Annotated in this window: 126 protein-coding genes, 1 pseudogene and 2 riboswitches (2 of these 129 running past the window's edge); of the genes and pseudogenes, 84 read left to right on the top strand and 43 right to left on the bottom strand. The window is 35.3% G+C overall.

Annotated features, from left to right (window positions below):
• The 4 genes from pxpA to MHI47_RS08280 form a co-directional block, all read left to right on the top strand.
• A protein-coding gene (gene pxpA / locus MHI47_RS08265) for a 5-oxoprolinase subunit PxpA (protein ID WP_093534549.1) crosses the window boundary here: on the top strand, positions 1-310 show its final stretch. It extends 452 nt beyond the left edge of the window; 310 of the gene's 762 nt are visible here — the last part of the coding sequence; its start codon lies off the left edge, out of view; it ends in the stop codon at positions 308-310.
• Positions 311-322: 12 nt separating this feature from the next.
• Positions 323-1,540 carry an NRAMP family divalent metal transporter gene (locus tag MHI47_RS08270; RefSeq protein ID WP_093534547.1) on the top strand — a complete coding sequence of 406 codons (1,218 nt, stop codon included), beginning with the start codon at positions 323-325 and terminating at the stop codon, positions 1,538-1,540.
• A gap of 38 nt (positions 1,541-1,578) precedes the next feature.
• Complete coding sequence (locus MHI47_RS08275) at positions 1,579-2,352, top strand: putative hydro-lyase (RefSeq protein WP_093534545.1); 774 nt, start codon at positions 1,579-1,581, stop codon at positions 2,350-2,352.
• 181 nt (positions 2,353-2,533) lie between these two features.
• Positions 2,534-3,307 carry a DUF2935 domain-containing protein gene (locus MHI47_RS08280; protein WP_340830405.1) on the top strand — a complete coding sequence of 258 codons (774 nt, stop codon included), beginning with the start codon at positions 2,534-2,536 and terminating at the stop codon, positions 3,305-3,307.
• 101 nt (positions 3,308-3,408) lie between these two features.
• Here MHI47_RS08280 and MHI47_RS08285 read toward each other — a convergent pair whose 3' ends face one another.
• A complete protein-coding gene (locus tag MHI47_RS08285; protein ID WP_340769038.1) occupies positions 3,409-4,311 on the bottom strand; it encodes a LysR family transcriptional regulator in 903 nt (300 codons plus the stop codon).
• Positions 4,312-4,432: 121 nt separating this feature from the next.
• Between MHI47_RS08285 and gltB the strand changes: the two genes are divergently transcribed.
• The 4 genes from gltB (at position 4,433) to hisF (ending at position 11,950) form a co-directional block, all read left to right on the top strand.
• Positions 4,433-8,965, top strand: a complete 4,533-nt coding sequence (gene gltB / locus MHI47_RS08290; RefSeq protein WP_340830406.1) for a glutamate synthase large subunit — start codon at positions 4,433-4,435, stop codon at positions 8,963-8,965.
• Between the two features lie 17 nt (positions 8,966-8,982).
• On the top strand, positions 8,983-10,467 hold the full coding sequence (gene gltD / locus MHI47_RS08295; protein WP_340830407.1) for a glutamate synthase small subunit: 1,485 nt from the start codon (positions 8,983-8,985) through the stop codon (positions 10,465-10,467).
• 93 nt (positions 10,468-10,560) lie between these two features.
• Complete coding sequence (hisH, locus tag MHI47_RS08300; RefSeq protein WP_340830408.1) at positions 10,561-11,172, top strand: imidazole glycerol phosphate synthase subunit HisH; 612 nt, start codon at positions 10,561-10,563, stop codon at positions 11,170-11,172.
• Position 11,173: 1 nt separating this feature from the next.
• Positions 11,174-11,950, top strand: coding sequence for an imidazole glycerol phosphate synthase subunit HisF (gene hisF, locus MHI47_RS08305; protein ID WP_093534534.1), 777 nt, complete (start codon positions 11,174-11,176; stop codon positions 11,948-11,950).
• A gap of 111 nt (positions 11,951-12,061) precedes the next feature.
• Here the strand turns inward: hisF and MHI47_RS08310 are convergent, their stop codons facing one another.
• The 4 genes from MHI47_RS08310 to MHI47_RS08325 form a co-directional block, all read right to left on the bottom strand.
• The gene (locus MHI47_RS08310; protein WP_093534532.1) at positions 12,062-12,724 is read right to left on the bottom strand and encodes an HAD family hydrolase; all 663 of its coding nucleotides are present in this window, start codon (positions 12,722-12,724) and stop codon (positions 12,062-12,064) included.
• A gap of 93 nt (positions 12,725-12,817) precedes the next feature.
• On the bottom strand, positions 12,818-13,444 hold the full coding sequence (locus tag MHI47_RS08315) for a spore coat protein (protein WP_340830409.1): 627 nt from the start codon (positions 13,442-13,444) through the stop codon (positions 12,818-12,820).
• A gap of 131 nt (positions 13,445-13,575) precedes the next feature.
• On the bottom strand, positions 13,576-14,148 hold the full coding sequence (locus tag MHI47_RS08320; protein WP_340769044.1) for a branched-chain amino acid aminotransferase: 573 nt from the start codon (positions 14,146-14,148) through the stop codon (positions 13,576-13,578).
• On the bottom strand, positions 14,145-14,711 hold the full coding sequence (locus MHI47_RS08325; RefSeq protein ID WP_093534526.1) for an SLOG family protein: 567 nt from the start codon (positions 14,709-14,711) through the stop codon (positions 14,145-14,147). Before MHI47_RS08325 ends, MHI47_RS08320 begins: the two co-directional genes overlap by 4 nt.
• Before the next feature lie 108 nt (positions 14,712-14,819).
• Between MHI47_RS08325 and MHI47_RS08330 the strand changes: the two genes are divergently transcribed.
• Both MHI47_RS08330 and MHI47_RS08335 read left to right on the top strand, forming a co-directional pair.
• The gene (locus MHI47_RS08330; RefSeq protein WP_093534524.1) at positions 14,820-15,047 is read left to right on the top strand and encodes a YuzF family protein; all 228 of its coding nucleotides are present in this window, start codon (positions 14,820-14,822) and stop codon (positions 15,045-15,047) included.
• A gap of 19 nt (positions 15,048-15,066) precedes the next feature.
• Complete coding sequence (locus MHI47_RS08335; protein ID WP_093534522.1) at positions 15,067-15,960, top strand: manganese catalase family protein; 894 nt, start codon at positions 15,067-15,069, stop codon at positions 15,958-15,960.
• Between the two features lie 63 nt (positions 15,961-16,023).
• Here MHI47_RS08335 and MHI47_RS08340 read toward each other — a convergent pair whose 3' ends face one another.
• The 6 genes from MHI47_RS08340 to MHI47_RS08365 all read right to left on the bottom strand — a co-directional run bounded on the left by MHI47_RS08340 (position 16,024) and on the right by MHI47_RS08365 (position 21,760).
• Positions 16,024-17,217: a CaiB/BaiF CoA transferase family protein gene (locus MHI47_RS08340; RefSeq protein WP_093535684.1), complete on the bottom strand. Its 1,194-nt coding sequence runs from the start codon at positions 17,215-17,217 to the stop codon at positions 16,024-16,026.
• A 26-nt stretch (positions 17,218-17,243) separates the two neighbouring features.
• Positions 17,244-18,380: an alpha-hydroxy-acid oxidizing protein gene (locus MHI47_RS08345; protein WP_340830412.1), complete on the bottom strand. Its 1,137-nt coding sequence runs from the start codon at positions 18,378-18,380 to the stop codon at positions 17,244-17,246.
• A 15-nt stretch (positions 18,381-18,395) separates the two neighbouring features.
• The gene (locus MHI47_RS08350) at positions 18,396-19,172 is read right to left on the bottom strand and encodes an enoyl-CoA hydratase/isomerase family protein (protein ID WP_340830414.1); all 777 of its coding nucleotides are present in this window, start codon (positions 19,170-19,172) and stop codon (positions 18,396-18,398) included.
• A gap of 14 nt (positions 19,173-19,186) precedes the next feature.
• On the bottom strand, positions 19,187-19,858 hold the full coding sequence (locus MHI47_RS08355; RefSeq protein ID WP_340830415.1) for a methionine ABC transporter permease: 672 nt from the start codon (positions 19,856-19,858) through the stop codon (positions 19,187-19,189).
• Positions 19,851-20,876, bottom strand: a complete 1,026-nt coding sequence (locus MHI47_RS08360; protein WP_340830417.1) for a methionine ABC transporter ATP-binding protein — start codon at positions 20,874-20,876, stop codon at positions 19,851-19,853. The genes MHI47_RS08355 and MHI47_RS08360 overlap by 8 nt, the downstream gene beginning before the upstream one ends.
• Before the next feature lie 62 nt (positions 20,877-20,938).
• Positions 20,939-21,760 carry a MetQ/NlpA family ABC transporter substrate-binding protein gene (locus MHI47_RS08365; RefSeq protein WP_340830418.1) on the bottom strand — a complete coding sequence of 274 codons (822 nt, stop codon included), beginning with the start codon at positions 21,758-21,760 and terminating at the stop codon, positions 20,939-20,941.
• Between the two features lie 92 nt (positions 21,761-21,852).
• Positions 21,853-21,968, bottom strand: a riboswitch (SAM riboswitch).
• A 153-nt stretch (positions 21,969-22,121) separates the two neighbouring features.
• Between MHI47_RS08365 and MHI47_RS08370 the strand changes: the two genes are divergently transcribed.
• A complete protein-coding gene (locus MHI47_RS08370; protein WP_340762178.1) occupies positions 22,122-22,622 on the top strand; it encodes a PPC domain-containing DNA-binding protein in 501 nt (166 codons plus the stop codon).
• Between the two features lie 185 nt (positions 22,623-22,807).
• The gene (locus MHI47_RS08375) at positions 22,808-23,149 is read left to right on the top strand and encodes a hypothetical protein (RefSeq protein WP_093534508.1); all 342 of its coding nucleotides are present in this window, start codon (positions 22,808-22,810) and stop codon (positions 23,147-23,149) included.
• 141 nt (positions 23,150-23,290) lie between these two features.
• Here the strand turns inward: MHI47_RS08375 and MHI47_RS08380 are convergent, their stop codons facing one another.
• Positions 23,291-24,475, bottom strand: a complete 1,185-nt coding sequence (locus tag MHI47_RS08380; RefSeq protein ID WP_340830419.1) for a pyridoxal phosphate-dependent aminotransferase — start codon at positions 24,473-24,475, stop codon at positions 23,291-23,293.
• A gap of 767 nt (positions 24,476-25,242) precedes the next feature.
• Here MHI47_RS08380 and MHI47_RS08385 point away from each other — a divergent pair.
• The 4 genes from MHI47_RS08385 to MHI47_RS08400 all read left to right on the top strand — a co-directional run bounded on the left by MHI47_RS08385 (position 25,243) and on the right by MHI47_RS08400 (position 27,970).
• Positions 25,243-25,605 carry a hypothetical protein gene (locus MHI47_RS08385; protein ID WP_093534504.1) on the top strand — a complete coding sequence of 121 codons (363 nt, stop codon included), beginning with the start codon at positions 25,243-25,245 and terminating at the stop codon, positions 25,603-25,605.
• A 97-nt stretch (positions 25,606-25,702) separates the two neighbouring features.
• A complete protein-coding gene (locus MHI47_RS08390) occupies positions 25,703-26,479 on the top strand; it encodes a carbon-nitrogen family hydrolase (protein ID WP_340830420.1) in 777 nt (258 codons plus the stop codon).
• A gap of 65 nt (positions 26,480-26,544) precedes the next feature.
• Positions 26,545-27,027: a PaaI family thioesterase gene (locus MHI47_RS08395; RefSeq protein WP_340830421.1), complete on the top strand. Its 483-nt coding sequence runs from the start codon at positions 26,545-26,547 to the stop codon at positions 27,025-27,027.
• A gap of 274 nt (positions 27,028-27,301) precedes the next feature.
• Positions 27,302-27,970: a phospholipid phosphatase gene (locus MHI47_RS08400; protein WP_340830423.1), complete on the top strand. Its 669-nt coding sequence runs from the start codon at positions 27,302-27,304 to the stop codon at positions 27,968-27,970.
• A 44-nt stretch (positions 27,971-28,014) separates the two neighbouring features.
• On the opposite strand, the gene MHI47_RS08405 is transcribed toward MHI47_RS08400, so the two are convergent.
• Complete coding sequence (locus tag MHI47_RS08405; protein WP_340764437.1) at positions 28,015-29,295, bottom strand: MFS transporter; 1,281 nt, start codon at positions 29,293-29,295, stop codon at positions 28,015-28,017.
• 147 nt (positions 29,296-29,442) lie between these two features.
• On the opposite strand from MHI47_RS08405, the gene MHI47_RS08410 reads away from it, so the two are divergent.
• A complete protein-coding gene (locus MHI47_RS08410; RefSeq protein WP_340830424.1) occupies positions 29,443-30,990 on the top strand; it encodes a Ppx/GppA family phosphatase in 1,548 nt (515 codons plus the stop codon).
• Positions 30,990-33,092, top strand: a complete 2,103-nt coding sequence (locus tag MHI47_RS08415; protein WP_340832017.1) for an RNA degradosome polyphosphate kinase — start codon at positions 30,990-30,992, stop codon at positions 33,090-33,092. The genes MHI47_RS08410 and MHI47_RS08415 overlap by 1 nt, the downstream gene beginning before the upstream one ends.
• A 36-nt stretch (positions 33,093-33,128) precedes the next feature.
• On the opposite strand, the gene MHI47_RS08420 is transcribed toward MHI47_RS08415, so the two are convergent.
• Together MHI47_RS08420 and MHI47_RS08425 are read right to left on the bottom strand one after the other, a co-directional pair.
• A complete protein-coding gene (locus MHI47_RS08420; protein ID WP_340830426.1) occupies positions 33,129-33,398 on the bottom strand; it encodes a hypothetical protein in 270 nt (89 codons plus the stop codon).
• 11 nt (positions 33,399-33,409) lie between these two features.
• Complete coding sequence (locus MHI47_RS08425; protein ID WP_340830427.1) at positions 33,410-34,282, bottom strand: TetR/AcrR family transcriptional regulator; 873 nt, start codon at positions 34,280-34,282, stop codon at positions 33,410-33,412.
• 181 nt (positions 34,283-34,463) lie between these two features.
• Here MHI47_RS08425 and MHI47_RS08430 point away from each other — a divergent pair, with 181 nt between their 5' ends.
• Both MHI47_RS08430 and MHI47_RS08435 read left to right on the top strand, forming a co-directional pair.
• Positions 34,464-35,930, top strand: coding sequence for a DHA2 family efflux MFS transporter permease subunit (locus MHI47_RS08430; RefSeq protein WP_340830429.1), 1,467 nt, complete (start codon positions 34,464-34,466; stop codon positions 35,928-35,930).
• A 325-nt stretch (positions 35,931-36,255) separates the two neighbouring features.
• Positions 36,256-37,134 carry an AraC family transcriptional regulator gene (locus MHI47_RS08435; protein WP_340762191.1) on the top strand — a complete coding sequence of 293 codons (879 nt, stop codon included), beginning with the start codon at positions 36,256-36,258 and terminating at the stop codon, positions 37,132-37,134.
• A gap of 99 nt (positions 37,135-37,233) precedes the next feature.
• Here MHI47_RS08435 and pepF read toward each other — a convergent pair whose 3' ends face one another.
• On the bottom strand, positions 37,234-39,048 hold the full coding sequence (gene pepF / locus MHI47_RS08440; RefSeq protein ID WP_340830430.1) for an oligoendopeptidase F: 1,815 nt from the start codon (positions 39,046-39,048) through the stop codon (positions 37,234-37,236).
• A gap of 434 nt (positions 39,049-39,482) precedes the next feature.
• On the opposite strand from pepF, the gene MHI47_RS08445 reads away from it, so the two are divergent.
• The 6 genes from MHI47_RS08445 to MHI47_RS08470 all read left to right on the top strand — a co-directional run bounded on the left by MHI47_RS08445 (position 39,483) and on the right by MHI47_RS08470 (position 45,696).
• Positions 39,483-40,658 carry an ABC transporter substrate-binding protein gene (locus MHI47_RS08445; protein WP_340830431.1) on the top strand — a complete coding sequence of 392 codons (1,176 nt, stop codon included), beginning with the start codon at positions 39,483-39,485 and terminating at the stop codon, positions 40,656-40,658.
• Between the two features lie 87 nt (positions 40,659-40,745).
• Complete coding sequence (locus MHI47_RS08450) at positions 40,746-41,621, top strand: branched-chain amino acid ABC transporter permease (RefSeq protein ID WP_093534478.1); 876 nt, start codon at positions 40,746-40,748, stop codon at positions 41,619-41,621.
• 13 nt (positions 41,622-41,634) lie between these two features.
• Complete coding sequence (locus MHI47_RS08455; RefSeq protein WP_093534476.1) at positions 41,635-42,585, top strand: branched-chain amino acid ABC transporter permease; 951 nt, start codon at positions 41,635-41,637, stop codon at positions 42,583-42,585.
• Positions 42,575-43,363, top strand: coding sequence for an ABC transporter ATP-binding protein (locus tag MHI47_RS08460; protein WP_340762194.1), 789 nt, complete (start codon positions 42,575-42,577; stop codon positions 43,361-43,363). The genes MHI47_RS08455 and MHI47_RS08460 overlap by 11 nt, the downstream gene beginning before the upstream one ends.
• A complete protein-coding gene (locus tag MHI47_RS08465) occupies positions 43,356-44,063 on the top strand; it encodes an ABC transporter ATP-binding protein (protein ID WP_340764441.1) in 708 nt (235 codons plus the stop codon). The genes MHI47_RS08460 and MHI47_RS08465 overlap by 8 nt, the downstream gene beginning before the upstream one ends.
• A 145-nt stretch (positions 44,064-44,208) precedes the next feature.
• Positions 44,209-45,696, top strand: a complete 1,488-nt coding sequence (locus MHI47_RS08470; protein ID WP_340832018.1) for a sensor domain-containing diguanylate cyclase — start codon at positions 44,209-44,211, stop codon at positions 45,694-45,696.
• A gap of 26 nt (positions 45,697-45,722) precedes the next feature.
• Here the strand turns inward: MHI47_RS08470 and MHI47_RS08475 are convergent, their stop codons facing one another.
• Entirely contained in the window at positions 45,723-46,100 is a 378-nt protein-coding gene (locus MHI47_RS08475; protein ID WP_340762195.1) for a hypothetical protein, read from the bottom strand.
• 87 nt (positions 46,101-46,187) lie between these two features.
• Between MHI47_RS08475 and MHI47_RS08480 the strand changes: the two genes are divergently transcribed.
• The gene (locus MHI47_RS08480; RefSeq protein ID WP_340830432.1) at positions 46,188-46,634 is read left to right on the top strand and encodes an OsmC family protein; all 447 of its coding nucleotides are present in this window, start codon (positions 46,188-46,190) and stop codon (positions 46,632-46,634) included.
• Positions 46,635-46,771: 137 nt separating this feature from the next.
• Here the strand turns inward: MHI47_RS08480 and trhA are convergent, their stop codons facing one another.
• Positions 46,772-47,419, bottom strand: coding sequence for a PAQR family membrane homeostasis protein TrhA (gene trhA, locus MHI47_RS08485; RefSeq protein WP_340830434.1), 648 nt, complete (start codon positions 47,417-47,419; stop codon positions 46,772-46,774).
• 135 nt (positions 47,420-47,554) lie between these two features.
• On the opposite strand from trhA, the gene MHI47_RS08490 reads away from it, so the two are divergent.
• The 6 genes from MHI47_RS08490 (at position 47,555) to MHI47_RS08515 (ending at position 51,856) form a co-directional block, all read left to right on the top strand.
• Complete coding sequence (locus tag MHI47_RS08490; RefSeq protein ID WP_093534464.1) at positions 47,555-48,118, top strand: DUF1836 domain-containing protein; 564 nt, start codon at positions 47,555-47,557, stop codon at positions 48,116-48,118.
• A gap of 2 nt (positions 48,119-48,120) precedes the next feature.
• Positions 48,121-49,638, top strand: a complete 1,518-nt coding sequence (locus tag MHI47_RS08495) for an amidohydrolase (RefSeq protein ID WP_340830436.1) — start codon at positions 48,121-48,123, stop codon at positions 49,636-49,638.
• Positions 49,639-49,689: 51 nt separating this feature from the next.
• Positions 49,690-49,998: a DUF4870 domain-containing protein gene (locus MHI47_RS08500; RefSeq protein WP_340830438.1), complete on the top strand. Its 309-nt coding sequence runs from the start codon at positions 49,690-49,692 to the stop codon at positions 49,996-49,998.
• 26 nt (positions 49,999-50,024) lie between these two features.
• Positions 50,025-50,849 (top strand): type II pantothenate kinase, encoded by an 825-nt coding sequence (gene coaW, locus MHI47_RS08505; protein WP_340769076.1) that lies wholly within the window; start codon positions 50,025-50,027, stop codon positions 50,847-50,849.
• A gap of 160 nt (positions 50,850-51,009) precedes the next feature.
• The gene (locus MHI47_RS08510) at positions 51,010-51,210 is read left to right on the top strand and encodes a cold-shock protein (protein ID WP_093534456.1); all 201 of its coding nucleotides are present in this window, start codon (positions 51,010-51,012) and stop codon (positions 51,208-51,210) included.
• Between the two features lie 172 nt (positions 51,211-51,382).
• Entirely contained in the window at positions 51,383-51,856 is a 474-nt protein-coding gene (locus MHI47_RS08515) for a hypothetical protein (protein WP_093534454.1), read from the top strand.
• A 42-nt stretch (positions 51,857-51,898) separates the two neighbouring features.
• On the opposite strand, the gene MHI47_RS08520 is transcribed toward MHI47_RS08515, so the two are convergent.
• The gene (locus MHI47_RS08520) at positions 51,899-52,297 is read right to left on the bottom strand and encodes a reverse transcriptase-like protein (RefSeq protein ID WP_340830440.1); all 399 of its coding nucleotides are present in this window, start codon (positions 52,295-52,297) and stop codon (positions 51,899-51,901) included.
• A 116-nt stretch (positions 52,298-52,413) separates the two neighbouring features.
• On the opposite strand from MHI47_RS08520, the gene MHI47_RS08525 reads away from it, so the two are divergent.
• On the top strand, positions 52,414-52,599 hold the full coding sequence (locus MHI47_RS08525; protein ID WP_093534450.1) for a zinc-finger domain-containing protein: 186 nt from the start codon (positions 52,414-52,416) through the stop codon (positions 52,597-52,599).
• A gap of 40 nt (positions 52,600-52,639) precedes the next feature.
• On the opposite strand, the gene MHI47_RS08530 is transcribed toward MHI47_RS08525, so the two are convergent.
• The 4 genes from MHI47_RS08530 to MHI47_RS08545 all read right to left on the bottom strand — a co-directional run bounded on the left by MHI47_RS08530 (position 52,640) and on the right by MHI47_RS08545 (position 54,326).
• Positions 52,640-52,843 carry a cold-shock protein gene (locus MHI47_RS08530; RefSeq protein WP_093534448.1) on the bottom strand — a complete coding sequence of 68 codons (204 nt, stop codon included), beginning with the start codon at positions 52,841-52,843 and terminating at the stop codon, positions 52,640-52,642.
• Between the two features lie 202 nt (positions 52,844-53,045).
• Entirely contained in the window at positions 53,046-53,354 is a 309-nt protein-coding gene (locus MHI47_RS08535) for a hypothetical protein (protein WP_340830442.1), read from the bottom strand.
• Entirely contained in the window at positions 53,354-53,782 is a 429-nt protein-coding gene (locus MHI47_RS08540; RefSeq protein WP_093534446.1) for a spore coat protein, read from the bottom strand. The genes MHI47_RS08535 and MHI47_RS08540 overlap by 1 nt, the downstream gene beginning before the upstream one ends.
• Before the next feature lie 37 nt (positions 53,783-53,819).
• Positions 53,820-54,326: a spore coat protein gene (locus MHI47_RS08545; protein ID WP_340830443.1), complete on the bottom strand. Its 507-nt coding sequence runs from the start codon at positions 54,324-54,326 to the stop codon at positions 53,820-53,822.
• A gap of 215 nt (positions 54,327-54,541) precedes the next feature.
• On the opposite strand from MHI47_RS08545, the gene MHI47_RS08550 reads away from it, so the two are divergent.
• The 3 genes from MHI47_RS08550 to MHI47_RS08560 are packed head-to-tail and all read left to right on the top strand — an operon-like array spanning position 54,542 to position 58,192.
• Positions 54,542-55,174 (top strand): HD domain-containing protein, encoded by a 633-nt coding sequence (locus MHI47_RS08550; RefSeq protein ID WP_340830445.1) that lies wholly within the window; start codon positions 54,542-54,544, stop codon positions 55,172-55,174.
• The gene (locus tag MHI47_RS08555; RefSeq protein WP_340769079.1) at positions 55,171-57,051 is read left to right on the top strand and encodes an ABC-F family ATP-binding cassette domain-containing protein; all 1,881 of its coding nucleotides are present in this window, start codon (positions 55,171-55,173) and stop codon (positions 57,049-57,051) included. The genes MHI47_RS08550 and MHI47_RS08555 overlap by 4 nt, the downstream gene beginning before the upstream one ends.
• Before the next feature lie 25 nt (positions 57,052-57,076).
• Positions 57,077-58,192, top strand: a complete 1,116-nt coding sequence (locus tag MHI47_RS08560) for a conserved virulence factor C family protein (RefSeq protein ID WP_340830447.1) — start codon at positions 57,077-57,079, stop codon at positions 58,190-58,192.
• A 220-nt stretch (positions 58,193-58,412) separates the two neighbouring features.
• On the opposite strand, the gene MHI47_RS08565 is transcribed toward MHI47_RS08560, so the two are convergent.
• Positions 58,413-59,285 (bottom strand): LysR family transcriptional regulator, encoded by an 873-nt coding sequence (locus MHI47_RS08565; RefSeq protein WP_340769080.1) that lies wholly within the window; start codon positions 59,283-59,285, stop codon positions 58,413-58,415.
• A 137-nt stretch (positions 59,286-59,422) separates the two neighbouring features.
• Between MHI47_RS08565 and MHI47_RS08570 the strand changes: the two genes are divergently transcribed.
• The 3 genes from MHI47_RS08570 to MHI47_RS08580 all read left to right on the top strand — a co-directional run bounded on the left by MHI47_RS08570 (position 59,423) and on the right by MHI47_RS08580 (position 61,231).
• A complete protein-coding gene (locus tag MHI47_RS08570; protein WP_340830449.1) occupies positions 59,423-60,172 on the top strand; it encodes an alpha/beta hydrolase in 750 nt (249 codons plus the stop codon).
• A gap of 120 nt (positions 60,173-60,292) precedes the next feature.
• Positions 60,293-60,718 carry a hypothetical protein gene (locus MHI47_RS08575; protein WP_093534432.1) on the top strand — a complete coding sequence of 142 codons (426 nt, stop codon included), beginning with the start codon at positions 60,293-60,295 and terminating at the stop codon, positions 60,716-60,718.
• Between the two features lie 21 nt (positions 60,719-60,739).
• Positions 60,740-61,231: a GNAT family N-acetyltransferase gene (locus MHI47_RS08580; protein ID WP_093534430.1), complete on the top strand. Its 492-nt coding sequence runs from the start codon at positions 60,740-60,742 to the stop codon at positions 61,229-61,231.
• Positions 61,232-61,471: 240 nt separating this feature from the next.
• Here MHI47_RS08580 and MHI47_RS08585 read toward each other — a convergent pair whose 3' ends face one another.
• Entirely contained in the window at positions 61,472-61,645 is a 174-nt protein-coding gene (locus MHI47_RS08585) for a hypothetical protein (protein WP_175496158.1), read from the bottom strand.
• A 500-nt stretch (positions 61,646-62,145) separates the two neighbouring features.
• Between MHI47_RS08585 and MHI47_RS08590 the strand changes: the two genes are divergently transcribed.
• Positions 62,146-62,541, top strand: a complete 396-nt coding sequence (locus tag MHI47_RS08590; RefSeq protein ID WP_245762613.1) for an MFS transporter permease — start codon at positions 62,146-62,148, stop codon at positions 62,539-62,541.
• Positions 62,542-63,268: 727 nt separating this feature from the next.
• On the opposite strand, the gene MHI47_RS08595 is transcribed toward MHI47_RS08590, so the two are convergent.
• From MHI47_RS08595 to MHI47_RS08610, 4 genes and pseudogenes are all read right to left on the bottom strand, one after another.
• Positions 63,269-63,451, bottom strand: a complete 183-nt coding sequence (locus MHI47_RS08595; RefSeq protein WP_175496157.1) for a tyrosine-type recombinase/integrase — start codon at positions 63,449-63,451, stop codon at positions 63,269-63,271.
• A gap of 23 nt (positions 63,452-63,474) precedes the next feature.
• Positions 63,475-64,416 carry a tyrosine-type recombinase/integrase gene (locus MHI47_RS08600; protein WP_340830455.1) on the bottom strand — a complete coding sequence of 314 codons (942 nt, stop codon included), beginning with the start codon at positions 64,414-64,416 and terminating at the stop codon, positions 63,475-63,477.
• Positions 64,417-64,440: 24 nt separating this feature from the next.
• Entirely contained in the window at positions 64,441-64,812 is a 372-nt protein-coding gene (locus MHI47_RS08605; RefSeq protein ID WP_093534424.1) for a helix-turn-helix domain-containing protein, read from the bottom strand.
• A 121-nt stretch (positions 64,813-64,933) separates the two neighbouring features.
• Positions 64,934-65,140, bottom strand: a pseudogene (locus MHI47_RS08610) (ImmA/IrrE family metallo-endopeptidase); the annotation flags it as partial.
• A gap of 106 nt (positions 65,141-65,246) precedes the next feature.
• Here MHI47_RS08610 and MHI47_RS08615 point away from each other — a divergent pair.
• Positions 65,247-65,540 (top strand): hypothetical protein, encoded by a 294-nt coding sequence (locus MHI47_RS08615; protein ID WP_340830458.1) that lies wholly within the window; start codon positions 65,247-65,249, stop codon positions 65,538-65,540.
• 353 nt (positions 65,541-65,893) lie between these two features.
• Here MHI47_RS08615 and MHI47_RS08620 read toward each other — a convergent pair whose 3' ends face one another.
• From MHI47_RS08620 to MHI47_RS08635, 4 genes are all read right to left on the bottom strand, one after another.
• Entirely contained in the window at positions 65,894-66,163 is a 270-nt protein-coding gene (locus MHI47_RS08620) for a hypothetical protein (protein ID WP_093534420.1), read from the bottom strand.
• Positions 66,164-66,232: 69 nt separating this feature from the next.
• Positions 66,233-66,493, bottom strand: coding sequence for a hypothetical protein (locus MHI47_RS08625; protein ID WP_093534418.1), 261 nt, complete (start codon positions 66,491-66,493; stop codon positions 66,233-66,235).
• A 239-nt stretch (positions 66,494-66,732) separates the two neighbouring features.
• Complete coding sequence (locus MHI47_RS08630) at positions 66,733-67,014, bottom strand: hypothetical protein (protein ID WP_093534416.1); 282 nt, start codon at positions 67,012-67,014, stop codon at positions 66,733-66,735.
• Between the two features lie 248 nt (positions 67,015-67,262).
• A complete protein-coding gene (locus MHI47_RS08635; protein WP_093535676.1) occupies positions 67,263-67,466 on the bottom strand; it encodes a hydrolase in 204 nt (67 codons plus the stop codon).
• Between the two features lie 489 nt (positions 67,467-67,955).
• On the opposite strand from MHI47_RS08635, the gene MHI47_RS08640 reads away from it, so the two are divergent.
• The 10 genes from MHI47_RS08640 to MHI47_RS08685 all read left to right on the top strand — a co-directional run bounded on the left by MHI47_RS08640 (position 67,956) and on the right by MHI47_RS08685 (position 73,717).
• Positions 67,956-68,432 (top strand): hypothetical protein, encoded by a 477-nt coding sequence (locus MHI47_RS08640; RefSeq protein WP_340830462.1) that lies wholly within the window; start codon positions 67,956-67,958, stop codon positions 68,430-68,432.
• A 165-nt stretch (positions 68,433-68,597) separates the two neighbouring features.
• Positions 68,598-68,921 (top strand): hypothetical protein, encoded by a 324-nt coding sequence (locus MHI47_RS08645; RefSeq protein WP_340830464.1) that lies wholly within the window; start codon positions 68,598-68,600, stop codon positions 68,919-68,921.
• A 21-nt stretch (positions 68,922-68,942) separates the two neighbouring features.
• Positions 68,943-69,095 (top strand): hypothetical protein, encoded by a 153-nt coding sequence (locus tag MHI47_RS08650; RefSeq protein ID WP_175496156.1) that lies wholly within the window; start codon positions 68,943-68,945, stop codon positions 69,093-69,095.
• Positions 69,096-69,317: 222 nt separating this feature from the next.
• Positions 69,318-69,521: a hypothetical protein gene (locus MHI47_RS08655; RefSeq protein WP_093534410.1), complete on the top strand. Its 204-nt coding sequence runs from the start codon at positions 69,318-69,320 to the stop codon at positions 69,519-69,521.
• A 68-nt stretch (positions 69,522-69,589) separates the two neighbouring features.
• Positions 69,590-70,219, top strand: coding sequence for a hypothetical protein (locus MHI47_RS08660; RefSeq protein ID WP_340830467.1), 630 nt, complete (start codon positions 69,590-69,592; stop codon positions 70,217-70,219).
• A 286-nt stretch (positions 70,220-70,505) separates the two neighbouring features.
• The gene (locus MHI47_RS08665) at positions 70,506-70,952 is read left to right on the top strand and encodes a hypothetical protein (RefSeq protein WP_340830468.1); all 447 of its coding nucleotides are present in this window, start codon (positions 70,506-70,508) and stop codon (positions 70,950-70,952) included.
• Positions 70,949-71,350, top strand: coding sequence for a hypothetical protein (locus tag MHI47_RS08670; protein ID WP_340830470.1), 402 nt, complete (start codon positions 70,949-70,951; stop codon positions 71,348-71,350). Before MHI47_RS08665 ends, MHI47_RS08670 begins: the two co-directional genes overlap by 4 nt.
• Positions 71,351-71,638: 288 nt before the next feature.
• Positions 71,639-72,076, top strand: coding sequence for a BrxA/BrxB family bacilliredoxin (locus MHI47_RS08675; RefSeq protein ID WP_340762215.1), 438 nt, complete (start codon positions 71,639-71,641; stop codon positions 72,074-72,076).
• Entirely contained in the window at positions 72,073-72,852 is a 780-nt protein-coding gene (locus tag MHI47_RS08680; RefSeq protein WP_340830472.1) for a class I SAM-dependent methyltransferase, read from the top strand. Before MHI47_RS08675 ends, MHI47_RS08680 begins: the two co-directional genes overlap by 4 nt.
• A 295-nt stretch (positions 72,853-73,147) precedes the next feature.
• Complete coding sequence (locus MHI47_RS08685; RefSeq protein ID WP_340769089.1) at positions 73,148-73,717, top strand: YpjP family protein; 570 nt, start codon at positions 73,148-73,150, stop codon at positions 73,715-73,717.
• 70 nt (positions 73,718-73,787) lie between these two features.
• Here the strand turns inward: MHI47_RS08685 and MHI47_RS08690 are convergent, their stop codons facing one another.
• Complete coding sequence (locus MHI47_RS08690) at positions 73,788-73,949, bottom strand: hypothetical protein (protein ID WP_340769090.1); 162 nt, start codon at positions 73,947-73,949, stop codon at positions 73,788-73,790.
• Positions 73,950-74,327: 378 nt separating this feature from the next.
• On the opposite strand from MHI47_RS08690, the gene MHI47_RS08695 reads away from it, so the two are divergent.
• The 9 genes from MHI47_RS08695 (at position 74,328) to msrB (ending at position 80,889) form a co-directional block, all read left to right on the top strand.
• Entirely contained in the window at positions 74,328-75,062 is a 735-nt protein-coding gene (locus tag MHI47_RS08695; RefSeq protein ID WP_340830474.1) for a polysaccharide deacetylase family protein, read from the top strand.
• 336 nt (positions 75,063-75,398) lie between these two features.
• Complete coding sequence (locus MHI47_RS08700; protein ID WP_340769092.1) at positions 75,399-76,343, top strand: thymidylate synthase; 945 nt, start codon at positions 75,399-75,401, stop codon at positions 76,341-76,343.
• A gap of 18 nt (positions 76,344-76,361) precedes the next feature.
• Positions 76,362-76,850, top strand: coding sequence for a dihydrofolate reductase (locus MHI47_RS08705; protein WP_340762221.1), 489 nt, complete (start codon positions 76,362-76,364; stop codon positions 76,848-76,850).
• Positions 76,813-77,586 (top strand): lysophospholipid acyltransferase family protein, encoded by a 774-nt coding sequence (locus MHI47_RS08710; protein WP_340830476.1) that lies wholly within the window; start codon positions 76,813-76,815, stop codon positions 77,584-77,586. The genes MHI47_RS08705 and MHI47_RS08710 overlap by 38 nt, the downstream gene beginning before the upstream one ends.
• Before the next feature lie 60 nt (positions 77,587-77,646).
• Positions 77,647-78,486: a DegV family protein gene (locus MHI47_RS08715; protein WP_093534389.1), complete on the top strand. Its 840-nt coding sequence runs from the start codon at positions 77,647-77,649 to the stop codon at positions 78,484-78,486.
• Between the two features lie 67 nt (positions 78,487-78,553).
• Entirely contained in the window at positions 78,554-79,360 is an 807-nt protein-coding gene (locus MHI47_RS08720; RefSeq protein WP_245762612.1) for a GDSL-type esterase/lipase family protein, read from the top strand.
• A gap of 12 nt (positions 79,361-79,372) precedes the next feature.
• On the top strand, positions 79,373-79,945 hold the full coding sequence (locus tag MHI47_RS08725) for a YpmS family protein (RefSeq protein ID WP_093534387.1): 573 nt from the start codon (positions 79,373-79,375) through the stop codon (positions 79,943-79,945).
• Between the two features lie 11 nt (positions 79,946-79,956).
• Positions 79,957-80,478, top strand: a complete 522-nt coding sequence (msrA, locus tag MHI47_RS08730) for a peptide-methionine (S)-S-oxide reductase MsrA (RefSeq protein ID WP_340830480.1) — start codon at positions 79,957-79,959, stop codon at positions 80,476-80,478.
• Positions 80,479-80,889 carry a peptide-methionine (R)-S-oxide reductase MsrB gene (gene msrB / locus MHI47_RS08735; protein ID WP_245762610.1) on the top strand — a complete coding sequence of 137 codons (411 nt, stop codon included), beginning with the start codon at positions 80,479-80,481 and terminating at the stop codon, positions 80,887-80,889.
• Positions 80,890-81,366: 477 nt separating this feature from the next.
• On the opposite strand, the gene MHI47_RS08740 is transcribed toward msrB, so the two are convergent.
• Positions 81,367-83,208 carry a methyl-accepting chemotaxis protein gene (locus MHI47_RS08740; protein WP_245762609.1) on the bottom strand — a complete coding sequence of 614 codons (1,842 nt, stop codon included), beginning with the start codon at positions 83,206-83,208 and terminating at the stop codon, positions 81,367-81,369.
• A gap of 144 nt (positions 83,209-83,352) precedes the next feature.
• Here MHI47_RS08740 and MHI47_RS08745 point away from each other — a divergent pair, with 144 nt between their 5' ends.
• From MHI47_RS08745 to MHI47_RS08770, 6 genes are all read left to right on the top strand, one after another.
• Positions 83,353-83,574, top strand: coding sequence for a YozE family protein (locus MHI47_RS08745; RefSeq protein WP_093534385.1), 222 nt, complete (start codon positions 83,353-83,355; stop codon positions 83,572-83,574).
• A 71-nt stretch (positions 83,575-83,645) separates the two neighbouring features.
• Positions 83,646-84,350 carry a purine-nucleoside phosphorylase gene (deoD, locus tag MHI47_RS08750; RefSeq protein ID WP_093534383.1) on the top strand — a complete coding sequence of 235 codons (705 nt, stop codon included), beginning with the start codon at positions 83,646-83,648 and terminating at the stop codon, positions 84,348-84,350.
• A gap of 143 nt (positions 84,351-84,493) precedes the next feature.
• Positions 84,494-85,975: a lmo1851 family serine protease gene (locus MHI47_RS08755; RefSeq protein WP_340830482.1), complete on the top strand. Its 1,482-nt coding sequence runs from the start codon at positions 84,494-84,496 to the stop codon at positions 85,973-85,975.
• 64 nt (positions 85,976-86,039) lie between these two features.
• Positions 86,040-86,945 (top strand): CobW family GTP-binding protein, encoded by a 906-nt coding sequence (locus MHI47_RS08760; RefSeq protein WP_340762227.1) that lies wholly within the window; start codon positions 86,040-86,042, stop codon positions 86,943-86,945.
• Positions 86,938-87,198: a hypothetical protein gene (locus tag MHI47_RS08765; RefSeq protein WP_340830484.1), complete on the top strand. Its 261-nt coding sequence runs from the start codon at positions 86,938-86,940 to the stop codon at positions 87,196-87,198. The genes MHI47_RS08760 and MHI47_RS08765 overlap by 8 nt, the downstream gene beginning before the upstream one ends.
• Positions 87,199-87,357: 159 nt before the next feature.
• Entirely contained in the window at positions 87,358-88,287 is a 930-nt protein-coding gene (locus tag MHI47_RS08770) for a CAP domain-containing protein (RefSeq protein WP_340830486.1), read from the top strand.
• 219 nt (positions 88,288-88,506) lie between these two features.
• Here MHI47_RS08770 and MHI47_RS08775 read toward each other — a convergent pair whose 3' ends face one another.
• Positions 88,507-89,850, bottom strand: coding sequence for an MATE family efflux transporter (locus tag MHI47_RS08775; protein WP_093534374.1), 1,344 nt, complete (start codon positions 89,848-89,850; stop codon positions 88,507-88,509).
• 46 nt (positions 89,851-89,896) lie between these two features.
• On the opposite strand from MHI47_RS08775, the gene MHI47_RS08780 reads away from it, so the two are divergent.
• A complete protein-coding gene (locus MHI47_RS08780) occupies positions 89,897-90,973 on the top strand; it encodes an undecaprenyldiphospho-muramoylpentapeptide beta-N-acetylglucosaminyltransferase (protein WP_340830487.1) in 1,077 nt (358 codons plus the stop codon).
• Positions 90,974-91,010: 37 nt separating this feature from the next.
• Here MHI47_RS08780 and MHI47_RS08785 read toward each other — a convergent pair whose 3' ends face one another.
• Positions 91,011-91,556: a GNAT family N-acetyltransferase gene (locus MHI47_RS08785; protein WP_093534370.1), complete on the bottom strand. Its 546-nt coding sequence runs from the start codon at positions 91,554-91,556 to the stop codon at positions 91,011-91,013.
• A 358-nt stretch (positions 91,557-91,914) separates the two neighbouring features.
• Here MHI47_RS08785 and MHI47_RS08790 point away from each other — a divergent pair, with 358 nt between their 5' ends.
• From MHI47_RS08790 to MHI47_RS08815, 6 genes are all read left to right on the top strand, one after another.
• Positions 91,915-93,567, top strand: coding sequence for a diguanylate cyclase domain-containing protein (locus MHI47_RS08790; protein WP_340830490.1), 1,653 nt, complete (start codon positions 91,915-91,917; stop codon positions 93,565-93,567).
• 68 nt (positions 93,568-93,635) lie between these two features.
• Complete coding sequence (locus tag MHI47_RS08795; protein ID WP_340830492.1) at positions 93,636-94,313, top strand: response regulator transcription factor; 678 nt, start codon at positions 93,636-93,638, stop codon at positions 94,311-94,313.
• Positions 94,310-95,686, top strand: coding sequence for a HAMP domain-containing sensor histidine kinase (locus tag MHI47_RS08800; protein ID WP_340830496.1), 1,377 nt, complete (start codon positions 94,310-94,312; stop codon positions 95,684-95,686). Before MHI47_RS08795 ends, MHI47_RS08800 begins: the two co-directional genes overlap by 4 nt.
• 263 nt (positions 95,687-95,949) lie before the next feature.
• Positions 95,950-98,751 (top strand): 2-oxoglutarate dehydrogenase E1 component, encoded by a 2,802-nt coding sequence (locus MHI47_RS08805; protein WP_340830498.1) that lies wholly within the window; start codon positions 95,950-95,952, stop codon positions 98,749-98,751.
• Positions 98,752-98,779: 28 nt separating this feature from the next.
• Positions 98,780-100,009, top strand: coding sequence for a 2-oxoglutarate dehydrogenase complex dihydrolipoyllysine-residue succinyltransferase (odhB, locus tag MHI47_RS08810; RefSeq protein WP_340830500.1), 1,230 nt, complete (start codon positions 98,780-98,782; stop codon positions 100,007-100,009).
• A gap of 199 nt (positions 100,010-100,208) precedes the next feature.
• Entirely contained in the window at positions 100,209-101,057 is an 849-nt protein-coding gene (locus tag MHI47_RS08815; RefSeq protein WP_340830502.1) for a YitT family protein, read from the top strand.
• Between the two features lie 84 nt (positions 101,058-101,141).
• Here the strand turns inward: MHI47_RS08815 and ku are convergent, their stop codons facing one another.
• Positions 101,142-101,969 (bottom strand): non-homologous end joining protein Ku, encoded by an 828-nt coding sequence (gene ku / locus MHI47_RS08820; protein WP_340830504.1) that lies wholly within the window; start codon positions 101,967-101,969, stop codon positions 101,142-101,144.
• Between the two features lie 228 nt (positions 101,970-102,197).
• A complete protein-coding gene (locus MHI47_RS08825) occupies positions 102,198-103,391 on the bottom strand; it encodes a NupC/NupG family nucleoside CNT transporter (RefSeq protein ID WP_340762240.1) in 1,194 nt (397 codons plus the stop codon).
• 164 nt (positions 103,392-103,555) lie between these two features.
• Positions 103,556-103,660, bottom strand: a riboswitch (purine riboswitch).
• A gap of 195 nt (positions 103,661-103,855) precedes the next feature.
• Between MHI47_RS08825 and MHI47_RS08830 the strand changes: the two genes are divergently transcribed.
• The 6 genes from MHI47_RS08830 to MHI47_RS08855 all read left to right on the top strand — a co-directional run bounded on the left by MHI47_RS08830 (position 103,856) and on the right by MHI47_RS08855 (position 109,759).
• Positions 103,856-105,691: a DNA ligase D gene (locus MHI47_RS08830; protein ID WP_340830506.1), complete on the top strand. Its 1,836-nt coding sequence runs from the start codon at positions 103,856-103,858 to the stop codon at positions 105,689-105,691.
• Between the two features lie 59 nt (positions 105,692-105,750).
• Positions 105,751-105,951 carry a transcriptional regulator gene (locus MHI47_RS08835; RefSeq protein WP_340830507.1) on the top strand — a complete coding sequence of 67 codons (201 nt, stop codon included), beginning with the start codon at positions 105,751-105,753 and terminating at the stop codon, positions 105,949-105,951.
• A 100-nt stretch (positions 105,952-106,051) separates the two neighbouring features.
• Positions 106,052-106,249: a DUF6501 family protein gene (locus MHI47_RS08840; protein WP_093534350.1), complete on the top strand. Its 198-nt coding sequence runs from the start codon at positions 106,052-106,054 to the stop codon at positions 106,247-106,249.
• Between the two features lie 48 nt (positions 106,250-106,297).
• The gene (locus MHI47_RS08845) at positions 106,298-107,161 is read left to right on the top strand and encodes an ATP-binding protein (RefSeq protein WP_340762244.1); all 864 of its coding nucleotides are present in this window, start codon (positions 106,298-106,300) and stop codon (positions 107,159-107,161) included.
• Positions 107,162-107,170: 9 nt separating this feature from the next.
• Positions 107,171-109,054, top strand: coding sequence for a vWA domain-containing protein (locus tag MHI47_RS08850; protein WP_340830508.1), 1,884 nt, complete (start codon positions 107,171-107,173; stop codon positions 109,052-109,054).
• 132 nt (positions 109,055-109,186) lie between these two features.
• The gene (locus MHI47_RS08855) at positions 109,187-109,759 is read left to right on the top strand and encodes a GNAT family N-acetyltransferase (protein WP_093534344.1); all 573 of its coding nucleotides are present in this window, start codon (positions 109,187-109,189) and stop codon (positions 109,757-109,759) included.
• A gap of 103 nt (positions 109,760-109,862) precedes the next feature.
• On the opposite strand, the gene MHI47_RS08860 is transcribed toward MHI47_RS08855, so the two are convergent.
• The 3 genes from MHI47_RS08860 to MHI47_RS08870 form a co-directional block, all read right to left on the bottom strand.
• Entirely contained in the window at positions 109,863-111,047 is a 1,185-nt protein-coding gene (locus tag MHI47_RS08860; protein ID WP_340830510.1) for a toxic anion resistance protein, read from the bottom strand.
• Positions 111,019-111,696, bottom strand: a complete 678-nt coding sequence (locus MHI47_RS08865) for a 5-bromo-4-chloroindolyl phosphate hydrolysis family protein (protein ID WP_340830512.1) — start codon at positions 111,694-111,696, stop codon at positions 111,019-111,021. The genes MHI47_RS08860 and MHI47_RS08865 overlap by 29 nt, the downstream gene beginning before the upstream one ends.
• Before the next feature lie 215 nt (positions 111,697-111,911).
• Positions 111,912-112,193 (bottom strand): acylphosphatase, encoded by a 282-nt coding sequence (locus tag MHI47_RS08870; protein WP_093534338.1) that lies wholly within the window; start codon positions 112,191-112,193, stop codon positions 111,912-111,914.
• Between the two features lie 154 nt (positions 112,194-112,347).
• Between MHI47_RS08870 and MHI47_RS08875 the strand changes: the two genes are divergently transcribed.
• The 4 genes from MHI47_RS08875 (at position 112,348) to MHI47_RS08890 (ending at position 114,660) form a co-directional block, all read left to right on the top strand.
• Positions 112,348-112,626 (top strand): DUF1033 family protein, encoded by a 279-nt coding sequence (locus MHI47_RS08875; protein ID WP_093534336.1) that lies wholly within the window; start codon positions 112,348-112,350, stop codon positions 112,624-112,626.
• Positions 112,627-112,810: 184 nt separating this feature from the next.
• Entirely contained in the window at positions 112,811-113,011 is a 201-nt protein-coding gene (locus MHI47_RS08880) for a cold-shock protein (protein WP_093534334.1), read from the top strand.
• 127 nt (positions 113,012-113,138) lie between these two features.
• Positions 113,139-113,960, top strand: a complete 822-nt coding sequence (locus MHI47_RS08885) for an STAS domain-containing protein (protein ID WP_340830514.1) — start codon at positions 113,139-113,141, stop codon at positions 113,958-113,960.
• 196 nt (positions 113,961-114,156) lie between these two features.
• Positions 114,157-114,660 carry a YkvA family protein gene (locus tag MHI47_RS08890; RefSeq protein ID WP_340769122.1) on the top strand — a complete coding sequence of 168 codons (504 nt, stop codon included), beginning with the start codon at positions 114,157-114,159 and terminating at the stop codon, positions 114,658-114,660.
• 247 nt (positions 114,661-114,907) lie between these two features.
• Here the strand turns inward: MHI47_RS08890 and MHI47_RS08895 are convergent, their stop codons facing one another.
• A protein-coding gene (locus MHI47_RS08895) for an ABC-F family ATP-binding cassette domain-containing protein (RefSeq protein ID WP_093534328.1) crosses the window boundary here: on the bottom strand, positions 114,908-115,343 show its end. It continues 1,166 nt past the right edge of the window; the window shows 436 of its 1,602 coding nt (coding positions 1,167-1,602); its start codon lies off the right edge, out of view; the stop codon is at positions 114,908-114,910.

Consider the following 115,343-nt stretch of genomic DNA (forward strand, 5'->3'; position numbering starts at 1 on the left):
AGCTGCAGGAGAAAGAATTGGTTTACAGACAGCTCATGAAGTTTTTGCAGACCGCACCTACCAGGAAGATGGAACTTTAACTTCTCGTCAACATGCAGATGCATTAATAACTGATACGTATCAATCGGTTGCACAAGTTGTCAAAATGATTAAAGAGGGGGTAGTGATATCTCAACAAAATACGGAGGTATCGATAAAAGCAGATACAGTTTGCATCCATGGGGATGGAGAACATGCGGTTACATTTGCAAAACAGATTAAAGAAACTTTAGAGCGCAGCAATATTGCTATATCTTCATTAGTAGACTAGGGGGAGAGAGAGATGTCAAAAAAGAATATTATTGCTGTGAATAGTAACAAGAAAGTTACGAATAGCGTATTGCTTGGTGCTGCATTTTTAATGGCAACTTCATCCATTGGACCAGGTTTTTTAACACAAACAACCGTATTTACTCAACAATTAGCAGCTAGTTTTGGATTTGTTATTTTAATTTCTTTAATATTAGATGTATTTGCTCAACTTAATATTTGGAGAATCATTACTGTATCTGGTCTTCGTGGTCAAGAGATTGCAAATAAGGTATTGCCAGGGCTTGGTGTAGTTTTAGCAATTCTTATTGTGATGGGTGGACTAGCATTTAATATAGGAAACGTCGCAGGTGCTGGTCTAGGATTAAATGCAATGCTAGGAATTGATCCGATTACTGGTGCAATAATAAGTGCTGTATTTGCTATATTTATCTTCGTAGTTAAAGAAGCAGGTAAGGCAATGGATAAAGTTGCTCAAGTAGCTGGCTTTGTCATGATATTACTAATGCTTTATGTAGCGTTTATAACATCTCCTCCAGTAGGAGAAGCGATAGTAAGAACATTTGCACCTTCTGAAATAAGTATTTTTGCGATAGTTACATTAGTCGGTGGTACAGTAGGCGGCTACATTACTTTTGCAGGTGGACATAGATTGCTGGATGCAGGAGTAAGTGGAATAGAATCGATACCAGATGTGACAAAAAGTTCGGTGACCGGAATTGCTGTTACAGGTATCATGAGAGTCGCTTTGTTCCTTGCAGTTCTAGGAGTAGTATCTCAGGGGTTGGCAATAGATCCAGAGAATCCACCAGCTTCAGTATTTAAACTTGCTGCCGGTGAGATTGGGTATCGTATATTTGGTGTAATTATGTGGGCGGCAGCCATTACTTCAGTGGTAGGAGCAGCTTATACATCCGTTTCATTTATTCGTTCTTTCCACCCAAAAATCGAAAAATATCATAATTGGGTAATTATATTATTTATTATTGTATCTACTGTGACATTTGCTTTTATCGGAAGACCTGTAAACGTTCTTATCCTTGTAGGAGCACTTAATGCACTAATTTTACCACTTGCCCTCGGCACTTTACTGATTGGAGCTTATAAAAAAGAAGTGGTTGGAGAGTATAAACATCCTCTTTGGATGACGATAGGTGGTGGATTAGTAACGATTATCATGGGTGTTTTAGGTATCATGACACTTATAGAACAAATTCCATTGCTTTTTTAACTAGTTAGGAGTGAATTAGTATAAATAACTATATATCCATGTCACCCAGTAACATACGTGAATTGATACGTTCTGGAGAAATCACAGGTCCTACAGCTGGAATGTCTAAAGGCTATACACAAGCAAATCTAGCGATATTAAAGAAAGAATATGCTTATGATTTCTTGCTGTTCTGCCAGCGAAACCCTAAGTCATGTCCTTTAGTCGATGTAACTGATATAGGTTCTTTTGTGCCTAGGTCAATTGCTCAAAATGCTGACATACGCAAAGATATCCCAAAGTATCGGATTTATAAAGATGGCATCTATGTAGAGGAAGTTTTGGATATTACTGATTACTGGGAAGATGATATGGTAGCTTTCCTTATTGGATGTAGTTTTACGTTCGAAACTCCACTACTGGATGCTGGTATCCCGATTAGACATATTGAAGAAAACTGTAATGTACCAATGTATAAGACGAATATTGCGTGTGTGAAAGCAGGAGTTTTTGAAGGGCCGACAGTAGTAAGTATGAGACCAATGTCTTCTGCAGACGCAATTAGAGCTACACAAATTACTTCCAGATTTCCAGGGGTACATGGTGCGCCAATCCATATTGGAGATCCAAGAACAATTGGAATAACGGATTTATCGAAGCCTGATTTTGGAGATTCAGTTACGATAAAGGATGGAGAAGTGCCAGTTTTCTGGGCTTGTGGTGTTACACCTCAAGCAGTCGCTATGCAGTCCAAGCCTTCTATAATGATTACTCATGCACCCGGTTGCATGTTTATCAGTGATTTAAAAGACGAAAAACTGAGTGTATTTTAAGGCTTAGGTAATCCATTAAAACATGAAGATCGTGTAATTGCGATCTTCATGTTTTTTTATGATTTATGTTAAAAGCCATTTAAAGAATTGGCTTTTAAATATTGTTGGCATTTACGGTTTTATTAATAAAACAATATAAGATGAATAAATTGAAGTAGAGGAAACTAAAGGAGATGTATGGTTGGAAAATAATTACTTGAAAAGTGCAGTCTTTGAACATCAGTTTTGGCTTCGCGTTCTAGGAGATCATTCTCGCTTTATTCATGATTCGCTCTATCCTTCTCAAAAGAAGGACATCGAGAAGGGGAATTATTTCATAAAACATTTCGATCAACTTTTTTCTCAAGTAAATGCTTTGAACGAAACAAATGCTATTTCTTTTGCTAATATTGTCGCAGAATATGTGGATCAATTAAAATCATTTAAATTGTCAATTATCAAAAGGCATTTACTAGGGGAGATGGGGATTCACCTTACGCCTACCTTTATAAGTCATATGGTAAACGAGTTAGAAGAATATCAACTGGTATTAAGCTATCTGGAAAAAGGGGAAGTACCACCTATTTATCATGAATTACATCACCATCTAATTTGGCTACTGGATGCTTCTGGTCATGCTGGCGCAATTGATGCTCGAATGGATGACACAGAGAAAAGACTAAAAGAAAAAAGTGAAATCTTTGCCAAACATTTTGAACAGTTTTATTTGAAAGCGGTTGAATTGACTGGTTACCTACGCACGAATATCAACAAGTTCCCAGCGTTAAATAGATTTAATGATAATGTAGAGTTAGAAATAACTCTGTTTTTAGCTTTTCTAGATGAATTAGAAGAAATGGAACTAAATGCAGAGGTGCTTGGAACTTTTACTGTATCTATGGCTGACCATATGGCAAGAGAAGAACAATATTATTTATCAAAAGTGGCCGAATCCACCAATGCTGATAAAAAATAATCGCATTTATGCAGGGCATTATGTTAGGTTTGAAATTAAAAGAACCGGGCGTGTAAAATGCCCGGTTCTTTATGGTTTTAAGAGGAAGATGTATGGTTCGGTTACTGATATTGCCCAAGCAATGAGAAAAATTGTACAACGAAATCATGAAATACTTTTTCAGAAGGTGATAGATTCCTGGAAGCCGGACTAATGATTCCGACTGTTCTTCGAATATTAGGTAAATCAATAGGGATTTTCTTCGTGAATCTAGGTGTAGAGTCATAAAAAGTACTTTCTGGCAACAGTGTTAGACCAATACCTGCGGCTACTAAACCTTTAATCGCATCCATATCCTCACCCTCTGAGGTAATTTTTGGTGTAAAACCAACAGAGTTGCATGCTTCGACCACTAGTTTTTGCATAATATAGCCCTCAGGGAAAAGAACAAAATCCTCATTGCGAAGATCAATAAGAGGAATCTTACTTCTTTTCGCAAAGGGATGGTTGGCATTTAAAAGAACGGAAAAATTCTCTGTAAATAGAATCGTGTTATTTAAATTACTATCTTTGGGAGGAAGTGGGCCTAAAAACGCCAAGTTGAGCTCACGCTGTTTAACAGCTTCTATTAAATAATTGTAAGATCCCTGTCGCAAGTGAAAAGCAACGTTTGGATGCTCCTTTTTAAATGCAGAAATTACTGTCGGCAACAAGTGACCTGCTAAACTTGTTGGGAAGCCAATTTTAATAGTTCCTATTTCAGGGTTTAAATATTCATCAATTTGTTTCTTGGCAAAATCGATGGCTTTAATAGCAGAGACACTGTGGTCTAAGAAAATCTTCCCTATTGGTGTTAGCTTTACATTTCTACCGATCCGTTCAAATAATTGAACTCCGAGTTCATCCTCTAAATTCGCTATCTGTCTACTAACTGCGGACTGAGCAACATGTAAATGGACTGCAGCCTCCGAAATATGCTCTCTTTCTGCTACTTCTATAAAGTATCTCAATTGGCGTAGTTCCATCGAATTCTCCTTATCTATCTCAATATTAGATGGTTTATATCCAAATTATATATTGTTTATATTATTTTGAAAACATACAATATTCTTAAGACACTTTTTTAGGTTAAAGGGAGGTATAAACATGACATTTCACCAACTACCACAAGCACAAGGTATGTATGACCCGTCTTTTGAACATGACGCATGTGGGATAGGTTTATACGCACATATAAAAGGTAATGCAACACACGATATCGTAAAAAAAGGACTTGAGATGTTATGTCGCTTAGAGCACCGCGCTGGCAGAGGTGGCGATGGTAAAACGGGGGATGGAGCAGGCTTAATGGTTCAAATACCTGACATATTCTTTCGTGTTGTATGTAATGAATGGGATTTACCCGAAAAAGGTAAATACGGAGTCGGAATGTTATTTTTCACAAACGATTCTAAAGAACGCGAACTAATCGAACAAAAAATAAATGATTTGATAGCTGCCGAAGGGCAAGTTCTGATTGGCTGGAGAACAGTACCAATCGATACAAGCATGTTAAGCGATAAAGCAAGGGAAACAGTACCTTTCGTTCGCCAGGTTTTTATTCAGGCAAATAATGAAATGGAATCATTAGCTTTTGAACGCAAACTATATATTATCCGCAAGCAAGCGGAACATTGGGCTGGTCATCAAAGCCTTAAATTCTATTGTGCAAGCCTTTCTAGTCAAACAATTGTTTACAAAGGATTGCTAACTCCAGAAGAGGTAGATTTGTTTTATGTAGATTTACAGGATGAACTATTCACTTCTGCATTTTCACTTGTACATTCTCGTTATAGTACAAATACATTTCCGAGTTGGGAGCGAGCACATCCCAATCGCTATATAGTTCACAATGGGGAGATCAACACATTGCGAGGCAATATCAATTGGATGAAGGCTCGAGAAAAACAATTTGTTTCCAAAGCCTTTGGTGAGGACTTAACCAAGTTACTACCAGTTATCGATACAAATGGTAGTGACTCTTCTATGCTAGACAATGCATTTGAGTTATTTGTTTTAGCAGGTAGAACTCCTGCCCATACAGCTATGATGCTTATTCCTGAACCTTGGACTGAGAATCCTCATATCACAGAAGAAAAGAAAGCTTTCTATGCATATCATAGCAGTTTAATGGAACCGTGGGATGGACCAACAGCAATTTCTTTTACAAACGGCAAACAGATAGGTGCTATTTTAGACCGCAATGGATTACGCCCAGCGCGTTATTTGGTTACGAAAGATGATTATATTGTGTTTTCCTCTGAAGTTGGGGTTGTAGATATTGAAGAAGAAAATATTTTATATAAAGAGCGTCTAAGTCCTGGCAGAATGCTATTAGTAGATTTGGAAAAAGGCAGAATTATTTCGGATGAAGAGATTAAATCAGAAATGGCTCAAGCGCAGCCTTATCAGCAATGGTTAACAGATAATATGTATAAACTACCAGCGATCGAAGAAAAAGTAGAGCAACTAGAGGATTTGTTATTCCGTCAGAAAGTATTTGGCTATACGTATGAAGATGTGCATAAATATATGATTCCGATAGCGTTAGACGGGAAGGACCCAATTGGATCGATGGGGAACGACACTCCTTTAGCGGTATTATCTGATCGTCCCCAGTCGTTATTCAATTACTTTAAACAGCTATTCGCGCAAGTTACTAATCCTCCGATTGATTCGATTAGGGAGCATATTGTAACTTCAACGATGACACTGCTTGGAGCGGAAGGTGACCTACTACATCCGCATGCGTCAAATGCAAAACGGATTTTCTTAGAAACACCTATTTTAACAAATAGCCAACTAGCACATATTAAAAAGAATAGTATAAAATCATTTACTGCTGCTTCACTCCAGCTGAATATGTCTGAAGACTTAGATATTGACTTGGACCTTCTATCCAAAAAAGTGGATGAATTGATCGACCAAGGAATCTCTCTCTTCATACTTTCAGATAGAGGTATTTCGGTACAACAGCAGACCATTCCAGTTTTGTTAGCAGCAAGTCATGTGCACCAGCATTTACTGCGAACTGGTAATCGGACAAAGGTGAGTATTATTGTTGAATCGGGTGAGGTACGTGAGGTACATCAGTTTGCTGCACTTATCGGCTTTGGGGTAGATGCTATTAATCCCTATTTGGCTTACGCGACGATTGCCGAGGCAATACAGGATGGGCACATAACGAGTAGTTATCCAGATGCAGTTGCTAAATATAGTAAAGGAATAGCAGATGGAGTAGTAAAAGTAATGTCAAAAATGGGCATTTCCACTGTACAAAGTTATCGTGGTGCACAAATTTTTGAAGCAGTTGGAATTAGTAAAGACGTAATTGAACGATATTTTACTGGAACGGTTTCACAACTTGGTGGAATTGACCTAGCAACAATTGCGAATGAAGCTAACAAAAGACATGAACAAGCAATTCTTTCGACTAGTGATTCTTTAGAATCTGGTAGTGATTTTCAATGGAGAAATACGGGAGAACATCATGCCTTCAATCCAAAAACAATTCATACGCTACAATGGGCAACTAGAAGAGGGGATTATGGTTTATATAGACAATATGCGCAAATGGCAAATGAGGAGCGTATCGGGTTCTTAAGAAATCTACTGACCTTTGATAAAGCAATTAAAAAAATTCCTCTAGAGGAAGTAGAATCTGTCGAATCAATAGTTAAACGTTTTAAAACGGGCGCTATGTCCTATGGTTCTTTAAGCCAAGAAGCACACGAAACACTAGCTATTGCGATGAATCGAATAGGTGGTAAAAGTAATAGCGGAGAAGGCGGTGAACACCCTAGTCGTTATGAACTGGATGCAAACGGCGATAATCGTCGCAGTGCTATTAAGCAAATTGCATCTGGTCGATTTGGTGTTAAGAGTCATTATCTCGTTCAAGCAAATGAATTGCAGATTAAAATGGCGCAAGGGGCAAAACCAGGAGAAGGTGGGCAATTACCTGGTAACAAAGTATATCCTTGGGTTGCAGATGTTCGTGGTTCAACTACAGGAGTAGGGCTCATCTCTCCACCACCACATCATGATATTTACTCAATTGAAGATATGTCTCAATTAATACATGATTTAAAAAATGCAAATAGAGCAGCTAGGATCAGTGTTAAACTTGTTGCAAAATCAGGTGTAGGAACAATTGCTGCTGGGGTAGCAAAAGGGGCAGCAGATGTAATTGTAATTAGTGGATACGATGGTGGAACTGGTGCATCACCTAAAACGAGCATAAAACATACCGGTCTTCCGTGGGAATTAGGCCTTGCAGAAGCACATCAAACGTTAATGCTAAATGGTTTGCGCGACCGAGTTGTGTTAGAAACTGATGGCAAGTTAATGACAGGTAAAGACGTAGTAATGGCAGCTTTGCTTGGCGCAGAAGAATATGGTTTTGCAACAGCACCACTTATTGTAATGGGTTGTATCATGATGCGAGCATGTCATTTAGATACATGTCCAGTTGGAATTGCGACACAAAATCCAGAGTTGCGTGATAAATTTACTGGAACGGCAGATTATGTAGTTAACTTTATGAAGTTTGTAGCAGAAGAAGTTCGAGAATACATGGCATTATTAGGATTCAGAACAATGGAAGAAATGGTCGGTAGAACCGATGTATTGCAAGTTAGTGAACGTGCTAAATCCCATTGGAAAGCAAAACAGCTAAATCTAGAGGCTCTTTTATATCAACCAGAAGGACCGAGAACTTGGAATACATTACAGGATCATAAAATTGATGAATCATTTGATATGCGTGTATTGTTACCAAAACTGGAAAAGGTAATAGAAAGTCAGTCAAAAGCAGAATTGTATTTCCCTATAACTAACAGAGAACGTGTAGTAGGTACCATAATTGGAAGTGAAATCTCTAAAAAATATGGAGCGCGAGGGTTAGTGGATGATTCCATTGTTTTAAGATTTACAGGAGCAGCTGGCCAAAGTTTTGGGGCATTTATACCAAAAGGAATGTCGATGTATATAACCGGCGATGTAAATGACTATTTTGGGAAAGGCTTATCTGGCGGGAAACTAATCGTAACAGCACCGATTCAAGGAAAAGCAGAACAAAATGTTATTGCTGGAAATGTTGCGCTTTACGGGGCAACGAGTGGAACTGCTTTTATCAATGGCCGTGCTGGGGAGCGCTTTGCAGTACGAAATAGTGGTGTCGACGTTGTCGTTGAAGGTATTGGCGATCATGGCTGTGAATACATGACAGGTGGTCGAGCGGTTATATTAGGAGATGTAGGAAAGAATTTTGGAGCAGGAATGTCGGGTGGAATTGCATATGTTCTTGTGGATGATGTGAGTGGCTTTAAAGAAAAGTGTAATCCAGAGATGATTGGGTTTGAACAAATTCAAACTGCAGATGAGCTACATGCTGTACGCCAATTAATCATGGATCATTATTATTATACGAAAAGCACAAAAGCTATGAATCTCTTAGACAATTGGGATGAAGCATCTAGTCGATTTGTGAAAGTTGTACCAAATGATTATAAAAAAATGGTGGATAAAATTCAATCGTTCAAAGTTCAAGGCTTAACAGACGATGCTGCTGCAATGCAAGCATTTTTGGCAACTTCGAGTGTGGAAAAAAAGGATAAGAAAGTACTAGCGAAAAAATAAGCAGAGGGGAGATACTTATGGGAAAACCTACAGGGTTTATGGAATATGAGCGTGAAAAAGGTAAAGAGGTGGCCCCTCTCAAACGTATAAATAATTGGAAGGAATATTCTTCTAAACTATCGGATGTGTCCTTACAAAAACAAGGGGCAAGATGTATGGACTGTGGAACTCCATTTTGTCATATGGGTATTGAGGTTAGGGGGGCAACTTCCGGTTGTCCTATAAATAACCTTATTCCAGAGTGGAACGATTTAGTATATAAAGGGAAATGGGAAGAAGCATTAGAAAGATTGCTGATGACTAATAATTTCCCGGAGTTTACTGGGAGGGTTTGTCCGGCACCATGCGAAGGGTCATGTACTTTAGCTATTTCAGATCCAGCAGTTTCCATCAAGAATATTGAGCGTACTATTATTGATAAAGGATTTGAAAATGGGTGGATCGTACCAAGAATCCCATTGGCGAGAACTGGGAAGAAAATAGCTATTATCGGCTCAGGGCCTGCTGGTCTTGCCAGTGCAGATGAGCTCAATCAGGCGGGACATTCCGTTACCATTTTCGAAAGAGCTGATCGAGCGGGAGGTCTTCTTATGTATGGAATTCCGAATATGAAGCTGGAAAAAGATATAGTAGAGCGTCGAATTCAGATACTCCAGCAAGAAGGTATAGATTTTGTCCTGAACACGGAAGTAGGTATAGATATTTCCGCAGACCAGCTAAAGGAACAGTTCGATGCCGTAATCTTATGTATAGGAGCACAAAAACAACGTGTGCTTCATATGGAGGGCAGTGACTCTAAAGGGATACATCTTGCGATGGAATATCTAACGACGACTACAAAGAGTCTATTGGATTCAGATTTTAAGGATAATCAGTTCATCAATACGAAAGGGAAAGATGTCATCGTAATTGGTGGTGGAGATACGGGAGCAGACTGTGTGGCGACAGCCCTACGACAAAAATGTCGAAGTGTAGTTCAATTTGGGAAGCACCCTCAATTGCCATTAACACGAGCAGATGATAATCAATGGCCGACGGACCCGTCTATATTTAAACTGGAATATGCTTATGAAGAGGCAGATGCAAAGTTTGGAAAAGATCCAAGAGAGTATTTAATTCAGACGAAGAAAATCGTTGCAGATACGAATGGTCATTTAAAAGAACTGCATACGATTCAAATGGAGAAAGTTCTTGGAGAAGACGGCTTCTACTTTTTTAAAGAAGTGCCAGGTACAGAAAAGATATGGCCTGCTCAGTTTGTTTTTGTTGCTATTGGCTTTGAAGGAGCAGAAACTACATTGCCGGACCAATTTGGGGTACAAATGACCAATAAAAAGATTGCTGCATCTTCTAAAGATTATCAAACAAATGTAGAGGGGATCTTTACAGCTGGCGATGCTAGAAGAGGTCAAAGTTTAATTGTTTGGGCTATCAAAGAAGGGCAAGAAGTAGCTAAACGAGTAAATGAATATGTTAGTAAAAAACCGGTCATAGTCTCATGACCGGTTTTTACCGTGCTAGTGAACTAAAGTTTTTGTTCCGTTTTTGGTCATAAGATGTCATAATAGTTACATAACGAATATGGAGGCAATAACATGATTGGTATTATAGATTATGGTGCAGGGAATTTACATAGTGTGTTAAAAGCGATCAAGCAGCTTGGCTATGAAACAAAACTTATTACAAAAGCTAGTGATCATACCGATGAAATTACCAAGCTTATCCTGCCTGGCGTTGGAAATGCAAAAGTGGCGATGGATGTGTTGGATCGGAGCGGTTTAAGTGATTACTTAAAAGAAAGAGTTTCAGATGGTATTCCATTACTTGGTATCTGTCTTGGGATGCAGCTTTTATTAGAAAAGAGCGAGGAAGGAAATGTGGATTGCCTCGGATTTCTAAAAGGCAGTGTACCTGAATTTACCGATGAATCGGAGAAAATTCCCCATATGGGTTGGAACCAAGTGACAGATGTACAAAATCATTTTCTTTTTGAACATATTCCAGAAGAAACAGACTTTTACTTTGTGCATTCTTATTTTGCTATGCCGGAAAATCGGGAAGATATTTTAGGAGAGACAAATTATGGTATAAATTTCGCTTCCGTTATTGGTAATTCACAAGTAATGGGCGTACAATTTCATCCAGAAAAAAGTGGTAAATACGGCATCCAACTTTTAGATAACTACTGTAAGCAAGGAGATAAATAAGATGTTAAGAAAACGAATTGTACCAGCCATCGATGTACTAAATGATCAAGCAGTGAAGTATATTCAATTTAGAAATCCTACTATTATTGGTGATCCTGCCGAACTTGGTAAAAAGTATACGGAAGATGGTGCGGATGAATTAATCTATCTTGATACGACCGCTTCTTTAAAAAACCAAGATGTAAAATTGGAATGGATCCAAAGGGTGGCCGAACAAGTAAATATTCCATTTTCCGTTATCGGAGGGGTGCGTACAGTAGATGACTTTAAAAATTTACTACGGGCTGGGGCAGACAAAGTTGGAGTCAACTCGGCGGCAGTAATGCGCCCAGAGTTACTGAAGGAAGCAGCAGATATTTATGGTAAACAATGTGTCGTATTAGGCTTAGATGCCATGCCAATCTATAATGATGACCAAGAAATTATTAGATGGGAAGTTTATACACATTCTGGTCATGAGAAAACAGGAATGGATGTTGTGGAGTGGGCGCAGCAAGCAGCTGACTTAGGTGCTGGAGAAATTATTTGCACAAGTATCCATAAGGACGGCATGAAAAACGGTTATGATGTAGCGCTGATCAAGTTATTATCGGAAAAAGTTAATATTCCTATTATCGCTTCAGGTGGGGCAGGGAAGATCGAACATATCGAAGAAGTCTTCTCTGACGGTAAAGCTGATGCGGCTTTAGTAGCATCCATGATTCACTACGGAGACTACACAATTGGAGAAATAAAATCTTACTTACATTCAAAGAATGTGAATGTCCGACTTACTTAATAAAACGACCTAGTCTCGGTATGGAGACTAGGTCGTTTTTGGTAGAAGGGACAATCGGTCGAATAGCCTGCCGAAATGTCATCCAACAATTTATTAAATTTCCTATTGCACTCAGTCCATTACTTCCCAACCGCGTGCATTTGCTAGGCTTCTGAGCTTTTCCTCGGGTCTAACAGCAACTGGATTTCCTACAAGCTCTAAAACAGGCATGTCTGAAAAGCTATCTCCATATGCATAACTATTTTCCCAATCTATTTGATGACCATCCAAAGCTTCATGAACCTTCAACGTTTTTTGCTGTCCGTTTACATGGTTGATTGCATTCTTTGTGTAAACTTTGTCGTCCTTATAAAATATATCGGTTCCAATAATCTGATTGAACACGAGACCATCCGTCACACGTTCTAAAAACTGCGTATACGCACCAGATACTAGTAATATATGAATATTCTCTTCCTGGTGACGTTTGAGTCTTTCTAATACTTTTGCGTTGAAATCTTGCTGCATAGTAGCTTTAATTTCACTAAAATAGATATCCATTTCTTGTTTTGTCAGTCCATTAAATGCCTCTAAATATAATTGCATGGAACGCTTTTTCATTTTGTTGTCCGGATATAACTTTAACTTATTTGCTATGTACGGTGGAACAATAGCGCGATAAAAACGTTTGTATGAGGAATGATAAGTAGGGTGTTCTTTTAAATGTTTCATTAGTAGTGTGAATGTTTCTTCCGCATAGATAGTACCATCAAAATCAAAAATAGCTACTCGCATAAATTTCACCCTTTTCTCCATTAATAATTCATAAAATTATTATACATGAACAAACAAAAAATCGCCCCAATCTCATGGGGCGAAATTTGTTATTTAGCTCATCATATTTCCTTGTGCAGGGGCATATGAATTCGTCAGAGCTTGCATACTTTGTTGATCCAACTGAGGTACTTGGTAATAATGGTGCTTGTTTTGATAAATAGAGAGCTCATAAGCCATTTCAATACAATTTGGAATGGAATCTGCAAGTACTCGGCGAACAACAGGATTAGTTGTTTCAAGTGCAGCGGTAGTTTTAATAGTTGCGGAAGCTTTAGCGGCCCCAAGAAGGTATCCAGAAATCAGTTCGTCTGAAAGCTCATTGGCAGATTGAATTGGCTTTTTAGGTTGGGAAGGTTTTATCCCATATATGAAGTCATTTCCAGTTTGCATTTTATAGCTAGTAGTTGGATGGGAAGGATCTGCACCTGTTTTAAAGCATTCAACGGTAATATTATATTCGTCTAATGCAAATGCATATTGACGGTCTAAAATACTTAGCAGTTCCTGGTCTTTTACATGGGGACGTAGAAGTACTTTTAAATTTAATCCGGAAATAACAGTCCCTAAAACTTCATGGACGTCAAATACCTCATGACCACCATGATTCATATTTTGTGAGATATTACCAGTTTGCATATTTTGATGCGTTTGACCTTGTCCAAATGGATTTTGTGTCATTCCAATTTTCCTCCTTGTAGAAACTTTGATGGAACATCCTTTGTAGTTTGAGTAAAAAGTCATCAAATATGCAAGCTATAAAAAAATAAAAACAATCCCAATATCATTCTATTGGGATTGCGGATCAAAACTTATTTAATATTCGTCATTAATTTAAAGATTAATGAGTATAATAATTGATAAACTTCTTCCATAGTAAAGGAATCATCGAATCCTTTTATATAATTTATCGGTAAATTAATTTCCCATAAACCTTCGTTACCTGCGAACATTATACTATATTGCATCTTCTCTGAATTGTAATGCTCATCTAAAAATGCTCTAATTTCTGCTGTATATTTTTTTTGGATAAATAAACCAAACATTGCTGTGTAAACTTCAAACACTTCATCATATTCAACTGCAATCGCATCTACGCTTACAACATCCAACATATTAGCTTCTAAATAAACATATTCTTGCATATTGTCTTTAAGATAGGATGCAGGTGTTTGTAAAAATGAGGTGGGCTCTTTAGCTATTAACTCATCTGTTTCTTTATTGTACCTTTCGATAATTGCATCGTTAAATAAGTCTTGTGGAAGAATATTTAATCCTTCAGGGAGTAAAAGGTTTTTTTCTGCAAAATCTTTTTCCTCCATTGTTAATGTTATTTCATTGTTTGTAGCTTCTTCGATCTTTTTAGTTAGTTTGTTTGTAATCATAGAAATTGGTTCCTTCCTTCTTCTGCTATTTCTTCTGCTATTAATTGAAGATCATATGCATCTATGGTAATTACTCGGTAATCATTTTTTTCCGCATATTGCTCTGCTAATTTTTTGATGAACTTTGGAGAGCCCTCATTTTCTTCGTCGTAAATTATTAACATTCCATCGGTATTACGAACTACGAATTTATTTCGCTCTATAAACTGCCAGGGAGCTTCATACGGTTTTTTTGTGACACTTGTCTGATAATCAGCTTGCCTTAATAGGCGCTCATACTTTTCTTTCTTTTGTTCATTCCAATTTTTTTCCTGTTCTAAAAATGGGGTAATTATGGCAAACTTTAACTGCGGATACTCATCTTTAAGCACTAGGATTAACTCGGCAGTCCAAGTTTCTATACCTTGTTGACCACCTAATATTACCCACTCTAAACCTTCCTCCAACAAAACACGAAGTTGTGTTTCTATTGCTTTTTTTATGATAGGAATCCCATCATGAGTATCTTTAAATATTCCCAATTCATGTGCTTTATAACCTGTTACTAATATTCTCTTAATCATTATCACCCAACTTATCTAAACGTCTTAGTCCATCATAGCATGTTCTCGTAACCATATAAAACCTTATGTCATACACTAGTAAGATTGTTAGGAAAGGATGGATAGACCATGAACGACAAGCCACAGGGTACGGTCGAATTTGTAAGTCAATTTGAAGGTTATGTTTACCAGGCAGCTAAAGGATTAAAGGACAAAATGATTGCTATTCAAACAACTAGAAGTACCATGCAAGGTATACTTAAAGGTATTGCACCTGATCATCTAGTATTAGATGTAAGTGGAACTCCATTTTACATTAGAATACAGCAAATAGTGTGGATTTCACCTACTAAATAAAAAAAGAGGAGCATGTTATTTGTTTCAACGAGTGGATAAGTTATTAATTGATCTACCTAGAGTTGAATATGGCGATGCAAATGCTGCATCGGCAGTTCAAGAGTTACTCGGCGGGAAATTTGGGGAAATGTCGACGTTAAATAACTATATGTATCAATCCTTTAATTTCCGTGGTAGAAAGAAATTAAAACCATTTTATGATTTAGTAGCAAGTATTACTGCCGAAGAGTTTGGTCATGTGGAACTTGTATCAAATACAATTAACTTGTTAAATAAAAATTCTTCTTTTACTGGTGATCCAAACAGTTCCCCTCTTCAAGATGCTATCGATAAACGAAATACGTATGCTTTTATAGCAAATGCTCAAACTTCATTGGCAGGAGATTCTATGGGGAATCCTTGGAGAGGTGATTATGTATTTTCCAGTGGCAACTTAGTGTTAGATTTACTGCATAACTTCTTTCTAGAATGTGGTGCTAGAACACACAAAATGCGCGTGTATGAAATGACCGATCATCCTACGGCGAGAGAAATGATCGGCTATTTACTTGTGCGCGGAGGAACGCATGTTTTGGCATATGCAAAAGCGATTGAAATAGCAACAGGGGTAGATGTGACGAAAATGCTTCCAATTCCTAACCTCGACAACCGTGTTTTTGATACTGCAAGAAAGTATGAAGAGCAAGGGTATGGAAATGTATTATTTACGTGGAATAATGTAGGGGATTACAAGGATATAAATCAGATTTGGAAAGGTAACAATCCTATGAGTGGTGAGAAGCTAGTTGTGAAAGAAGGAAGTCCAAAAGGATATGATATTCCTGATTTAAGATCACTCCCGGAAGAATTTGCACCTGGAATAGGACCGGATGAATATGAAGCTATTGCTAAAAGACTAATGGCTAATATGTAAATCTACCACTAAAAAGACCAATTGCTCCGTGCAATTGGTCTTTTTAATGGGATAGGCCCAACGTTAGTTATTGATAACCTTGGAGGATAGCAATGACTGTGTTTCCTGTTCGTTGTATCCAAGTTCCGTGAGTATTTCTTTGTTATGCTGTCCAAGTAGAGGAGCGGGAGTTCTAAATTGACCTGGTGTTTCGGAAAACTTAGCTGGAAACCCTAGTGTTTTCATTGAACCTGCTAAAGGATGTTCGTAATCTACTATCATTTCTCTCGATAGAATATGTTCATCATTTAAAGCTTGATCGTAAGAATAGATGGGTCCAGAAGGTACGCCCGATGTATCTAGCAAGTCTAGCCAGTAGGAGGAGGGGTGTTTGCATAGAACCTTCTCAATCTCCATCTCGAGTTGGCTAGCGTTAGTTGCTCGAATACTATTTGTTAAAAAACGTTCATCTGTAAGCCATTGTGGTTTATGGACTACTTGTAAACAAAACTTTTCCCAGAGTTTTTGATTGCCTGCACCAATAAGGATAAAACCATCCTGTGTTTTAAATCCTTGATAGGGAGCAGAAACACGATGTGCTGTTCCATTTCTTTGAGGCACTTCACCTTTGCCGAAATATGCTGCGGCTTCCCACACAGTCCATGCAAGACCAGAATCTACAAGGGAGACATCAATATATTGACCAGTCCCTTTTTTAAGTCGATAAATATAGGCAGACAAAATAGATTGAATGGCCGTTTGAGCAGCAGCTATATCATGAATAGCGATTCCAACTTTGACAGGTTTCCCATTTTTTTCTCCGGTCATATCAATCAGACCAGAAAGACCTTGCGCCATAATATCATAGCCGCCTTTGTCTTTATACGGGCCTGTTTGACCATAACCAGATATAGAACAATAAATCAAAGCGGGATTTAAAGCTTTCAGCGTGTCATAATCAATGCCTAGTTTTTTTGTAACTCCCGGTCGATAATTTTCTATAAAAACATCCGCTTCTTTAATAAGTTTATATAATACCTCAAGACCTTTATCTGTTTTTAAATTAAGGCATATTCCGCGTTTGTTCCGATTGACCATCATATACATATAGCTTTCTTCATTTATATAAGGACCCATACTTCGAGTGTCGTCCCCATTTGGGAATTTTTCCACTTTTATAACGTCTGCACCCATATCAGCTAAAACCATGGTGCAATAGGGTCCAGCGAGAACTTGAGATAGATCAACTACTTTCATTCCATTTAATGCTTGTTCCATCACCAATCTACCACCTTATAGAATCCTTAATCCTTAAATAACTGTAGGTTTTGTACTTCTTCTAGATTCCGCGCACCACTCAAGGAGATAGAAACTCTAGTTTCTTGTAGGAAGTTTTCTAACACGCGTTCCACGCCTTCCTGACCGCCACTGGCTAATCCCCATATTACTGGACGACCTATGCAAACTGCAGTTGCTCCAAGTGCTAAAGCTTTTACTGCATCAGAACCTCTTCTAATTCCACTATCAAATAAAATAGGGATTCGTCCATTAACTGCTTGAACTACTGCCGGAAGGGCATCGATACTCGCAATAACACCATCTAACTGGCGACCACCATGATTAGAAACGATAATTCCATCTATTCCTTTTTCCACGGCAAGTTTAGCATCTTCCGGATGAAGTATTCCTTTTATTAGAATTGGTAGTGTTGTATGTTCACGTAACTCGGAAATATTCGTCCAGTTTAAAGTAGGATGGTATATATTTTCAATAATTTTATGGACGATAGTTTCTTGAGAATGATCGCTCAGTGCGGACATGAATACTGGATCAGACACATAATTACCTTGTCCGAAACCGCGTTTTAATGGAGAGTACTGATTGCGAATATCTTCCTCACGCCATCCAAGCATCGTCGTATCGACTGTAAGTACAATTGCTTTATAACCTGCAGCTTCTGCTCTTCTTACCATACTAAAGGAAACTTCCTTCTGTTGAGAGGACCAATATAATTGGAACCATTTTGAACTTCCCTTTGTTTCAGCGGCAATTTCTTCAATAGAATAGCTAGACACGGTACTTTGAATATATGGGAATTCCAATTTTGCCGCAGCTTTAGAAACCGCCAATTCGCCGTCTTCATGGGCTATTTTATTGACTCCAACAGGAGCTATAAAGAGGGGGTGGGGATATGTATGTCCAAGAATCGTTACTTCTGTATTTAAAGTAGACACATCCGTTAAAAAGCGGGGGATGATTGAATACTTATAAAAGGAATCTGTATTTTTCCTGTAGGTTTCTTCTCCACCAGCAGAAGAACGAATATAACCAAACGGGCCGGGTTCTAATGCTTGTTTTGCAGCAGCTTCCAATTCGGTAAAATTTATCGGGTAATGCTTACTTGCTTCGATACTTTTTAATAATAAATCATTCGTAGACATATCAAAGTTCACCTCTTATGAAAAATTTGGTTTTCTTTTTTCTAAAAACGCTTCAATGCCTTCTTTATAGTCATCAGAGCTGAAAGATTCTAAAATTAGCTTTTCAATTTCTTCTGTTTCTTCGTTGTCGCCATCAATAATTGCTTGAATTACTTGTTTAATCCCGTTGTTGGCAACAGAAGACTTACGAATAATTTGACGAGCGAATTCAAGACACTTTTCCTCAATTTCTCCCAATGGATAAATATAATCGACTAAGCCAATTTCTTTTCCTTCTTCGGCTGTGATTAGCTTAGCGGTATACAATAATTCCTTTGCTTTCGTAAGACCGATAAGATTTACCAAGCGCTTCGTACTAACGAGATTATAAATAATGCCAATGTTTGCAGCGGTTATCCCAAGCTTGCTACCAGAAGAGGCAAATCGGAAGTCACAGGAATTTGCAAGTTCTAATCCCCCACCTATAGCTAATGTTTTAATAAGGGCAATAGTAGGTTTAGGGAAACGATATAATTTCTCAATAGATTCAAGAGTTGCATCATTATAATCTTTTGCTTTTTGAGCAGAGAAACGATTTTCTAGAAACTCTGTTATATCTGCACCAGAAGAGAATGCAGTTTCATCTACTCCTTTAAGGATTAATAATTTAACTTTTGAATCCTTCTCCAGTTCAGTCAATAATTCACCTAACTGTTTAAACATAGCCAGTGAGAATGAATTCTTCTTGTCTGATCTGTTAAAAACAACTGTTGCGATAGATTCACTGCGCTCCACATATAATAGATTTGTCATTCGTAACCCTCCTACTAGTCTTTTTTAATATTCGCTGCAATACGGTTTCCGATAGATTGAATACTTTGGACAAGGATGATTAAAATGACTACTGTTGCATACATAACATCTACTTCATAGCGCAAATGTCCGAAACGATATGCCAAGTCGCCTAAACCACCTGCTCCGACCATTCCAGCCATTGCAGTAGCTCCAATCAAACTTACCGTTGAAATGGTTAACCCTAAAACGATAGAAGGGCGAGCTTCACGAAGTAAGACATTCCAAATGATGGCACCTGTACTAATACCCATTGCTGTATATGCCTCAATAACACCGTTCTCCACTTCAAGTAGGGCAGATTCCATTAGTCTAGCAATATATGGTGCTGTATAAATGACTAATGGCACGATAACTCCTTGCACACCAATAGTTGTTCCAACGATGAGTTTTGTAAATGGCAAGATGAAGAATAGTAAAATAATGAACGGGATAGAACGTACAATATTTATGATTAAATTAGTTAATTGATAAATAAACTTATTTGCCAATGCCTGACCAGGTCTAGTTAAAACGATTAAAATACCTAATGGAATCCCGATTAGTACAGAGAAGAAAAGGGAAATACTAACCATTTGAAATGTTTCTACAACAGATACACCAATAATCGGTAGCCATTGCTCTACAAATTGATCTGTTCTACTCATGAGAATGTCCCTCCAATTCTTCCGTTGCTACACCTTGTGCTTCTAGATAGTTAATAGCGTTTTTCACTTGTTCTTTGTCGCCAATTAAGTGAACGACTATATTTCCGACGATGCCATTCTTCAATTCGATAATATTAGCAGTTAAAATGTTTGGCTGAACATTAAATTTTTGACTAACTTCTGCCAATAACGGTTTTCCAGTACTTTCCCCTACAAATGTTAAACGAGTGACTGCGCCTGTAACATTCAACTGAGCAATCAATGAATTGGATAAATTCCGTTGGCTAATTGTATTTAAAAACTTTTTGGTAGTAGGGTGGGTAGGCTTCGTAAATAGATTGATAGCTGTATCCTGTTCCACGATAACTCCATTTTCCATGACATATACATGATCGCAAATTTTTTGAATGACATTCATTTCATGCGTGATTAAGAGTATAGTAATTCCTAATTCACGATTGATCTTTAGTAGCAAATCTAAGATGGAATCAGTTGTTTCTGGATCCAGTGCACTGGTTGCTTCATCGCTAAGCAATACTTCAGGTTCCTGAGCAAGTGCGCGAGCGATAGCAACACGTTGCTTTTGTCCACCTGATAACTGGTTAGGATAATTTGTATGCTTGTCAGTTAAACCAACTATGTCTAAATATTGCTCCACCCGTTTTTTTACCTCGTCTTTGTTATAGCCGAGTAGCTTTAGTGGAATGGCGATATTATCATAAACCGTTGCTGTTTTAAGTAGGTTAAATCCTTGAAAAATCATGCCAACTTTATTGCGAGTTTTACGCAATTTAGGGAGGGGTAAGGAAGTAAGTTCGACTCCGTTTATGAAAACTTTACCTTCCGTAGGTTTTTCCAGTAAATTTACGCAACGAATTAGTGTGCTTTTTCCAGCACCACTATATCCTATAACACCGTGGATTTCTCCTTGATTTACCCGTATATTTACTTGTTTTACTGCCTTTACAGCTCCACTTTTACTATTAAACTCTTTCGAGACATTTTCTAATACAATCATTTCACGATCTTCCTTTCTTTTTAAAGAAAACGCTACCGAAGTCGGTAACGTTTATGACTCCATTATTCGTCCCAGCTAGGTAAAACTGAACCTTTAAACTCTTCTTCGATGAATTTTTTAACTTCTTCCGATTGATATGCTTTGATAAACTTTTGGATTGTCGGATCATCTTTGTTTTCTGCACGGACTACAATATAGTTCACGTAAGGAGAATTGGAAGATTCTAGTAATATGGAATCCTCTTTTGGACTAATACCTGCTTCAAGTGCAAAGTTTGTATTGATGGCAGCTGCATCTACTTCACTCAGTTGTTTCGGGATTTGAGCAGCTTCTAGTTCAATAAATTCTAGGTTTTTTGGGTTTTCTTCAATGTCATAAATACTTGCTGATTCTCTTTTATCTTTTTTAATTTTGATAAAGCCATTTTCTTCTAAAATATATAATGCACGAGCGCCATTTGTAGGATCGTTTGGTAAACCAAAAGTTGCTCCATCTGGCAGGTCATCTATAGAATCATATTTGTCTGAATAGACACCCATTGGATTTAATATCGTTTTTCCTACAGGAACTAAATCTGTGCCATGGTCTTCGTTAAACGTATCTAGGAATGGCTCATGCTGATAGCTATTTGCATCTAAATCCTCTTCCGATAAGGCTGTATTAGGTAAAATATAGTCAGAGAAAACTTTAAGCTTAACTTCTAATCCGTCCTTAGCAGCCACTTTAGCAGCCACTTCTACAATTTGTTCATGTGGCCCAGCAGTTACACCTACTACTATTTTGTCCTCATTAATCGCTTTAGTTTCTGAAGTTGCATCATCTCCACAAGCTACAAGAGCTCCAGATAAAAGTACCGTTGACAATAAAAATCCAAATTTCTTCATTTTCCATTCCTCCAAATAATTATTCAGAACGTTGTATAAATATAAAAGCCCCTCTTTCAAAAGAAAGAGAGGCGCATACATACGTTAGTCCTCTCTTATCTATCAAAACAAAATTGTTTTGCTGGATTTAGCACCTTTCCACATAGATTATTAGGTGGATGGTTGCCGAGCTTCATAGGGCCAGTCCCTCAGCTACTCTTGATAAGAGATATCAGCTATTAAGTTTTTCAACAGTTCATAAAATATAATTTACTACATCAACTTATTAAAGTCAACCTACTTTTTTTGTAGTTGCGTATAACATTCTAAATAGTATATGTTTAATAAAAATAAATAATTATACAAAAAGGGTGTGTAAGCGTTGTCAAAAGTAAGAGCAAACTTTGCAGTTGGTCAGCTAGGAAAGGTAGTAGGAGCGCGTTTAGTATATGGAACTGATTTGCTAGAAGGAATAGAGGAATTGTGTAAAGTGAATGGAATTAATTCTGCTACAATTCTTAGTTGTTTTGGAAGTTTTCAAAGAAGTGGATTTGTTTATTTGATACCAAACGAAGATTCACCCATAGGTGTAGGGTACAATAACCTCGTTGTCAAAGAGGGGCCAATCGAGTTTTTGCAGGGGACGGGAGTTGTCTGTCAAAGAGATGGACAGTTTGAAACACATTTCCATGGGACAATATGTGACCAATATGGCAATATTTTTGGTGGTCATTTTATGAAAGGTGAAAATCCTGTTATTACAGTAGATTTAGTGTTGGCAGAAACTATTGGTATGGATTTTCAGCGGAAGTTTGATGAAGAAACAGGAGCAAATCAGTTTTATCCGGTAGAAAAGAAAAAAGATAAACCTAATCAGCTTTAACACAAATAGAAAATGCCGCCTCATTTAATGGGCGGCATTTTTGTTAAAATAAATCGCTATGTTAAAAGTGTTACACTTAAACTAACGCAGCGGTTTAGTCGAATAAATAAAATTAGAAAAAAGCGGAACTTTAGTTTGTTTATATTCGTAAATTATTATTATGACACTTGAAAGGGGGATTTTTTATGTACAAAGTGAATGGTATAGAAGCTTATGAAGCACATAATCGAACTGAGTTATTAGCAGGTTTAGAGGCAAAATCTGAATATATCCTTATTAAAGGAGACTATTATAAAGAAGTAAGAAAGATTATGGATACTCATCTTCCAGAGAACGAAAGTATAGGAGTGGCATTAGGAAGTGCGGGTGTGTTATCAATTCTTATTTATGCAATAGATGCAGTAAGAAATTCATTCAGTAATGCAGATAAAATGGATAAAAAAATTGACAGAAAGTTAAATTCATTCATGGTTAAAAAAATTACAGATGATGGTTTATTATTGAGCTTAAAGCAGTTAGATTATTAGAACTTGCATACATAGAACTATTTTGGATAGTTCTATGTGAATAAATACACTTAAACAAACGGGTGTTTTAGTAAAAACATACACCAAAGTAAAATGAGCGTGGAGATATATTCCAGCTCATTTTTTTATGTGCATTTCAAATCAACCTTTGCCTTTAACATAGCCAAATAAATTAAGCTTTCCGATCCTTGTAATTGCTTCTTTCAATCGGTCTTCATCCACTAACAATCCTACTCGAACATATCCTTCGCCGGATGACCCAAATCCATTACCAGCAGCAACCGCTACGTCAGCTTCTTGTAACAATAAATCTGCAAAAGCTTCACTCGTATAATTATCAGGGACTGGTAGCCAAGCAAAGAAGGATCCTTTCGGTGCAGTCACCTTCCATCCAATGCTAGTACAAGCTTCGACTAAAGCATTCCGTCTGCCTTCATATAGATTAACCAGTTCCTTTACACATGCTTGGCTACCGTTCAAAGCAACAGTTGCAGCATCTTGAACAGCAGGGAAGATACTAACAAATAAGTGGTCTTGAATAATATTAATAGCTTCAATGATTTTAGAGTTTCCAACTGCAAAACCAACGCGCCAACCAGCCATATTATAAGTTTTGGACAGTGTGTACATTTCGATACCAACGTCTTTTGCTCCATCAGCTTGTAAGAAGCTTACTGGCTTCACACCGTCAAAACCTATTCCTCCATATGCAAAATCATGGACAATAGCAATATCATTTTCTTTTGCCAATGTAACAGTTTCTTGGAAAAAGTCTAAATTAGCGATAGCGCCAGTAGGATTATTTGGATAATTTAAGTACATAAGTTTTGCTTGTTGTTTTTGTTGTTCTGTTAATGAGCTATAATCCGGCAGGAAATTATTTTCCCCCAGTAATGGCATAGTATTAAACTCGACATTTGCCAATCCTACTCCCGATAAATAATCAGGATAACCAGGGTCTGGAAGTAACATTAACTCATGCTCATTCATCAAAGCTAATGGGAGTTCTACTAACCCAATTTTCGTTCCAAATAAAATTGCCACTTCCGTTTCAGGGTCAATATCTACATTATATTCCCGTTTATAAAAATTGGATGCTGCTTTTTTAAAATCCCCCGTTCCACGAAAGGGACTATACCTATGATTTAGTGGATTAGCGGCCGCTTCTTGGACTGCTTGCACAATATGTGGGGGAGTGGGCTGATCAGGATTACCTTGTCCTAAATTAATCACATCTCGACCCTCTAGAACTGCATCTCCCACTTTTTTGACAAGTGTAGCAAAGAACTGAGAAGGTAGATTGTTTAAACGGTTTGAAAATTCCATGTACAAAACCTCGTTTTCTAAAAAGTTGCATTTGTATTTTTATTCTAACAAAAATAAATAGCTTGTCTATGTATTGGTTGGTTTTTATAGTTATTGATTTTTAAAATGTGAATCTTTTTTCATGCTTGGACGTGTAGGACTGGACATCTTTTTCCTGTATTACATTTTTCCAACTAGCATGACGATAATTCCAACTAGAAAGCCTAAAATTCCAACAAAACGTACCAATATTCCAACTAACCATCAAATTAGAGCTCCAAAAGATTGCCTTGATGTCACTTACGCCCACTTTTTAAATAATTCCCTTCGTAATTCACTGAAAACCGCTTAATAAGATACTAATAGCTTCAAAAAGTATTACGGATGATTTTGCGTGTCTTGGCATAAGGTGTTGCCTACTAGGAATATATTAAGATAGGACTGCCAAAAGGATAGGATGGGTGCGATTAGACAGAGGTCGGTAACATCTGGCGGAATTGGATTTGGAGTAATATTGGCGATAGTTATCTCATGGACAGTTAACAAGTCGATACTGTGGGCGATTATTCATGGTTTCTTTGGATGGTTCTATGTACTATATTATCTGTTGCAATATTGACCTTCCAAGTACCCCAATAAAGCACTTAGGCACATAGTCTAGGTGTTTTATTAATACGAATTATCTTAGAAATAGTGGACTTTAAAATTAAACGTAAGTCCAGAATTGCACCCCATGCATAGTGCAATTCCATGGCAGATTACAATTTTCAAAAGAAGGGTGTTGTTAGATGAAACGATTATTAATACTTCTTACACTAACCTTACTAGTAACAGCATGTGGATCCGTTAACGAGAATATTAAAGCAGAAATGCATGGCGATGTTGAGCAGGTGCTTACTACTATTGAAACCTCATTAGAAATGGACAGAGAGCCGACAAGCGAAGAATGGGAAACTTTTAATGAATACAAAGAAAAGTATGACTCAAAGTTAAGTGATGGAGAACTCAGTGATGATGAACGATTACTAGATACGTTGGTGGAAGGTCTCATTAGCAAAGTAGATAACAAACAATCTTTAGACTCTGCGGATAAAAGATTAAAAGGAGAAATAGAAGAAATACGGACTTTTATGGAGAAAGGGGAATATTAAATAAAGCAACGAATTCATTGTTTGATTTACAAGAATAGTTGCATTTATCCGTCAAATCTTATAACCTTTTAATAATTATGTCTTTAGGAGTGTCAAAATGAGAATTGCATGTGTTCAGTTAAATATAGCTTTTGGGGATCCGAAGGAAAACTTTAGAAAAGTAGAAGAAAAGGTGCGAAAAGCTGCGATGCTGAATGCAGAAATCGTTGTATTACCTGAAATGTGGAATACGGGTTATGATTTAACGAATCTTGAAGAAATAGCTGATGTAAACGGCGAAGATACTAAAAGTCTCCTCGCGCGATTAGCTAAAGAATTACATATTCATATCATTGGCGGATCCGTTTCTACGAAAAGAGGTAATCATTTCTTTAATACGATGTATGTCGTGAATAATATTGGTGAGGTAATAGCCGAATATGATAAAGCACATTTGTTTAAATTAATGGATGAGCATCTTTATCTAGAGGCGGGAACAGACAAAAATATCTTTACGTTAAATGATGTCGATATGGGCGGCGTTATTTGTTATGATTTACGTTTTCCAGAGTGGTTCCGAACACATTCATTGGCTGGAGCTAAAGTTATATTTGTACCCGCACAGTGGCCAGCTGGAAGAATAGATCATTGGAAAATATTATTGCAAGCTCGTGCGATTGAAAATCAGTGTTTCATCGTAGCAGTAAATCGAGTTGGAGAAGATCTGAACAATTCGTTTAATGGAAACTCGATGGTAATTGCGCCATGGGGTGAAGTTCTTTGGCTTGGAGCAGAGGAAGAAACAATCGGACTAGTAGAAATTAACTTAGATGAAGTGGATGAAGTTAGAAAGAGGATCCCTGTTTTTCAGGATCGCAGAGTGGACATCTATTAATAGAATCTCGCTATCTGTATTGACGTACGGGTAGCTTTTTTGTATGGTTTTCTAAAGGGGGAGTTATGATGGTAGAAAAAATTCGCGCTATTCAAGATGAGTACCCAGAGGATTTTGCTTGGTGTTACGGTTGTGGAAGGATGAACAAAGATGGGCATCATTTCCGTACTGCCTGGGATGGGGAACATACAGTAACTATATATGAACCGAAGGAAGAACATATTGCTATACCTGGCTTTGTATACGGGGGTCTAATAGGGGCACTGGTAGACTGTCATGGAACTGGCTCTGCTTCACTCGCATTACATCGAAAAAATGGGTTTGAACCAGGAAGTGGAGAAACGCCGCCTCGTTTCGTAACTGGCTCACTTCATGTCGATTTCCTAAAGCCAACACCTCAAAAAGTTACTCTTAAAGCAGTTGGCAAAGTAGAAGAAATTCATCCAAAGAAATTCAAGGTAATAACAGAAGTATTTGCGGGAGAAGAACTATGCGCTCGCGGTGAAGTTCTTGCTGTAGTGATGCCTAATACTTTTGGAAAACAATAGAATAATTATAAAACCTGCAACTAAAACAATACGTCTTTAGTGCAGGTTTTTTTGACATATTGAGTAATACTATAAGAAAGCGAAACTAAAAGAGACAGGAAAAATTTATGAAATAAGACATGTAAGTAACTTTCTCTTGTTATCCTAAAAGGCTCCTAGAAAACGAAAGAATCAGGATATGACGTTAAAGGACTAGGCGGTTTTTGCTTGGTTTTTTAATTTTCTGATTAAATTTTTTGGAATATGGGAATGGAATAGAAAGGAGGACGATTGAATGGATACGTTTTTATATATTCTTTATACATTTTTATATACGGCATTATTGATATGGGGATTATATGGTATAAGAAAGCAAGAGTTGGCCAAATGGAGCAGTGTTATTTATATAGTTATACTCCCACTGATTTATGATAATTTGATACTAGCAACAGGCAAGTGGATTGGCGAAGGAGAATTATTGGAAAGCTTAAACTTCTCTCGTTTTTGCTTGCACGCTTTAATAACCCCACTACTTGTAATGTATTCAATAGGAACACTACGAGAAAGTGGAATTGAATGGGCAAAGAAAAAATGGTTAGTTATAGTAGGTATTATTTATACGATTGGTTTAATGGTTTTTGAATTTTTAGTAGAGGTTGTTGGATTGGAAATTGAAGTGGTGAAGGAGTATGGTGTCGTCAGCTATTCGAATGTGGAGGAAGCGACAGGCCCGCCAATTATGGTGTTATTTGTAACACTTATTCTTATTGTAGCGAGTGCAATCGTATGGAAAAAAACAAAATGGCCGATTTTCTTTATAGGTGCCATAGTTATGACTATTGGAAGTGCCGTACCTCTTAATATAGAAAGTGGAGCAGTGACGAATGCATTTGAGTTGTTTTTAATCTTTACATTAATATGGACTAAACGACGTTTGATAACAGGACAGCTTCATGATAAATAGCATCAGGATAAAAGGCATACTAGATTCTAGTATGCCTTAACAGCCTAACTGTTTACGATTTGATCCACAGGAGGTGCAGTTTTTGGTTCTGGAACTTTTGTTAGAATGATAAAGCCAATAATGAATAGTATTATCAGACTAAATACTCCGTAGGAAGAGTTTCCTGTTACTTGTGCAGTAATAGCTACTAATAGCGGTCCCATAATAGATGCAAATTTACCAAAGATATTATAAAATCCGAAAAACTCATTGGAATTTTCTTTTGGAACTATTTTAGCGAAATAGGATCTACTAAGGGCTTGAATACCGCCTTGAGAAGTGGCGACAAGCATTGCTAAGATCCAGAAGTCAACTATAGTATCTAAGAAAAATGCATAACTACATACAATAATATAAACAATGATCCCCACATATAGCATTTTCTTTTCCGTAAATTTAGAAGCTAATTTCCCATATAAAAGTGCAAAAGGTCCAGCGACAACTTGAGTGGCAAATAGGACTATAAGTAAACTTGTTGCACTCAATCCTAAATCAGATCCATAAGCTGTAGACATGGAAATAATCGTACCAACTCCATCAATATAAAAAAAGTATGCTAGTAAAAACAAAAATACTGTGCGATATTGTCTAATTTCTTTGAAGGTGTTTCCTAATCGTTTAAAACTTTCAACGATTAAATTTCCTTCTTTCTCCACAAAGTGAATTTGCTTTACATTTTTGAACATTGGGATAGAAAATATAACCCACCAGACCGCTGTTATTACAAATGCAATTCGACTAGCATTTGTCGACGAAATAGGGATAATTTCTCTCTGAGCCAATAAAATAATGACAATACTAAGTAAAAATGGAATAGTGGACCCAATATAACCAAGGCTATAACCACGTGAAGAGACTTTATGCATCCGTTCATTGGTTGTGACGTCAACAATAAAGCCGTCATAGAAGACGTTTGCTCCAGTTGCACCGAGTGCGGCAAGGGTATAAAAGATTAATAATAATAGCCAGTTATCAAAAGGCACAAATGCTAACATCGTAGTAAATGTAACTCCTAACACAAAGAAAAAAGTAAAAAATTTCTTTTTCATCCCACGATAATCTGCGATTGTTCCTAGAATTGGTCCTATCAAGGCAAGTATAAAAGTAAAAATAGCAATTGTATATCCGAGATATGCTGTGGAATCTGCTGCATCAACCCCCCCAGCTGTTGCGGATGCTTTGTAAAAGATAGGGAAAACAGCTGTAGTAATAGTGATTGAATAGGCAGAAGAGCCCCAATCATAAAGAGACCAGCTATTCTCTTCTTTTGTGAATTTTTTCAATATTTTCATCCCTCCAAGCCTTGTTATAAATTATTGTACATCAAATAAATAAAGGGGAGTATAAATAATTCAGAAAAATAACTTAAATTTACATTATTAATATTGAAGAGGAGAAATAAGGAATAAACTTTATATAAAGGAGTAGATTTTATGAAACCTATTAGTGAACAAAAAGCAATAATAGATATCGGTTCCAATTCTATACGTCTAGTAGTTTTTAGTTATAGCAGTAAAGAGGGGTTAGTAGAACATTATAATTATAAAACCGTAGCACGCTTAAGTATGCATATTGATACATTTGGAAATTTAAGTGAAGAAGGTATTCACCTTTTAATAGAAACATTATTTAATTTCAAAAAAATTTTAGATGATTTATCAGTAACCGATGTATTTGCTGCTGCTACTGCGGCTGTTAGGCAAGCGGAAAATCGTGAAACTATCATAACCAAGGTTAAACAACAAACAGACATAAAAGTAACTATAATATCTGCTAAAGAAGAAGCATATTATGGTTATTTAGCAGTAATACATTCTACTAGTATCCCCACAGCTGTAACGATCGATATGGGTGGAGGAAGTACGGAAGTTACATACTTTGAAAACAAAGAAATGAAGTTTTCGCATAGTTTCCCATTTGGAGCAGTTTCATTAAAAAAGAGATTTATAACGAACGGTTTTATGACAACAGAGGAAAAGATATCGCTTTTAGAATTTGTTAGAGAACAATTTCAATCGCTTGAATGGTTACATAATTTGCAAGTGCCAATCATTGCTATTGGGGGCAGCGCACGTAATATAGCACAAGTAGATCAGGAAAGAAAAAACAATTCTTTGCATGGAACTCACCAATACGAGTTAAGCGCAGTGGATTTGCAGGAAATAAGTTATAAATTCACCCAATCATCTTTAGAAGGGTTAAAGAAAATAGATGGCTTATCCAGTGATCGAGCGGATATTATTGTACCTGCTTTAGAAACTTTTCGCGTATTTATGGAAGTGGTACAAAGTATGGTCTTTATATATAGCAAAAAAGGACTGAGGGAAGGGGTAATTTACGCTCAGCTTATAAAATATTTTCCAGATGATTTTAACGTTAATAGTGTAACAAAAAATGCTGTTCGGCATGTGTTAGGGAAATTTCATGTTGATGAACATATATCACTTCATCTATATGAAATATTTTCTTCGATATATAACAAATTTGGACAATGGGGTTATATTACCCCAATGCAAAATGATGCCTTACTTCAATATGCCTACCAACTATTTCATATTGGAAAGGAAATTGATCAGGAGGCATCTAGTCAGCATACTTTTTATCTGTTAACTAATTTAACAATAGATGGGATTTCAAACAAGGATCGCTTGAAATTAGCCTTACTTGCATCGTACAAAAATAAAGATACCTTTAAACAATATATAGACCTCTATCCACATACTATTAATAGTACGGAAAGTAAGCAACTTCGAGATATTGGTGCATTAATCCGTTTTACGAAAGGGATGGACGTCCTTGGAAGATCTCATATAAAGAATGTTTCCATTAAAAGATCCATGGATAAAATTGAATTTATATTTTTAGTTGTTGGAAATAATATTTTAGAACAATACCAAGCTGAAAAACTGAAAAAACATTTAGAGAAAATAGTTCATGTAGAAGTGGAGTTGAAGTTTTTAGACATGGAGGAAATTGAGTGATGACTAATAAGACTGTAGAAAAACATCCTTTTAATGACTATGCCTATTATAATAACAGAGAAATCAGCTGGCTAGCTTTTAACGAGCGAGTTCTCGAAGAAGCGGAAGATGAGTCGAATCCTCTTTTAGAGCGGATGAAGTTTTTGGCTATATTTAGTTCCAATTTAGATGAGTTTTTTATGGTTCGTGTAGCAGGATTACAAGATCAGGTTCGTGCAGGATTCAATAAACCTGAAAACAAAGCAGGGTTGACACCAAAAGAGCAGTTAAATCGTATTGCATCTATTACAAAACAATTAGCCTCGAGGCAAATGAAAATCTATAAAGAACTAATTGAAAAACAACTCCCAAAGCAAGGGATTTCTTTAGTTAAATATAGTGAACTAACTACCGCTCAAAAGAAGGAACTGCAGAAATTATTTGAAGAAGAAATTTTTCCTGTTTTAACACCGATCGCGGTAGATGCATACCGTCCATTTCCTATATTGTTGAGTAAAACAATGAATATTTTAGTCATGATTGAAGACAATCAATATGATTTAGTGGAACAAAATAAGATTGCCATTGTACAAGTACCGTCTGTTCTAAAGCGTTTTATCCAAGTTTCTACAGTTGATGGTTCATTTGTAGCTGTCCTGCTTGAAGATGTCATTATTGAACATATTTCCAAGCTTTTTCATGGGTACCATGTGAAGCATGCGAACCCTTTCAGAATAACACGTAATGCAGATTTAACTCTCCATGAAGAGGGGGCGCGAGATTTATTAATTGAGATAGAAAAAGAATTGAAAAAACGGAAGTGGGGCGCAGTTAGCCGATTAGAAGTAAAAGTAAGTGAAATAAAGCCTAAGTTATTAAATTACTTGCTGGACGAGCTAGAAATTCAACCAGAGGATGTCTATAAAGTAGATGGCCCATTAGATGTAACTTTTTTGTTTTCCTTCATTAAAATTTTTAAAGGGAAGCATATGCACTTATTCTATGAACCTTTTATACCACAACCACCACTAGACATAGCTAGTGATGAAGATGTTTTTGCGAAGCTTCAAAAACAAGATTTATTTTTTCATCATCCCTATGAATCTTTTCAGCCAATCATAGATTTCATCGAAAAGGCAGCTGACGATCCCTCCGTATTGGCTATCAAGCAAACTTTGTACCGTGTTAGTGGGAATTCTCCTGTAATTCTTGCATTAAAGCGTGCTGCAGAAAATGGAAAACAGGTGACTGTGTTAGTAGAGTTAAAAGCTCGTTTTGATGAAGAAAATAATGTGCAGTGGGCAAAGGAGTTAGAAAAAGCAGGGTGTCTCGTAATTTACGGCATGCATAATTTAAAAACGCATTCCAAAATAACATTAGTTGTTCGAAGAAGGAACAATAGAATTGAGCAATATGTCCATCTCGGTACAGGAAATTATAATGATCAAACTGCAAGAACATATACTGATATGGGAATTATTACGGCAAACAAAAAAATTGGTTCAGATGCCACCCAATTTTTTAATTTCCTCAGTGGATATACCGACAAACCTAACTATGATAAATTAGTCGTTTCACCATTTGATATTCGAGATAAATTCATTAGTTTAATAGATGAGGAGATAGAGTACCATAAGGCTTTTCATAATGGACATATAAAACTAAAGATGAATTCCCTTACTGATAAAGATTTAATATTAAAGTTATACGAAGCCTCTTCTGTTGGAGTGAAAATTGATTTAATAGTTAGGGGAACTTGTTGTTTGTTACCTAAAGTTCCAGGAGTTAGTGAGAATATAAATGTGACGAGTATAGTTGGAAGATTTTTAGAACATTCTAGAATTTACTGGTTTTATCGTAATGGAGCATCGCGATTATATCTATCCTCAGCGGATATGATGACTAGAAATATGGTAAAGCGCGTAGAGATATTATTTCCAGTATTATCTCCTTCTATTAAAAAGAGAGTAATGGAAATTTTAGATTTAGAATTACGAGACAACGTTAAAGCGCGAGTCCAAGATCAAAATGGAAAATATCACTATAAAGACAAAACGGAATGCGAAGTAGATAGTCAGCAGATCTTATTAGAAAAATCACGAAAGTATATACCAGAGGAATAGATAAAGGAGCTGAAACCATTGGTTCAGCTCCTTAAGTTACTTTTTATCCTCTTCTGAAACTACATAAGCAAGATCGTCATTTCCGAATAATTGAAGTACATCCAAAACAGTGCGTGTATCAATAATGGTTGAATTTTTCTCTGTAGTTTCCATTAGTTCTAGAATAACATTGTTGGAAGCTTGGTTGGGATATGCTCTATTATAAAGCTCTAAAGGATTAATATCATGATTTATACACCATTGGACATAAATTTGGATCATCATATTTTCATCTGCTTCATACTGTTCGATTACTTTGTTTTTCATGTCAAACCTCCTTATGAAAGAGAGTCAATTACCTGCCAAATATTCGAGGCTATTTCTTTTATTTCAAGTGACTGCGCTGTATTGTTCATCGTATTTGAAAAGCTATTTACTACTGTTTCCAAAAGAAACTTCCTAGTGTTATTACTTTTTAGTTCATCGATGATGAAGTTCATCAATTCAATTTCCTGTAGCTTCAATTTTTTCTCATTTGTTTCTTTAAATGTCTGGATTAATTGAATCACATGTTCTTTAGTAATCCGAACTTCATCATAAAAATGATTAAAAACAAACGTGTCAATAATAACTTCATCGGACTCCACTAAATCTCCCATTAGTGAATCCATACGGTTCATCACATAGTTAACTAGTTCGACAGTAGAAACTTCTTTAGATTTAACTGTCCAAGGATGCTGCATCTGTTGAATCATTCCTAATAACAAGATAGCGCTATCTACTGAGCATTTCCGTGATTTTGCCCCGTATACATCTACTATCCTTTTGGCTAACCATTTTACTTCTTCATAATGATTTTTTTTGATAATATCCCTTAGCTCTGAATCTTGTGAGTGGAAGATAACTAAAAAAATTGGTACTAAGTTTCGTTCTTTGTATACATCCATGCGGACTATTAATTGCTGTATTAATATGTCTTTGTTATTGATATCTTGATGTATCAATAATTCCCTACGCTTCAGATCCGTTTCTTCCTTTGCGTTGTCAATTATAGAAATGATACATTCGTTCTTTGACGAAAAATAATTATAAAATGTACCTTTTGATATTTTACTTTCATTTATTATATCTTGGACAGAAGTTGCGGCGAATCCATTTTTTATAAATAATTTTTGAGCAGTCAATAATACTTGATGCTTTCTATTTTTCATATTTACACACCTTTTATACTACAAGTCTAGTATCATAATACAAAACAAACACTATTAAATCAACAAATTAAAGATGTAAGCGTTTTTTGCGATTGCATTTTTTGGACTAAGGGTATAAAATGTTCAAAGTAGTATACAACTAGTGGAAAATACGCACAAAATTTTAGGAGGATAAATAAGAATGAACGAAACGCAACAAAAACCCCCATATGCCATGATTGCAATCCTATTTGTAGGAGCATTCATAGCTTTTTTAAATAATACGTTATTAAACGTAGCTTTACCTACTATTATGGTTGAATTTGATGTTAAAGCGTCAGTTGTTCAATGGCTTACTACGGGATACATGCTTATCAATGGTATTTTAATACCTGCGAGTGCGTATTTTGTAACTAAGTTCTCGAACAGAAAGTTATTTATTACCGCAATGACCTTATTTTCATTAGGTACATTTTTGGCGGCTATTGCACCAGAGTTTTGGGTCCTTATATTAGCTCGTATGATTCAAGCGGCAGGATCAGCAGTAATGATGCCTTTGTTAATGAATGTTATGTTGACTGCATTCCCTATTGAACGAAGAGGGACAGCAATGGGATTATTTGGTCTAGTAATGATTATGGCTCCAGCAATTGGACCAACATTATCAGGTTTCATCATTGAACATTACACTTGGAGAGTATTGTTCGAGTTAATCTTACCATTGGCTGTTATCGTATTGATATTTGCGATTTTCAAGTTAAAAAATATTACTCCGAACAAAGATATGAAACTAGATATTTTATCACTAGGTTTATCTTCAATCGGTTTTGGCGGTCTATTATATGGATTTAGTTCTGCAGGAGATAAAGGATGGGATGCACCGATTGTATATAGTACAATCGCAATCGGAGTAATTGCTCTTGTAATTTTTGTCCTAAGACAATTAAAACTAGATGAACCATTATTAAATTTACGTATTTATAAATATCCAATGTTTGCATTATCGTCTGTCATTTCAGTAGTTGTTTCAGCTGCAATGTTCTCAGGTATGATATTAACACCTTTGTATGTACAAACAATTCGCGGTATTTCACCACTAGATTCTGGTTTGTTAATGCTTCCAGGAGCATTGGCAATGGGGTTAATGTCACCAGTAACAGGAAAGTTGTTTGATAAATACGGTGCTCGTTCGTTAGCGGTCATCGGTTTAATAATTACAACGATTGCAACATATATGATGAGTAATTTAGCTGCAGATTCGGATTATTATTACATCATGGCAGTATATACAATCCGTATGTTAGGTATGTCCATGGTAATGATGCCTATTATGACAAATGGTCTAAATCAATTACCGATGAAGATGAATCCTCATGGAACTGCAGTGAACAACACGTTACAGCAAGTTTCAGGAGCTATAGGTTCTGCAATATTCATCACGATAATGAATGCTAGAATGGAATCAAAAGGTACAAGTTTATTCGAAGAAGCAGCGAAAGCTGGAAATGTGCCGACTGCTACAGATGCTTTAGCGCAGTTTAAAATGCAACTTGGTGCTCAAGCAATGTTAGAAGGGATCAATTTCACTTTCTTCATCGCTACTCTTGTTACAGTTGTAGCTTTAGTGTTATCCCTATTCGTCAAACGAGTGGATATATCTAAAAGATAAATAGGTGAAGCATAAATTTTAAACGAGGCGAGAACAAAACTCTCCTCAAAAATAGAAAGCCCTGGAAATTTTACGATGATTAGTAAAGTTTTCAGGGCTTTCTATATAAATTTACATAAAGTTGTTGTTTATGTTTTGGCTAACTCTGTCCGGCTTATCATCCACGTATAATGCTGAAATTCATCTTATGTGGTGACACGCAATCAGAATTCTTTGGTCGCAAAATAGAAGACCATTGTTTATTTTATTAATTTGATGATAATATAGCAATATTTATCAAAAGTTCTTTCTTTTTATTCGTTATGATTATCTTGAGGTGAGTGAGTTGTATTACAGTGAAATAACGCGAAAGACAGTCTCTTATATAGAGAGTAATTTGACGGAAGATATTAATCTAGATAGTTTCACTTCCGTTATTGGATATTCGAAATTTCATTTATCCAGGTTATTTAAAAAAGATACAGGGAAGTCAATTGTGGAATATATACGTCTACGCCGATTAGCATTGGCTGCGACACTTCTGTTAGAAACGGAAGAATCAATTTTAACAATTGGTTTTTTATTTCGCTTTCAATCTCAAGAGGCTTTTTCAAGAGCGTTTAAAGAAGTGTACAGCTTGCCTCCAGGAAAGTATCGCCAGTTGATGAGAGCTGTACGAATAATAAAGGAGGAGAATGATTTGAACAAACAGGAACAGATTAATGGCTGGAACTTAAGTGGTTCTTATACTGAGCTATATGAGTTAACGGTAGATGATAAGGTATTTCACACAGGGACAAAGTCGGGATTGCTTTTTGCTAGGGGTGAGGCAAATGAACAACAATTTGGGACAATGATGCAAGGGTTTCAGGCAGAAAATTACAAGAATAAAAGAATAAAAATGTCATGCTTCTTAAAAACTGAACAAGTGACCAAATGTGGTGCTTGGCTTCGTATTGACAATGTTTCTGGTGATACACTTCAATTTGACAATATGGATAGTCGCTCTATTCATGGGACTACAGACTGGAATCACTATTCTATTGTTTTAGATGTTCCAGAAGAAAGTGCTTCCATTCACTTTGGCGTTTTACTTGTTGGTAAAGGAAAAGTGTGGGCAGATGGTTTTCGTTTTGAAGAAGTCAATGAGAAAGTAGATTCGACAAATATGCTTTTCCAAGATAACTTACCGAAACAACCAATTAATCTAGATTTTAGTGAGTAATCACTGCCTACTTTTCTACTTCATCTATAACGTACTAGGAATAAAACAGAAAAAAGAGCTTGTATAGCACAAGCTCTTTTTTACAAATCAAGTAATATTTTAGTTGTTTTGATTAATTTCCTCTGTTAATAATTCCAATTCGTCAATCAAGGAACCTATATAAGCGATCGTATCTTTTAACGGCTTATCCGTCGTAATATCCACACCCGCCATTTGCGCTAGCTCTACAGGTGATTTAGTGCCTCCAGCCTTCAATACTTCTGTCCATTCGTCTACAGCAGTTTGTCCTTCTTCTAATATTCGTTTGGATACTTGAGTGGAGATAGTTAACCCAGCGCTATATGTGTACGGATACAATCCCATATAGTAATGAGGTTGGCGCATCCACGTAAGCTCAGCCCCTTCTGTAATTTCTACTGCATCACCCCAGAATTCTTCTAAAACGCTACGTTTATAATCATTAAGAATTTGTGCATTTACATTTAAACCTTGATCGATTCGGTCATACACTTTACGTTGATATGCAGCCTCCAATAAATGAGTTACAAAATTATGATAGTACGTACGAGCTACTATAGAAGAAATTACCCAACGTTTAAATTTAGGGTCATCCGAATTTTTTAGTAAATGGTTGGCCACAAGCATTTCATTCATCGTGGAAGGAGCTTCAATGAAATATAGTGATGGGCGAGCGTTAAAGATATTCTGCTCTTTGTTTGCATAATAGAAATGCCCAGCATGACCTAATTCATGCGCTAGAACAAATACTTCATTCATCCGACTAGACCATGAAATTAGAATATATGGATGACTGCCGTAGGGGCTAGAGCAAAATGCACCAGTTGATTTCCCAGCATTTTGAGGGAAATCTATCCAACGTTCTACGTATGCACGATTGACCATTTCAATATATTCTTCCCCCATAACAGATAGTGCATCATCAATATAGTTTTTGGATTCCTCAACGGATATTTTGGGCTCATATGTGGGATCAAGAGATATTTTTAAATCCGCAAACGTCATTTTTTCTAGTCCATGTTCTTTTTGAAGCAATTTCGCATATTTTCTCATATGAGGTGCGAGTTCCTTCGTGATTAAATCAATTTGTCTATTATATAAAGAGCGGTCAACATCCTGGTTAAATAACAAGTAATCATAAACAGAATCATAGCCTCGTAGATCTGATGTTGTTTTCTCCATTTGCAAGTGCATATCATACGTTTTAGCGGTCGTATGTTGGTATTCTTTTAATTTTTTAGAAAAAGATTCGAATGCCGCTCGTCTTTTTTCTGTGTCAGCTTCTCCTTCCCAGTCATTCTCAAATGACACATAGCTAAGGGGATACTCTTGACCATTCACCTCAAAATTATCAAACGCAATATCAAGCATTTTAGTAGTATCGTATAACTTATAAGGTGCTCCAAATGAAGCGGAGAAAGCAGCAAGTGTTTTTTCAACCTCAGGATGAAGTTGATATTTTTTCTTTGCTAGTAACTTATCTAAATAAATTTGGTGAGCTGGAGATTTTGATATAGCTTCTTTAATGATTGCTTCCGGTAGTTCTACTAGTTCACTATTTAAGAAAGATAATTGACTGCTTACCTTTGCGGAAAGTGAACCGAATTTACTTGCTCTCATTTGTGCGTCGGTATTTGTTTGATCTGTACTTAACGAAAGACTAGCAAATGCTCCCGCAGGTACTATTTTCTCATATAGTTTCGTATATTCAATAAGTGCATTCACAACATCTGTAGCATTTTGGATGTTCCCGTGATAACGATTATTGAACTCCAATGCACCTTGTTCTATCTCTTTTAATGCTTCTGAAAAGTCATTTTCGGTCTGAAATAAATCATTTAAATTCCAAGTTTCTTCTGTCTTTACTTCGTCTCGCTTAGGCATATGGTTTACCATTTTATCTCTCCTCATTATTACGGATTTCGAACTATTAATAGTATATATATAATTAATTGAAAAGTAAAAACATATATTTTATTCAATTTATACCATAAAATGTATGTAATATTAGTATAAATAATAAAATATATCGCTTAATCTATCCTTGAAAAAATATTTTTAAGGAAAATATTAGAATTATAGAACAAGGAAATTGACCTATAAAACGTTATTTTATAAGGACTTAACGACTGCTTAAAATAATTATACTAATCTAATATTGTTAATTTTCTAAAAATGAAGAAAAATTAGTATAGACTGAATTTAAAGTTTGTTTTACAATAGGGTTGTTCTTACAAAATGATAATGTTTGAGTTTATGCTTGCTAAAAAGAGAGAGCGAGTAGTATGACTTATAAATTCAGAATTATCAAACAAAATGGGGGTAGTTATATGAAGAAATCGAAATTTGCATCACTTTTCCTTTCATCTACTTTATTGATCGGAATTTTAGCTGGGTGCGGAGCAGAAGAAGGAAATAGTTCAGAGGGTGGGGACACTATTAAAATAGGTGCAAATCTTGAGCTTTCTGGAGCTGTGGCCTCTTATGGAACATCCGAAGCAGATGCTATCGATTTGGCTGTTGAAGAGATCAATGCTGCTGGGGGTATAGATGGGAAACAAATCGAACTTATTAAAGTAGACAATAAATCAGATGCAGCTGAAGCAACAAACGCAGCCATCAAATTAACAAGTCAAGACAAAGTAACAGCTATTATTGGAGCTGCAACTAGTGGTAACTCCGTTGCTCAAGTTCAAATAGCAACAGACACAAAAACACCAATGATTTCTCCTTCAGGAACAAGTACTACAGTAACAGTAGGAGATGATGGAAAGGTAAATCCATTCACATTCCGTACAGCGTTTATCGATCCTTTCCAAGGAACGGTAGCTGCAAACTTCGCTGCTAATGAGTTAAAAGTTAAAACAGCAGCAGTGTATGCAGACAACGCAAGTGATTATGCAAAAGGTCTTGCAGCAGCATTCATTAAAGATTTTGAAGCAGCTGGAGGAAAAATTGTTGCAGAAGAATCATATGTGGCGAAAGATACTGATTTCCGTTCAAATTTAACTCGTATTAAATCTTCTAATCCTGAATTTGTATTTATTCCTGGATATTATGAAGAAGTTGGTTTAATTGTTAAGCAAGCACGTGAATTAGGAATCACAGTTCCGTTAATGGGAGCAGATGGTTGGGATTCTCCAACACTTGTTGACTTAGCTGGCGCGGATGCTTTAAATAATTCATACATTATTACTGCTTATTCATCTGAAGATCCAGATGGAAAAGCGAAAGAGTTCTCTGACAAATTTAAAGAAAAATATGGTAAAGATCCTAACTCATTCAATGCACTTGGGTATGATACAGTTTATCTATTAAAAGATGCAATTGAGCGTGCTGGTTCAACAGATGGAACAAAAATTAAAGAAGCAATTGAATCTACAGATCAATTGGAACTTGTAACAGGATTATACTCTGTTGATGAAAATCACCATCCGATTAAATCGGCTACGATTATTGAATTCGTAGATGGAGCGCAAGTATTTAAAACGAAAGTTAATCCTTAAGATTCTTATGATTAATAGGGGGGATTGATATCCCTCCTTTTCTATTTCTAAAATTATTGAAATCTTAAGTTATAGGAGTGAAAAATTATGGAATGGGTTCAACAATTGATAAACGGTATTTCACTCGGGAGTATATACGCTTTAATCGCCCTCGGTTACACGATGGTTTATGGAATTATTAAACTGATCAACTTTGCACATGGGGATGTGTTCATGGTCGGTTCGTTTATTGGATTCTATTCTATTACAGTGTTTAATTTAGGCTTCTTTCCAGCGCTTATTATTTCGATGGCAGCTTGTGCGTTATTCGGAGTTATTATTGAACGAATTGCTTACAAACGCTTGCGAAATGCTACAAGAATAGCAGCGCTTATTACTGCAATCGGTGTATCGCTATTAATAGAATATGGCGTCATTTATATTAGAGGAGCTCAACCAGAAGCGTATCCAGATGTGTTTTCCAATCGTTCGTTTGCATTTTTAGGTGCACAAATTAGCATTCAGTCTATTCTTATTTTATCGGTATCTGTTGTATTAATGATTCTGTTACAGTTTATTGTGCATAAAACAAAAACTGGAAAAGCGATGAGGGCCGTTTCTCATGATACGGAAGCAGCTAAACTGATGGGAATAAATGTTGACAATACAATATCTGCAACTTTCGCAATTGGCTCAGCTTTAGCAGGAGCAGCTGGTGTTATATTCGGTGTGTATTATACAAAGATCGATCCGTTAATGGGGGTAATACCAGGGGTGAAGGCATTTGTTGCAGCCGTTCTTGGTGGAATTGGCATAATCCCTGGAGCAATGGTAGGTGGATTAGTACTTGGAGTGGTGGAAACGGTTGTTAGTGCTTTAGGGTTCTCTTTATGGAGAGATGCTGCCGCATTCGTCATTTTAATATTAATTCTAATCTTTAGACCATCTGGCATCTTTGGAAAAAATACACGAGAGAAAGTGTAGGTGATACATAATTATGAAAAAGTCAAAACAGTTTTGGCTATTTATTATAGCTGCAGTATTGGTTTATGCAGTGGTTCAATTTTTTATTGCAAATGGAACGATGAATCAATTTTATTCTAATACATTTATATTTATAGCTATCAACATAATTTTAGCGGTCAGCCTACATCTAGTAATTGGAATTACGGGACAATTTTCTATAGGTCATGCTGGTTTCTTAGCGGTAGGAGCATATATCTCAGCAATTGTAACGATGAAATTGGATTTGCCTTTTATAGTTGCTATTATTGTCGGAGGAATGGTTGCTGCTTTAGCGGGACTAATTGTCGGTATTCCGAGTTTGAGATTAAAAGGGGATTACTTGGCAATTGCAACACTTGGTTTTGCAGAAATTATTCGCATTGTATTTTTAAATATTGACTATGTTGGTGGGGCTGCAGGAATGCAGGTTTCACATTTGACGACTTGGACATATGCGTTTGTTTGCCTAGTCATCACCATTATAGTAATCGTCAACTTTACTAATTCAAGGCATGGGATAGCTGCAATTTCTGTTAGAGAAAATGAAATTGCTTCTGATGCGATGGGGATCAATACTACTTATTATAAGGTAGCTGCTTTTGCGATTGGCTCCTTTTTTGCTGGAGTTGCAGGTGCTTTGTATTCTCATAACTTTTATATCATTCAACCAAGTCAATTTGGATTCTTAAAATCTTTTGATATTTTAATATTTGTTGTTCTTGGTGGGTTAGGAAGTCTTTCCGGTGCCGTACTTTCCGCAATTTTATTGACGGTTGTTTCCACGTATCTTCAAGGATATCCTGAAACACGAATGATTATTTATAGTCTTGTATTAATTCTTGTTATGCTTTATCGTCCGAAAGGCTTGATGGGTACGATGGAAATTACGGATTATTTCAAGCTTTGGAGAACACCAAAAGGAGGCGATCAGCATGGAAAATAAACCTTTACTGGAAGTGAAAAATGCTGGCATTCAGTTTGGTGGTTTAAAGGCAGTACAAAACTTAAACCTAAAGTTGAACCAAGGAGAACTTGTCGGATTAATCGGCCCTAATGGAGCTGGAAAAACTACAAGCTTTAACTTATTGACTGGTGTCTACGTACCTACTGAAGGGGATATATTATTTAATGGGGAAAGAATAAATGGACTACAGCCTTTTAAAGTTACGAGAAAAGGGATAAGTAGAACATTTCAAAATATTCGTCTCTTTAACGAGTTAACTGTATTAGATAATGTAAAAGTTGCTTATCACTCTCTTGCTACCCATTCGATGTTAAGCTCTATTCTTCGACTGCCTTCTCATTTCAAAGGGGAGAGAGAGATGGAAGAAAAAGCATTAGAATTCCTAAGAATTTTTAAATTGGAGAAATATAAAGATGAACTAGCCAAAAATCTTCCGTATGGTCAACAAAGAAGATTGGAAATTGCTCGGGCATTAGCAGCAGGACCTCAGTTACTATTATTAGATGAACCTGCAGCAGGTATGAATCCACAGGAAACACATGACTTAATGAATCTAATTGGATTTGTTCGTGAAAAATTCGATTTAACTATTTTGTTAATCGAGCATGATATGAATTTAGTAATGGGCGTTTGTGAAAGAATATATGTACTCGATCATGGTCAACTTCTTGCGGAAGGATCACCAGAAGAGATCCGTAACCATCCTAAGGTTATAGAGGCTTATTTAGGGGAGGAAGTTCACGATGACAATGCTTAAAGTAGAAAATATAGATGTGTTTTACGGAAATATTCAAGCACTCCGTGATGTTTCCATTACTGTTAACCAAGGAGAAATTGTTTCATTGATTGGCGCTAATGGGGCAGGGAAAAGCACGCTGCTAAAAACTCTTTCTGGTTTGCTGAAACCTAAAAAAGGCAAAATAGAATTTCTGGATAAATCGATTTCAGGCAAACAAGCACAATCGATTGTGAAGGCTGGAATTTCCCATGTTCCAGAAGGAAGACGTGTTTTTGCGAATCTAACTGTTGAAGAAAACTTAGAATTAGGCGCATTTCTTCGAAAAGATAAACAAGGTATTCATCAAGATATGCAAAAAGTGTATGAAATCTTCCCGAGGTTATTAGAGCGTAAGAAACAACATTCTGGAACTCTTTCAGGGGGAGAACAACAGATGTTAGCGATGGGAAGAGCGATTATGGCAAAGCCTAAACTAGTACTATTAGATGAGCCTTCTATGGGGCTTGCTCCTTTAATGGTAAAAACAATATTTCAAGTGATTAAAGATATTAATAATGAAGGTACCACCGTTTTGTTAGTCGAGCAAAATGCTAATATGGCTTTATCAATTGCAAACCGTGGTTATGTTATTGAAACCGGAAGAGTAGTACTTTCAGGGTCAGCGCAGGAATTACAAAACAGCGCAGAAGTTAAACTTGCCTATCTGGGTGGGCATTAATAGTAAACTACGACTAGATATAGTCGTAGTTTTTTGTGTGTTAATGTTATATGATAGTAAATAATTATAAATTGGATCGTTTTTTAATAGGAGGGTTTTATTGAAAACTTTAAGATTTTGGATTATATCACTTATATGTTTTACTATGTTTGGGATAATATTTAGCACTCTAATTTCCAGTTATTTTGTGACGAAAGAAAGCTTAATAGAAAACTCTTTAGAGCAAAATAGGGTGTATTCTATGAAATTGGCACAAATGTCAGATGAAGCTTTTTCTTATATGCAAAACAATCTGGAAGCTCGGAAGTCAGATGTTGTTAAGGATATGGACAACCCTATAATAATCACTAGCATATTAGAGCAATTAAATATAAGTGGTAAGAATTTCAACTCTTTATCTGTTATCAATAACCAAGGAATCGTTATTGCAACTACACCAAATCTCGGAATAGTAGGAAATAAAATTACCTCGTCAGGTGTAAACGAAGCTAGAGCGAGGAAGGAGGCTTTTATCTCTAAACCGTATTATGCTCAAACGGGTAGATTATTAATACTAATAACTACTCCATTGTTTGGAGACAGTGGAGAATATTTAGGTATGTTAAATGGGACGGTATATTTGGAAGAAGGAAATTTTCTCCACAATATTCTTGCTGAACATTACTCGGAGGATGGATCTTATGTATTTGTAGTTGACACAGATGGAACTTTAATCTATCACCCAGACAAAGCTAGAATTGGACAATCCGTAGAAACTAACCTAGTTGTTCAAAAGTTAATGCAAGAGAAAAGTGGCGCGCTGCAGTTAGATAATACACAAGGACAGAACTTTCTTGCTGGTTATACATATATAGAGAAAAGTGACTGGGGAGTCGTCTCTCAGACCCCATTCAGTAGTGCCGTTAAACCTTTAACTGGAATTATGTTTACGATATTTACCATTTCATTGCCGTTAATTCTTATAATTATTGTTATTGCATTTTATGTCTCAACGAAGTTAGCTTCCCCATTACGGAAATTAGCCATTTATACTATGCGTGGAAAAGATGATCACGAATTATCCTTTGACATTCCTACATGGTATTTTGAGGCTAAACAACTGACAGAAACAATAGATAATTATAGAAAAAAACAAGAAGAAACGGTTGATATTATGAAGGCTTTATCTGTTACGGACTCATTGACTGGGTTGAAAAATAGAAGATATGCTGATTATTTGCTCGATGAATTAGTGAATAATAATATCGCTTTTTCATTAATCATGATAGATATAGATCATTTTAAAAAAGTTAATGATGAATTTGGGCATCTTGCTGGGGATCAAGTTCTCCATTTTGTTTCCAAAAGTTTGAAGAACATATGTAGTGATCAAGAAGAGTGTATTCGACTTGGAGGAGAAGAGTTTATCATTATTCTTCCGAAAAAGGTTATTCAGGAAGCATATATTTTGGGAGAACGTTTAAGAAAAACGGTTGAAGATTCGCTCCCACCTATTCATAAAAAAATTACTATTTCTCTAGGAGTTGGTGAGTATAAACCTGGTGAGAATATAAACGAAATCATGCATAGGGTTGACTTAGCTCTTTATGAAGCAAAATCCAATGGGCGTAATATTACCATAATGGCAAAATAAAAAAACGAGCAAAAAGGATGTTGTATTTAATCCTTTTGCTCGTTCTTTCTTAGTAAATAATAGATAGCTTCCACAATTAGCCCGATTACAAATCCAAAAGCAGTGAAGATGAACAAGGAGAGAATTCCTGCTAAGTCACCAAATTCCTCGGGACCAGTAATAAAAGAGCGATACATTTCAAAAAAACCGATGAATAATCCAATAGCGAAAATATAAAATGTTTTGTGCAATTTATACAATAGCAAAGAACCTGCTAAAACGCCTATTACTACTGAAAATGCAGCGAACGCAAGCACATTCATAATAACTAAGTCTTGACCAAGTACATATCTAACTCCTAAAATGAGTAAAAACATGGAAATAAAAATAATGGAGATTGCAATTTTGCCATAATTCTTTAACAATAAATTCGCCTTCTTTCCCTAACTAATCATACTGGAACATGATGATATTTCCAATAGAATATGCAAAAAACGAGAGGATTGATAAATATGGTAGAACATTATTTTCATTTAAAAGCGGATTGGCCAGGTAATCGTAATGATATAGGAACGATTCAAGCGCAAAATCTCCAAACAAAAATTTCGATTCCATTAGAAATGGATGGCCCTGGGGAAGGTACCAATCCAGATGAAATGTTGCTAGGAGCGGCAACGACGTGTTATATTATCACACTTGCTGCCATGCTCGAGAGAAGTCGTATAGAAAAGACATCTCTTGTTGTAGAATCATCTGCTGTAGTAGATGTAACAAATGGCATTTTCACATACAAAAAAATAATTCATCGACCAACTTTAGTGATAGTAAATGAAAAAGATTCCAAAATGGCCACACGTTTACTATCGAAAGCAGAGGATACTTGCATGATTAGTAGAGCTCTTAGAGGGAACGTGGAAATAGAGCTTGAACCAACTTTGCTTGTAGAGAAAGTGAAATAGGTAAAGAAACCTAAACCAAGGGAATACTTATTTTTCGTAAAGCTTATCACTTTCACCAAGTGATAGGCTTCACAAAAATCAATTTTTGAAAATATAAAATTATGAATTTCTGAAGCTAAACTAATAGTAAAATTTCATTACAATACATAAGCATAAACACAAATGAAGTGGCACAATGTCCCTAACAATATAAAAATATGAAATATTTCATGAAATCCTAATTTCTTTATAAATGGAATGTTTGGTTTTACCCCGTAAATAATTCCTCCAATAGTATAAGAGATCCCTCCCAAAATCAGATAAAGTAAACCTGTTGACCCTAGTGATTCCGCTAAAGTAGGCGTTAAGAAGATAATCATCCACCCCATGCCAATATAAATCGCAGTAGAGACCCATCTCGGACAGTCAAACCAGATCATTTTAAAACAAATACCACTTACTGCTAATAATCCAATTATAATAAATAGAACATAGCCAGCAGTGTTATTTAATGTAATCAGACAAAGTGGAGCGTATGTACCTGCGATTAAAATATATATCATGGAATGGTCTAAGCGTCTTAAAAACTTTATATTGCGGGCATCTCCTATCCACCAGTGATATGTAGCGGAAGCTGTATATAGCAAAATCATGCTAACTCCAAAAACAATAAGTGCTGTTAAAGTTAAGGGGGAACTATTAATTTCTATTCCTTTTACTAACAATAGTAGTAATCCCACTAGCCCAAATAGTGCTCCAAACAAGTGTGAAAGACTATTAAAAGGCTCTCTTATATATGCATTCATTTAAATTACTCCTATCTCTATATATAGTTTTAATAACTACATATAAATATATTGCTATTACACCACTTAGTCAAGGTTTACGTTGGATATTTAATAAGTTATGATAAACATAATGTATTGACAGGAGGTACGGTAATGAGTAAATCTGAAGACATTGCTCAAAAGTTAGATTTAGAGTCCACCATTCATGAAGATGATATTCCCATTATTGACTTGTATATGGACCAAGTGATTCAGTTATTTGATGCAAAGTATAATGACACTTTGCGCAATGAAGAGGAAAAAGTATTAACTAAAACAATGATCAATAATTACGCAAAGGGAAAGTTATTTATCCCTATAAAAAATAAAAGATATTCTAAGAAGCATATAATGTTGATCAATTTGATCTATCAGATGAAAGGTGCTCTTTCTATTAAAGATATTAAATCAGTGTTAGAGCCACTAAATGATAAAATGGAATCAGAGGATTTTCTTTTAGAGAAATTTTACAGGTCATGGATTATCATTCAACAAAACAATGCCCAAAACTTCCTAGAAGAGATGAAAACCCATGAAATTGTAGTAGAAAATCAGGAGGCAGATGAAAACGATCAACTTATATTACTAATTGCTTCACTTTCCAATATGAGTAATGCTTATCGAAAAGCAGCAGAACTATTAGTTGATGAATTGAACGAACGTAGAAAGGGGACATAACAGTGAAGACATTATGGACAAATGGGAAGATTTTCACGATGAAATCTGAAGGGGATTTCGTCGAAGCGGTATTAGTGGAGGATGGGACCATTATTAGTACAGGTTTCAAAAAAGATCTCCTCCCATTAGCAGATCAAATGGAATCCTTAGATGGAAGTGTCATGTATCCTGGGTTTGTAGATAGCCATATTCACTTAATCGGTCATGGTGAGAAATTATCTTATTTAGACTTATCTAGTTTTACCTCGATTAGTCAAATAAAAGAAGCGATAGTTGGTCATATCCAGAACAAAGAATGGTATGTGACGGAGGGCTGGGACGACAATAAATTGGAAGAAGGGCGCTCATTAACTTGTATGGATATCGACTTCATTGATGAAACGGCTGTAGTGCTTAAACGAGTATGTCGACATGTTCTAGTAGCGAATTCAAAAGCTATGAGATTAGCAGGTATTTCGAAAGACACTCCAAACCCTACTGGTGGAATAATCGGTAAAGATGAGAAGGGGGAACTTAATGGACTGTTTTATGATGAGGCACAGCGATTAATAACAGATTATATACCATCACCCACTACTGATTATTTAAAGAAAATTATTACTTCTAGTATAGAGGATTTGCAATCCAAGGGGTTAACCGGTGTCCATTCGGAGGATATGGCTTATTACGGGCACTATAATATCCCTTTACAAGCATACCGTGAAGTTGTAAAAAGTGGATTTAGAGTTCATTTATTACGTCATCATGATGTTTTTGAACAGATGCAGGATGAAGAGGAATCGGCTTTTATTGAATTCGGAGCGATGAAAATATTTGTAGATGGTTCGCTAGGTGGTAGAACAGCATTATTGTCTGAGGATTATGCAGATAAACCGGGAGAAAGAGGAATAGAGGTTCATAGCCCAGAAAAGCTAGAAGACTTAGTGAAGCTAGCTCGTAGGTATAAGGAGAATATAGCAGTTCATGTTATAGGAGATGAAGCTGTTGAAAAAGTATTAGACTTAATCGAAAAGTATCCTGTGACAGTTGGGAAAAAGGATCGGTTAATACATGTTAATGTTTTACGTGTGGATCTAATTGAACGTATGAAAAAGCTTTCCGTTGTATTGGATTTACAACCAATATTTGTAGCTTCGGATTTTCCTTGGGCAACAGAACGACTTGGAGCTACTCGCTTACCCTGGGCATATGCTTGGAAATCATTACTCGATGAAGGATTAGATTGTTCAGGAGGATCTGATTCACCTATAGAACTAGCTGACCCTTTGCTCGGAATTGAAGCAGCAGTTAATAATCTTCACTTACCCCAACAGGCTATAACGGTATACGAAGCAGTATCCTTATATACATCAGGTAGTGCAAAAGCAATTGGAAGAGAAAATAGCCGAGGATTCATATTGCCAGGGTATGATGCGGATTTTACTATTTTAGATAATGTCCTTGAAAAGGAAAATATTCTATCTACTAAAATAGTGCAAACAGTTATTGCAGGTGAAAGTGTTTATAAAATTCAAAAATGAAACTATTTAGCTAGTATAGTCGTATAATTATGAAGAAAGGAGTGAGTGAAAATGGAAAACACAGGTTTGAAAATCTTGCTACATGCAAGTACATGGTTTGCCCCTTTTCTAGTTCCATTTATATTATTTTTAGTAGTAAATGATGAAGAAATTAAAAAGCTTTCCATACAAGCGGTTCTGTTTCAACTAGTTATGGCTGCATTACTGACAGTTTCTTTCTTTTTAGTTTTTATCTTAATTGGTATTCCGATGCTAATCATTTTTGGTATAATGGCATTTGTAGTTCCGATCATTGGAATTGTTAAAGCGATTACAGGAGATAACTTCAATTATCCTATTGTAGGATCATGGATAAAGTAAGTGTCTTAACATAAAGGGGAATTAGAATGACTACTAGAATCGGTATTGATGCAGGTGGAACATTAACAAAAATTGCTTATTGGGATGAATTTAATGAGATGGACTTCAAACGGTTTCGTTCATCTGATTTCCATAAAGTGAAGGACTGGATTGACTCAAATCATCCGAATGCTTCTATCTGCGTCACTGGTGGTCGGGCGGAGCAATTAAAACAATATTTAAATACTAACAAGGAAATACCGTATATCGTCGAATTTGATGCGACAATGAATGGTGTAATGTATCAAATGCAGCGCGGATCTAACCAACCAAAGGCTGCAATTATAGCAAATATTGGAACAGGTACATCTATACATATTATGCAAGAAAGCTCCCATAAAAGATTGGGTGGTACAGGCATTGGTGGGGGGACTCTTCTAGGTTTGGGTATGGCTTTGACCGGTATATCTGATTTTGATGAAATTATCAACCAATCACGGGATGGTAAGAGGACTGCCATAGATGTATTAGTAAGCGATATTTACAAAGATAATAAGCTACCGATAAAAGGCACTTTAACGGCAAGTAATTTTGGTGGTATTTCCCTTAATAACAGTAATAATACGAGCCCTTCCGATTTGCTAGCGGGTGTTCAAGGAATTATTGGAGAAGTCGTTGCATCTCTTTGTATCCAAGTCGCAGATGCCCATCACGTGGAGGATATTATATACATAGGGACTACACTCGAGGACAATGAATTACTCCAGCAAATCATTGAATCCTATACGGTTTTAAAGCTGAAAAAACCGATCTTTTTAGACCACCATGGCTATAGTGGGGCGATTGGGGCATTGTTAGAATACACTAAATAATTTCATGTCTAATTGTTGCATTATTTGATAATGCATGGTATATTTAAAGAGGATTATTTTTGTTCGGTTAGTAAGTAAGTGGCAACACTTTTACTTAACAGTGTTGAGCAAGGATAGTAACACAATGTGTGCAGATTTTGCATACGAGGAGGATATACACATGGAACAAGGTAAAGTAAAATGGTTTAACTCAGAAAAAGGATTCGGATTTATCGAACGCGATGGCGGAGACGACGTATTCGTACATTTCTCAGCTATTCAAAGCGAAGGTTTCAAATCTCTTGATGAAGGTCAAGAAGTTACTTTTGAAATCGAGCAAGGTCAACGTGGCCTTCAAGCTACTAACGTAGTTAAAGCTTAATTAAACCTAAAACTTAACTTTACAGGCTCTCATTAGAGAGTCTGTTTTTTTGTGTTTGTCTAATTTCATCTAGGGAACAGTAAGCTATTATTTTGGTTCATATGCTATGATTATAGTAATATTTTGAATAGGACTAAAAATGTTATCGAAAATAGAATAGGATGATAATCATATGAAAAAATGGAAAAAAGAGATTCTCTTAAATGTACCAATCGAATTCGCTTGGCCTTACTTTTACGGGAATATAGCCAAGAAGAAAAAAATATTTCCAAAAGTAATTGATGAGGCAATAGTTCAGCAAACAGAATCTATCGTGGGTACGATGATAAAACAAAGCTATCAAAATGGTTCTTTAACGGAAGAATACGAAGTGACGATTAAAAAATATACAAATGAATCCAACTATAAAGCATTTCAAGAAAGCTTTGTACTTAATAATCGCTTCAAAATTACAACGGAATATGAATTAGAAAGCCAAAGTGACAAAGTGACGAAATTCATTTATACTTCTATAAATAAACCGAAAAACCCACTGCTTTCTGTTTTTCAATTATTTGGTAGTGATGAGGTAATTGTCAATTTTATGAATAAAACTAAGGCGGCAATCGAATCAGATTTTGAGCAAACACAACAAGAGGAAGTATAATAAGGTGAGTATGAATCGAATATAGTTAAAAACAACTGCCTCTTACTTTTTAGGCAGTTGTTTTAATACAGCATCTCTCGCAAGTGCATGGGCTGCTTTGTTTTGGTCGTCTGGAATCCATTTTATAAAGAAAAGGTCAAATGTATCGATTATGGCTAAAATTTTCTCTAAAATCGCTGCAAATTCTGGATTCTTTGCGTATCTTTTTTCAACTGCAGCGCAAACGATTTGCGAATCTGACCTTGCAGAGACAATAGAGGGGGAAAGTTTTTTGGCTTCTTCTAACCCTCTTTGTAGCGCTATAAATTCAGTAGTATGATTGGAATACTCTCCAATGAATTCACTGAATCTCAGGTGATGTCCTTCGCCTTTAATGAACACACCTATACCACTTGGTCCTGGATTGCCAGTGGTCGAACCGTCAATATATACTTCTAACATGATGATCACCTTTTTTAATAAAGTCATGGATATATCTAGTTTGATGGAATGCGGGAATAGTTACACATAAAAGAAACATAATAGTACAATTGTGAAATAGTGAGGAGTAGTGATTTATGAAAAATACAGAACTAATAAATGAAATTGATAATTTATCCGATACTTATTGTAATGGTTGCTTTATCCGAACGCAATTACGAAAAGAAAGCGGTAAAACAATTGCTTATAGATTTTGTATAGAACAATGTACGGTTGGTGAAAGTATTAAACAAATCGGAAGTAAACTAAAAGGTTCAAAATAAAAAAAGCCCCACGACTATTTTGCCGCGGGAAGAAGCGTTTCTATTCGTTTTTTATCACGTTTGCAGCTTGAGGTCCACGGTTTCCTTCAATTATTTCGAACGTTACTTGTTGTCCTTCATCTAATGCTCGAAATCCATCACCTTGAATTCCTGTAAAATGGACAAATACATCTTCTCCATCGTTATATTCGATGAAACCATACCCTTTTTCATTATTAAACCATTTTACTTTCCCCTGTTGCATAAACGTTCCTCCCTTAATCCACTAAGAATTCTATAAATGGATACATAAACTATACTTGAATTGTCAGTCTTCGTCAATAATATGTCGAATTTTCACATAATTTATGAATTTGACTCAAATTGTCTTATAAATAATAGAAATACTTATGGGAGAAGATAATTTAACTGGAATTATAAGGTCACGGAAATATTGCAGATATTTATTATAAGTTCTTTTTTTCCGTAGGCTGTTCAGTAAAACTATTTACTTGCTTTGTTAAATCTTCTACTAAATCTTTTAGCTGCCGTTTTTGATGATCTGTTAATTTTTTTTTGATGTTTTCGGGATCAATACCATTTCTTCTAAGGGTATCATCTACTAGAAGGTCAATCACCTTGTTTGAAATATTTATTGGTTTTTCAGGTAAATTACTCAAGTTGTTCACTCCTTCATTTAAAATTAGCTGCATATTAGCATATGCAGCTTTAGGGGAATTGAATAGTTTAAATGATTGGTTATAACCAATTGACATTAAAGAATATCTAGTTTTGCTACGATTGCTACTAGAATTTGAAGCATTGCCTGGATATTTACTGCCAAATCGGTATCGGTAGTTGTTACAGATATATTTCTAGAGCCTTCAACTATCGTAGTTTGGACATTTCTTTGTTTTGTTTTAATAAATTGATTTAGTTCTTGGGTTACTGCTCTTCCTTGGTCAGAATCACCGATAGTAACACTGATTACAGCTGCAATAGCTGCTTGTATTCCAAGTTGAAGAGAGATGGCTACTTGTGTATCTGTCGTACGTATTTCTACACCTTCCGAATCCTTTACGATAATTCGTTCGAAGGATTGTTGTTTCGTAGATACTACTTGTTTACCGTCCTGTTCTACATCACTGCCATTATTACTCGGATCATCGCAATGATCTAAAGCTCTCCATTTTTTTTTCTCCATTGTGTTTATTCACCTCTTTTGTTTATAATTTTTTTGATTAAAGAATATCCAATCTTGCAACTAATGCCAATAAAACTTGTAACATAGCTTCGATATTAACTGACAGGTCCGTATCAGTAGTGACAATATTGACGTCTTTTGAATTGTCTACATAAATTTTTTGTTTGTTCGTTTGCTCATCGTTAAACTGTTGGAATAATTCTTGTGAAACAGTTTGACCTTGAATAGAATCGCCAATTGCTATACTAATAACTAGTGCTATAGCAAGCTGTAATCCAACTTGCAGTGAAACTGCTGCTTGTGTATCTGTGGTTTGAACGGTTACGTTACAAGAATCTTTTATCCATATTAATTCGTCAGACTCTTGTTCAACAGACGAAAACTGACCGCCGCCTTGGAAAACGGTTGTATCCTCGCTATTTTCAGTGGAATCCCAGCTGTTTTCTTCTTCCCCTTGCTCCCAACGATGATTATTGCATCGTTTACAGTTTTTTGGTGGCTCTTCACATTCATACTTACAATGTGTGCATTTCCAATGACTCATTTTATAATCTCCTTTCTCTTTGTTAGCCAGATTGCAATATTAATTACAACCGGCTTTCTATAACATATGAGCTTTTTAAAAAGAGACATAGTCTATTTGACTAGATTATTAAAACTATTTTAGCTAGGTGTTAGTAAAATAAATGCAAATAGTACAGTAGAGCAGCTTTATTGTATATAATAGAGAAGGCGAATCAGACCTGAGGAGATACAAAGATGAATTCTATTGAGCAATGTGAGAATTTAGTTAAAGAAGTGTACATGCACTTTGATGCAAGTCACGACTTTCAACATATAGAAAGAGTACGTAAAAATGCTTTTGATATTGCAGATAGTGAACCATCTGCAAATAGAGAGATAATTGAGTTAGCTGTATTACTCCATGACGTGAGTGATCCAAAATATTCAACAGAAGAAAAGCTTGAAGAAGAAAGAATTATAAAACAGCTGAACTTATCAGATGAAAAAGTAGCTCATGTAAAAGAAGTGATCAAAGCAGTCTCCTTTAGTGGAGGTCATGAAGTAGAAGCGAAGACGATAGAATCGAAAATCGTACGTGATGCGGATAGACTGGATGCTATAGGAGCAGTAGGTATCGCCCGCACATTTGCTTTTGGCGGTGCAAAAGGTAGACTACTATATGATGCATCTGAAACACCACGAGATAATATGTCCGTAGAGGAATATCGCACGAAGGAAACAGCCTCGGTAACACATTTTTATGAAAAACTATTAAAGCTATCTGAAGGAATGCAAACAAAAAAAGGAAAAGAGCTTGCAGTCGAGCGTCATGCCTTCATGGAACTATTTCTACAAAACTTACGTAAAGAAACAGGTGAACAACTATGAGTCATTTAATCATATCTAATTTAACAAAAACAGTTGGGGAAAAAACTCTATTCGAAAATATTGCCTTTACTATTAACAACCAAAATAGAGCGGGCTTAATAGGTATAAACGGTACAGGTAAATCTACTTTTCTTTCTATAATTGCTGGCGAATTAGAAGCGGATTCTATTGAACGAGATCATCCGAACAAATATCGTGTGGCATACTTAGAACAACAGCCAACATTTGAAAAAGATGAAACAGTGATTCAAACTGTATTTGGTGGAGATTCTCCTATATTAAAGATTAACCGTGAATACGAGGAAGCTTTGTTGGCATTAATGGAGAACTCCGATTCGACGGAACTTCAAAATACGTTGATGGACTTACAACAAAAAATGGATGATTATCAAGCGTGGGATGTCAATTCATTGGCTAAAACTGCTCTAACAAAGTTAGGTATAACGCAGTTTGAAGAATCTATCCTGCATTTATCTGGAGGTCAACAAAAAAGAGTAGCACTAGCAAAAGTGTTAATCGAACCAGCGGACCTTTTACTATTGGACGAACCTACAAACCATTTAGACAAAGAGTCAACGGATTGGTTACAGGATATGTTACAAAGAGTAGAAGGCTCAATCATATTTGTAACGCATGATCGATACTTTTTAGATACAGTGGCAACTCATATTTACGAGCTTGCAGACAAGACTTTATATACCCATACAGGAAATTATGCAGATTATTTAGAGTCAAAAGCATTACGAGAAGAAATGAACGCATCCTCTCAGCAGAAACTTCAAAATTTATATCGTAATGAATTAAAGTGGATTCGTAGAGGTGCAAAAGCTAGATCTACTAAGCAAAAGGCAAGAAAAGATCGCTTTGAAGAGATAGATGCAAGTTTAGACCGTGACAATTCATCACTCAATTTAGAATTGGAAATGGTTACAACTCGACTTGGAAAACAAGTGTTAGAAGGTAAAGATATATCTAAAAGATTCGACACTAAAAATATTGTAGAGGATTTCTCGTTCTTGTTACAAGCGGGCGATCGTATTGGTATAGTAGGTCCAAATGGTGTAGGGAAAAGTACACTTCTTAAAATGCTTGCCGGTGATATCCCTATGGATTCTGGCGAAATTATAAAAGGTTCAACAGTTAAGTTGATGCATTTCACGCAGCAGTTACCCGAACTGAATCCGCAAACAAGAATGATCGAATATGTTCGGGAATCATCTGATTTAATAGAAACTGGTTCTGGGGAAAAATTCTCTGCAGCGCAAATGTTGGAACGCTTCTTGTTCCCATTAAACACACATGGTACACAGATAGGGAAACTTTCAGGTGGAGAAAAGAAACGATTAGTACTTTTAAAAATGTTAATGGAGCAACCGAATGTTCTATTCTTGGATGAGCCAACTAATGACTTAGATATCCAAACATTGTCTGTATTAGAAGACTTTATGGAATCTTTTCCAGGAGTTATTATTACGATTTCCCATGATCGTTTCTTCCTAGACCGTATTGCTAAAAAACTATGGCTATTAAATGGGGATGGAACTGTAACTGAGTGGTTAGGGGTATATTCTGATATGCTTGATGCTCCGAAAACAACTCCAAAGGAATCTTCGAAACAAATAGTAGAAGAGATTAAAGTGGAAATCCCGAAGGAAAAGAGAAAATTTTCCTACAAAGAACAAAGAGAATGGGAAACTATTAGTCAAGATATTGAGAAAACAGAACAGTTAATCGAGCAATTAGAAGGCAAAATGCAAGCTGCCGGCGCTGATTTTACTTTACTGCAAGATATAACAAACCAATTAGCTGATGCTAACGCCAAATATGAGAAACTTATTGAAAGATGGTCCTATTTGGAAGAAATAGCATCTTCTTAACTTTACTTAATGGAGGTATGTAAGCATGAAAATAGTCACAATTGAACCAACACCAAGTCCAAATACGATGAAAGTAGTAATCGATCAAGAACTTCCTTTTGGTAAAAGTCATAATTATAAAAAAGACAATATAGCGGATGCACCTAAGGAAATTCAAGCTCTATTTACGATCGACGGTGTTAAAGGTGTTTACCATGTGGCGGATTTCCTTGCTATCGAACGGATTGCAAAGTTTGCATGGGAAACAATCTTAGCAAGCGTGGAAAATGTTTTCGGTGCTGCTAATGATGAAGTCAACGAGACAGTTACACCTTTAGAACATTACGGGGAAGTATACGTTCATGTGCAGCAGTATAAAGGAATCCCTCTTCAGGTAAAGGTATTCGATAGTGAATCTGAATCGAGATATGGACTATCCGAACGCTTTATCAAGGCATTAGACGAAGCGATGGAAGGCGATAAAGAAAACTATATTTTGCTTCGTAAATGGGTAGATTATGGCGTTCGTTATGGCGATCAAAAGGAAATAGGCGAACAGTTAGTAAAAGAACTGGAAGCTAGTTTCCCGCAGAGCAAGCTAGGACAGCTTATAGCAGATAAAGATCTTAACGAAGAAGATAAAAATCCAATTAGAGTACCATTTACATTAGCACAATTCGAGGTTAGTGAATGGGAGCAACGTTTCCAATTACTAAATAACTTGATCAATCCAGAAATTGAGGACTTACCTATACTAGAGCGAGCAGTGCAGGATGAGCAAGTCTCTATTCGACGTTTAGCTACTGTTTACCTAGGGTTGATAGAAGATGAAGCCGTTGTTCCCTATTTAGAAATGGCGCTAAAAGATAAGAGTTCAGCAGTTAGACGAACAGCTGGAGATGCGATGAGTGACTTAGGGTTCGAACAATTTGCTGATGCCATGAAGATTGCTCTCTTTGATAAAAACAAACTAGTTCGCTGGAGAGCAGCGATGTATTTCTATGAAGTCGGCGACACAGATTCACTTCCAGCTCTTAAGGAAGCAATAGACGACAAAGAATATGAGGTTAAACTCCAAGTTCTCATGGCTATTGCACGTATTGAGGGTGGAGAAGAAGCAAAAGGTTCTGTTTGGAAACAAATGAGTGAAGCAAGAAAATAGTATGTATTTTAAACGCAAGAAAGCTGTTCACTAAGATGAACTGCTCTCTTGCGTTTTTCTATTGGATAAAAATAATGGAGAAATATAATGTTCCGCTAGTAAATCATTCATTAGCTAAGCGAGTATTTAAAAAATGAGGTCAGTAACTGGAATAAAACGTGAGATCTTGATAGTGAGCGAAAGTAAATGCCAGGGCTAGACACAAGTAAAGCTGCTATTCTTATACCAGAAAGTAATCCAGAACAAATTGGTGAAATAATTTAGCTGCGGGTGAAAGATAGCGATCTTTCACTACGGCCATACCTATTACTCGTTCGTAGGAAGCGTCTTCAATTTTCAATTTAGTCATTTTATCCATTTCTTCTCCGTAAGGTAAAATGGAGTATCCCAGTCCAGCAGCTATAAATCCTGCTACAGTAGCAACTTCATCACCTTCAAAGGAAATAATAGGTTTTAACCCTTCATTCTCGAAAATTTCGTCTGTTGTTTTGCGCAGTGCATAGCCTTTTTTTAGTGCTATAAAGGATTCATTTGCTATTTCTTCTAACCGGATACTCTTTCGTGCTGCGAGGGGATGATTTGTTTGCACTATAACAAATAATTCATCCCGCCAAAGTTCTGTCCATTCAATCGGATTTTCGTGTTCCATGGAAGCTAGCAAACATAAATCCAAACTGCCATGTTTTAGTTCTTTCAACTGTGTATGTGTATGATTCTGATGAAACTTAAACGTGATATGTGGATACTCCTTATGAAATGCCCGGATAATATTGGGAACTGTACTTGTTCCTAAAGTATGTAAAAATCCTAGTGAAACTTCTCCGTGTTCAGGATTAATAATATGTTGTATTTCCTCTAAACCTTGCTCCATTTCTTTCATAATATTATTGACCGTCATTAAAAACAGCTGACCGTATTTGTTTAATATAATAGAGCGACCTTGTCTGTCAAATAAAGGGACACCAATCTCTTTCTCTAAGCTTGCAATAGATCTGCTTAATGCGGGTTGAGAAATAGACAGGATTTCTGCTGCTTTCGTCATATGTTGAATCCTAGCAAGTGTCTGAAAATATTCCAATCGCTGCCATTCCATTTATATCATTCCTTTTCTTTCATTCATGCACAAAAGGTATCGTACTGATAAGAATAATAAATTATACATTATAAATAGTCAATGCTACTATTAGTTTAACGGACTAATAGTTTAATGAAATAAAGGGGATATTTAAGATGAAAGTTTTAGCACCTAAGGCCTTTACATTAGAAGGCGGTAAAAGAGCAGTATTATTGCTTCATGGATTTACAGGGAGTACGAAGGATGTAAAAAGATTAGGGCAATATTTACAAAAAAGAGGCTATACTTGTCATGCGCCTATGTACAGAGGACATGGACTAACCCCAGAAGAATTATTATTAACTAGTCCATCCGAGTGGTGGCAGGATGTAGTAGATGGCTATAATCATTTAAAAAACTTAGGCTATGAGGAAATTGCAGTAGCAGGGATCTCCCTTGGAGGAGTTTTTTCATTGAAAGTGGCTGAAGAGTTCCCCGTAAAAGCGGTAGTATCTATGTGTGCTCCTATAAAAAGAAACAATACAGACGGATTGTTTGATCGGTTATATAACTATGCCAAAATTTATAAATCATTTGAAGGCAAACCAACAGAAGTAATAATAGACGAATTAGAGACATTAAAAAACACCAACACCGAATCGCTTCATGGAGTTCATGAAATAACTGAAACGACCTGTGATGGCTTACAACGTATAAATTCTCCTATTTTAGTAATGCAAGGATCATTAGATGATGAGATATACCAAAAAAGTGCTTCTTATATTCATGAAACAGTTGAAACAGATGATAAAGAAATTATTTGGTATAAAGAATCTGGTCATATTATTACTCTTGGAAAAGAGAAAGAAAAAGTTTGCGAGGATGTTTACGAGTTTCTCAATCATATCGATTGGATTGCTTCTTAATAAGTTCATGATGAAACCTTTTACTTTAGTGCATGCAATTTTGTGCTTACTATGTAAAAGGTTTTTTCTTGTTGTGATTGTAGTATGATATGTAGTAATCATGATTCAGGAGGAATAACGTTGAGAATTATTAAAGTACTTTTTGGTATTATAATTTTTTTGGGCATTATTGTAGTAGGCGCATATTACTTTGGACCAAAGCTAGTTGCCGATCAAGTCATGGAGAAGATATCGCTAGAGTTACAGGGTAGTGGAGAATTAGAAATGATAAAAAATGAAATTGAAAATGATCCAGAACTTCAAGAATTTATAGCAGAAGGTAAGGATGTAGATAGTAGCAAACTACCATTTCAAACGAAAGAAGAGGCTACGAGAGCTTTGGTAACAAAGTTTGGTATAAGTGAAATTCAAGAAATCCAATTAAAAGCTCAAAATGGGATGACAGTAGAAGAAAAACAGGAAATATTTAATAAGTTAGAAAGTAATCTGACGGAGGAGGAAATGCTTGCCTTAAAAGTATTGGCCTATAAGGAACTGTTCAAATGATTATATGGGGGGTAACATAATATGAATCTTAAACTGAAGGAAGTATTAGAAACAGAGAAGACTATTTTGCAAAATCTTTACTCATTATATCTTCATGACCTTTCAAAATTTACTACACTCTTAGATATTGGAGAACAAGGGAACTTTGAGTATGAGGAAATTGATGATTTTTGGGAATTAGATGGACTTACCCCATATTTCATCCTTTTAGATAAAGACATTATTGGATTTATGCTACTACTGGAAAGACCATTCCTGAAAAAAGATTATGACTTCGGCATAAATGATCTATTTATATTAAATAAATACAAAGGCCAAGGTTTAGGCAGAAAAGCAATACAGGAACTATTCAAAGTTAAGAAAGGGAAGTACTTTGTCATTGAATTAATAGAAAATAGTCCCGCAGTTTCGTTTTGGAAAAACGTTTATAGCGACTTAAATATTCAGTATACAGAAAAACAAGATGTAGTGGATGATGAACAGTGCCTAATTCAGACATTTACTATTAAGTAGCAGGAATGAGCCGAAATAAGTTCATTTCAGGAGAAACTTGACATGCAATGAGAGGATAAACATATTTAGCTATAATTACCAGGTTACTATCTAAGTGTGTCGGGTAATATAACAAGGAGATGCTGAAGATCTCCCTTCGTATTCTCAAACAATAGTTGAGCCCCACTGTTGAAGCGGTGGGGCTTTTTGTATTTCAGCAAGGAATTTTAATGAATCTCAGTAAAATAGACCTGATCAGATCTATTTTCTAAATTCATTGTTCACATGCTCTCGAACGAGAAGTAGCTCGATTACATCTTGCGCGGAATAAGAATAAGAAGCGTGCTCAGGAACTAGTTCATTGTATTGTTTTACAATTTCATTGAGAGTTTGAACATAAAAATTATTTAAAGTTAGTTCATATTTTATCAACATATTCACCTACTTCTTTTTAGGAAGTATGTACCTATCAAATCAAATATATACAGGTGATTGGCTATTCGATGAGCCGAATCAAGCCTAATTTAAAGGAGACGATTAATCAGATCAGCTTCCACCATTTTGAAAAAAATGGTTACTACACCATTACGCGCTTTTTGGAGAAATAATATTCGAGGATTTAAATTTTAGATTGCCTCTGCTATACATAATTACTTTATTTTTAATTTTGTTTAATAAGTCAAGTTTACCTTCATAATGAAAATGAGCATAATATCCAATCTGACGAATGGTAATTTTAGAAAAAATCTTTTTCCTTCCATCAGTAAGTCAATAAAATTATTTAGTTTTTTGTTGCTCTCGTTGTATGCAGACATTCTTTTTTTCTTTCAAACCACACAACAATGTGTTCAATATTGTTTATTGCTTAAGAATAGCCGTAGATGTAAGCTTTTAATAGAAATTACACACCATACTAGAGAGGAACGTGATCTATTTTGAAGAAAAAAATGATTATTTTATATATTGCTTTAGCAACACTTCTTATAATGATTGGTAAAAGTTTTATATTAAATGAAAGTGTCAAATATTATTTAGTTATTTTTATGTTCGTAGGCTTAGGACTTGCGCTATTACGTATTGGTGTAAACACTGCCATTAAAAAAATAAAAGGCAAGCATATCAGTATTAAAATCCTGTTTTTTGCGGTGCTTCTAGGTCTAGGTTTACCCTTTCAAAACTGGTTTCGAAAAAGTGTAATATTTGCGATGGATTCAGATTATATTTTGCCTTGTATTATTACAACTGCCGCAAGTGTTTTTTTCTTTACTATAATCTTTGGCTTACTTTTTCCAAAAGATCACAAAAATCATACCAAAAAATTAGAACAGTAAAAGTCTCTCCCACCACTACATTTTGATCACTTATTTTACATTGCGTAACATAAAGCTAATTTGTAGTGGTGAATGAATATACTTCAGAGAAAGACTCAAAAATTACCTACCTTCATAAAAGGAATTATCAAAAGAGATATTGGCGTTATCGTAATACTTTGAGTAAATCTTTTAGTTTTCATGAGGTAAAAATCTTACAAAATAATCTCTATCTTCTTTTGAAACACCAATTTCTATTAAACTATAATTGGTGTATTATTCTTTGATAACAAGAGCAAATAGCATATGGAGTCGATTAAATATGGATGGGTAAGGAAAGAGAATTACTTTTTCGCTAAATCTTTTATTCAAATATCATATGAAAGGTGATTTTCTATTTGAGTTATATAAAAGAATGGGTAACTTGAAGATTTGGAGTTTGTTTAACATGTTGCACAAAAATATTTTCGGTTGAACAAGAAAGTCACAAAAATCACAAAAGAGTAAGCAAAACTACGAAAACAGGTTATTAGCTTATGCTGTAAAATTGTTGTTATAATAGGATATGTGAAACTAAAAGAAAGAGGGCGAAACCATGAATGCATACGATGAGTATAAGCATTCACATCTTTCGTGAACCTTGGTGTATCAACGACGTTTATGAAGGGTAAATATTATCTTTTTAAAGAAAAAGTTACAAAAAGATAACATTTATCCTGGTTTTCTCCCAAACTTAGTTTTTTTAGATTTAATCCTTTAGTAAATCAGTAAATTTAGCATGCATTTTTTGTGAAGCATTATCTCTCATTCCACCAGTTACATGTAAATAAATTGCAGTCGTTGTTTTTGAATTTTTATGTCCAACACGATTCATAATGAAATTTAAATCCACTTCAGCTTCTGCTAACAAACTTATATGTGTGTGCCTCAAGATGTAAGTCCGGAATTGTTTTTTTATAGTGTTTTTTCATTTAACCTCCGGACTGTTTGATTTAATGATTTAACAGTAGGGGGGATGCCATCTATATTCCCAAATACATAATCTGAAACAATCCATTCTCGAATTACACGATAATGAAATAACTCCTTCAACTTTTCAACAATAATATCATCAATATCAACTGTTCGAATACTACTAATGGTCTTGGGTGGAGTTAGATCAAAATCACCTCGTAGACTTTTCTTAGCGTAAGTAGTTTTGTTAATTCGAATACTTTTCTTTTCCAAATCAATATCTTCATATTTTAAAGCTATTGCTTCCCCTGGACGCATTCCTGTAAAGGCAATAGTATAGATTAATGTCCGATTCATTATATTTCGATGAGCATCTACAGTGTTTAAAAATACTTTTAATTCATCTGTTTCCAGATATAACTTTGATACATCTTCACCATTGGTCTCTTCGAGTGTTAGCTTCTTCTTTGGAACGAATACTGCTTCTACAGGATTTACTCCAATTACTCCAACTTCTTTTGCATAATTGAAAATCATCTTTGCAGCATTGTGAATTCCTCTAAGCGTATGGTAAGCTGTGCCTTTTTCAAATAAATCGTTTAATACTCGTTGTAATTTGAGGGTTGTTATCTCAGTCATCTTCAGCTGGGCTATATATTTATTAATTACAGTAATACAGTATGCCCGATATTCAACTGTAGTTTCCTTGTTTCCTTTTAAACGGTAAAGATTTAACCATTGATCGCTGAATTTATTAAATTTTACTTTCGAATCAAAGCTATGTGATTTTTTTATTTCTTCAATAGTCTTTTCATCTCTTTCTTTAGCTTCTCCTTTGCTTTTGCCACGCCTAGCTATTTGTTTGCGCTTTCCGGTATATGGATCAACCGGACCGTCCACGATACATCTCCACGTGGTTTTATTAATTTGTTTAAAATGCATTAATAATTACCATCCAGTTTTCTGTTACTTAGAGACACTTGATTGAATGATCTCCCACATGTTTTTTAGTTTTTCAACGTCATCTTCTTTGTTATTTGGTAAAGATTTATACCATAGTTGTAACGAGGGGTTAGTAGGGAATGGTTCTTGTAATTCAGGATTAAATTTCTCGTCATCCAAATATCCGGAAATTTTAATTAGTTTCATGTAATCATATTTATATGCTTTAGCTATTTGATGTAAAGTTTCTGGTGAAGGCTTTACTGGTTTGCCCGTTCGCTTATCAATTCCGTTTTCAAGAAGTGATAAATAAGAGTAACTAATATTCATCCGTTTAGCTGCCGTTCGTAATGACTCATCTCCTCGTAATTCCTTTAACAAATCAGCTAGTTTCATAGATATTATCCTTTCTCAAGATAGAATAAGCGTTTACCCTATTATCATTGTCGCTATGATTTTGAAGTGTGACGGTCACATCTGTTGTAGGAAACCCCCAATTTGTTAGTCTTCATTTAAGCTACCTATATAAGTTTTGCATAGTATTGCACACATACTGTTGCAATCTCTTTTCTGCAAACTCGCGCTCAACACCAAATTTCTCTTGGATCATCCATATTGCTTTAGCTTCCGTGTTAGGTAATTCTAGTGTATCTAACATAAAAGTTGGGATGCATGCGTGTTCAGCAAAACTATTAGCTTTCCATTCTTGATATTCTTTAAAAGGCTCTGACCGTTCGGAAGTTTTATAGCATGCATCCTAGAGTTGTTGTGAGGGTGGCTTATTGATAATGCACAGTTAACCAAGTTATGTTGAGTAGTAGGGTGGGCAATTGGATCAACTAACTATTTTCGAAGTGATAAATGAATTTGATGATTCAAAATGTAATTGGATTGATATACTAGAAGAATTTGAGATATGCACTGTATTAGCGGTAATACCAGCTGAAGGTTATAGTCCATTAGAAAATCCATACAAATACGGAAGTGATGAATACGAAAAGGCTAAAAAATATGGAGTGATTATACGTATGCTATCTTCAGTCAAATTGGCCCTGGTGAAAAAGCGTGGCAAATTGCTTGCAATAGATTTAGAGATTACAGAGAAAACAACGAGCCTTGCTTGATGGAGATCCGCAGAACTAAGAGGAGTGATGATTTTAGACCATCTCAAGTGATTGATTACATTTGAATCAAAATGTGATTTTATGTATGAGGTAAATTTAAAAGTTTATTATGTCGGAGGCTAACCATTACTCATGACTGAGCATGGTTGCTGAAAGTCTGTCACGAAAGTAGATGATTGAGGATTGTCTCTACAATTAAGTAAATTAATTGTTTTAGAAACCTTTTCCAAATTCTCTTTCGATCTTTAGGCATGACTTTCACCTCCTTTTATGAAGATGATAATCCAAGAATAGGCTTTCCTCTTATTTTATTAGGTGGATACACATGATGCTATCTGTACATCTATGAACCCTTATTTATTTCTACGTTCCATTCTATCTATTTTTCTAGTTAATTGCTCAATTTGCTTTTGCATACTTTCTATTTCTTTGGATTGATCCGATTGGTTTTGAGGGTTTTGATTATTTGTTTTTTCTAATTCTTGTAAAGTAATCCCTGCAGCGATTGTCTGAAGAGCATCGCCCAATGTAGAAAGTGTTGTTCCAACTAAATTAAGCTTAGCTACATAAATATCTGGTGATTCAGAATTTTCATCCATTTGATGATCAATTCCATTATTCATTTTTACACACCCTTAATTTTATTCTGATTACTAAATTAAATTAAGTGAAAAATAATTATTTAACCATAATTATAGGTTATGGTAATTGACTTGTTTTTTTAGATTTTCTATTTCAGTGTTTAAATAGTCAAGTTGTTTTTGCATGTTTTTACTTTCTGGAGTGTTACTTCGTTCTTGTTGTTGTCCATCAAATGTTGTAAGTACTTCTGCCATAGCAGCTAGGGCATCTGAAAGCGGAATTAAAGCGGCGTTGACTACCGGTAGAATAGATTGGTTGTCTGTTTGGAAATCTGAATTACTTTCTTCAAAATTTAAATTATTATTGTTCAAATCATTAGCCTCCATTGTTTACATTTTCAACTTATATTATTCAATATGTATTTTTTCGTGAAAGGTTTTATATTTTTTAGCGCAGTTCGACCAAGATATGTACTGAGGGAATAGAGGAGAAATTCATTCCCTCAGGGTAAATAGTGTCTACAAAACAGTTTATTCTTACCATCTTAATATAGGTAGGCGCTAAAAGTTGAAAGTAATTGGCAAGCCGAATAGTGTATTTTGTAAATTTTTTAATTTCTGTGTTTATTTCTGTAAGATAATATCGCAGTTTTTAGTGAAGCGTAATTCCCTATTGCAGCATAGCCATAAAACCATCCCATGAAAAGACCTGCAATAAAATGATGGCGGTGACTGATAAAAACTGAAATAAGAAGTCCTAATATTAAGGCTGTAAGAGGAACATATTTGGATTGTACTCGAAAAAGAATCTTAATTATTTGGGTAATGATTATGATTACGGGTATTGCGATTACAGCATCCCAAAAGTTTGTATGGATGGTTGGAAAATTCATTTAGTCACCTCTTAGATAGAGTGTCCAATTAATAAAAACCTAACCATGAAGAGCCTAAGTTTGTTCATAAGATAATGTCGAAGTACAACCATACGGAGGGGTAAAGAGTGAATGAGACCAGAGCCTAGATCGGCATAATCAGCAGGCTTCCCAGACTGCTTTCGGCTCTAGTTAAATAATTATAATCACAATATTGTTGTTTTATACAGGGAGGGACCTCTTCCATAAAGAAAGAGATCCCTTATAACTCAGTCTGCTTCTATTCGTAAAGCTTGAATGTCTTGGCAATCTACGATAAGTGTTGAACCAGGTTCTGTTTCTGGATCATTAAAGAAAGCACAGCAATTTTCCCGATCAAAGGCAATAAAGATAACATCTTCTAAAATTTGGCCACCGGATAAAAAAACATCAACTTCAGTCTGTGTTTGTAATCGTCTTAATTGGTCACAAATGCAACCTTTACATCGATTTCTATCATTCTCATTTGAATCTCTAAAACTCTCAGTAGACTGTCTATGTTTTCTACAGTCAAGTTTATTACATTCTGTACAACTCGAACTCATATTCAAGACCTCCTTTCCTGGCTATTAAAATCTAGCCTTACCTTTATAAAGTATGATGTCGCCATGAAAAGAGATTGTACAATTTGTCCAAAAATAATAAAGAGATTAAATTTGGAGTCTTAAAACTATTTATTTTCAAGAGTTTCATAAAATAACGTAGTAAAGGAGTGAGTAAAATCTCAATCACTGAAGGTTTTACGAGTATACAAGAATCACAGTTTTTGAAAATGATCACATCTAATTTGGTTCCAGTGAAATTATTAAGGAAAAGAAGGGTGTTGCAACATTGATCAAGTGTAATGGTCAGCAATATGTTGTGCAGCATCCATCACATATGAGAAGTAATCAGTAGCAATATTGTAAATAGGAGGTGAAGATATGAAAATTACAAATGAAGAAGTTACAAGTAAACAACATGGTTTAAAGGCTGAGTCGAATAACGAAATTTTAAATTCTTTAGTAAAAGAGACGATCACTCTAAATGGACAACTAGGACAAATCTTCAAGAATAGAATTGATGAGTTGAAGCCAGTAATTGAAGTATTAAGAAAGAACAATTACTATTTTAAATACCCTGACAATGAATGTGAAGGGATGTCTACACGAGGCCCTATCATTGATTACAATAATAATCATTATTTTGTCTATTCCATTGATGAAGATTCTGTTTACAAAGTGAATAATTTTAACACAGATTCATCTGAGAAAATTCATTTTTTAAATTTCATCAAACAATGGGATTTTGAAAAAGCAATGAATGGATTAAATTATGTATTAGAATTGCAAGAACGCTTTGCAGAGATTCACAAGAAAAATCAAATTGATATGAGAGCATTGATAGATAAATATTCTTAATATAGCATCTCTCTCGAGGTGCTTTTTCTATGTCTAAAAAAGCAAATAGCATAATGGGGTGATGCCATTGATTGAAAAGAGATTAAATCCAAAAAGGAAACCGGTGCGGGTAGTTTTAGCTATTCTGGCGATTATGTACTAGATGTATAAAAAGGAGGCGACAAAGTGGGAATAGTAATTTATAGAAAATCAGACAACAAAGTTATGTTAGAGGTAATACAACACCCTTTGTTTAATACGGAAGTATTTGACCGGTTTATTGAAACCGTTGGACACAAGGCTAGTGAATACGAAAAACTAGAAATAACAGCAGATGAAATGCCCCAAGCAATGCAGAAAGAAATAATCATTGTAGATGGTCAGATTACGTTTGGTGAGGATAAGAACCCATTAGTACTTGAACTAGTAATTCCTTCTGAAGCAGATGCGTTAACAGACTATATCGTCGATGTAGACTACCGAGTATCAATGATTGAACTAGGTCTATAAAAATAGAATGGAGAATGCAAAATGAACTTAACTTTCAGAGCATGTGAATCACAAATTGAACGTCAGTCTTATATTTCAAAAGAGGATATGCGACAGAAACTAGATATTTTTCTAGTCGGTGATCGTATTACTCAAACACAATATGAAGAGTTAACAGAGCAATTAAGCATATAATAAGCTAGAGTTATTTGTTTTATTATTTGTAAATGATTGAAAAAATATATTTCACATATTTGGTATTTTAGTGTATTGTTAATAAAAGTGTTAATATTTAGGAAATATTTTTTGAGTATTACGATAGTATTTGATTTTTACTTCAAACTCAAATATTTATCGTCTTTATTTAGACAACTAGATTTTATTTGAGATTCTAATTAAAATACGAGGTGAAATTTAATGGAAAATCTAAAAGACTTTTTTAAAAATAATATAAGGTTTGTTTTAGGATTAATTGTTTACGTAGTTGGTATTTTTGTTATTCTTTCAATTAATTTTAATTCTTTTAACTTAACGCAAAAAATAATAATAACATCAATTGCTGCAATAATTTTTGTTGTTATAAATAAGTTGTTAAAAAGAAATAAAGTTAACAAAATCTAATATTTACCAAATTAGGTTCAAAATGTAAATTGGTGTGATATTATAAAAGAGAAAGGGGGAATTTTAAAATGAATAAGCTTTCTAAAAGTATATTATTAAAGTTAGGTATGGTGGTATCTATCGTTGTATTATCGGTGTTTGGAGGTTTTGTTGAAACTAATAAAACTAATGCTTATGACGAAGGTAATTCAGAGGATATAGCTACACTTGAAACTGCTTTAAGTTTAATTTTTGAAAAAGGTATTGTAACCGATAAAAATGGGTTTACGCTTGGTTATGATAGAGCGATTTTTGAGGAAGAATTAAATGGTTTTGAAGATTATCAAGAGATAATTCAAGGGATGGAAGAAGCAGGGTTATTTGTGGAGGTAAATGAGAAAGGGTTTGATGATTCTTCGGTAATTACTCCCCTAATAGTGGCATGCGAGTGGCATTTAATGAAGGAAAAACCTGAATTTATTGCAGCTGAGAATAAGTGTTTATTAGCAGGATTAAAAGCAAATTACGGTCCAACGACAGCTCTTTCGACAATAGCCAATTTGATTTCTGATAAAGAATTTACTTTAGCTGCTAAAAAAATAGTAGCCCTAGGCATTAAGTCTAATATAGCTGGAATTGCTGTAACTTTAGGAATTGTAATGTACAATTGTAATCAAGACTTAGAGAAGAAATTCCCTGGAAAAAGTAATTGTATGTAATTTTATAAACTATACTTTAAGTGAAAAATCGAGGTCCAATAATTTGGGTCTCTTTATTTTTGGAGAATTATCGTGTACATTTTAACAAATCGTTTGTTGTTTTAGATTCAATAGTAAATTTTTTAATTAATCGTTTTACTAATAATAAGAGAACTTATTATTAGTTGCTTTTGGAACATATTGCATTGTAAGAAAAACTTAATAATCAACATTGAGGGCATCCATTGGGTGCTCTTTTTATTTACCAAAAAGGGGTGAGAGGATGCCAGAAGGAGGCAACTCGTCTATGTTTGAAACAGTTAAAGTACATGGAGAAGAGATAGAGCAATTAAAGAAAGATAGAGAATATTTATTGAAGGGTCAAAACGCTCTGTTCGAATGGAAAAAGGAAATGGAAAAATGGCGTCGTGAATCCGACGCAAATTATCATGACCTAAAGACGACCATTCTTACAGAAAACAAAGAAACGCGTTCTTTCTTTCAGTCAATTATGGATAAACAATGGGATTTGATAAAATCCTCAACTGGTATGCAACAGGAACTAAGAAAAGCTGACATCGACATGCAGCAGGAACAAAGGAAGGCAGACATAGAAATTAAAAAAGTTGATACTGAGATCAAACGGGATAATTGGGCAAAAGCTTGGGATTTCATGAAAACAATATTTGCAGCTGGTGGTATCATCTACCTGATACTTGAAGCAAATATTTCAAATAAGAGGAGGAACTTATGATGACGGCAGTGTTATTATTTGCAACAGTAATTGTACCAATTGTTTTAGGAGTGGTGGAATTAATTAAAAGATCAACCTCGGAAACACTAAATAAAAATTTCATTCCACTCATCGCATTTGCGGTGGGTATTTTTATTGGATTCGTAGGGTCAGATAATGATAAAAAATACACACTTGATAGTTTAGATGGAGATTTTGGCAAGTTTTTATTACTTGAGGATGAATTAGTGCAGTTATTGATTCCTAAAAATTTAATCAATCTTCATTTGGATGAAGGAGATATTGTTGAGATTATAAAGATCAATGAAACCTACAAAATTACACTTCTGCAAGGCGAAACAGATGATGCTACTGAAAAAGTAAGTAGTTTACTAGAAAAATTAAGAAATAATAAATAGTATTTTATAGCGATTTTCTCTTAATTGAGTTTGTCGCTTTTTTATTTGTCCAAAAATTACTAGTTATAAATTAGAATAAATGTTCTTGTGGTAAAAAAAGATGAAAGGTGGTTTCTATTTGTATTTATAAAACCTGTTTAACAAGTTGCACAAGAATACTTTTGGTTGCACAAGAAAGTCACAAAAATCCTGAAAGAGTACGCAAATTGAGAAAACAGGGTATTAGCTAATGCTGGGAAAATGTTGTTATAATAGGATATGTGAAACTAATTGAAAGAAGGCGAAATCATGAATGCATACGATGAGTATATGAAAGGTATTGTAGGACCAATGAGAAGTGAATTAACGGGGGCAGGATTTAAAGAGCTTACTACACCTGAGGATGTACAAGAGCATATGTCTACAGCAAGTGGAGTTTCTTTAATCGTGATCAATTCCGTGTGTGGTTGTGCTGCTGGACTCGCTAGACCTGCAGTTGTTCATGCATTAAATGAGTTAGAAGTTAAGCCTGAAAACTTAGTTACTGTATTTGCTGGACAAGATCAAGAGGCTACTGCAACAATGCGAGGTTATTTTGAGGAGGTACCACCAAGTTCACCTTCTATTGCTATTTGGAAAGATGATAAGTTAGCTTACTTCATTCCACGTGAACAAATTGAAAGTAACTCGATGGAGACTATTAAAGATCATTTATCTGGTGTCCTTTCACAAGTTGTTTCTTCATGAACACCGTAATTACGACAGCTGGAAGAACGAATGAAGCGTATATTTTAAAAGCAAAAGGGATTGCCAAAGAGTTAAATTTACCTTTTATTCACCGGCATAAGAAATCAGTTTCTACTTTACAACAAGAGCAAAATGCTAATGTGCTTGTGGTGAACAAAGAGAGATTGGAACTGTATTCTTACGGTTTCACTTCTCCTTTTTTCTTTCACCCCAATTCTGCAGCTTTTCGATTGAAGAGACTCATGAATGGTGAGCAAGATTCATTTTTGGAAGCAACGCGTATAGAGCGAGGTGACCACTTTTTAGATATGACAGCTGGTCTGTGCTCCGATAGCATTATTGCTGCTTATGCGGTAGGTGATGAAGGGGTTGTGCATGCATGTGAGAAGGAGCCCCTTATAGCATATGTGGTCGATGTAGGGCTAAAAAATTATGAATCGAATAATGAAACATTAGAAACTAGTATGCGGAGAATACATATAATTCATCAAGATGCAGTGGAATATACAAAAACGGTACCATCCAATTCCTTTGATGTTGTTTATCTAGACCCAATGTTTGAAGAAGTTATTGAAGAGTCTTCCAATTTTCAAACTTTAAGAGCAGCTGGTATTCACGATGCTTTAAACGTTGAGTGGATAGAAGAGGCTAAGAGAGTTGCAAGAAAGAGAGTTGTATTAAAAGCGCATTTCCGTTCTACGGTGTTTGAACAATTCGGGTTTAAAAGAGAAATAAGATTATCCTCTAAATTTCATTATGGAGTGATAAATTTATAATCTGGTCATATAAATAGAAAAGAGAGTCATGACGTTAGTCACGACTCTCGATATAACTTCCAATCAATCAGTAAAGCAAAGTGATGTTAAATATGCTAATAAAAATAAAAATCCGATACCAATAACTAATCCTAAATCCATCGTGATTTTCCTCCTTTGATAAAAAAAAGCTGTATGGAATGTTTACACATTTTATTGTACAATGAATAGTAAGAAGATGAAACCTTTAGTTCTTTAAAACGTTTAATAGAATGTAGAGTTTTACTAAAATTGCCCAATATAGAAGGTGAATAGGATGAAAAAGTGGTTCCAAAAGTCAATAATCATAACTGTTGCATTGCTAACATTTGGTCTAATATCTCCTAGTCATTTTATATGGGAGCAAATATTAGATACTAAGAGTCCTCCAAGGGCAATTTCTTCTGATTTAAGTGATTATGAACAAGTTACAATAACGGAAGAAGCTCCGACCTATGAACATATGGCAGTTGCTGCCAGAGAACAAGCATACATAAAGTTTGGTAATCGAATAGGACCAGTCATTCAAAATGAATTTGACGACGTTATTTTCCCTAAAATGCAAGAGGTTATTGATATGACAATTGCAAAAGCTTCCAGTCAGGAAGTAACACGTTTGTCTATTTCTGAGAAGCCATCTGGAGATTATCACGAAAAGATTTTCAATATTTATAATGAAACTACAAGAAAAGACTTGATCCGTTTTCATGTAAGAACGGACAAAAAACCATTAGAAGGATATTATTTCAATTTCCATTACCACTTGGCCGAAGATAAATATTCTAAACATTATGTGCTAGGTGACATATATTGGTCAAAAAACACACCACCAAAATGGTTATCCTAGAAAAGACAAAACACTCATGTGAAAAATGAGTGTTTTTTTGTTTGGATAGTGTATATAGAAATATACCCCCTCATTCTTCGTATTCATCAAATGGATTAAGTAAATAATTCTGCCCATAATAGTTAGAAGCAGCTATTCCATCTTTCTGAAAAGCCCTCAATTCCTCAATCCTCATTCCGGTTAATATTAAAATACAAATACGGGTAAAATGAGAAATTTTATACTTAGCCACAAGCGTACCTTCAGTTAAGCTTTCTTTCAGCAGCTGATTAAATAATTGCTTTTGATTGTAGTGACGGCCTTGACTTTATGATTACCAATAGAAATTAGAATATACTTTTATGACGCTCTGGAGGTACTTTCGGACAATCTCAAATGCAAAGAAGATAAAGTTCCCGTTTTTAAATTCCAGTCTACAAATGTGTAAGGTATGTAGAGAATCTAGTCCAAAGTTGAAGAAAAAATAATACAATAAAGGAAGTTTTATGCTGGTTATTTAAAAATCTAATTTTATTTGTCTAATTTTTGGGGGGCGAAGGTATAAAAACTACCATGGAGTAAAAAGTAATCAAATCTCCGTAAAATATTTAGATTGGAATGATGAGGTGTCATGACAAAGAGATATAGTATTATAATCACTTTATTTTTAGTTGGAATAACTTTCTATCTTGGTTCTAATTTAAGGGCCTCAGCAGTTAAAGACCGATATCATTACGAAAATACTGGAGAGATAGTGTGGGAGATTAACACGAAAGAAAAGGTCGTGGCTCTTACATTTGACGACGGACCACATCCAAAATACACAGCAAAGATACTGGAAATTTTAGAGAAACATAATGCAAAGGCTACATTTTTTGTTGTTGGTGAACTTGCTGAAAAAAATCCAGATTTAATTTTACGCCAATACAACGAAGGTCATGAGATTGCAAATCATACGTATACTCATCATCCAAAAACAACGCTCTCTAAATTAGAATTAGAGTTAAAACAAACGGATGACTTAATTTTTAGTATAACGGGTTATCGTCCAGAGCTGTTCCGTCCAGTAGAAGGGCAATACACCGATCAAATGATTCAAAGTGTTGTAAAAAAAGGGTACCAAGTGGTGATGTGGTCTTGGCATCAAGATACCGAGGATTGGAAAAGTCCTGGAGTGCATCGTATAGAAAAAAAAGTATTAAATAATGTAGAGCCAGGGAATATCATTTTATTTCATGATGGTGGGGGAAATCGAAGTCAAACAGTTAAAGCTTTAGAAAAAATTATTGAGGAGCTCAAAAAACAAGATTATGTCTTTGTTACGGTGTCAGAACTCATAAAGATAAAAAATAAACCAGAAAAATAGGTTTTTAAGAAGCTGTACCTTTAATGTACTAACGGTAATACTAGAGTCTAGAATGTTTAACGTGCGACCTGCCCATCCGTCTATCTTTTCAACGAGCAATTATTTAATAGAACAAAAAAGGTGAATATTACTCCAAATGCACCCCAAAACAATGCTATAATATACTAAAGTTATAAGTAATACAAATTCGAAACCTAATAAACGTTGATTTATCTAGGGCTAGTATTAAAATATTATACATTGCTAAATGGATTGGGTTTTGGTCAAAAAACACACCACCAAAATGGCTCTCATAGTGAGAGCTTTTTTGTATGAAAACGGAAAGAGGGATATGACATGGAGCAATACCTTACTTTGTGTAAACATATTATGAATAGTGGAGTTACAAAAGGAGATCGGACCGGAACTGGTACAAAAAGCGTTTTCGGATATCAAATGCGCTTTGATCTGTCAGAAGGATTTCCGCTTCTTACAACAAAAAAGACGGCATTTCGTTTAGTAGTCAGCGAGCTACTATGGTTTTTAAAAGGTGATACAAATGTCAAAACACTTATACAAGCTAATAATCATATTTGGGATGAATGGGCGTTTGAAAAATGGGTAAACAGTGAAGAATATACGGGACCTGACATGACAAATTTTGGTGTTCGGGCAGCAAAGGATCCGGAATTTAAAAATGTTGTGCAACAGCAAATGGATCTATTCTGCGAAAAGATATTATCGGAAGATGCATTTGCAGAAGAATTTGGTGACTTAGGCCCAGTCTATGGCCGTCAATGGAGATCTTGGCCGACGAAGGATGGTCAAACGATTGACCAATTGCGTAATGTTATAGAGCAGATTAAAGTAAATCCAGACTCTAGAAGACATATAATTACTGCATGGAACCCGGCAGAGGTAGATGAAATGGCTTTACCACCATGTCACGCCTTTATGCAATTTTATGTTGCAAATGGCAAGTTATCTTGTCAGCTCTATCAGCGTAGTGCTGATGTATTTTTAGGAGTTCCCTTTAATATTGCCTCATATGCTTTATTAACACATTTAATAGCTAAAGAATGCCATTTAGAAGTTGGAGAATTTGTACATACTTTAGGAGACGCTCATTTGTATGTAAATCATATGGAACAGGTGACAACTCAATTGGAAAGAGAGCCGCGTGCATTGCCACAACTTCTATTGAACGACCAAAAAGAGTCTATTTTTGATTTTGAAATAGAAGATATTGCATTAGAGGGTTATGATCCGCATCCGCGAATTAAGGCACCAATTGCCGTATAAAATTAGAGGAGGAAACAAATGATTTCACTAATTGTTGCACATGATCCTAATCGTGTAATTGGATTTGAAAACAAAATGCCTTGGTATATTCCAGGTGATCTTGCTTACTTTAAAAAAACAACGATGGACAAAGCCATTGTAATGGGAAGAAATACATTTGAATCCATCGGGCGAGTGCTACCAGGACGGAAAAATATTATCGTCTCGAGAAATCCCGATTATAAAATTGAGGGTGCTGAGGTAGTGACAGACCTAGTTGAGGCAATTGAAATAGCCTCAGCTCATCATGAAGAAGTAATGGTAATTGGGGGTGAACAAATTTTTCGAGCTGTTTTACCTAAAGCAGATAGACTTTATATAACTTTTATCCAACAAAGTTTTGAAGGAGATACTTATTTCCCGCCATATGGTGATGACTGGGTGTTAGTTGAAACAACGGAAGATATGAAAACGCCAGATGGTATTACTTATGCTTATTTGGTTTATGAACGAAAGGTTAGTGAATAATTTGTTTTCGAGTCTAAGAACTTTTGGATTTTTGTTTGGATATTTACCAGTTTCTTTATCTAAATTAATAACTATTAAAAAGCAAAAGAATATCATTACTACTGAGCAATATGATCGACTTGTTCATCGTGTGCCTCAATTATGGTCAAGTGGAATTCTACAAAGAACGAAAAGTACTTTCAGATTTCAAGGGGAAGAAAATCTTCCAAGTGGACCTGTGTTGTTCATTTCCAACCATGAAGGGAATTTCGATATTCCAAGTTTACTAGCGTATATTCCCAAACCTTTCGGATTCATATCGAAAATAGAAGTAAAAAAACTTCCCATTATCTCGCAGTGGATGGAAGAAATGAATTGTGTATTTTTAGATAGGTCCAATCGAAAAAGTTCCTATCAGTCAATTGAGGATACTGTGAACATTTTAAAAAAGGGGCACTCTATTTTAATCTTCCCAGAAGGTACAAGAAGCAAGGGAGGAGAAGTAGGGGATTTTAAATCAGGATTTGTACGAATTGCAAAAATGGCCAATGTTCCAATTGTTCCAATAGCCATATATGGCACTTCAAACATTATGGAAAAAAATAATAATAAAATTTGTCCTGCTAACGTTCAAATAAGCGTGTTACCCACATACACTGTAGAGAATATTGCCCACAATGAACCGAACAAAATTATAGAGGATTTACATACAATCATTGCTAAAGAAATCGATTTTATGAGTTCAGCTATCAAATAGTTTACAGAACACCAGTATTCTTCTTATAATAGTAATAAGTAGGAAGGGAAGGGATAGCATATGCCGAAAGTTCATATAGTAACTGATTCTACAGCGGATTTAACATCAGCCCTGATAGAACAATATAATATACATGTAGTACCTTTGACTATTCATATTGATGGTGAATCATATATCGACGGAGTAGATATAAACCCAGAGGAATTTTTAGAAAAAATGGCGACATCTAAAGAACTGCCAAAATCATCGCAGCCATCATCAGGAGTGTTTAAAGAATTATACGACGAGCTAGGTAAAAATGGTGATCAAATTATCTCTATACATATGACTGGTGGCATGAGTGGAACTGTCAAATCAGCACAAGCAGCTGCTGAAATGTCAACTGCAGATGTTACTGTAATCGATTCGAAATTTATATCGTTTGCATTACTATTTCAAGTGGAAGAAGCAGCTAGAATGGCTTCCAATGGCGAGACAAAAGAAGCAATCATTCAAAAAGTGGAAGATATTCGTAGCAAGTCTGATTTATTTGTAGTCGTAGATACTTTGGATAACCTTGTTAAAGGTGGACGAATTGGAAAAGGAAAGGCAATGCTCGGTTCATTGCTTTCTATTAAACCAATTGCAAGCTTAGCGGGTGGTGAGTATACACCGATTGCAAAAGTAAGAAGCCATAAACAAGTTGTTAATTACTTATTTGACCGGTATATAGCTGATACAAAAGGGAAAGTGGTCAAAGCAGTAGGTATTTCGCATGCAAATGGGTTTTCTATGGCGACTCCTTTGATGAATTTAATAAAGGAGTCAGGTTTTTTAGACATCCAAGTTTCGTTTACCTCTCCCGTTATTAGTACGCATACAGGACCAGGAGCAATTGGATTTATGTATATGACTGAATAGGTAAAAGGCAGAGGGCAGGGAAGCGTATTTTTCCCTGCTTTTGTTTTACCAAAAGGGGTTTCTGCAAATGAGATATTTAATAATTATTATAAGCGTTATCTTTCTAGTAGGATGTAATTCCAATGATATGGTGGAGGTTAGCTTTTCGGAAAAACAGGATGTGCTTTTTGAAGATTATGTTATTCCTTTTCAGTTCTTCCCGAGAACGATAGAAGTCGTTGGGCTTGGAGATTCTTTAACACAAGGAGTTGGAGATGAGTTAAAGAGGGAAGGATACTTTGGAAGGCTCCAGCAACATTTTTCACAATATAATGGAATAGAAGCTGTAGATTTAACCAATACTGCAAAAAGAGGGCGCAGAAGTGATCAACTATTAAAAATGTTAAAAGCTGGAGATATTGATCATCATATCCGGAAAGCTCATTTAATTACTTTAACTATTGGTGGAAATGACATCATGAAAGTAATAAAAAAAGATTTATTTAATTTGAAAGTAGAGGCTTTTGAAAAGGAATTAAATAAATTCGAAAAGAATTATGAACAGATTCTTGATGAGATTAGGGAGATTAATAGTACTGCCCCAATTATCATCATGGGTTTATATAATCCTATTACGATTGTTACAGATGAGAAATCTGAATTTGATTTAATTTTAAATAATTGGAACGAAGCTATAGAAGAGATGGCTGAAGATGATATGAATGCTTGTTTTATACCAATTGATCATCTTTTCGTAACAAATACAAATTTGGTTTATCATACAGACTTTTTCCATCCCAATAGCAAGGGATATCAGCTTGTTATAGATGAAATAGTTAGCTCAATGCAAGATTGTGGTTTAATAGATGAGGATAACAGGGAATTGTTGTTTTAGGGAGTTGATGGATTGAATAAGTGGAAAATCGCGTTTTTTTTATTAGTACTACTTTTGATCGGCAGTATTGGAACTGTTGTTTATTGGATAACAGCTCCTGTTGAGTCTGTATGGATAGAGGAAACAAACACACCAGCAGAAGGAAATGTGTTAACTGTAAACGCTACGAAAGAGGATTTTCAAGCTATTGCCAATACTTATCTTAAAAAGGCGATGGGAGATAAGCCTCTTCCCCTTCAAATATCAGTGGATGATCAAATTGTTTTGTCATCAGAGTTCACTGCTTTTTCTATTAACTTGCCGGTAAGAATGTTTTTTGAACCATATGTAGAAGAGAATGGAAATATTCGTTTAGAGCAATCTTCCGTCGAAATTGGACGATTAAGTTTGGATCCTGAAACCATTTTAAAGCTTCTGAGAGATTCGATTGAGCTTCCAAAATGGATGGTGGTAGATCCAGAAAAAGAAGAAGTCCTCATTCAATTATCTGATATTCCCATGGACTCTGGAGTTGGAGTTCGAGCAAAAGAGTTGAATTTAGCAGAGGATATCATTACGCTTGAGATTGTAATACCGAAAGAATAGGAGGCAAAACAATGGAAAAAGCAACTTTTGCGGGCGGCTGTTTTTGGTGTATGGTGAAGCCTTTTGATTCGTACGATGGAATTGAAAAAGTAGTCTCAGGATACACGGGTGGACATGTACCTAATCCGACCTACGAACAAGTTTGTTCAAATGCAACTGGACATTATGAAGCAGTACAAATCACTTTTGACCCAGCTATTTTTTCATATGATCGTTTATTAGAAATTTTTTGGCTGAATATAGATCCAACTGATGACAATGGTCAATTTTTTGACAGAGGATCATCTTATCAAACTGCTATTTTTTATCATACAGAAGAGCAAAAAGAAAAAGCGATTGCTTCTAAGGATGCTTTGGATGCTTCAGGAAAATTTAAAGCTAAAATTGCAGTGAAAATACTACCTGCCGCGGAGTTTTACCCTGCAGAGGAGTATCATCAAGATTATTATAAGAAAAACCCTGCACACTATAATGGCTATTTTACGGGATCAGGGAGAGCGGCATTTGTGGAAAGTATAAAGGAGGGGCTATAAATGAAAGAGAATTTAACAGAAATGCAATTTTATGTAACCCAACAAAATGGTACGGAGCCTCCATTTCAAGGTGAGTATGATCAGCATTTTGATGAAGGCATATATGTAGACATAGTATCTGGCAAGCCTCTTTTCCATTCAAAAGATAAATATGATGCAGGTTGTGGTTGGCCAAGCTTTACTCGACCAATTGAAGAACATGAGGTTTTAGAGAAGTTTGATGATACCCATGGCATGAGAAGAGTAGAAGTGCGAAGTAAAACTGCGGACTCTCATCTTGGACATGTGTTCCCGGATGGTCCTAAGGAAGAAACTGGGCTACGCTACTGTATCAATTCTGCAGCACTACGATTTGTACCAAAAGAAAAATTAGCTGAAGAAGGCTATGAAGAGTATAGTAGATTATTTTAATAAATGAATAACTAAAAAGGAAGTGGGGAATCCACTTCCTTTTTTTTAGGTAAAGTAACAAGTTTTCGCGTGTATATTGGGTTCCCGTTAATCAACCAATAATACCGCTATGATCTCCGTTTCAGTTAGTTAACGGAACGGAAGACTAAGAGCATTATCTTTCGGTTTGTACTACCTAAAGTAGTGAAATTGCATTTTCGAAAGCTTCCTCAATGAATAAGAAAGTATTTTTTCTCTTGTTATTCGAAATGGACTTACCTGTTTCGAGGAGTTGTAGAAGGGTGACCGGACAGGCAAACGCCATAAAATTACCAAAAAAAAGAGATGCTGGTTCGTTGTGACGTCCGTCACAATCAAACTAGCATCTCTAAAAATTTTCTTTCAGTAATCATTAGCAACCGTCTGTCTAAAGCCTTCGAGAACGATTGAATTAGTTTTTACATTAAAGGATCGTCTGGTCTTTTGGGGGTAATGAAATTATAGTTTGAATTCATTTACTACTTTACTTAATTCATCTGCTTGGTGCGATAATTCCACAGCAGATGCATTAATTTCTTGCATTGCAGCAGATCCTTGTTCAGCAGCAGCAGCGGACGTTTCCGTGTTGGATGCTGTATTTTCGGCAATTTGCGTTACTTCTATAAAAGATGCAGCAACTTCTTGACTAAAGTTTAGTGTTTCTTCGATTTGTTTTACCATCTTATCGATGATGGAAATAGTTTCATTTGTTTGATTCATAATTTGGTCTAGTGAAGTATTCGTTTCGTTTGCAACTTCAACGCCGCGAATTACACTTTCGACACCTTCTTTATTTTGCTTAACAATAGAAGTAACTTCAGTTTGTATAGAAGTTACAATGCCAGTAACTTCTTTTGCAGCCTTCTGGGATTGCTCCGCTAACTTTCTAACCTCATCTGCAACAACGGCAAATCCTCTGCCATGTTCTCCTGCACGAGCAGCTTCAATTGCAGCATTTAATGCTAGAAGATTTGTTTGTTCTGCAATAGCTGTTATCGTTTTTATAATGGATGTAATTTCGTGAGATTTGATACCAAGTGATTCTACAGTTTGAGTCGTATTAGCCATTGTTTCTTCGATACTCATCATCACGTTGGATGAATGCTGTACAGATTCTCCACCTTTTTGAGCAGCTTCAATCATGTGATCGGTAGCTTGTTTAACTGATTGCGCATCATTGTTTAAGTACCTTGTTGCTTCTTCTAATGAATTCATCTTTTGAATTGCTTCCGTCATACTTCTTAATGTTTGATCACTACCGACAGCAATTTCGTTGGTAGAATCAGCAATAGATTGTATCGTTAAGGCGGTTTCGTCTGAGGAAGCCATTAATTCTTGACCACTAGCCGAGACGTTTACGGTAAGCTCTCTCACTCTTCTTACAAGGTCTGCTATGGATGATATTAATACATTCGTACTCATAGCTATCTCGGAAAATTCATCTTTTGATCTAACTTTTACTCGTCTAGTTAAATCTCCACCAGCTTGAGCAATATCTAATATAGAGCGGTTTATAGCATTAGTACTCCGCTTAATAGAATAGAAAAGGAAAATACCAAATGACAAAGTAAGTATGACAGAAAAAACAGTAAGTGCTATGAATAATATAAGTGATGTATTATTTTCTTTTTTTAACAAAGCAATTTGCTCAATGTTTTTCTTCTCCAGAATTTCATTCATTGCAGCGATATGTACATCCACATAATTCATCGCAGTTTTACCATTTCCTGTATTGACTAACTTTTGTGCTGCCTCTATACCTTGTTCATCACGAATTTTGATTACTCGTTCTGAGTATCCTAAGTATGTTGTGAAAAATTGATCAATTGATTGTAATTTTTGTGATTCTTCTGGACGATTTTTATATGTTTCTGTTAATTGTTTAATATGTGTAATAGTTGAGTCTTTATATTTTTTATAGCTTGCCATATAATTTTGCTTACCGGTAATAATATAACTTTGTTCTGCATTGGCAAGTTGAGCTATTTCGGTAGCAATCTGATTGACCATCATCTGCTCTTTTATATCCACATTTGTAAATTTCTCTAGAGCTTGTTGAGCAGAGAACATTTTGGTAGAGGTCAGTACAAGCATTAATATTAAAATAATGATAAGAACGGTGAATATTATTAATACTCGCCCTCGTATGGATTGTAAGAAACTCCCTTTGGATGTATCATTATTATCTAATTTATTATCCTTTTTCTTTAATCTTTTAAAAAGAGATAAAGGATTTTCCCGTTTAGCTTTTTCTTTACTCGTTCGATTTCTCTTTATAGAGGGGAATTTCAAGGATTTCAAATTCCTGGTAGTATTACTTCTCAATCAGACCAATCCTTTCAATATGTCAAACTATTATCATTTTTAAGTTTACTTGTTTTAGTTTGAATTATCTACATTTTTTTATTTTTTTATAAGTCTTCAGGACTAAAGGAGGGAAATTTTATGAGACAATCGTTTTATTTATTTGCATTAAAGTATCGTGGGGGTCAAAAGGATGATGAAAAGGCAGTATTTGCTAATAGTATGTTTAATCACCACGATTTTCCAAAAGCAGAAACTTCTTTCGATAAAGTTTCGTTGTATATTGAAGAGCTAGCAGATCCGAATATGCCTGCAACTGTATTTGATGAAATATGGGAGTATTATATAGAGGATTCTAAGTAGCAAGTTCATTGCAATTATAGGAAAAAAACGGTATCATTAAGCCGAAACGTATTAGAAATGAGGTTATTTAAATGAGTATTCATATTAATGCTAAAAAAGGTGAAATTGCAGACACAATCCTATTACCGGGAGATCCACTACGTGCGAAGTATATTGCGGAAACATTCTTAGAAGATGTTGTCCAGTATAATGAGGTTCGTAACATGTTTGGATATACGGGAACTTATAAAGGAAAACGTATTTCTGTACAAGGTACAGGAATGGGAGTGCCATCTATATCTATTTATGTTACAGAATTGATGAATGAGTATGATGTACAAAAGTTAATCCGCGTTGGAACTTGTGGTGCAATCCAAAAAGATGTGAAAGTGCGTGACGTAATTCTTGCTCAAAGTGCATCTTCAGATTCATCTATGAACAAAGTTCTTTTGGATGATATAAGTTTTGCTCCAACAGCTGACTTTGACTTACTATATAAAGCATATAATGCAGGCAAAGAAGCTGGATTGAATTTAAAAGTTGGGAATGTATTTACAGCTGATTTATTCTACAATGAGAACGCACAAAATGAGAAGTGGGCGGACTACGGAGTTCTTGCTGTAGAAATGGAGACAGCAGCTCTTTATACACTTGCGGCTAAATTTGGACGTCAAGCATTATCTGTTTTAACAGTTAGTGATCATATTATCACAGGAGAAGCAACTTCTTCTGAAGAGCGTCAAACAACGTTCAATGATATGATTGTAGTTGCATTAGAAGCTGCAATTCAAGACTAACAACTACTATTAGCTGTGAATAAGATAACAATCATAAATAGACTGTCATCTATATGACAGTCTTTTTTAAAATAATACGATGACTTAAAATATTAAATATTACATACATTATTTAAAGAAGTTTTTTGAAAAGGGTGAAGGATTTGGACGAACAAAAACAAAATAACGAAGAAGAATTTACAGAAATAAAACCAGCATCCAAATATATTAAAATGAAACCATTTGTTTTCCTATTAACTATTTTTGCCCTTGTTGTAGCAACAGCAGCTGTTACACTGATTGCGTTAACTTGGGGGGATGAAAAAGTTGTAAATGTAAATGCAGGTGATAAGAGCGAGCGATCTGAGTTCTCTAAATTGTATTTAGCTTACGATAAATTAGAAGAAGAATATTATAAAGAAGTTGATGAAGAAGCTGTGATTAATGGTGCTATTAACGGGATGATTGATGCTTTAGAAGATCCTTATTCCGATTATATGAACCAGGATGAGGCTTCTCAATTCAATGAAAATATATCTTCTAGTTTTCAAGGGATTGGTGCAGAGATTCAAGAAGTAGACGGTGTTATTAATATCGTTTCACCTATTAAAAACTCGCCAGCTGAAAAAGCAGGGCTGATGCCAAATGATAAAGTTATGGCAGTAGATGGAAAAGATATTAAAGGATTTAGTGCTTCCGAAGCAGTATTACTTATTCGTGGTAGTAAAGGAACAGAAGTAACTCTATCTATACAACGTGGTACTAATGCTGTAATGGATGTAACAATTGTCCGTGATGATATTCCAATTGAAACCGTATATGCAGAAATGTTGGATGATCAAGTGGCACATATTATTATATCGAGTTTTTCAACAAACACATATGATGAGTTGTTAAAAGCGATTGATGCCATGGAAAAAGAGGGTATGAAAGCGTTAGTACTTGATGTTCGTCAAAATCCAGGAGGTTTACTATCTTCTGCAATAGATATTTCTAATCTCTTTGTAGAAGAAGGAAAGAACTTACTGCAAATTGAAATTCAGGATAACAAAGAGGTTACAGTAGCTACCGATGGAACTCGTATCAAAGTACCTGTAACATTAATCATTGATGAAGGTAGTGCTTCAGCTTCAGAAATATTGGCTGGTGCCTTAAGTGAATCTGCAAATGTACCCTTAGTAGGCTTAAATTCTTTTGGTAAAGGGACTGTACAAACAGTAAATGATTTACCGGATGGTTCTAATATTAAAATTACAACTGCTAAGTGGTTAACGCCAGAAGGTAACTGGATTCATGAAAAAGGGATTCTTCCAGATCACGTTGTGGAATATCCATCCTATGCTATGTTACCACCTCTAGATACTACTGTAACATTGAAAACTAACCAATCCTCCGAAGCAGTTCAAACTGCTGAAGAAATGTTAAAGGCAGTTGGATATGATGTAGGTGAAGTAGATGGTAACTATGACGCAGAGATGAATGCTGCTGTGAAGAAGTTCCAGACCGACAACAAACTTAAAGTTTCTGGTGATATAGATGGCGATACTTCTTATCAATTGATGAATTTACTTAGAGAGAAAATTTTAGAAGAAGATCCTCAGTTGTTAAAAGCGCAAGAAGTTGTGAAAGATTTGTTAAACAAATAAAGAGTTGGATGAAAGCTGGCCTATACGGTCAGCTTTTTCAACGAGATTAAGGGAGTTTAAAATTATGAAGGATGTCTATTTACTTAGTGGGTTTTTAGGAAGTGGGAAAACTTCTTTATTGTCACATTTAATCGAACAAATGAAAGAAAAGGGTTTAAAGCCAGCAGTAATCATGAATGAATTAGGGAAATTACCATTTGATAGTCGATCTGTGGATGAAGATGTTCCTATTAAAGAGATGTTAGAAGGATGTATATGCTGTACAGGTTCTGAAAAAATGGAGGCACAGTTGCAAATGTTATTAGAGGGAGAAGTGTTTGATGTCCTCTTAATCGAAACTACTGGTGCAGCTCATCCAGTCGAAGCAATGGATGCCGTGTTATCTCCTTATTTTGCAAATAGATTAAATATGAAGGGTATTATTACAGTAGCAGATAGTAAAAGATGGCTTGAGCGTGACAAAATGACCCCTCAAACACGTATGTTATTTATGGAGCAGATAAAACATGCGCATTTAATACTAGCAAATAAAATAGATCTTCTTTCTGAAGATGAAGTAGCTACGGTAACGATGCAAATTCAAGGTTTTAATAGTCACGCTCCTATTATTCAGACTTCTAACGCAAAATTGCCTTTGAATATGATTACAGGTCTAGAAGCGACTTATCATGGTCAAGAAGTTAAACAAGCGGCAATAGGTAAGCAACTGACCTTATCTTCCCGCTTACATACTTTTTCGGAGCCAGTGGAAAAAGAAGTGTTCGAACAATGGGTAAAAGAACTCCCAGATACCGTCTATCGTATGAAGGGTTATGTACCATTAGTAGGCTATAAAAACCCTTTTCTGTTTCAGTATGCATATGGTATGGTGCAATGGTTACCAGAATATATAAAAATGGAGCCACAGATTGTAATCATTGGAGATCAGGTAGAAGCAATCACTGTAATTGGAAATACGCCAAATGATTAGTGCGTTTCAGTTACTCTACCAAAATCGTCACTCCGTTAATAATATACAAACTGTTGAAGAGGTTAGAACTATTATTCGGTCTGAGTTATTGGACGAATTTACTCATCCTAGAGCTAGGGTATCTATTCAACAGAAGTATAAATTGGCACTCGATCGTATTAGTAATAGTACGCTATCGGTCAGTAAACAACAGATGATGATTGAACTGTATAACGAAGAATATAAAAAACTGTCAACCGATTGTAAAAGCTAATATTTTAGCATAGTGGATAAGTTATCCAAAAATCTTTGCTAGACTTGTAGATTTAAAAGAAAAAAATATTCTATTGGATTCATTGGTATATTTTATGTGAAAATTTCATTCCATTTTGTGTTTACAATAGGGGAGCACAAAAGAAGGAGGAAATGAAACATGAATAAAAAACATACGATTATGGCTGGAGTATTAGCTAGTGGATTATTAATCTCTGCCAGTACAGCTAGCGCATCTATGAATACTGGGTTTTCACCAACTACTTCCGAGGCAAAAACATCCATTGTATTTAATGGGGAAGTTCCAAAAAATCTTTCTTATAAAGTAAAATGGAATTACAATATGCAGTTATCATTTGCAAAGCTTCTAAATCTTAAGGATGTTTCTAAGATTAATATAGGCCAAGTAGTGAACAAACCAGTAGCTAAAGAAGATGAAAAACAAACTGAAGAAAAAGCACCGGTTCCTGTAGTGGAAAAACCAGCAGAACCAGCTAAAAAACCAGAAGTGGTAACGCCAGCTAAACCAACTGAAGAAAAACCTGTAGTAAAAGAACCAGTTCAAGAAAAGCCAGTTGTTAAAGAACCGGTAAAAGAAACTCCTGCAGTACAAGAACCTACAGTTCAAAAACCTGCAGTACAACAACCAGCACCTACAGTAAAAGAACCTGTAGTGCAAAAACCAACAACTGAAGTGAAAGAAGAGGTTAAAGTTACTTCTGAAATTCAGCAAGTGGTGAATTTAACTAACCAAGAACGTGCTAAAGCAGGGTTGAAAGCACTTCAAATCGATACAAAACTTACTCAGTCTGCACAAGCAAAATCTCAAGATATGAAAAATAAAAATTATTTCTCACATACAAGCCCAACTTACGGTTCACCATTTGATCAAATGAAATCAATGGGAATTACGTATAAATCGGCTGCAGAAAATATCGCAATGGGTCAACGTAACGCAGCTGAAGTTGTAGATGCGTGGATGAAATCTCCTGGTCATAAAGCTAATATTATGAACGGCTCATTTACACATATTGGCGTAGGTTTATCAGATAGTGGTTATTATTGGACACAGCAATTTATCGGTAAATAATTAACACACAAAAAAGCGACGCCTATGCGTCGCTTTTTGTGTATGTATTATTTGATGCGTAGTTTGCTGAGATTTGATTTGTCTGAGTATCGCTTTATTATACGAACAGTTACTTGCAGTTACTGAAGGTTCACAAACGTGCTCCACACGTTACTTACTATTCGTGGATATTGACTTTGGAAAAGTGGAACCTTAGGGATACATCGGAGCTACGCACTTTTACTTCATTTTCTTCTGTAAATAAACAAGTCTTATCGTAAGTGTGATAGCCCCTATAGATAATCCTACAATCAATCCAATCCAATATCCAAAGCGCTCAAACGACGTATAATTGGCTAGAATATAGCCGGTTGGTAAGCCAATAATCCAATAGGAAATTATCGCCATAATAAAGGTGATCGTCACATCTTTATAACCACGTAATGCTCCTTGAACGGGTGCTTGAATCGCATCAGACAATTGGAACAATGCGGCAAAGAAGAAAAACTGAACGGTCAATTCAATTACATACTTATCATTCGTATATACAGAGGCTATTTGTTCTCTAAATAACAACAATATCGAAATAGAAACTAAGCTAAAGCAAATTGCTGTTGCAACGCTCAACCAACTATAGGTCCTAGCATCAGCGAATCGATTTGCCCCTATTTCATGACCGACTAGTATAGTTGCCCCCATGGCAATGCTAAGAGGAACCATATAAAGCAGTGAAGTAAAATTCATCGCTATTTGATGAGCGGAAATAACCTCGGTTGAATATACACTCATTAGAATGGTAACTGCAGAAAATATAGTGGTTTCTGCAAATAGAGATAAACCTATCGGCACTCCAATCTTCATGAGCATCCGTATTTTAACTAAAGAAGGTTTAGTCCATCTGTGAAAGATTTGTAATTCTGCAAATGGGTTACTCCGAAGTACGATAATAATGGCGATCAGCAATATAAGCCAGTATGTAATCGCAGAGGCAAGTCCTGCTCCGACTCCCCCTAACTCTGGTAAGCCCAATTTACCGTAAATAAGTAGGTAATTTAAGACAATATTAATGGGAGCAGATACTAAGATGATAAACATAGACACTCTTGTTTTCCCTAATGCATCGATAAACGACCGTAAAACGCTATACAAAAATAACGGAATTAGTCCAATGCACAACATCAATAAATATTTCTTTGCTACGATGCGTACACTAGCTTCAAGAGGTATTAAATTTAGTACAGGGTCAATGACTAGGAAAATACCTACAAAAACAACGATTGCAAGCAATATTCCAATATAAAAACCCTGATGAACAAAGGTACGTACATCTTTCTTCTTTTTTGCTCCGATTAATTGTGCTACAATTGGCGTAATGCCTATTAATATACCGGTTAAGGCGGTATATACAGGCACCCATAAAGAGGAACCTATAGAAACACCAGCTAAATGGGTAATGCTATATTTACTTGTCATCAGGATATCAAAGAAGGTCATCAAATAGAGTGCAATTTGCGTGATTAATATGGGTAAAACGATCTTAATCATATACTTACTTTTTTCTGGTAGAGTTCTCATTTCGTGCATGTTGGCATACATCCTTTAAAGTTATAAATTAGTTAGGAGATTATTAATGAATAATAACACAATAGTATTAACGGGTGGAGGGACGGCTGGTCATGTTTCGTTAAATGAAGCCATAATACCCGAGTTAATAAAGAAAAAATACGATATCCATTATATTGGTTCTTATAATGGAATAGAGAAAACAATTATCGGGGATAAATTCCCTAATATTCCGTATCACCCAATTTCTAATGGGAAGTTAAGACGTTACTTTTCCATAAAAAACTTTTCTGATCCATTTAAAGTGTTGTATGGAACAATGCAGGCCATTACTGTGCTAAAAAAAGTAAAGCCTTCTGTTGTATTTTCTAAAGGAGGTTTTGTATCTGTACCGGTTGTACTGGCAGCGAAGCTTTCCAATATACCAGTTGTCATTCATGAATCAGATTTAACTCCAGGGCTTGCCAATAAAATTGCATCGTCATTTGCAGAACATATTTTTACTGTATTCGAAGAGACAATTAAGGATTTACCGGCAAACAAGGCTTCATCTATTGGAGCGATACTGCGTCCTGATTTATTTCATGGTGATGAAAAAATTGCAGAACAGTTAACCGGTTTCGATGCATCAAAAGAAACAATTATTGTTATGGGTGGTAGTCAAGGCTCTGCAAAGATCAATGAAGTAATCAAACAGAATATTGAGCAATTGACAAAAAGATTTCAAGTTATTCATCTATGTGGAAAAGGCAATAAAGATGAGCTATTAGTCGGGAAACCGAACTATATCGCTTTTGAATATGTAACCAATGAATTACCACATTTAATGAAAATATCTAATTATGTAATTAGCCGAGCTGGTTCGAACTCTATATTTGAGTTTTTGGAACTGAAAAAACCGATGTTACTTATTCCTTTATCCGTTCATGCGAGTAGAGGGGATCAGGTTTTAAACGCTAAATATTTTGAGAAAAAAGGATTTGCTTCTATATTAGAAGAGGAAGATCTTACAGCTACCACTTTTATGGACTCTTTTAATCGACTTGTAGATGAAAAAGAAGAAATGATTGATCGAATGTTCGAGGTTAATGCTTCTAAAACACCTGAACAATTTGTTGACCTATTATTAACTTACCAAAAATAAACAACTCCCGTCACTTTGAGAAGTGACGGGAGTTTGTTTACATTGCTTGTTCTTCTTCGTTTTCTTGTTGCATTAGTACTAAGTGGAACAAATCTTTCGGTATATAGTAAAGATCAAATACTTCTTCTGTCTTGTTAACCTCTGCATAGATAGAAGGATGAGATTCATTGGCTTTTAATGCATATCTAAGTTTTTCTGTTGCACGAATACTTTTACTATTACTTTTTCGAATACGTAAAAAAACAGTTTGTATATCTAATTCAAAGAAAATTTCCTGCAAAAATTGTTCTTTAGCTTTTTTATTGTAGCCAAGACCTTGAAACGAACTGCCAATCCAAGTGCCTAAAAATCCTGCTCCATCTTCTACATCAAACAGATTTATAGTGCCAATTGGTTGGCCAAAATCACTAATAATAGTACGAGAAATAACTGTTCCTTTTTCTTCTTCTTCCATTAACTGTTTGGTCATAAACCAATACTCGTCAGCAGAATTTGCTTTTTGACGTACGAAAGGCAAAATGGTTGGATCTGACATTAGTTCATAAAGAGATGTACATTCAAATAAATCTCGTTTTTTTATCAAAAAAAGCGCCCCCTAAAAGAACCCATAAATGAGCATAGTCATCCTAGTTCCCCTGAAATTTTTCACTTCAACGTGCATAAAAAATTTCGGGGTAGGAATCGAACCTACTAGGACCAGCTCAAAACTGGTGGCGCACCATTTGCCTTCCCTCGGCAAAGCGAACTTTGCCTTATAAAATTATTTGCATTAATAATATACTAATTTTTTTTGGTTTTGCATAGTAGAAAGTATTTTAAAAATAATTAAATTTTTGTAAAAATTTTTTCAATTAATAGATGAAAGATACTTGTAAGTTTCTACATAAATACATATGATTAATATAGCAAAGTATAGAACTCGATTGGAGCTTTTAAAATAGATGTCTAAGTCCTTTTTAAACCATACTCAATTCCATTTATTATATGATTTATCTGATGAATATGTGTTCTTTATGAGAAAAGAAGATTCTACTTATGTCTATGAGTTTATCAATAAAAAAGCAGCTGAACTTTTTTCAGAGAATCCGATAGGGAGAACTTTAGATGAATGCTTTAGTGAATTTCATAACAGAACGATTATTCAACAATATAATCGTGCGTGTGCTCAAAAAGGATCTGTTTGCTACCAGGATCATCATTGTGTACAAAGTGGAACACATATAAACGAAACAACTGTAATTCCTATTTTTGATAATGGAAACACTTATATTCTCGCAATGACTAGAGAAGTTTCACGAACACAAGATTTAAGAGAATCTACCTATCTTTTAGAGACGTATCGAGAAGCTATCAATGAAGTTGCACTTGTTGCCATGACCAATCAAAAAGGAATAATTGAAGTAGTAAACGATTTGTTTGAAAAGACTACGGGGTTTAAAAAGGAAGAAGTAATCGGGAAATCCTTTCACATGTTAAATTCTAACTATCATGATGAATCTTTTTTTAAGGACATGTGGGACACCATCAGTAATGGACATATTTGGAATGGTCAAATACGTAATCGAACGAGAAACGGCTCTTTTTTCTGGGTAAATGCTATTGTTGTACCTATAAAAGATGATTTAGGGGAAATTGAAAAGTTCTTAACGGTACAATTTGATAATACAGAAAAGAATCGTATGTTAAAGGATTTACGCCATATTGAACGGTCCTTTAAGTTAATCACGGAGTATTCAAATGATTTAATTGCTATTACGGATGCAGATGGATACTTGCTTTATTCCTCACCTAGTCATGAAACTATCTTAAATTACGATAAAGAAGAGTTACTTGGTAGTTATTACTTTAATCTTATCGCTGATCAAACGGAAGCTGTGAGTTTCGCCAAGATAAAAATGTTAGATAATTTTCGATTAGAACTTCTCCTTCAAAAAAAGGATGGAAAGTCGATTTGGACTGATACTTCTGTGACGTCCGTGGAGAGTACAGTAGACGATTGTAAAGAAAAGTCGTTTGTTATAGTATCTCGTGAAATAACAGAAAAGAGAGCTTTAGAAAACCAACTAAAGTTTATGGCTTATCATGATAGTTTAACTAGTCTACCAAATAGACGTTCCTTTTATGAAGATCTACCTGAATATATTTCTTCCGCTTGTTCAGCGTTTCCGAATGTAGGCTTACTTTATATAGATGGTGATAATTTCAAAGCCATAAACGATCAATATGGGCATGATGTAGGGGATCAGTTTCTAACTTATTTCGCTGAAAAGCTTCAAATAAGCTTGGACTATAAGTTTAATGTATATCGTATCGGCGGAGACGAATTTGTCATAATTGTTGATCAGATCAACGACTATGTAAATGGCAGAAGCAATGGTTTGGATAAAATTATTCAATCTATACAAGAAAAGTTGCGTAAAGGCTGGACAATAGATGACTTTTACTTTTCACCTACCTCTTCTATAGGAGTTGCTATGTTCCCGGATGATGGCTCATCAGTAGACGAGCTTTTAGATAATGCAGATCAAGCACTTTATATAGCCAAGAAGAATGGAAAAAACAATTATATATATTCCAATACCGTTCATTCATAATGGAACGGTTTTTTCTTGATTTAGGTTATGCTATATAATATAAAACCAAGATGGAAGGAGCGGAGGATATGACGCAACAACATATTCTTTTAATAGAAGATGAAGTAAATATTGCTAAATTTGTGGAACTTGAGTTAAAGCATGAAAATTTTCAAGTTACTGTTTCTCATGATGGACGGGAAGGGGCAGATTTGGCACTTAATCATGCTTATGACTTTATGTTAATCGATGTTATGTTACCAAATTTAAACGGTTTAGAAATATGCCGAAGAGTACGTAGGAAGAAAAGTACTCCTATTATTTTAATCACGGCTAGAGATGCAATTATAGATAGAGTTTCTGGGTTAGAGTCAGGTGCGGACGATTATATTGTAAAACCTTTTGCAATTGAGGAATTACTAGCTAGAATACGAGCTGTACTAAGAAGAATAGAACCATCTGAAGAAAAAGTGAAAAACGAGTTGTCGATTAAGGGACTAACTGTTGAGCAAAAAGCGCATCAGGTCTTCTATGAGGGAAAAGAAATTGAGTTAACAAAAACCGAGTACGATATGCTGGTGTATTTAATGGAGAATTTTAATATGGTACTGACTAGAGATAACATTTTGGAAAAAGTATGGGGCTATGATGTAGAGGTAGAAACAAATGTGGTGGATGTATACATAAGGCATCTGAGAAAAAAACTTCCTGCCGATATTGCAGCACTAATTGAAACGGTTAGAGGCGTAGGATATGTGATGAGATGATGAAAAAATGGACTTTACAGCGTAAGTGGACTTATGCTTCAGCGATTTCCATATTTTTAAGTTTCCTTATGATGTGTATTATTTTATATTTTTCGCTCTTTAACTGGCTGCAAATTTCGGAGGAAAAAACTGCTCAAAATACATTGGATGAGGTTACTAACTTTTTTCAATCGAATGGTCCAATCATCTCCATACAAGATATTCAAAAAAACAGAACATTACTCAATCAGCTGGTCAATCAACAACAATCCGTTCGTGTACTGAATAACGATGGTATTGAAATTCTAAGAATCAATGATGCCAGTGATTTTCCAAAGTCATTTACACTTCAAACAGAGGAATTTATTAGAGAAGAAATTGATGGTCATATAATTTTTCATAAAGTGGAGGAATTAGACTTTGGTTTGTTTAAAGGATACGTACAAATCTCTCATAGTTTAGATAGCTTTTCTCAGCTCATGAATTATATATTAATAGCCATGGGAATATTCGCTCTAATTGCGCTTGTCCTCTCGGCTTTAGTAGGGTATATGTTGTCTTCGGTTTTGTTGAAACCTATTAAGGAATTACGAGATGAAATGCAGCTTGCAAAACAGACTAAGTTTTCTAAATCAGGCAGTTTCGTCTACAACAATGAAGATGAAATCGGAGAGCTTTTGAAAATTTATAAGGAACTAATGGATGAAGTATCGACAACCATTTCGAGACAAGATGAATTTATCCATAATGTATCTCACGAATTGCGTACCCCAGTACAAGTAGTGGAAGGACATTTATCATTGTTGAATCGATGGGGAAAAGAAGAGCGTGCCATTTTAGATGAGTCTTTAGAAATATCGCTTACAGAAATTCAAAAAATGAAGTTATTAATCGAGGAAATGTTAAAATTAGCAAAAAATGAGCATCATACGATGAAGGAAGCTACTTCCGTAATATCTGTGCTTCACGAGTTGCAACAAAACTACTTCCATCTATCACCGGAGACGATAATTGAAATTAAAGGAGAAATGCAAGTAAAAGTTCCTGTTCCGCCTACAGCTCTTGAGCAAATTCTGCGTAATCTAATAGAAAATGCGATAAAATATAATGACAAGAAACCATTTATTAAAGCAACAGTTATTTGTAATATGGACCATGTCCAGATTACAGTTGAAGATAACGGAGTAGGTATTGAAAGAACATTGTTACCTAAAATTTTCGAGCGTTTCTTTATCGTTGATGAAGCTAGAACCAAACGTAGAGGTGGATCTGGTTTGGGATTAAGTATAGTAAAAAGTCTAGTAAATGAATACGGGGGAACCATTTCTGTGGATAGTGAAAAAGGGAAATGGACAAAATTTTACATTTTATTCCCTAAATTAACAAGTGAATAATCATTCAGTAGCATTGTAAAAAAAATATGACGAAATACTGAATTTTTTTGAAAAAAACCATTGTATTTTTTCCCGATAGTAGTAAGATTGAGATGGAAAAATTGTTCTTATATAAGGATAGTTTGAGACTATATAAAAGAGTGGTAAACTATAGAGAGGTATAAGCGTGTATTTTTTACATGCATTACTCTAGAACTTTTTATCCACTTAAATGTATTTATGATAAATGCCTAAAAGGCACAAAATGTTGGAGGTTTTTCTAAATGTCGAACAATCAAACACCTTGGTCAGCTTTTTCTGGTCCGAACCTTGGGTATGTGATGGAGCAGTATGATGTATTCTTACAGTCTCCGGACGATGTGGATCCTGAATTAGTAGAGTTGTTTAAGCAATATGGAGCACCTAAGATGCCCGCTTCATCATCATCAAACAGCCCTGATACACCTATTGTAGAGCCTAATAACTTTGAAAAAGTGGTTAATGCCATTCAACTAGCAGATGCCATTCGGAATCATGGTCACTTAACGGCTAATATTTATCCATTAAATGATGGACCAAAAGAAGATTCAAAGCTTAATTTAACTACTTATGGTTTAACTGAGCAAGATTTACGAGAAGTACCCGTTTCTTTCCTTATTAAAAATGCTCCAGCCAATATAATGAATGGTTTACAAGCAATAGAATATTTGCGTTCTATGTACACAGATAAAATTGCGTTTGAAATTGCTCATATTGTCAATACGGAAGAACGTACTTGGTTACAAGAAAAGATTGAAAAAGGTGCTATAAGAGAAAAGCTTTCAGCTGAAGACAAAAAACAATTACTTAAACGTTTAACACAAGTCGAAGGATTTGAGAAGTTCATCCATCGTACGTTTGTTGGAGCTAAACGCTTCTCCATTGAAGGTTTAGATTCATTAGTTGTATTAATGGATGAATTAGTTCGTCAATCCAATAAAACAAATACAAAGCAAGTAAATATAGGTATGGCTCATCGTGGTCGACTAAATGTATTAACTCATGTCCTAAATAAACCATATGAAATGATGTTTGCAGAGTTTGCACATGTTCCTACTGAATCATTTTTACCGAAGGATGGTTCACTTGAACTTTCGGAAGGTTGGTTTGGTGACGTTAAGTACCATAAAGGGGCAAGCTATCGCTCTCAATCAGGTTTAACAGTAAAACTTGCGTATAACCCTTCCCATTTAGAGGTTGTAAGTCCTATTGTTACTGGTCAAACACGTGCTGCACAAGAAACAACAGATGCGGCCGGTTATCCTGTTCAAGATAAAAATGCGGCTTTTGCTATTTTAGTACATGGAGACGCAGCTTTCCCAGGTCAAGGGGTAGTAACAGAAGTATTGAACTATAGTCGAGTTCGTGGATATCAAACAGGCGGTTCTATCCATATTATTGCTAATAATATGATTGGTTTTACTACTGAACATTATGATTCTCGATCAACTAACTATTCTTCTGATCCTGCAAAAGGTTATGAAGTACCTGTCATTCATGTGAATGCGGATGATCCTGAGGCAGTAATTGGGGTTGCAAAATTTGCGCATGAATACCGTCAAAAATTCGGGAAAGATATTGTGATTGACTTACTAGGTTATCGTCGCTATGGTCACAACGAAATGGATGAGCCGTTAGTAACAAATCCAACCATGTATCATTCTATTCATAAGCATCCAACTGTTCGTGAGTTATACGGTAAGCAGTTAGTAGCGGAAAACTTAATGGAGAATTCTGATGTGAAATCATTAGACCAGTCTGTTTTCGCTGAAATGCAACAAGCTTATGATCGTGTGAAAGAACTTCCACCATCGACTGTACATGATATCGTTATACCACAAGTTGTATTAGATGGTATGCCAGAAATTCAAACAGGGGTAGAAGAGAGTAAGCTTGCTAAAATCAATGAAGATTTACTTTCATGGCCAGCTGACTTTAATGCTTTCAAAAAGCTAGAAAAAATATTGAAGCGCCGTGAAGAACCGTTCAAAGGTAAAGGGAAAGTCGATTGGGGCCATGCAGAAACATTAGCATTTGCAACAATTTTACAAGAAGGAAACTCTATCCGTTTATCTGGTCAAGATGCACAACGTGGGACTTTCTCTCATAGACATTTAGTACTTCATGATGAAAAAACTGGTGCTGAATTAACACCAATTCATGCGATTAGTGATGGAAACGCTTCATTTGTAGTGCATAATAGTCCACTTACAGAAGCAGCAATATTAGGGTATGAATTTGGCTATAACTTAGAGGATAATAACTCACTAACAATCTGGGAAGCACAATATGGTGACTTTGCAAATATGGCACAAGTTATGTTCGATAACTTTATCAGTTCGGCGAGAGCTAAATGGGGTCTTAAATCAGGCTTGGTTATGCTATTGCCACATGCTGCTGAAGGCCAAGGTTCTGAGCATTCTAGTGCTCGTTTAGAACGGTACTTACAATTAGCGGCTGAAAATAACTGGACAGTTGCAAATCTATCTAGTGCTGCTAACTATTTCCACATTTTACGCAGACAAGCAAAAATGCTTAAGGAAGATGCTATTCGTCCGTTAATCATTGTTTCACCTAAATCCTTATTACGTCATCCATTAGTTGGAGCTGATGTAGCAGATTTAACAACTGGTCAATTTGAAACAGTTGTGGAGCAACCTGGTTTAGGCCAACAAGCAGACAAAGTAGAGAAAATTATCTTTGTTAGTGGTAAACTTGCAATAGACTTAGCAGACAAAGTAAAAGATGGTGCAGGTTTCGATCATATTCATATTGTTCGTGTGGAACAACTGTATCCATTCCCACAAGAAAAGATTCAACAAATTGTTTCTCGTTTCCCAAATGCGAAACAACTTGTTTGGGCTCAAGAAGAACCAGAAAACATGGGTTCATGGAACTTTGCTCTACCATATCTATTAGAAATAGCAAAAGATCAAGAAATTACTTATGTAGGTCGTGTGCATAGAGCAAGTCCTGCAGAAGGTGATGGAGATACGTATAAAGTAGAACAAGCACGTATTATTGAAGAAGCTTTAAAAAGCTTATAAGATAGGATTACTAGAGGAGGAAATTTAAGTGGCAGACATCATAGTTCCAGAATTAGCAGAATCAATTACAGAAGGTACCATTGCACAATGGTTAAAACAACCAGGTGATACAGTTGAAAAAGGTGAGTTCATCGTTGAACTTGAAACAGATAAAGTAAACGTTGAAGTTATTTCCGAAGAGGCTGGAGTAGTTAGTGAACTTCTAGCAGCTGAAGGAGATACAGTTCAAGTAGGGCAAGTAATTGCAGTAGTTGGAGCTGGATCAGGTTCAAATACATCAGCACCAACAGCAGCACCTGAAGCTAAAGAAGAAACTAAAGCTCCGGAAGCTCCTAAAGCAGCGCCTGTAGTAGAAGAAACTTCATCTGAGCAAGACCGTACTATTGCTAGTCCTGCAGCTCGTAAACTAGCTCGTGAAAAAGGCATTAACCTAAGTGAGATTTCACCAGTAGATCCTATGGGTCGCGTACGTGTACAAGACGTTTCAGCTCATGGTTCGGCTCCTACACCTGCAAAAGCAGCACCAGCACCAACAGCTAGTGCTCCTAAAGAAGATGATGGTCGTACGACTCGTGAAAAAATGTCTCGTCGTCGTCAAACAATCGCAACACGTCTATTAGAAGTAAGACAAAATACAGCTATGCTTACAACTTTCAATGAAATTGATATGACAAATGTTATGGCACTTCGTTCACGTAAAAAAGATCAATTCTTTGAACAAAATGATGTGCGTCTTGGATTTATGTCATTCTTTACAAAAGCAGTAGTTGCAGCACTTAAAAAATATCCGTATGTAAATTCTCAAATTGATGGTACAGATATTGTGAAAAATAACTTCTATGATATTGGTATCGCTGTTTCTACCGAAGGTGGTCTTGTAGTTCCGATCGTTCGTGATGCAGACCGTAAAAACTTTGCAGAAATCGAAGCTAATATTGGAGAACTTGCTAAAAAAGCTCGTGATAACAAACTAACTCTTTCTGATATGTCAGGTGGTTCTTTCACTATTACTAACGGTGGAGTATTCGGATCATTAATGTCAACACCTATTCTAAATGGTACACAAGTTGGTATTTTAGGAATGCACACAATTCAAAAGCGTCCAATCGCTGTTGGGAATGAAGTTGAAATCCGTCCAATGATGTACATTGCATTATCTTATGACCACCGTGTAATCGATGGCAAGGATTCAGTAGGTTTCTTAAAAACTGTTAAAGAATTACTTGAAAGTCCTGAAGACCTATTACTAAATAGCTAATATTAAAAGACTCCCTTCATTGGGAGTCTTTTTTTGTAGAATAATAAGGTATACAGCAAAAAATACATATTAAGAATAGTTTATTTTATAGCTAGACAGAAGCAGCATAACAAGACAATGAACTAACATATATTTATAGAGTAATAAAAATTGGAGTGTTTTGATGTTCTTTATTCAGCTATAAAAGGAGTCCAGCCGATTGGAAATAAGAAATGGACAGACTATTACTACATTTGAAAGAATAAGTCGTGTATTGTTTATTATATTGGGAGCACTAATCACAGCTATCGGGCTAGAAGCCGTACTGATCCCAAACGATATAATTGATGGTGGGATTACGGGAATTTCTATCTTATTTTCTCATATGACGGGATATTCATTGAGTTTATTCCTATTTATTTTAAATATTCCCTTTATATTTATAGGTTATAAAGAACTTGGGAAGTCATTTGCTTTTAGTTCAGTTATTGGTATCACGGCATTATCAATTTCTACAAGCTTGTTGCATCACATTCCATCTATTATTTCAGGAGATACCATGTTAGTAGCAGTATTAGGTGGTATTATGATCGGTTTAGGGATTGGTATTGTTTTACGTAAAGGTGGTGCCTTAGATGGTACAGAAATTTTAGCAATACTAATTGCGAAGAAATTCCCATTATCCGTGGGAGAAGTTATTATGAGTATTAATGTGTTAATATTTTCATTTGCCATGCTAATTTATGGGCTAAAGGGTGCTTTATGTTCGGCTATAGCATACTTTATAGCTATGAAGGTAATAGACATGGTACAAGCTGGTTTTGATGAATCTAAAAACATTATGATTATTAGCGATCACTCCCGGAAAATTGGTGATGCAATTCAAGCTCATTTAGGTCGAGGGGTTACATATATAGCTGGTGAAGTAGGCCATACGAATGAACAAGTTGAAATAGTAATTTGTTTTATTAATAGGTTGGAAGAACCTGAACTTAGATCACTTATAAAGACAATTGACATAAATGCTTTCGTAGCGATTAATGGGATTGTAGAAATGCATCAATATTAATTTCCCAACAATCTAAAATTTTTGCTGCTGTACTTATGTAATGGGCAGACCCTTTAGGAGCTGCCCGGCTAGAGAATTTGCTGTTTAGGACGTTTTTGCTTTTGGCGTTCTTTTTCTTGGTGCAGGTTTTTTCTTTTTCGTTTTGTCAAGAGACGCTTGTAAAGCAGACATTAAATCCGTTACATTGGATGGTAATTCTGTTTGTTTTTCAGTTGTCGATACTACATTATTTCCTGCCTTTTTCTCTTCTATTAGCTCCATTAAAGCAGTTCGATATTCGTCTGTGTATTTGTCAGGTTCAAACGTTGTTGTCAACTGGTCAACAAGCATTAGTGCTGTATCGAGTTCTTTTTTTACAACAGACTGTTCCGTTGGAATATTGGGTACATCTGCAGTACTACGAACTTCATCGGGAAAGTGAATTGTTTCCATGATTAATGTTTCATTGTATACTCGTACGATTGCTAGTTGCTCTTTCGAACGAATCATAATTTTAGCTACTCCGATTTTCCCTGACTCATGTAATGCTTCTCTTAACAAAGAATATGCTTTGCTGCCACCGCTATCAGGAGCCATAAAATAACTTCGCTCAAAATATATTGGGTCTATTTCTTCTAATTTGACAAAGTCTATTATTTCTACTGCTTTGTCTTCATTTTCTTTTTTCAGTTTTTCTAACTCTTCTTCATCTAAAATAACAAATTTGTTTTTGGAGTATTCGTATGCTTTCACAATGTCTTCATTTTTGACTTCTTGTTTACAGCCTTCGCAAACTTTAGCGTAACTAATGGGTGTATGACATTCTTTGTGGAGCTGACGTAATTTAATATCCTTATTTTCAGTAGCTGTATGAAGCTTTATCGGAATATTAACTAGACCAAAGCTGATGCTGCCCTTCCAAACTGTATGCATTGCGCTCACCACTTTTTCATTTTCTTCTTACTATGCATTCTTTGACTTCTTTTTATGTATTAAATAATGATATTTTTACGTAACAAAGATTTGAAAGGGCGATAAAGAAGCTAACAACCTATTTCTTCTAGGTCGTTAGCTTCTTTTACTATTTGAACATTTTCTGTGCTCTGAAGGCTTTCTTTAAGTAGCACAATGAACCTTTGTTTGATAAGCCGTTTGTCTTGTTTACCAAACGAATAATCCAACAAGCATTGCACTTAACAGCGATACAGCCATTCCGCTTACTAAAAGTTTCCAAACATTTTTGCCGATGATTTTTGAACGCTCTTCACCTAAAGTAGAGCTGTATGTACCATAAATCATGCCGACTGTACTAAAATTGGCGAATGAAGTTAAGAAAGTTACAGCAACCGCGACCGTATGTGGATTTAAGTCTTGGATGTTGTTTTTTAGATCCATCATCGCCACAAATTCATTTGTCGATAGTTTAATACCCATTAACGATGCAACATACATCGCATCTTGGATGCCTAATCCAAGCAAAACCGCAAATGGGAAGAAGATGACACCGAAAATCTTTTCGATTGTCAAACCATCAATAAAGAAGCCCAGGATTCCATTAAGAGCAGTGGTTAATGCCACATACCCTATTACCATCGCTAAAATTACAATAACCATTTTCATCCCGATAAGCATACTGTTTGAAATAGTAGAAAAGAAATCTTGACGTTCTTCTTTAGGAGGAACATAAACAATATCGTCTTCTTTGCTAACCTCTACAGGATTTAAAATACTTGCTAATAACAGGGCATTTAGACAATTAAGTGGAATAGCTGCAAATACATACTCGGCAGGAACCATCGATAAATACGCCCCTATTATGGAACCACTGACACTACTCATACTCATAATTCCAAATGTCAATAATCGTTGGTCCTTTAAAACGACCAACTGTTGACGGATAACTGCTAGAGCCTCTGTATTGCCGAGGAACATCATCTGGATCGAGAAAAAGCTCTCTAGCTTAGGTAGCCCAGATATTTTAGAAATAACCCATCCTACTTTATCGATGATCCACGTCATAATTCCAAAATAAGACAAAATATCGAAGAAAGTTACAATGAAAACTATAGGCAGTAAAGCACTAAAGAAAAAATCAACAGTGTCGTTCGCCATTACAGATGGAAAGGCGAATGAAATTCCTGCATTTGCGGATGATACTAACCATGTAAAGAAAGATGCAATTTTGTTAATTGTCCATGTCCCAATCGTGGTAGATAACATAAACCATGTAATGAGCAATTCAGCGACGAGCAGGGTAAGAATAGAACGCCATTTAATTTTCTTTTTATCCGGCGAACAAAGGTAGACGATGCCAAGGACAACAAATATACCTAGTATATTTAATAGAAAAAACATTTAATCAACTCCAACTTTATTTTTCCCAAAACAAAAACTCTTATTCATTCATCCCTTCAGTCACCAGACAGAAAGTATGAAAAAATAAGAGTCATAAACAAATACGCAGTAATACTAAACATTATAGAAGCAAATGATTAATTGAATTACCTTACTATTTATCTCTCTTTTTCATGCTTCCTTGTAGTCCGGCATTTATTGTGGCTGCCAGGTAGAGACTATCAGGCCAATTTAACTGATATTATACAAGGGTAAAAATTTATAGATTATATTTTAGGAGAAGGTTCATTATATACTAGCGTTTGATCCGAAACAATGAAATGAATAATGTTGTAATGTTAAAAATTATTGTAAAAGTGAGTAAAGTAAATAATGAGAAGATAGCAATAATTTCCGCCTCATATGTATTAAAAAAGGAATTATTATGAAGACTAAAGAAAAACCTCTAGGAAGTAGGAAATAATTTGTTGCCTATGCTTTTAACCGCTTCAACAGAAGTGCCCATAGGAAATGAGTGGCTATACGAAACTAAATATGATGGATTTCGATGTATTCTAGAATGGGATAAAGAGCCATTACTTAAAAGCAGGAATGGAAAATTACTAAATAATATGTTTCCTGAGATTATTAGCTTCTGTCATGAAATTTATGACAAAATCAAACCTTTTTTACCACTGACAATGGATGGGGAATTAGTACATTTAGTAAATAATTTCCAAAGTGATTTTTCAAAAGTTCAGTTACGAGGAAGAATGAAAAATATAGATACTATTAAAAATAATGCAGAAATATTTACGTGTCATTATGTTGTATTTGACCTGCTCATATATAAAGGTAAAGACCTAACCAAACTTCCATTAACGAAGCGAAAGCAGCAAATGAGTCGATTATTTAACAAAGTAAAGCTTCCTGTTTCTATAAATTATCAGGATACAAATAGGTTGCAGGCAATAAATGTTTACGAAGACAGTCCATTATTGTGGGATCGGATTGTCACGAATAATGGGGAAGGCTTGATAGCCAAACAAACTAAAAGTACATGGAATAGCGCTGAGCGGACCAATAAGTGGCTAAAAATAAAAAACTGGAGATATATTAGTATTATTTTAACGAAATATGATAAAAGTAATGGCTTTTTTCACGGCGTAGTTTACCAAAATGGCCTTTTAGTAGAAGTGGTTACGTTTCGTCACGGTCTATCCGAAGTCGAGTTAGCTACACTAATCACATTATTTCAAACGAAAGGAACACAACTTTCCAATAATATTTGGGAGTTAGAACCTTCTATTTGCGTAGAAATTGCATGTATAGATTTTGATGGGAAAAAGTTAAGGGAACCAAGATTTCATTTGTTTAAATTGAATACAGACATACAGGATTGTAGTTGGGAACAAATGCAAAAACAATTATACCCTTTACCACCAACAACAAAGATTACTCATCCAGATAAACCTATTTGGCCAAAATCTGGGATACAAAAAGATGATTACCTTATGTATTTACAACGTATAGCACCCTATATGTTGCCTTTTTTAAAAGATAGGCTACTAACAGTTATTCGTTTTCCACATGGTGTTCCTGGGGAAAGTTTCTATCAGAAAAATAGTCCAGATTATGTTCCTGATTTTGTTGCGACAAAGAAAATGGACGATATTAACTATATTATGTGCAATGATTTAGAGACATTGCTCTGGTTAGGCAACCAGCTTGCTTTAGAATTTCATATTCCCTTTCAGACGGTACATACAAATAATCCTACTGAGATTGTATTTGACTTGGATCCACCCTCTGTTAAAGAGTTTTCGTTAGCAGTGGAGGCCGCACAACAAATGAAAGTAATATTTGATCAATTTCGCCTTCATTCGTTTGTGAAGACATCAGGTGGAAAAGGCATTCAGCTTTATATTCCTTTAGACGAGGATAGCTTTACGTATGAGGAAACGGGTATATTCACCAAATTTATATGCGACTTCTTAGTGGAACAGCAACCAAAATGGTTCACTACGGAAAGGTTGAAAAAGAATCGTGGCAATAAATTATATTTAGATTATGTTCAACATAAGGAAGGCAAAACAATAGTCGCTCCATTCTCCCCTAGAGGGAATGAGTTAGGGCTTATTGCAACTCCCCTTAAATGGGAGGAGGTAAAAGAGTCCTTAAAGCCTGATACCTTTACGATTCCGTCCGTATTAGATCGCATAACTAAGCAAGGAGATCCTTTTAAATACTTTAGAGTAAACAGCGAAAAAGACAACTTTGCGATGGTGTTACAACAATTAAAAGATCTTATAAAAAAATGATGATTAATTGTGTTATTAAAACGTATGTTCGCATATAGTGTTAAAAAGGGGGCACGAATATGCGTAATGATTTGGTGAAATACTTACATCGTGGATGGGTTTGTGAGTTAATATATTTGTCCAAAGCAGGTGAAATAAGTAAGCGTAAAGTAAAGCTACTTGGAGTTGAAGCCGATATATTCTACGCATATTGTTTTAAGCAGAAAGCGAAAAGAACATTTCGAATCGACCATTTATTAGCACTTTCTCCTTTACTATAGCAGGAAAGAGGAGCTGTATAATTTTTCTCCTCTTTTAGTAGAATCATTAATTGAAAAAAGTTGGGTTGAAACGTATACTAGTTATAAAGGAAGTGGTTAGATGATACATACAAATTGGGCTACAAAGCCAACTATTAAAACAGTCACATGCACGCAAACAGATGCTAAAAAATTCCTTGTGAGCAATGTACTTACCGTTGGGAAAACTTATGAAGTTAAAAATGAAACAGAAGAATTTATCTTTGTAATTGATAACACTGGAAAAATTGGCGGCTACTACAAAGAATATTTCCAATAAAAAAACCGATGTGAACTCATCGGTTTTTTTTCATAAGGAGACAAGAAAATGAAAAATTTAGTAATGGAAGAAAAACTGAAGAGATTAACCAGAGTGCATTCAGCACAAGATACAGCTCTTATTGGAGCAGGAGGTTATCTATCTCCAGAAGAACATTTGTTAGAAGATGTGCTTATTGCGGTATCCTTAAAAAAACCGGTATTACTGAAAGGGCCTACAGGAGCAGGTAAAACTAAGTTGGCTGAAACAATTTCTGAGTTTTTTTCACAGCCAATTCAAAGTATAAATTGTTCGGTAGATCTAGATGCAGAGGCATTATTAGGTTTTAAAACAATTATAACAAAGGGTGGATTAAGCGAAATTGATTTTGTAGATGGTCCTGTGGTGGAAGCGATGAAGAAAGGGCATATTCTATACATAGATGAGATTAATATGGCCAAATCAGAGACACTTCCTATTTTGCATAGTGTTTTGGATTATAGAAGAATGCTCACAAACCCGTTTACAGGAGAGGTGATAAGAGCACACCCTGATTTCTCGGTTATTTCTGCGATAAATGAAGGGTATATAGGTACAACCCCTATGAATGAAGCATTAAAAAATCGTTTCGTTACCTTTTCAATTCCATATATTTCAGGTGAGCATCTGGAAAAGCTATGGCAGGAGATGTTCCCCACAGCACCGAAAGACTTACATATACTTATGTTGAATTTGGCAAAAGATTTAATGGAACAAGTAGAACAAGGAATGCTCTCAGAAGAAGCAGCCTCCATTAGAAGTTTACTGTATGCTACTGAACTGGCATTATATATGGAACCAATCAGAGCGATTACCTATGCTATTGCTGAAAAGCTTGAAGATGACCAAGAAAAACAGCTTGTGTTAGCATTGGCATCTACTTGGATTAAGTGAGGGAGATAAATGGCTTCAGTTGACCGTTTTATACAGTTCAATAATGAAACGATAGATGCTAGGCAACTCATGCATTACGAAAATGTTGCTAAAGCTTTAACCAAAAATACATTATTAGCGATTAATGAGCGTAAACTGATCGAATTTCAACCAGCGGATCAAATAATTTCCTTAAGTGTGTTTTGGAGACATCGTGAGAAACATGTGATGCATGCAGGTAGAATTTCTGACATTTTCTTGATGGCAGAAGGGTTTTGGAAGTCCTTTGACGTGTTGAAATGGCAGCAGTTTCAGGAGGAAAAACCGACTAGTTTAACTAAATTCATGGATCAGTTACTATTTTGTTTGGAAGAATTTCGTATGGTTGAAATGATTCAGAAAAAAAGAATAGGTACGCAAAAAGTATTTACAATTCGTATTCATACTTATTTAGAATTTCACAAACAGCAACTTCGAGTAAATGTTCAAAAAGGTTTTTTAGCGGATGCTTTTATAAGTTATTTATATATTTGTCTGTATGAAGGTACGATGTATGTAACAGGTCCAGATATATTTTCTGTGACAAATAGTATCATTCAAAAAGTATATGAATCTAAAAATACTCAACAATCTATTGATTTGGCCTATCAGCTATATTTTCTTTTAAACGAATATATAAATGAGGATAGCCTGCTACAATATTACGCAATTATATCGTACACACGGGTAGCATCCAAAGACTTTCACTATCATCAAGGGGCTAAAGATTCAGAACGTGGTGAGGAAGTTGAAAAAGATACGATTGAAGAGATATTTAGAACCTGGCACCGAGAAAATGAACAAGAAAATGGTGTGCATCTTCAATATGAACTAGAGCACGGCAGAGATGGGAAAGCACAACAAGCAATAGAAGCGGAGGAAGGACAGGAAGGGCACGAAATTACGATGACCGGTAAAGGTCAATCAAGTGGGAATAGCAAGGAAGGTCAGGTGGCTCAGTCCACTAATGACCAATCCAGTGACTTAAAAAAAGCTGGTAAGTCCTTCGGAAAAGAACATACAAATGTGATGTATCAGGAAAAGCGTATTGCGATTACAAGTATTTCTGAAAACCAACATCTCCTATACAAATATCGACAAGACCATGCACCTTATCTAAAAGCATTTGTACAGGAAATGAAAAAACGATTAGAACAAAAGCGAGTAGATAAGCGTACGAACTTAACAAAGGGTAGGTTATCTACAAAGCTAACGGCTCTTTGGACAGATGAAAGACCAAAACCCTTTTATAAAAAAAATGCGCCAAGTATTCAATTAGATGCTGTTTTTGGTTTGTTAGTCGATGGATCAGCTTCCATGCAGGATAAAATGGAGGAAACAAAAAAAGCTGTTTTACTATTTCATGATGTATTAAGAGAACTAAAAATTACCCATGAAATTGTCCTCCATTATGAAGATGCTTATGAAGCGACGGAAACCTCTCAACCAAATGCATTTGAATGGATTCACAAGTTAGAAGATGGGCAAAAAGATAATGGTTTGGATATTCTTTCCATGGAAGCACATGAAGACAATAGAGACGGATTTGCCATCAGATGGATGGGTAAACGATTAGAAAATAGAGCAGAGGCTCATAAGTTTCTACTTGTATTTTCAGATGGAGAGCCTTCTGCATTTGGTTATGCCCAAAATGGTATTATGGATACAGCAGAAGCAGTGTTAGAGCAGGAGCAACTTGGTATCAACGTTTTACATTTGTTTTTGAATGATCGGGAAGCAACAGAAGAACAATTAAACTTGTTTCGTTTAATCTTTGATAAAAAGTCTGCCACTGCGTCTTCATTAGAAAAATTTTCAGAGGAAACACTTCGATTACTTCGGAAGATGCTACATCTGGTTGTGCAAAGTTCTTAAAAGAATCCTTATAATATGTTTATGAACCTTTAAATAGGGAATAAATATACTCGAGGATTTTTTTCGGCAACTTGTTCCTATTTAAAACAAACCTCCGAGCAAAATATAATTTTGAAAGGAGAACTATTACACATGAATTGGTATGAAAAGCTTAATCAATATTTTCCAGTGGATGAAATGAAATCTCGCGTTCATATGGAAACACTTTTGACGGATAAAGAAGATATCTATATAAAAGACGAGGGACCAAAGCATGTATTGATGTACGTGGAGTTTGAAAACTTCATTTTTGTAGACTATCTATTTGTTTCTAAAGAAGCTCGTGGAGAAGGCCTAGGTAGGAAATTATTGAGTCAATTAAAAGAAAAGAATAAGGTCATACTATTAGAGGTAGAACCTGTTAACTATGATGACTCTGATTCTGAGAAGCGTCTAAAATTTTATGCGCGTGAAGAATTCAAACATGCTACTCGCATAGGATACTCACGGCGTTCTCTAGCAACTGGAGAAAATACCATTTTGGAAATTTTATACTGGTCCCCAACAGACCAAGATGAGTATGCCATTTATGAAGCTATGAAATGGACATATGAAAATATCCACACGTATAAAGATGAACATTTTTATGGTGATTCTTATGATGCTTCTCATGAGGTATTAGTATTTAATGATGAGGATAAGAAAAATATGCTGAAGCCCTACTAAAGGGTCTTGCGATTTAAAAAAGAATTCATTTTAAATCAAATGTGATTTAAAATGAATTCTTTTTGTTGTGGTAATCTATTCTTTACTGCTCCATATAATATTATTAGGAAGAACGGTTTTTAGATTGGTCAGCAATTAGTAGTAGACGTTGTTTTAGTTCTTCTTCCATACGACCAATTTCTATTTCTGCTGCTTTTCGTTTTACACGACCATCAGCTTGAATACGCATCGTTTCTTCGATTGTTTGCAGTAAATTTTCTTGTGTTTTCTTCAATGTATCAATTTCTACAATACCTCGTTCATTTTCTTTTGCCGTTTCAATACTATTCACTTTTAACATCTCCGAATTTTTCAATAATAAATCATTCGTCGTTTGCGTTACTTGCTTTTGTGCAGCTACTGCTTTTTGCTGACGATTTAAAGTTAAAGCAATAGCAATTTGGTTTTTCCAAAGCGGGATGGATGTCATAATAGATGATTGAATTTTTTCGGCAAGCGTTTGGTTGGTTTGTTGAATCATACGGATTTGTGGTGCACTCTGTATCGTAATTTGACGAGATAACTGTAGATCATACACTCTTTTTTCTAAACGATCTACGAATTGTGCCATATCATTGACTTCTTGATAAGCCATTTGATCATTGGATAATTCTGCTTTTCGTCGTAACTCCGGAATAGTTACATTTACTATGTCATCCTTTTTTAACTCTGCAGCAGCAATATATACATTTAATGCTCGGAAATACGTTTTGTTTTGATCGTAAAGTTTGTTGAGCATTTGAACATCTTCCACAAGTCCTCTTTTAGAATGTTCTAGCTGAATGCCAATACGATCTACTTGTGTACTAAGCTTCTGATATTTTGTCATTACCTCCTGGACGGAGCGATTGACACGACTAAATAATTTTTTAATACCTGATTTTTTCTCGGTAGACAGTTCTTCGGGATTAATCTCGGATAATTTGCGCATCAAATCACTTAATATATCTCCAACAGGTCCGATATCTTTTTTTTGCACATGATCTAACATCTGATGAGAAAAACGGGTAAGCTCAGATTGTGCGTTTGCGCCGTAGGTTAGAATCGCTTCGTAGTCACCAGCTGGTATTTGGTCAGCTAATTGTCGAGCTTTTTGTTGCTCAGCTTCCGAAAGTCGATCGATCAGTTTAGTCGGGGCTGCTTCTGTTTCTGTAATGGCTTGTGGCTTAGTAGTATCTAGGTTAAAAGGGCTGGATAATAGTTCGTCCATTAATATATCTTCACTTGTATTTGATATCTTTTCGCTCATTTTCGGATTCTCCTTTTAAATATAAAGGTTTTTCTGTTTGTTTAACGGATAATTTAGCGAAATCTAACTCCATTTTAAGTAGCTCTACATCAGAAGCTAAGACACTTTGTAAATCTTCTTCCATAACTGTGTTGATAGATTCTAATGTCTCTCGTGTATCTTGCAAAGCTAATTTCATATCTTTATTCTTCACCGGTTGGGAAACTAATAAAGTATACTTTGATGTTAGTTCTACTGCTGAATCTAAATGTGCATAAAAGAACTTTTCAGCTTGGTAGAACTTTTTAGGGTTAGATCTTACAAGTGAAATAATCCTTTTTGCTAATCGATTCATTTCGAATAATTGTTTAAATGAACTGATTGAACGAACTTTCAGATACAGACTATTTAAAGCTTTTATCTTTTTATTTGCTTCTTTTAATTGTTGTTGGATATGGAAATACTCAGAGAGAGTCATTTGATGTTTTTTCATAATTCTTCTCTGTTGAATTTTCTTTATCGAATAGTTAGAAACAATATATACTCCTATAGCAAAAATGGAGCTCCATAAAAATCCACTCTCGAATGGAAAAAAGAAAACAAACCACGAAGTAATCATGATAGGGAAATTTAAGCAATGTCGTATGAAGGTTTGCAGTAGTTCACTCATGATGTTACCTCCTTTTTCCGGTATTAACGGGCAGTATCTCCCTCTTAATGACTTGGGCTATATAACTGGGCATAAGGGGGAGAAAACTGCCTGGAAAAACCCGAATGGTTCAATTTACACTTTTTGTAGGTGAACCGATCCTACGATAGAAGTTTCACTTTTTCTATACTACTATATACGATTCAATCAGCAGAAAGTTTCATTTCCTACAAATATTAAACAATATCTGACTCCATCGAAGTATAACCTTTTAGTTCATCAAATAATTCCATTCGATAAGCATTTGTCTGGGATAAAGGAGATACTCCTTTTTGAATATACTCCAAAAACTCCTCCAACTGTTGAATATTGCCTTCAATATGAATATGAATGAGTTTGTCTTCTGTTTGTTTGCAACTACCTTTCAATCCAAGTGATTGAGCTTTTTGTTTCACTAAAAATCTAAAGCCTACTCCATCCACATCACCATGCATTTGAATATAAGCCCGCTTTTTCATAGCATAGTCTCCTAACTTGTTTATAATAGTGTTATCTATAATTTAACTGAAAAAGTAGGAATATTCAATTTATAAAATTACTAGGCATTTAAGTAGACATTTTATATAGGAGCAGTAAAATATGAGTTAATAAAAAATGTTAGAGGCGATGTCTATGTTCGAAGTAATTTATATGAAGGCAGACTATGAACCGTGGTGGCTTTTTGAAGGTTGGGAGCAGCATATTGTAGAAAAGCATACTTTTGAAACACAAGCAGATGCCCAATCCTATTTAAATGAGAAACTAGTGGAATTACGTGGGAAATTTCCAAAAGAAAAAGTGAAGGATGAGAAATACTGGGCTTTTTGGTCAGAAAAAGAAGTGTGTTTTTGTGAATCATGTGATGATGATTTACAAATATATCATGGTTTAATATGGAATGAAATTACCTAAACTATTTAGAATTATGAAAATACTCATTGACTAAATCGGTGCCAATGCTATAATTAATTTACAATTTAAAGTGAAAATCCGTACTAATGATTCACATATCCTATGAAGTGATCGATGTGAAATCGGTACTTCATGGAATATGTGAATTTTTTCACGTATTGATTAATTTTTTGGAGGTAATAGTATGAAACAAGGTACAGTAAAATGGTTTAACGCAGAAAAAGGATTTGGTTTTATCGAAGTAGAGGGTGAAAATGATGTATTCGTTCACTTCTCAGCAATCCAAGGTGATGGTTTCAAATCACTTGAAGAAGGTCAAAAAGTTGAATTTGAAGTAGTCGAAGGGAACCGCGGACCTCAAGCAGCTAACGTTACAAAACTATAGTCCCTTAAGAAGCACACCTCTAGGATGTGCTTCTTTTTATAGTCCTTCTAATTTAATTTAAAAGTGTGTTTAATTAGATTACATTTGGGTATAAAAAATAGAGTTTACTATTTTAGGGGGAACGACTTTGGACAGATTAACACTGGATCTTAACTTAAAACATTATTTAGAAGAAAACAAAGATGATTTTGAACAATATTTATTAAACCAGGCTGTTAATGTTAAAGATAAGATAAATGATATATTAAGAGTTGGAGATATAGATCTAATCAATAACGCTCATACTCTGACACATTATATTATTGATGAAAATACGAAAGATTTGAGTGCTTTTGCAAAGCAGGAAGGCATTGCATGGGCAACGTTTTCTTTGACGCTATCTTTTAAATTAGAATGGATCCAGGCGATTAGAAGAACTTTGTGGATCTTTATTCAAAAGTACAATAATGACATACAACCGATTTCTATTGATTCGTTCTTTGAGTTAGAAAAGCAAATTAATAATCAAATAGATTATTTTTTAAATGAGTTTTTTATCAACTATTCGACTTATAAGGATGCTTTAATTTCTTCCCAACGTAAAGTGGTTGAAGCCCTTTCAGTTCCTATAATTCCAATTACACCCTCTATTTGTATTTTGCCGTTAATTGGCTCAGTAGATACTTTTAGAACAAGTATTTTAGAAGAAAAAGTACTAACAGAGATTGGCCGTTTACATATACAAACGTTAATAATGGATCTCTCAGGTATATCTGAAATGGAAACAGAAGTAATAGACCATTTACTGAAAATTATCTATGGTACTTCGATGATGGGCTGTGGCACCGTTATTACCGGTTTAAGACCGGATGTTGTGAGACAAATGATTCAATTAGGCGTTAAATTTGATGATGATACTAAAACCTTTGCAACGTTACAACAAGCGTTAAACGAGTATTTAGTCAAGTAAAGGAGAGGGGGATTCGGGGGTTAGATCCGAAGCCTCTTTTATTTTTAATGGAGAAAAACAATTGAAATAAATACTACTAGAAGAGTATTTATTGTTTTTCTGGCTTCTGATTCTTTAGAAATAGAACATAGAAAAGCCTATAATGTTTCAAATAGTCTTATTTTTGGTATAGTGAAGAGAGAGAGGGGCTATGACTATGAATGTAGAACTTAAAAAAGAATTACCAACTTACGAGGAGCAACAAGACTTCTATATAAAACTACGATCTAAAATTACTGATTATGTAGAAAGTAAATCGGGTAAAGCAGGAAAGTTTACTCCATATCTTCTATTTGCTCCTGATTTATTTCACTTATTAGTAAAATCGATGTTTGATGACCGCATAGATGCGAAGAGTAAAACACTCGTTGGTAGTGGTATATTGTATTTCATCACGCCAGTAGACATATTACCTGAAGGTTTAATAGGACCAGGTGGTTTTATCGATGACATTATTGTAGCTACTTTTGTAGTAAATATGTTATTGAACAAATTTTCCCCTGAAATGATTGAAGAACATTGGGCTGGAGATGACAAACTATTAAACGTATTGAAGAAGGTTTCGGAAACAAGTGATTCCTTACTTGGAAAATTGCCGACAAGATCTCTGCTTGGTCGTTTTATTAAAACTTCTAAAAAGGGCACTGCAGTTAAAAGTTAATCCACACAGGAAAGTTCCAAATCCCTAATAAAAAAGCATTGCTATATAATATAGCAATGCTTTTTTGATGTGTTAATGTTCTGAACTAGTCAACCCTATATCATGTATTGTAGGGGGGGATAAGAGAAGACATATCAAGTTAAGAAAAGTATGGTCCCCATAATCTGTACGATTTTCTTTTTATAATAATAAAAAAGAGTACAGGAACATGACATATTGTCATCATCCTGTACTCTATTATTAGGTATTATAAGTTTTGTGTATCTTTCCACTCTAAGAACTCATCATATGACAATTGTTTATCTAAGATAGACCCGTCTTCACGGATTTCAATTACGCGATTAGCAATTGTTTGAATGAACTGGTGATCATGCGATGTGAAGATCATTGCGCCTTTGAATAATGTAAGACCATTATTCAATGCTTGAATAGACTCAAGATCCAAGTGATTCGTTGGTTCATCTAGTAACAATACATTCGATTCGGAAAGCATCATTTTAGAAAGCATACAACGTACTTTTTCTCCACCTGAAAGAACAGAAGGTTTTTTCTTCACTTCTTCTCCTGAGAAAAGCATACGGCCTAGGAATCCACGTAGGAATGTTTCACTTTCATCATCAGGTGAATATTGGCGTAACCAATCTACTAATGATGGCTCATTGCCTTCAAAGTATTTAGCGTTA

Origin of the sequence: Psychrobacillus sp. FSL H8-0487 (assembly GCF_038008385.1) — a bacterium.
GTDB classification, from domain to species: domain Bacteria; phylum Bacillota; class Bacilli; order Bacillales_A; family Planococcaceae; genus Psychrobacillus; species Psychrobacillus psychrotolerans.

Coding starts and splice junctions, on each gene's coding strand:
- MHI47_RS08270 (WP_093534547.1), top strand. CDS start 323: ATGTCAAAAAAGAATATTATTGCTGTGAATAGTAACAAGAAAGTTACG.
- MHI47_RS08275 (WP_093534545.1), top strand. CDS start 1,579: ATGTCACCCAGTAACATACGTGAATTGATACGTTCTGGAGAAATCACA.
- MHI47_RS08285 (WP_340769038.1), bottom strand. CDS start 4,311: ATGGAACTACGCCAATTGAGATACTTTATAGAAGTAGCAGAAAGAGAG.
- gltB (WP_340830406.1), top strand. CDS start 4,433: ATGACATTTCACCAACTACCACAAGCACAAGGTATGTATGACCCGTCT.
- gltD (WP_340830407.1), top strand. CDS start 8,983: ATGGGAAAACCTACAGGGTTTATGGAATATGAGCGTGAAAAAGGTAAA.
- hisH (WP_340830408.1), top strand. CDS start 10,561: ATGATTGGTATTATAGATTATGGTGCAGGGAATTTACATAGTGTGTTA.
- hisF (WP_093534534.1), top strand. CDS start 11,174: ATGTTAAGAAAACGAATTGTACCAGCCATCGATGTACTAAATGATCAA.
- MHI47_RS08310 (WP_093534532.1), bottom strand. CDS start 12,724: ATGCGAGTAGCTATTTTTGATTTTGATGGTACTATCTATGCGGAAGAA.
- MHI47_RS08315 (WP_340830409.1), bottom strand. CDS start 13,444: ATGACACAAAATCCATTTGGACAAGGTCAAACGCATCAAAATATGCAA.
- MHI47_RS08320 (WP_340769044.1), bottom strand. CDS start 14,148: ATGATTACAAACAAACTAACTAAAAAGATCGAAGAAGCTACAAACAAT.
- MHI47_RS08325 (WP_093534526.1), bottom strand. CDS start 14,711: ATGATTAAGAGAATATTAGTAACAGGTTATAAAGCACATGAATTGGGA.
- MHI47_RS08330 (WP_093534524.1), top strand. CDS start 14,820: ATGAACGACAAGCCACAGGGTACGGTCGAATTTGTAAGTCAATTTGAA.
- MHI47_RS08340 (WP_093535684.1), bottom strand. CDS start 17,217: ATGGAACAAGCATTAAATGGAATGAAAGTAGTTGATCTATCTCAAGTT.
- MHI47_RS08345 (WP_340830412.1), bottom strand. CDS start 18,380: ATGTCTACGAATGATTTATTATTAAAAAGTATCGAAGCAAGTAAGCAT.
- MHI47_RS08350 (WP_340830414.1), bottom strand. CDS start 19,172: ATGACAAATCTATTATATGTGGAGCGCAGTGAATCTATCGCAACAGTT.
- MHI47_RS08355 (WP_340830415.1), bottom strand. CDS start 19,858: ATGAGTAGAACAGATCAATTTGTAGAGCAATGGCTACCGATTATTGGT.
- MHI47_RS08360 (WP_340830417.1), bottom strand. CDS start 20,876: ATGATTGTATTAGAAAATGTCTCGAAAGAGTTTAATAGTAAAAGTGGA.
- MHI47_RS08365 (WP_340830418.1), bottom strand. CDS start 21,760: ATGAAGAAATTTGGATTTTTATTGTCAACGGTACTTTTATCTGGAGCT.
- MHI47_RS08375 (WP_093534508.1), top strand. CDS start 22,808: ATGTACAAAGTGAATGGTATAGAAGCTTATGAAGCACATAATCGAACT.
- MHI47_RS08380 (WP_340830419.1), bottom strand. CDS start 24,475: ATGGAATTTTCAAACCGTTTAAACAATCTACCTTCTCAGTTCTTTGCT.
- MHI47_RS08385 (WP_093534504.1), top strand. CDS start 25,243: ATGAAACGATTATTAATACTTCTTACACTAACCTTACTAGTAACAGCA.
- MHI47_RS08390 (WP_340830420.1), top strand. CDS start 25,703: ATGAGAATTGCATGTGTTCAGTTAAATATAGCTTTTGGGGATCCGAAG.
- MHI47_RS08395 (WP_340830421.1), top strand. CDS start 26,545: ATGATGGTAGAAAAAATTCGCGCTATTCAAGATGAGTACCCAGAGGAT.
- MHI47_RS08400 (WP_340830423.1), top strand. CDS start 27,302: ATGGATACGTTTTTATATATTCTTTATACATTTTTATATACGGCATTA.
- MHI47_RS08410 (WP_340830424.1), top strand. CDS start 29,443: ATGAAACCTATTAGTGAACAAAAAGCAATAATAGATATCGGTTCCAAT.
- MHI47_RS08415 (WP_340832017.1), top strand. CDS start 30,990: ATGACTAATAAGACTGTAGAAAAACATCCTTTTAATGACTATGCCTAT.
- MHI47_RS08420 (WP_340830426.1), bottom strand. CDS start 33,398: ATGAAAAACAAAGTAATCGAACAGTATGAAGCAGATGAAAATATGATG.
- MHI47_RS08425 (WP_340830427.1), bottom strand. CDS start 34,282: ATGAAAAATAGAAAGCATCAAGTATTATTGACTGCTCAAAAATTATTT.
- MHI47_RS08430 (WP_340830429.1), top strand. CDS start 34,464: ATGAACGAAACGCAACAAAAACCCCCATATGCCATGATTGCAATCCTA.
- pepF (WP_340830430.1), bottom strand. CDS start 39,048: ATGGTAAACCATATGCCTAAGCGAGACGAAGTAAAGACAGAAGAAACT.
- MHI47_RS08445 (WP_340830431.1), top strand. CDS start 39,483: ATGAAGAAATCGAAATTTGCATCACTTTTCCTTTCATCTACTTTATTG.
- MHI47_RS08450 (WP_093534478.1), top strand. CDS start 40,746: ATGGAATGGGTTCAACAATTGATAAACGGTATTTCACTCGGGAGTATA.
- MHI47_RS08455 (WP_093534476.1), top strand. CDS start 41,635: ATGAAAAAGTCAAAACAGTTTTGGCTATTTATTATAGCTGCAGTATTG.
- MHI47_RS08460 (WP_340762194.1), top strand. CDS start 42,575: ATGGAAAATAAACCTTTACTGGAAGTGAAAAATGCTGGCATTCAGTTT.
- MHI47_RS08465 (WP_340764441.1), top strand. CDS start 43,356: ATGCTTAAAGTAGAAAATATAGATGTGTTTTACGGAAATATTCAAGCA.
- MHI47_RS08470 (WP_340832018.1), top strand. CDS start 44,209: ATGTTTGGGATAATATTTAGCACTCTAATTTCCAGTTATTTTGTGACG.
- MHI47_RS08480 (WP_340830432.1), top strand. CDS start 46,188: ATGGTAGAACATTATTTTCATTTAAAAGCGGATTGGCCAGGTAATCGT.
- trhA (WP_340830434.1), bottom strand. CDS start 47,419: ATGAATGCATATATAAGAGAGCCTTTTAATAGTCTTTCACACTTGTTT.
- MHI47_RS08490 (WP_093534464.1), top strand. CDS start 47,555: ATGAGTAAATCTGAAGACATTGCTCAAAAGTTAGATTTAGAGTCCACC.
- MHI47_RS08500 (WP_340830438.1), top strand. CDS start 49,690: ATGGAAAACACAGGTTTGAAAATCTTGCTACATGCAAGTACATGGTTT.
- coaW (WP_340769076.1), top strand. CDS start 50,025: ATGACTACTAGAATCGGTATTGATGCAGGTGGAACATTAACAAAAATT.
- MHI47_RS08510 (WP_093534456.1), top strand. CDS start 51,010: ATGGAACAAGGTAAAGTAAAATGGTTTAACTCAGAAAAAGGATTCGGA.
- MHI47_RS08515 (WP_093534454.1), top strand. CDS start 51,383: ATGAAAAAATGGAAAAAAGAGATTCTCTTAAATGTACCAATCGAATTC.
- MHI47_RS08520 (WP_340830440.1), bottom strand. CDS start 52,297: ATGTTAGAAGTATATATTGACGGTTCGACCACTGGCAATCCAGGACCA.
- MHI47_RS08525 (WP_093534450.1), top strand. CDS start 52,414: ATGAAAAATACAGAACTAATAAATGAAATTGATAATTTATCCGATACT.
- MHI47_RS08530 (WP_093534448.1), bottom strand. CDS start 52,843: ATGCAACAGGGGAAAGTAAAATGGTTTAATAATGAAAAAGGGTATGGT.
- MHI47_RS08535 (WP_340830442.1), bottom strand. CDS start 53,354: ATGTCAATTGGTTATAACCAATCATTTAAACTATTCAATTCCCCTAAA.
- MHI47_RS08540 (WP_093534446.1), bottom strand. CDS start 53,782: ATGGAGAAAAAAAAATGGAGAGCTTTAGATCATTGCGATGATCCGAGT.
- MHI47_RS08545 (WP_340830443.1), bottom strand. CDS start 54,326: ATGAGTCATTGGAAATGCACACATTGTAAGTATGAATGTGAAGAGCCA.
- MHI47_RS08550 (WP_340830445.1), top strand. CDS start 54,542: ATGAATTCTATTGAGCAATGTGAGAATTTAGTTAAAGAAGTGTACATG.
- MHI47_RS08555 (WP_340769079.1), top strand. CDS start 55,171: ATGAGTCATTTAATCATATCTAATTTAACAAAAACAGTTGGGGAAAAA.
- MHI47_RS08560 (WP_340830447.1), top strand. CDS start 57,077: ATGAAAATAGTCACAATTGAACCAACACCAAGTCCAAATACGATGAAA.
- MHI47_RS08565 (WP_340769080.1), bottom strand. CDS start 59,285: ATGGAATGGCAGCGATTGGAATATTTTCAGACACTTGCTAGGATTCAA.
- MHI47_RS08570 (WP_340830449.1), top strand. CDS start 59,423: ATGAAAGTTTTAGCACCTAAGGCCTTTACATTAGAAGGCGGTAAAAGA.
- MHI47_RS08580 (WP_093534430.1), top strand. CDS start 60,740: ATGAATCTTAAACTGAAGGAAGTATTAGAAACAGAGAAGACTATTTTG.
- MHI47_RS08585 (WP_175496158.1), bottom strand. CDS start 61,645: ATGTTGATAAAATATGAACTAACTTTAAATAATTTTTATGTTCAAACT.
- MHI47_RS08600 (WP_340830455.1), bottom strand. CDS start 64,416: ATGCATTTTAAACAAATTAATAAAACCACGTGGAGATGTATCGTGGAC.
- MHI47_RS08605 (WP_093534424.1), bottom strand. CDS start 64,812: ATGAAACTAGCTGATTTGTTAAAGGAATTACGAGGAGATGAGTCATTA.
- MHI47_RS08620 (WP_093534420.1), bottom strand. CDS start 66,163: ATGAATAATGGAATTGATCATCAAATGGATGAAAATTCTGAATCACCA.
- MHI47_RS08630 (WP_093534416.1), bottom strand. CDS start 67,014: ATGAATTTTCCAACCATCCATACAAACTTTTGGGATGCTGTAATCGCA.
- MHI47_RS08640 (WP_340830462.1), top strand. CDS start 67,956: ATGAAAATTACAAATGAAGAAGTTACAAGTAAACAACATGGTTTAAAG.
- MHI47_RS08650 (WP_175496156.1), top strand. CDS start 68,943: ATGAACTTAACTTTCAGAGCATGTGAATCACAAATTGAACGTCAGTCT.
- MHI47_RS08655 (WP_093534410.1), top strand. CDS start 69,318: ATGGAAAATCTAAAAGACTTTTTTAAAAATAATATAAGGTTTGTTTTA.
- MHI47_RS08660 (WP_340830467.1), top strand. CDS start 69,590: ATGAATAAGCTTTCTAAAAGTATATTATTAAAGTTAGGTATGGTGGTA.
- MHI47_RS08665 (WP_340830468.1), top strand. CDS start 70,506: ATGTTTGAAACAGTTAAAGTACATGGAGAAGAGATAGAGCAATTAAAG.
- MHI47_RS08670 (WP_340830470.1), top strand. CDS start 70,949: ATGATGACGGCAGTGTTATTATTTGCAACAGTAATTGTACCAATTGTT.
- MHI47_RS08675 (WP_340762215.1), top strand. CDS start 71,639: ATGAATGCATACGATGAGTATATGAAAGGTATTGTAGGACCAATGAGA.
- MHI47_RS08680 (WP_340830472.1), top strand. CDS start 72,073: ATGAACACCGTAATTACGACAGCTGGAAGAACGAATGAAGCGTATATT.
- MHI47_RS08685 (WP_340769089.1), top strand. CDS start 73,148: ATGAAAAAGTGGTTCCAAAAGTCAATAATCATAACTGTTGCATTGCTA.
- MHI47_RS08695 (WP_340830474.1), top strand. CDS start 74,328: ATGACAAAGAGATATAGTATTATAATCACTTTATTTTTAGTTGGAATA.
- MHI47_RS08700 (WP_340769092.1), top strand. CDS start 75,399: ATGGAGCAATACCTTACTTTGTGTAAACATATTATGAATAGTGGAGTT.
- MHI47_RS08705 (WP_340762221.1), top strand. CDS start 76,362: ATGATTTCACTAATTGTTGCACATGATCCTAATCGTGTAATTGGATTT.
- MHI47_RS08710 (WP_340830476.1), top strand. CDS start 76,813: ATGCTTATTTGGTTTATGAACGAAAGGTTAGTGAATAATTTGTTTTCG.
- MHI47_RS08715 (WP_093534389.1), top strand. CDS start 77,647: ATGCCGAAAGTTCATATAGTAACTGATTCTACAGCGGATTTAACATCA.
- MHI47_RS08720 (WP_245762612.1), top strand. CDS start 78,554: ATGAGATATTTAATAATTATTATAAGCGTTATCTTTCTAGTAGGATGT.
- msrA (WP_340830480.1), top strand. CDS start 79,957: ATGGAAAAAGCAACTTTTGCGGGCGGCTGTTTTTGGTGTATGGTGAAG.
- msrB (WP_245762610.1), top strand. CDS start 80,479: ATGAAAGAGAATTTAACAGAAATGCAATTTTATGTAACCCAACAAAAT.
- MHI47_RS08745 (WP_093534385.1), top strand. CDS start 83,353: ATGAGACAATCGTTTTATTTATTTGCATTAAAGTATCGTGGGGGTCAA.
- deoD (WP_093534383.1), top strand. CDS start 83,646: ATGAGTATTCATATTAATGCTAAAAAAGGTGAAATTGCAGACACAATC.
- MHI47_RS08760 (WP_340762227.1), top strand. CDS start 86,040: ATGAAGGATGTCTATTTACTTAGTGGGTTTTTAGGAAGTGGGAAAACT.
- MHI47_RS08765 (WP_340830484.1), top strand. CDS start 86,938: ATGATTAGTGCGTTTCAGTTACTCTACCAAAATCGTCACTCCGTTAAT.
- MHI47_RS08770 (WP_340830486.1), top strand. CDS start 87,358: ATGAATAAAAAACATACGATTATGGCTGGAGTATTAGCTAGTGGATTA.
- MHI47_RS08775 (WP_093534374.1), bottom strand. CDS start 89,850: ATGCACGAAATGAGAACTCTACCAGAAAAAAGTAAGTATATGATTAAG.
- MHI47_RS08780 (WP_340830487.1), top strand. CDS start 89,897: ATGAATAATAACACAATAGTATTAACGGGTGGAGGGACGGCTGGTCAT.
- MHI47_RS08790 (WP_340830490.1), top strand. CDS start 91,915: ATGTCTAAGTCCTTTTTAAACCATACTCAATTCCATTTATTATATGAT.
- MHI47_RS08795 (WP_340830492.1), top strand. CDS start 93,636: ATGACGCAACAACATATTCTTTTAATAGAAGATGAAGTAAATATTGCT.
- MHI47_RS08800 (WP_340830496.1), top strand. CDS start 94,310: ATGATGAAAAAATGGACTTTACAGCGTAAGTGGACTTATGCTTCAGCG.
- MHI47_RS08805 (WP_340830498.1), top strand. CDS start 95,950: ATGTCGAACAATCAAACACCTTGGTCAGCTTTTTCTGGTCCGAACCTT.
- ku (WP_340830504.1), bottom strand. CDS start 101,969: ATGCATACAGTTTGGAAGGGCAGCATCAGCTTTGGTCTAGTTAATATT.
- MHI47_RS08825 (WP_340762240.1), bottom strand. CDS start 103,391: ATGTTTTTTCTATTAAATATACTAGGTATATTTGTTGTCCTTGGCATC.
- MHI47_RS08835 (WP_340830507.1), top strand. CDS start 105,751: ATGCGTAATGATTTGGTGAAATACTTACATCGTGGATGGGTTTGTGAG.
- MHI47_RS08840 (WP_093534350.1), top strand. CDS start 106,052: ATGATACATACAAATTGGGCTACAAAGCCAACTATTAAAACAGTCACA.
- MHI47_RS08845 (WP_340762244.1), top strand. CDS start 106,298: ATGAAAAATTTAGTAATGGAAGAAAAACTGAAGAGATTAACCAGAGTG.
- MHI47_RS08850 (WP_340830508.1), top strand. CDS start 107,171: ATGGCTTCAGTTGACCGTTTTATACAGTTCAATAATGAAACGATAGAT.
- MHI47_RS08855 (WP_093534344.1), top strand. CDS start 109,187: ATGAATTGGTATGAAAAGCTTAATCAATATTTTCCAGTGGATGAAATG.
- MHI47_RS08860 (WP_340830510.1), bottom strand. CDS start 111,047: ATGAGCGAAAAGATATCAAATACAAGTGAAGATATATTAATGGACGAA.
- MHI47_RS08865 (WP_340830512.1), bottom strand. CDS start 111,696: ATGAGTGAACTACTGCAAACCTTCATACGACATTGCTTAAATTTCCCT.
- MHI47_RS08870 (WP_093534338.1), bottom strand. CDS start 112,193: ATGAAAAAGCGGGCTTATATTCAAATGCATGGTGATGTGGATGGAGTA.
- MHI47_RS08875 (WP_093534336.1), top strand. CDS start 112,348: ATGTTCGAAGTAATTTATATGAAGGCAGACTATGAACCGTGGTGGCTT.
- MHI47_RS08880 (WP_093534334.1), top strand. CDS start 112,811: ATGAAACAAGGTACAGTAAAATGGTTTAACGCAGAAAAAGGATTTGGT.
- MHI47_RS08890 (WP_340769122.1), top strand. CDS start 114,157: ATGAATGTAGAACTTAAAAAAGAATTACCAACTTACGAGGAGCAACAA.